Genomic DNA, 115,343 nt, shown 5'->3' with positions numbered 1-115,343 from the left:
AATGAGGAGTGGGGAAAATGAAAAAAATTCTAGTAACCGGTTCTTTAGGGCAAATTGGTTCTGAACTAGTAATGAAACTTCGTGATGTATACGGTGCATCGAACGTTATTGCAACTGATATTCGTGAAACAGATAGTGAAGTAGTAACGTCTGGTCCATTTGAAACGTTAGATGTAACAGATGGACAAAAACTACATGATATCGCAAAGCGTAATGAAGTAGATACAATTATTCATTTAGCAGCTTTACTTTCAGCAACAGCAGAAAAAAATCCGTTATTTGCTTGGAATTTAAATATGGGTGGACTTGTAAATGCATTAGAAGCAGCTCGTGAATTAAACTGTAAGTTCTTCACGCCAAGTTCTATCGGTGCATTCGGTCCATCAACGCCAAAAGATAATACGCCACAAGATACAATTCAGCGTCCTACTACGATGTACGGGGTAAACAAAGTAGCAGGAGAATTACTATGTGATTATTATCATCAAAAATTTGGCGTTGATACGCGCGGTGTACGTTTCCCTGGTTTAATTTCTTACGTAGCTCCCCCAGGAGGCGGAACAACTGACTATGCAGTTGAAATTTATTATGAGGCGATTAAAAAAGGCACATACACCTCATACATTGCAGAAGGAACATACATGGATATGATGTATATGCCAGATGCTTTACAAGCGATCATTTCATTAATGGAAGCTGATCCAAGTAAACTTGTGCATAGAAATGCGTTCAACATTACAGCAATGAGCTTCGGGCCAGAGCAAATCGCAGCATCAATTCGTAAACACATTCCGAACTTTACAATGGATTACGCTGTAGATCCTGCTCGTCAAACAATCGCGGATAGCTGGCCAAACTCTATTGATGCGACAGCAGCAATGAAAGAGTGGGGCTTTAAAGCAGAATACGATTTAGACAAAATGACAACTGATATGTTGGCTAAGTTAAAAAAAAAGCTTGCAGCTGAGTTAGTAATGAATTAATAGGAAGAGCCGATTCTTAGGAATTGGCTCTTCATTCTTTTTGAGAGGGGAGAAAAGAGCAACATGCAAAGAGTTGATGTCGTATATGCACTAATACACGATAGCGAAACAGATAAAATATTAATGGTACATAATATAGAACAAAACGTTTGGTCACTGCCGGGTGGGGCTGTTGAAAAAGGAGAAACGTTAGAGCAAGCACTAGTAAGAGAAGTGAAAGAAGAGACAGGTTTAACTGCTATAGCAGGTGGACTTGTTGCAATAAATGAGAAATTTTTTGAAGAGAAGGGACATCATGCATTATTGTTTACATTCCGAGCAAATGTTGTAACAGGTGAACTTGGTGCAGAAGATGAAGAAGAAATTTCCGCAATCGAGTGGGTGGATCGGACAATCGCAAATGAACGATTCCCATTCTATGATGGGGGATTTGAAGCATTGTTAGAAGTAGCCATTCCATATAAATTTCAACCAGAAACAAAGTGAGTGAACGAAAAAACAGGAGCCACAAGGCTCCTGTTTTCTATTCAATCGTCTTCAGTAATAGTTTCTTCAATAATGGTTTAATCTTCAGGCGTAAATCTTCGGCGTGATTTGCAACTAAGAAATGATGGTTATAAATGTTCTTCATTAATTGATAAGTTGCTTCTTTCGCTTCGCCTTCTTCGATGAAGATTCCGATTACTTCCATACCACTTTTACGAGCAAGTTTGACAGCTTCATGCGTATCTAAAATACCGTCTTGTTGATAGTCTAGCGCAGAAGGCTCACCGTCTGTAAAGACAAGTAAGAATTTATGTTTTTCTGGTCTTTTTGCAAGCTTTTCAGAAACGATACGAATAATATATCCGTCGCGGTTATCTTCTTCTTCGCGAAGCTGCATAATTTCTGGACCAACGTTTGGTAACGTTGAGTTTTTATACGTTACAACTTCATGGATAACGTTTGGCTTATCTTCAGGCTTAGCACTAGAAGCATCTTCCCAAAATCCGCTAATAGCGTGCGGGATTTTTAAAGATTTCAACGCTTCATGGAATAGGACCACACTCTTTTTCGTTTCTTCCATTTTGTTATACATAGAACCAGAGCAGTCCACTAGTAGCTGGAATGCTACGTCAAGTTCTTGTGATTCTTGTCCTTTTTTATAAAACATGCGCGGCTGCTTTTCAGTATAAATACGAAGGAATTTCTTACGAAGTCTTCCATAATATTTATCACTATTTGCATTCGTTTTATTTTCAATCGTTTTTTCGATAATTTTCTTTAATTCTTTTACATCTTTATTAACGACTGATTTGATAGCTTGGTAATCTTTTTTCTCATCGGTATTTGCTTTGCGAGCTTCTTTAAATGTATGAGAAGCACCTACATTATACTTACCGTATGCACCCTCGTTTTGGCTAGAAGCGTGTGAAGCTCTTGCTTCTTCTGTATCAGCGCCATCAAAGTTGGATTGTGTACTCTTTTGAGAAGTACCTTGTACAGAACCAAGTGCTTGGTCGCCATCTTCGGATTCACGAGCGGTATCACCCATCATATTTGTTTTTGTTCCGCTTTCTAAATCAAAGCGTAAAAAGTTCTCGTTTTCATTGTTTTTATTTTCACGGTGCCATGTCGAGAAGCTTTCATCCATTTTGTTTTTGTTATCATCGTCATCTATGATTTGTGTATCATCATTTGCTAATTTTTCAGCGCGACTGTCTTTCTCATCTGCAATCACAGATAAATAAAGCGGTGCATGTCCGAAATAATTATTAAGCATATCACTTTCAAGAAGTCCTTCTAAACGATAGCGAATTTTCTCAACGATATACATAATGTCTTCTGTATTACGAGCTTGGAATGTTTCATGCAAAATTGCTTCAATTTGCTCGAAGTATTCATTATTAAACATTTCATATTTATCGCTCGTTAATGAAAGATAGCATAGACAAAATAGACGATCACCGTGATAGTTACGAACACGGTTTATTTCATTTTGTGAGCCAAAGTAATTGCGGTACATTTCTTTTCGGCGTTTAAAAATATGCTTTGTGCCAGGTCGTAAATTTTTGACGATTTCCTCAACACGTAAATCTTCTAATAGAACAAATAATTGTGTTAAAAACTTTTTTAGAGGCGATTCTTGTAATTCAATCGCATAAGAACGAATTAAAGTCATGTCCGAGTAATGTTTATTACCAAGTGCTTTCAAAAACACTTCGCTTTTTAATCCGATTACTGTATCCTCTTCTTTTCGATCATCCCAAAAGTGACTAATGACAACCTTTTTTTCAATTTCGTCGTAGTATGCTTTATAGCCATACTCAAGATAGGCATCGTCTTCTTTTAGAAGAGCATACATTAAGTTTTCCATTTGTAGAAACAGCGACGCATCAATTTTTTTGTCACTAAAAATTTGTCTCATGAATTATCCCTCAAAGAAATAACTTTCTGCTAATTCACGGACAGTCATTTGTTCTGTTTCATCGTTTAATTTTGCGATAATACTACGTTCAATTGCACGCATAACAGGAATATATACCCCTAAATCACATGCATCGATAATGCCACGAATACTAGCCGCTTCTTCACTTACGCGCCCATCACGAGCTAAAGGCATAAGATCGCTTGCAAATGCAACGAACTTTTCAATTGTTGCAACATCATTTAATTTTGATTCAGATAGTAATAGCTCTTTTAATGTATCACCTTGAATGTAAGGAACTTCAATAATAACGAAACGGTTTTTTAATGCTTCGTTTAGTTCACTTGTACCAACGTAACCTTCGTTAATCGCAGCAATTACGCGATATTCGTCATCACCGTATACAACTTCTTGTGTAAATGGGTTTGTAATCATTTTACGGTAATCTAACGCACCGTGAAGAAGTGGTAACGTTTCAGGTTTTGCCATATTGATTTCATCAATATATAGGAAATGACCGTTCTTCATTGCTTTCATAAGAGGACCGTTAACGAACGTAACTTCAGATGCTCCGTCTTTCGTTTGTAATGTGTTGTATCCTAAAATACCTTCCACATCTAAATCGACAGAACAGTTAATGCTATGCATTGGTTTTTGGAATAAAGAAGAAAGAGTTTCCGCTAGTACCGTTTTACCACTACCAGTTGGTCCTTTTAATAGAATGTTTTTACCAAGTAAAAGTGCTGTAATGGCATCTTCGATAATGCTGTTATCAGATGCTTTATATATTTTCTTTCCAATTAAATGTGCATTTTCACCAGCTTCTTGTTTATTCTTTTCGTGAATTGTAGAAAGCTGCTGTTTTAAATCAGCGTGTATATGAAATTGTTCTAACATGTATTTCCCACCTAACATTATTTTCATAAAGTAATACATCTTATGATAACGTGTTTTAATATGGTATGCAAAGAAAAGGAGAGGGGGGAAATGCAAAAGAAAAAGCAATCAATAGTATATTGATTGCTTATAGTAAAGGAGAAATGAGTCGCATGAGAGACTCTAATATTCGTTTTTTGATACTTCTTTTTTGGAACGAATTCCACTTAATTTCAGTGGAATGCTTAAAGTCTTCTTCAAAATCACGTTTAATATCATGAACGGTTTCTGATTCATAAAGTACACTAATAATTTCATAATTTAATTCAAAGCTACGTACATCCATATTTGCTGTTCCAATTGTCGCTATTTTATCATCAACGAGTACAACTTTCGCATGCATAAAACCATCTTTATAACTGTAAATGGAAGCACCAGCTTTTAAAAGTGGAGTGAAATAGGATTGAGATGCTTGATCACTAATAATACTATCACTTTTACCTGGATATAAAATGCGTACATCTATGCCGGAAATTGCACTTAAGCGTAATAATGTTAAAGTTTCTTGATCTGGAATAAAGTATGGTGTAGCGATCCAAATAGATTTTTTAGCAGATCCCATAATAGCTAGTAATGTATTACGAATACTTTTATCATCTGAGCTTGGTCCACTTGCTACAATTTGAACAGCACCTTCTGCATCCGAAATTTCTTTACCTGGGAAGTATTGTTTATTCATAAATTGGTCCCAAGAATAGTTATTTAATCCACTAGAGGCATAGAGCCAATCTTCTAGAAAGATTGCTTGTAATTTATATAATGCTTTTCCTTCTATTTTTAAATGACTGTCTCGCCAAACGGGGAATTTTTTTGAACGGCCAAGATACTCATCACCGACGTTGAGTCCCCCGGTAAAACCAATTTCTCCATCTACAATAACGATTTTTCGATGGTTACGATAATTGACCGTTTCAAGTAACCAAGCTGAAAAAATAGGGTCAAATTCTACAATTTCAATTCCAGATTCTTTCATAGGCTGTAAAAAGCGTCTTCTTAACGTGTTACTTCCGAGTCCATCATAAAGGAAGCGTACAATAACACCGTCTTTTGCCTTCTTTATTAAAGCATCCCGAACTTTTGTACCAATCTCATCAGATTTATAAATATAGTATTGAATATGTATATGGTGTTTTGCATGCTCAATAGCTTGCAGAATTTCTGAAAATGTTTGATCACCGTTTGTTAAAAGTTTTGTGGTCGTTCTATCTGCGGCAGGACCGCCTCCAAATTTTTGTACGACTTCTGTTAAATGTACGGAACGTTCATGTAAAGGAACTGTGAGTGACAATTCTAGTCGTCGTCCTTCTAAAATTTCACGGAATAATTTTCTTTGTTCTTCTGAGCGGTGGAGATGTTTTTTTCTTCTCCAACGGCTACGCCCAAAAATAGAGTATAAAAGCACACCGACAACAGGAAGAAGTGCTAATACTAAAAACCATGCTAAGGTGCTTTGCGGGGATCTATTTTCGATAAAAATAACGAATGAAATTCCTACGATTGTAATAGACCATAGGACACCCACAAATGTATATAGCGAAATAACCGATGTATTTAAAAGGAAAAGAACGATAGATACAATTGTAAATACTAATAATAATTGAACGATAGGCTTCTTCATTTCTATAAAATTCCTCTAATCTTTCTTAAATATAGACTTCTTATATAAAAGGTGTAATCCGACATTCCTATTATAAAGCGTTTTGTTTTTTTTACAAAATATAGACATTTTCCCCATGCTTTCCGCATTTGTCCTACATACAGTATATTGTTACGTTTTTATCCCACTATTTGCTGGTTAATGATCAGTGTAGGAGGGACAAAAACCTTGCCTCTTATATAGGAAAGGGAATGAGGTTTCTTTCCTGGATTTGTAGCAGGTGTATTATGAAGCCCAGGATATGGTTATCCATATTATGCGGATTCTTCTTATTAAGGTGAGAAAATGGAAAGGAGAGGGGAATAATGAATTATATAGAAAATAACGGATTGTATTATCGTCATAATCATGGAGGGCACCATCATAATGGCGGACATAATCACCATGGTGGACATAATCACCATGGTGGACACAATCATTATGATCATCATCATCACGGTGGTGGATGGGGCTGGGGTGGCGGCTCGTGGGGCGGTGGATTTTTCCCAGGAAGTTTTGCTGGAGGCGTGTTAGGTGGGCTTACAGCTGGCGCATTAACGGGTGCAGCAGGTGGAGGTTACTATCCAGCACCGTACCCAGTAACATATCCAGCACCATACCAGGGTTATCAGCAAATACCATATCAGTATTAGACTAAAAAAGAGGATATCCTCTTTTTTAGTCTAATACTATATTTATAAAATACTTCCAAAATTAAGGTGGAAATATGTTAATATTTTATTATTGTAATTCAGTATATTAAATGCAAATTTTGATTTTATCCCGCTATTTGTGGGCAGTAAAACTCCCACCTCAAAATTCAGCTGGAGCAAAGAAGTTAGGTGGAGGCCCTGCTTCCCGTAAACGCCCGATTGGTGAAGGCTAATAATCAGTGGATGATGAACAAAAAACCACTGATTAAAGTTTCACTTTATATTATTATTTGTGAATAGTTGCATTTTATATTTTAAGCTCTATTTCATTATGTATCGGCAGTTGGATTTACATCTTAACATTTCATAAAATAAAAGAGATTAGGTGTGAGGTCACATTAATAGGGAGTAGAGGCTAATATTGGTGGAATTGTCACTTTAAAAATTAAAAAAATGTAAGAGAATACGGTATAATACGTTTAGATAAATAGAGAGATGAGAAGCTTCTACTATCATTAAAATAGCACCATATTGCTTTTTTTTATAAATAATATTATGTTATTTTAATCGGCCTATTTAGAAAAAATTTGTGATTTATGTAAAGGCATATTGTTAGAAAATGAAATGTCTCTATTTCTATGAAGAGAAACGAGTTGTGTTTTAGTCAGATAGGAAGCAAGGAGAGATGCGCATGCTAGAACAAAGAGGTCATGCATTATATGACTCTTCATTGCAAGATTTAAAATTAGCATTAGATGAGTCTTCAATTGTTGCTATTACAGACCGAAATGGTCGTATTACATATGTGAATGATAAATTTTGTGAAATCTCAAAATATAAAAGAGAAGAGTTAATAGGAAAAGATCACCGTATTTTAAATTCTGGATATCATCCGAAAGCATTTTTTCAAATTTTATGGAAGCGTATTTTGAGTGGGAAAGTTTGGACGGGAGAAATTCGAAATCAAGCAAAAGATGGTACGTATTATTGGGTTAAAACAACAATTGTTCCATTTTTAAATGAAAAGGGAGAACCCTATCAATTTATTGCAATTCGAAATGATATAAGTAGTAGGAAAGAAGCAGAACAAAGATTACGATTAAGCGAAAGTCGTTATAGGGAACTTGCTTATCACGATGCGTTAACAAGTTTACCAAATCGTTTACAGTTAATTACGACTGTAAATAAGATGATTGCAGAGAAAATAGAGTTTGGCATGATTTACTTTGATTTAGATCGTTTTAAATTAGTGAATGATACGTTAGGTCATATGCTAGGAGATTTACTTTTAAGTGAAGTCGCCTCACGCTTGCATTATGTGCTAGGAGAGAAAGATGTTCTGGCTAGGCTGGGTGGCGATGAATTTGTGTTGTTAACAAAAACTCATACACAAGATGAGATGCGGCAGTTAGCGACATCGGTATTGTCATGTTTTCAGGCACCATTTATGCTTGAAGGTCATGAAGTATATATTTCAGCTAGTCTAGGACTTTGTTCCTATCCGCAAGATGGAAAAGACGTTGAAACATTATTGAAAAATTCGGATTTAGCCATGTATAGTGCGAAAGAGCAAGGAAGAAATGCGGCGTGCTTCTTTACAGATGAATTACGTGCGAAAATAAACCGTAGAATGAAAATAGAATTTGCTTTGCAAAAAGCAATTCGTGACGAAGAATTAAAAGTGGCATTACAGCCCATTATTGATTTGAAAACAATGAAATGTACTGGTATTGAGGCTTTAGTACGTTGTAATACAGAAGAAGGTCCTATTTCACCAAGTGAATTTATACCTGTAGCTGAAGAGTGTGGACTTATTATAAAACTAGGAGACTGGGTACTAGAAAAATCATGCCGACTGTTTAAAACTTTACCAGAGCGTCAAGAGGGACTGAAGTTATCTGTTAATTTATCAATACAACAATTGATGCAAAAGCAATTTATTTTATCCGTTCGTAGTATATTGAAGCGAACAGGATTTCCACCAAGTCGTTTAATATTAGAAATAACAGAAAGTATAGCTGTACGTCATTTTGATTATATTATTGCTACATTACAAGAATTAAGAAGTATGGGGATTTTAATCGCCTTAGACGATTTCGGAACAGGATATTCCTCATTATATTATTTAAAAAAACTCCCACTTGATATTGTAAAAATTGATCGTAATTTTATTCGTGAGTTTCATTATGATCATGCACAACCTGAGCGAACGATTGTAAAATCGGTTATTGAGATTGCCCATAGTTTAAATTTATTAGTGGTTGCTGAAGGGGTAGAAACGGTAGAACAAGAAAGTTTATTACAATCAATGGGTTGTGACTTTGTACAAGGTTTTTATTATGCGAAACCGTTAGATGTAGGTGAGCTAAAAGGAAAGTTATTAACTGATTTTTAATAAAAAAAGAGAAGCGGAAAGCTTCTCTTTTTTTATTATTTTTTTTGTGAATCTTTCATTAAAATTGGATAAAGAATAAGGCCTAATACAAACAACCCAATTCCTAAGAAGAACGTTTTTAAATCAGCAGTTCCTGTTTTGATAACCCAAATGGAATATAAAAATGCTAGTGCAGTAATGATACCATCTTTTATTCGAGATCCAGGCATTATATCATACGTTTCCCCCGTAATAACTAATTTTAATTGATACAAGGTAGAAACAAGATATGGGATTAAATATGCTAATGTCGCTACAACAATAGCGAAATTATATGCTTCGGAAACAGTACCAGAAATCGTTGAAAATAAGAAAATTTGTGTCATTACATTTGTAATAAGTAATGATTTTGAAGGGCTTCCTTTTTTATTTGTTTTTCCGAAAAACTTAGGGAAAAGCCCATTTTTTGCTGCTTGGTAAGGTACTTCTGAGCTAACAACGATCCATCCTACAGTAGAGCCGAATAAAGATACGAGTGCAAGTAAGGCCATTATATAAGCGCCTTTACTACCAATTGCTAAATTTAATGCATCTACTAATGGCTTTTGAGATTCTTTTAAAACATCTTGCGGAAGAGCGCCCATTGTTAGTAGAGTAATTGCCATGTAAATAAGAAGAGCAATAATTAATCCGAAAATCGTTGCTTTTTTAACATCACGCTGAGATTTTGCACGATTAGAAAGCATAACTGCTGACTCAATACCGATGAACGCCCAAAGTGTTGCAATAGCCGCTGAATTTATTTGTCCGCCTAATGAAATGGCTTGTCCAGATTCATTCATAAATGTTTGACCATCCCCGAAATTAGAGGCATTGAAAATGAATAGTGTGATTACAATAAACATTGTAAATCCGATGATTTTTGCAATAGTAGCAAGAAGGTTCATATTTCCTGCTCTATCAATATTTTGAGAAAGAATATATTGAATTCCCCATAACATAAGGCTACATACGAGGAAAGTTAACCCTTTTCCAAGTTCTAGTGAAAATCCGTTTGTTGAAAAGAGAATTTGCTTACTTTGTAAAACTGGAAAGAATGTTGATAAATATCCAGCAAAGGAAATAATAACAGATGCTGTAGCAGCCCAGTTAGCAGCCCAATATCCCCATGCCATACTATATCCTGCAACCTTACCTGCCTTTTGGGATGTAAACATTGCTTGGGCATAACTTTGTGGTCCGGCTTTTAATTCTGGTTTTCGAATTGCTAAATTTCCAAATACGAGTGCAATCATAAATACACCAAGACCTGTAATACTCCATGCAAGTGTAGAACCCATTGGACCTGATACGTGTGCTAAATTTGCTGGGAGCATAAATACGCCACCGCCAACCATATTCCCGATAACAAAAGCTGTTAAAACCCACAATCCCCATTTTTTCGTTTCCATTTTTGTTAACTCCTTTGTAGTAAGTTTTGCTTAAACATCATTTTTTACTAGCTTTTTGGCAATAAAAAAAGAGCCATGTAGATAAAAAATACCTACATGGCTCTTCGCCTAACGTAGGTACAACGGGAATAACCCTTGTACCTACGCGTAATTTTTCCGCTAGGTTTCAAGGGTTACGTATGATGATGATGTTTTTGTGCAAATGTAACTACAATTGTTGTATAAGTAAGCATAGTTCTTTGCTCCCTTTCTCCTCTGATTTTGAAGTTAGTATACTACATGTTTTTTTGAATGAAAAGAAAAATATAAATTTTTTTATAAAAATACGTATCATTGGTTAAATATTTACCTATATTTTTCTTGTACTGGAAAATAAGTGATAGATTGGCAGAAGAGTGTAGCGTGGTATAATACATATAGAATTAGAAGGTGACAAGGGGCTATTGTAGATGATGAGTAAGTATGAACAAATTTATACAGAAATCAGTAAGTCTATTGATAATAAACAATTAAAAGAGGGATGCAAAATCCCATCAGAAACTGAATTGATGAGGCAGTATGAAGCAAGCCGAGGCACTGTAAGAAAAGCGGTAGATTTATTGCAAGAGCGTGGATATGTTCAGAAAATACATGGAAAAGGTGTTTTTGTTTTAAAGCGAAAAAACATTGAGTTTAATTTTGGCGGTATAGTAAGTTTTCAAGAAGAAAATGAGCGTTTAGGACGCCATTGTATTACAGAAGTCGTGGAAATAGAGAAAGTAAAAGCGACAAAAGAGGTAGCAAAGTTATTAAACGTGAAAGAAAAAACGGAAATAGATCATATTAAGCGTGTACGAAATATTGATGGAGAAAAAGTAATTTTGGATATCAATCATTTTGTATCGGAATATATTCCTGGATTAACGAGTGAAATTGCGGCGGAGTCCATTTATAAATACATTGAGAAAGAACTAGGTCTTCATATTAGTTACTCACAGAGGGTAATTGAAGTGCAACCATGTACAGAGGACGATAGAAAGTATTTAGATTTAAATGGAACAGACTATGTTGTCGTTGTGAAAAACTTTACACATTTTTATGATGGAAGTCAGTTCGAATATACAGAATCACGCCACCGCTTAGATATTTTTCATTTTTCAGATGTGGCGCGGAGGAAGTAAAGAGATGGAACAAAATATTGTTTCATCTCTTTTTTTATAAAAAAATCACCAACTCGTATATACGAGTGTTGACTAACTTATATATACGAGTTAATATGTAAGTGTAAACGGTATCAAAAAAAGAAAAGAGGGACGGGAATATGGGGAAAGACTATCGTAAAACAGCGGAAGAAGTGTTGCAGTATATTGGTGGGAAAGACAATATTGAACAAGCTGCGCACTGTGTAACGAGGCTCCGTATCGCTTTAAAAGATGAAAGTAAAATAGATAATGATAAATTGCAGTCTATTTCATTAGTGAAGGGAGCATTTCATAACGCTGGGGTATTTCAAATTGTAATCGGTCCAGGGGACGTAGATCGTGTTTACGCTGAATTGATAACGCTTGCAGGTATGGAGGAATCGACAGTAGCTGACGTAAAAGATTCTGGAAACCAAAAGTTAAATCCAGCTCAAAAATTTGTAAAAGTATTTTCAGATGTATTTATGCCGATATTACCAGCGATTGTAACAGCCGGTTTACTGATGGGGATTAACAATTTATTAGGGGCAAAGGACTTATTTTTTGATGGTAAAAATTTATTAGATGTTTATCCGAACTTAGGAGGGCTTTGGGATTTAATTAATATGATGGCCAATACAGCATTCGTATTCTTACCGGCACTTGTTGGTTGGTCAGCGACGAAGCGTTTTGGCGGTAGTCCAATACTAGGTATTGTTATGGGATTAATGCTTGTGCATCCGGCCTTATTAAACGCGTGGGATTATGGAAAAGCAGCGACTGGTTTAGAGGGACAAAAGATTGAGTACTTCGATATTTTAGGACTGTTTCAAATTGAAAAGGTAGGGTATCAAGGTCAAATTCTACCGGTTTTAGTAGCGGCATTTGTCTTAAGTAAAGTGGAAATCTTCTTAAAGAAACATGTACCAAATGCGATTCAATTATTAGTTGTACCAATTACAACAATCGTTGTAACAGGTGTGTTAGCATTGGGAATTATCGGTCCAGTTACACGTCATATTGGAGATTTATTAACAGCTGGATTAGTAGGTGTATATGAAACAGTACCAGTAGTTGGAGCAGTACTATTTGGAGCATTATATGCACCGCTCGTAATTACAGGTATGCATCATATGTTTATTGCTATCGACTTACAATTAATTGCACAACACGGCGGTACATTCATTTGGCCGATGATTGCTCTTTCTAACATTGCACAAGGTAGTGCGGCACTAGCAATGTTCTGGATTTCTAAAAATCAAAATGATAAAAGTATGGCATCCACATCAGCAATCTCAGCATATTTCGGTATTACAGAACCAGCTATGTTTGGTGTAAACTTACGAAATAAATTCCCGTTCTATGCAGCGATTATAGGGTCGGCTGTGGCAGCGATATTTATTACGTTAAATGGTGTATTAGCACCTGCTATTGGAATTGGCGGATTGCCAGCATTTATTTCTATCATTCCGAAATCGATTCCAATGTTTATCGTAGGAATGATTATCGCAGTTGTAATTCCATTTACGTTAACATGGTTATTTGCAAAACGAGTAAAACAGAAGTAGGAGGAAGTTAAACATGAAGGATTGGCATAAAAGTGTAGTTTATCAAATTTATCCGAAGAGCTTTAATAGCTATTACAATAAAGAAACCGGTGATATAAAAGGAGTTACAGAGAAACTAGATTATTTAAAAGAACTCGGAGTAGATTATATTTGGTTAACACCGATATACCAATCACCACAAAATGATAATGGATACGATGTAAGTGATTACTACAGTATTGATCCATCTTACGGAACGATGGAAGAGTTTGAAGAGCTTTTAGAAGAAGCAAAGGCACGTAACATTGAAATCATGCTTGATATCGTTGTAAATCACAGTTCGACGGAGCATAAGTGGTTTAAGGAAGCAAAAGAAGATAAAAATAGTCCATATCGTAATTACTATATTTGGCGTGATGAAGAAAATAATTGGCAATCTAAGTTTGGTGGGTCTGCTTGGAAATATGATGAGAAGACAGAGCAATATTTTTTACATCTATTTGATGAGACGCAAGCTGATTTAAATTGGGAAAATGAAAAACTTCGTGAAGAAGTATATGATATGATGCGCTTTTGGCTTGATAAAGGGGTAACAGGATTCCGATTAGATGTAATTAACTTAATTTCAAAAGACCAAAGTTTCTTGAATGATGACGGTAGTACTGCGACAAGTGATGGGCGTAAATATTATACGGATGGTCCACGCGTCCATGAATATTTACAAGAGATGAACCGAAATGTTTTTGAAGGGAAAGATGTAATTACAGTTGGAGAAATGTCATCTACGACAATTGATAATTGTATTAAATACTCAAACCCTGAGCGTAATGAACTAAGTATGACGTTTAGTTTCCATCATTTAAAAGTAGACTATCCAAATGGTGATAAGTGGACGAAAGCGGCTTTTGATTTTATTAAATTAAAAGAGATTATGTCTAATTGGCAAATTGAAATGCAAAAGGGCGGAGGATGGAATGCATTATTCTGGTGTAATCATGACCAGCCTCGCATTGTGTCACGCTTTGGAGATGATGGGAAATACCGAAATGAATCTGCTAAAATGTTAGCGACAGCTATGCATATGTTGCAGGGCACACCTTACATTTATCAAGGGGAAGAAATCGGTATGATGAATCCTAAATTCGAGTCCATCGAGCAATATCGTGATGTGGAATCGTTAAATATATATGATATAAAGCTAGAAGAAGGAATATCAAAAGAAGAGATTATAGGAATTTTAAAACAAAAATCTCGTGATAATTCCCGTACTCCGATGCAGTGGAATGGAGAGGTGAACAGCGGTTTTACAACGAGTACACCTTGGATTTCCGTGGCTGATAGTTATACAGAGATTAATGTAGAAAAAGCGTTAGAAGAGAAAGAATCTGTATTTTATCATTATAAAAAACTAATTGAACTAAGAAAAACATATGATGTTATTACAGAAGGGGAATATGCTATTTTAGATGAAAATCATCCTAAGATTTGGGCATATACACGCACTGTAAATGATGAAGTATTACTTGTTATAAATAACTTCTATGGAGAAGAAATAACGTATTCTGTACCAGTGCATGTTCAATTGGATGGTATGAAACAAGAAGTAGTATTATCAAATTATAAAGATTCAAGTACGGATATTACGAAGCTTAATTTAAGACCATATGAATCAATTGTATATCGATATACGAAATAAAAGGTTGTATGCCGCCGGCATACAACCTTTCTACTTTAGGACACCGCTATATAAAATGTTTACGTCTACTTCTGGTTTGAATTTTACTTTTGCATAATCTTTATTCCAATTTTTTTTCTTCCATAAATCAGGATGATAAGCGATAAGGTGTCTGCCAATCCCGAAAGCATCACAATTTGCTTTTTGTAACTTTTTCGTTATCTTTTGAGCTTCTTTTGTAAGCTGTTTAGACAGTTCTTTATTTAGTTTTTTTCTTTCATCCATCTTGTAAAGATTATCTCTTGGAGCTTCAAGGGCGATTACTTGCAGTTTCAGTTTTAGATGGGCGTAAACATTTCCTTTTTTGTCAGTTGTTATATTCAAGTCTCTTTTTAGTTTCCGATTGCTAATTTCCATTGTTAAATAATCAGATGTCTTCTCTGATTCATCGCTAGTAAGTTTTTGAGTTATACGGGCACTTGTTCCCATTTTTCCGGTTAATAACACGAATAAAACAGAGTGTTTCAAAGGTAAATGCCCAGTTAATTTATCATTGTTAAATAAAGCTAACCCGTTTGTAATTACTTCTTTTCCTTTTATTTTTATAGAAGGGAGGGTGAAATCTTTACCGGGATCTAACATTTTTGTAGCGGCTGTTTCTAAAGTTTCTTTTGGAAATACACTCATATCTTCTAAGCTTTTCACTTTTTTCTTTAGAAAATCTCCAATTAGTAAATTTCCTACTTTCTTTTTTCCGAGTATCTCGGATGTTTCACCATCTACTGCAATAAGTTTTACTAAAGCAGTTGGGTTTGTTGGGTCCCGAAAGCTGACATCTAAATAGGGTAGTATACCTTTTTTTAGAATTTTGGTTCCTAGTAATTGAACACCATATTTGAAATAGCGAATATTTCCAGTCACATTTTTTTTTAGGGCATCGCTTGTATCCCTTATGTTATGCCCGGTTGCTGAATGTATTTCATTCTCGAATGAAGATTGTTCTCCGCTTGAACTTTTTACGAGCTCGATTGTTTGCTGGAGTTTATTCTCTTCTGTAATATCAGATCCAATACTATAAGCTAACCTTGCCTCCCTTAATGGTTCTTGATCCCAACAGCCAGAAAGGAGTGAACTAGTACATAATATAAAAAGTAATTTAACTCTTTTTTTGAACATACTGTTCTCCTTTCTTGTTTCTTATTACTGAATAAAGTAAAAATAAAAGAGGGAGGACAACTATGAAAATATAGGTGAACTTATCAGTGAAAGTTGCAATTACTTTTAATTGTTCAGGTGTGTCTATAAATAAGGCGACGCTAAAAGAAATAAGTCCAACAATAGGGACAGCTGTTTTATGATTAGCAAGGTTGAATATATGTCCAATTCCTATAGAAGCAGCACAGTAATAACTAGCAATAGAAGCTACAACAGTTATCATCCATATTGGGATGAATAGTAAATCGGTTCGGTCTATAATCCCAATATGCAGAGAACGCAATAAGTAAGCAACTGGCTCTGGAATAAGTTCAACTTGTTTTGGACTAAATACGATAAAGCAAATCCAAACAGTAAAAGTATAAAAAAGAGTTACAAATCCATTAGCGATAGAAATTGCTTTCAGTTTTGCCACAGAACTCCCGTTTACTTTTGGGAAAGCGATAAGAATAATCTCAAAACCATACATAGCTGTAATGGTTTCTTTTGATGCTTGAATAATATTCCACCATCCGGCTTCTGTAATTGGAAAAATGTAAGAAAAATCAGCTCGTGTAAGCCCTAGGGCAATTAAAAGAGCCATTGGTAAAATGAGAATAGAAGCCATGACGTAAAACCGTACGATGACTTTGAACGTATTATAAGCTATGTAACAACAAGCTATTGTAAATAGCATGAGGGTGGCATACCAAGGAGTTGCTTGTAATATCCAAACTTTAATGACATTACAAGCATTTAACATAACCGTCATACCGATAAGGGTAAAATAAAAAACATAAGCAAAACCTAATAGTTTTCCAAACTTATTCCCAAATAGCATACAAACACTTTCATACATATCTGCATCAGGAAATCGTTTTAAGAAAAGCCACATAAGTAAAATAATAAGTTGAATTGCAAGACCAGCGATGAGAGCAGAAATCCATCCGCCACCTTTCGCTATTGGATGAAGACGGTTTGGTAGAGAAAGTATACCAACTCCGATTTGGCATTGAATAACGAAAAAGGTAAATTGAACAAGTGAAATTTTACTTTGCGTGTTTGTCACCGTTCTCATCCTCTCTCGTTACATGTTGTCGTTGCATTTTTTTCGGTTTTGAATCATGTGGTCGTTCCCAAAACGACCAAATTGGTAGTCGTACAAAAGAGTCTTTCATATCTTTTATCCGCATCGGAGCAACAGGAGAAAGATAGGGGGTATGAAATGAATGTAACTGGCATAAATGAACGAAAGTTATAATGAGACCGAATGATATTCCTACATAGCCGAATATGGCAGCAAGGAGCATTAACGGAAAACGAAGAATCCGAACTGCGGAACTCATATCATTTGATGGAACAAGAAAAGATGAGATTGCAGTTAAAGCTACAACGATAATCATTGTATAAGAAACGAGACCGGCTTTTACAATTGCATCACCAATTACTAAACCACCTACAATACCGATTGTTTGTCCAACTCGGCTTGGCAAGCGAATACCAGCTTCCCGTAATAATTCAAAGATTAATTCCATTAAGAGAGCTTCAAAAATAGGAGGAAGTGGCACTTTTTCTAATGAAGCTTTAATCGTATAAACAAGTTCGAGCGGCAACACATCAGGATGAAAAGCAACTGTTGCGATATATATAGCGGGCAAGAGAAAGGCAATCAAGAAACTGACTAAGCGAATCATTCGGATGAAAGAACCGACAATCCAGCGGTTATTATAATCATCTGGTGATTGATAGAAAGCAAATAACGTAACAGGAACGATAAGTGCAGTTGGATCTCCATCAGATAAAATAGCAACTCGTCCTTCCATTAAATTTGCTGCGACTCTATCTGGACGCTCTGTATTTAATTGTTGCGGAAAGGGTGAGAAAGACGTATCCTCTATAAATTCTTGTATATATCCTGGAGGCATAAGTGCATCTGTCTTAATCGTTTCTAACCTTCTTTTTACTTCTGTAACTAGATCGTCATTAGCTATGTTTTGCATATAAGCAATTGCCACTTTCGTATGCATTTCTTCACCGAGTGTGAAATATTTAACGACGACATGTGGACTTTTTATGAGTTTACGAATAGAAGCTAAATTGGTTGCTAAATCTTCTACGAAACCAGTATGCGGCCCACGTACAATCCCTTCATTATCAGGTTCTGTTATATCTCGCTTTAACGATAGAGCTGTTTCGAAAATACAAAAACTGTCGACCTGTTCATGAAAATATAATGATTTTCCTTGTAATAAAAGCTGTACCCCATAATTTAAATTCGTTTCTTTCTTCATATTTAATGTAGAAAAAGCTTTATCTAAAGACAAATCAGACCGCGTTAATAATGGCTCAAGAGCTAATTGATGAATTAAATTTGGATCTGATAAAGATTCGATATATAAAATTGTTCCTTTTCCGTTTTGAAAAGGGATATCTAATTTTTTTATATCATCTGAGTGACAGAGCTTATTTTCAATGTAATTAATATTTTCCGGAAGTGATGGAAACATATGCTTTTTGTTATTATCTTGTTGTGAATTCTTCTGTTCGGCCATACTTTCCATCACCTTTTCATTGAAATCATTTCTGTTAATTTTTGCTTTTTGTGAGAAAATTATGCTTGGATTATTTGAAAAAAGTAGCTTGAAAGTTATGTTACGTCATCTTTTATACTAAAGAAAATAGGATATAGGGGATGGAAAGAAAGCGTATATTAAATTAGCGATATTAATATATATCTTTTGTACTATAGAGGATAAGCCTAGCGGTATGCATAATTACATCGTTTGATGAATAGGAAATTTATGAGAATCGATTTATACTAGTATTGTGTCTTGCCTTTTTAGGTGTAGTACACAGCCGGTGATTGGCTAGTGGAGGTTTTTCCATTTTGCCAGTGCCGGTTTTTTGTTGGATAATAGAGAAAATATATAAGAAGGAAGGGATCGTTTTGAAAGATGTAGATTCTATTTCTATGAGAGAAAAAGTTGCTAGCTTTTATCTTTATTTCATTTCTTTTTTTGGTTTAATTACTATAACTATCTCTTTACTTGAAATTAAAATCCCTTCTCATCTAACAATACTAGTATTGTTAGTACTGTTTATGGGGATCACAGAGTATTTTCCTGTACGATTTTGGAGGGGAGTAAGTTCACTTAGCTTTCCGATTATTTATTCTATGCTTTTGTTGTTTGGGACACATATAACCGCGCTCGCTCTTGTATTTGTTACTTTAATTATTCATCTGCTTCGGCGTTCTCCAATGGAAAGGATGCTTTTTAATAGTACACAGCATGCTCTTAGCCTTGTGTTAGCAGAATGGTTTTCTAGCAAATGTATGGTGTGGTTTTCCAGTGTAATAAATATGGAAGTTTTATATGAGAACTTATTATTTTTACTATTGTTTAGTATATTTTTCTGTTTTTTCAACAATCTCTTTTATGATTTACTAATGGTACTTCTTCCTCAGACATATTCGATACATCGATGGAATCAAAAAAATATATCAGTCTTTTTTTGTGAAAGTTTTTGTCTATTCTATGCCGTTCTTATACACATATTAGATAGCCAATATTCTTTAGAGCTAAAAGGAATTATTGTTTTGTTCTTTTTCTTCCCACTTGTGGCAATCTCTATCATTAGTTCATTTTCTGCACGAATACGGATGGAAAAAGAAAGATTGTACGAATTTTTTCTTATTACGACAGAAATAAGCCGTGGATTATCTGGAGGAAATCTTCAGCACATAAAAAAATCACTTAAAGGATTTCTAGGGATACAAGCATATGTATTATGGACAAAAGACGAGGGAGAATGGAATATACAGTTGAGGGATGGGAAATTGAAAAATGATATAACTGATTATTCCGACGGGAAAGGAGAGTTCTGTGAAATAACTGAAAATACTGTTTTTAATAATTGGAAGGTTGGTACAGCACCAGGAGATGGGGTGTTTGAGGATGTTATACGTTCTTTAGTTTATTTCCCTCTTATTGTAAATAATGAGTTGATCGGGATGTTTGTTGCAGGTAAAAGTAGAGGTGCTGGTTTTTTCCCAGAAGATGTGCAGTTGTTAGCGACATTTTCCAACCAATTAGCTAACATAGTTAAAACAAGAATACTTATTTCTGAACAAGAAAAAAGGATGATTTTAGAAGAAAGAAATCGAATTGCACGCGAGATTCATGATGGTATTGCACAAGCTTTGGCTGGAGTGATATTTCAACTAGAGTCCGCTCAGAAAAAATACCATGATAAACCTATTGATATGCAGCAAGTAGTCGAAAAAAGTATAAAGGATTTAAGGGAAAGCTTAGGAGAAGTTCGCTATTCTATTTACGCTTTAAAGCCGTATCCCACACAACAATTAGGGCTTAAACAGGCGATAGCAAGTAAAATAAAATCTTTAAAACAAGAATATGAACTAGACATTACATATCATGAAAGAGGTCATTCACGTGCACTCAGCTTTTCAAAAGAAAGAGTTATTTTTGATACATTACAAGAGAGTTTACAAAACATTGTTAAACATGCACAAGCAGAAGAAATTGATGTTTTGCTAAGTTATCAAAGTGAGCACGTGCTTTTAAAGGTTAAGGATAATGGAGTTGGCTTTTCACTATTTGAGTCTATGGTTAAAACGAAGCATGAGCCACATTATGGTATATTACATATGAATGAACAAGCTGAACAACTAGGGGCTACTTTACAGATTGATAGTTCTTTAGGTAAAGGGACAGAAATTACACTGTTAATTCCAGATTCACAAACAAGGGGTGCGTAAAATGATTAAAATATTAGTAGTGGATGATCATGCTTTTTTACGAGACGCAATTCGGAGCATACTAGAGGTTGAATCTGATATGAAAGTGATTGGAGAGGCGAGCTCTGGGGACGAGGTATTGGGAAAAGTAGAGGAATGTAGACCAGACTGTATTTTGATGGATATTAATCTTCCAGGGAAAAATGGAATTGAAGCTACGGGATTAGTGAAAAAAAAATATCCTAATTGCCGAGTACTTGTTTTTACAATGTATGAGCATGATGAGTATTTAATGGATGCGCTTCAGTCTGGTGCTGATGGTTATTTATTGAAGGATTCATCATCGGAGCAGGTAGTGGCAGCAATTCGAATGTTATATCGAGGCGATTCAGTTATTCATCCGCGTATGACTAAAAAATTAATTACATATCATCAGCAAAAAATGAAATTAGAATCAAATGAAAATGAACTGACGGAACGTGAAAAGGAAATTCTCTTTGAATTAGTAAAAGGGCTTAGTAATAAAGAAATTGCTGAAGCTCTATATATTAGTGATAAAACAGTTAAAATTCACATCAATAAAATTTTTAAAAAACTAAATGTAAAAAGTCGATCGCAAGCGGTGATTTATGCTGTTCGAAATCAATTGGTTCCGTTGGATTAAATAAGAGATGTTTAAAAGAACTATCGTGTTTCTTTATTCTATATTACAAAGAATAAAGGGCAAGGTAGTTCTTTTGTACTATTTGGGCATAGAATCATTAGAAAAAAATTACTCCTTTTGTTTAATATTCAGAAAAATCAAAATGTGAAATAATAAAAATAGAATTATTGCTTAACGCTACTAATAATTCATGTTGTAAATCGTTGTAGTTGGAAACAATTTATGGGGGCTTTTATAGAAAGAAGATTAGTAGTGTTGGAGATTCTCGATTATTTTAAATAGATTCAAGGTTGATAGAATTGCCAATGCTAAATAGGAGATCAGAGGATTTATTTTAGAAAAAATAATTTTAATAATAAGGAGATGCGCTATGAAGAAGGGGAAATTCGGAAAAATACTTATCGGAACGCTAACTGTTGGTATGTTAATGTCTCAAGGAATTCCATATAACGTATTGGCCGAAGAGGTAAATACAACTACTTTAACTGGGATTGATGATGCAAATGCTATATTGAAAGGTCTTACAAAGGAACAACGTAATGACTTAAAAACGTTAGATACAAAACCAGGTTTTGTTATTTCACCAGGCATCAATACAGCAAGTCCTGATAATGTGAATGTGATTGTAGAGTTTAAGCAAGCACCTAGCAAAATCGAGATGTTAAAACAAGCAGCTAAGGGGAAAAAAATAGCCCTTTCAACTGCGGAACAAAAGGTAGAAGCATCTCATAAAGAATTTAAATCAGAGTTTGAGCAGCTTCAAAAGAATAAAGATAAAGGGACGAATTTTAAATCTGCCAAAATAACAAGAGAATATAAGAATGCTTTTAATGGTGTAGCGATTTCGTTACCTGCGAATATGATTGAAGACTTAGTTCGCACTGGTATTGTTAAGCGCGTATGGGAAGATAGTGAGGTCAAAATTGATTTGCCGAAAGAAACAACTAAGACTGCTGCCGAACCCAAAATGGCAGATAGTGTACCGCAAATTGGTGTGGACAAGCTGCATGATGAAAAAATAACAGGTAAAGGAATTAAGGTAGGTGTACTGGACACAGGTATTGATTACAACCACCCGGATTTGAAAGATGCATATAAAGGATATCGTGCAAAGCAAGGTGAAGATCCAAGCAAAATAGATCCGAACTCAATAAAAGGATGGGACTTTGTTAATAATGATGCTGATCCAATGGAGACAACGTATAAGGATTGGCAAAATTCTGGAGGATATCCTGAGATTTATAATGGAAGTGCATATTATACATCCCATGGTACTCATGTAGCTGGGACAATTGCTGCAGACAAACAGAATAGTGTGGATTATGCAGTTAAGGGAGTCGCTCCAGATGTAGATTTATATTCATATCGTGTATTAGGTCCATATGGAAGTGGACAAACAAGCGGTATTCTTGCTGCGATTGATAAAGCAGTGAAAGACGATATGGATGTTATCAATTTATCATTAGGTGCGTCTATTAATGATCCTTTATATCCAACCTCTGTGGCAGTGAACAATGCCATGTTAGCTGGTGTTGTTACAGTAGTAGCGGCAGGGAACACAGGTCCAGAAGAAGGGACTCTTGGATCACCTAGTGCAGCAGCGCTTCCAATTACAGTTGGAGCAAGTGACGCTGCGATGACTATCCCGACATTTTCCGCCGATGCAGCTGATTTACATGTGGATAAAATGATGCTACTTGGAAAAAGCTTTACTGATAAGATTGAAGACTTGAAAGGTCAATCATTATCTGTTGTATATACAGGTCTTGGGAAAATAGATGATTTTAAAGGGAAAGATGTACAAGGAAAGTTAGCGCTCATCCAGCGCGGTGAGATTACATTCGATGAAAAAATTAAAAATGCTAAGGAAGCAGGTGCAAAGGCGGTAATTGTATATAACAATGTAGATGGTGAAATTACAAGTTACCTTGGGGAAAGTACTTCATCTATTCCATCGTTCCGCTTAACAAAGGCAGATGGTGAGAAATTGCAAGCAAAAGCTGTCCAAGGAGATGACTCTTTAACATTTGGAGAACTGAGTAACACAAAAACAGAAGGAGATCACTTAGCTGATTTCAGCTCTCGCGGTCCTGCAAGTAAAACAGATGATATTAAGCCGGATATTGTAGCGCCAGGTGTTTCTATTTTCTCAACTGTTCCTGAATATATTAATGATCCAAAGGATGGAGAAAATTATCCGGTAGCGTATGGACGTATGTCAGGTACATCTATGGCAACTCCTCATACAGCGGGGGTGGCGGCACTCATTTTACAAGAACATCCAAACTATAGTCCGTTTGAAGTAAAAGAAGCGCTTATGAATACTGCAGTTGACTTAAAAGAGGCACGCTCTGTATTTGAGGTAGGATCAGGCCGAATTGATGCGTATCGTGCAGTTCATGCAGATACAGCTATCGAGGTTATCGATAAAACATCAAACGTTGTAAATGATGAAGAAGTAGAAATTGAAGAAAAAACAGGGTCTATTGCATTCGGGTATAAAAACCAATTGGGAAATGGACCTATTAAAGATAGTCGAAAAGTCTTAATTAAGAACAGCAATAAAACAGACGAGAAAGAGTTTAAATTAGAAGTAGAGTTTTCACCAACAAGTGTAGGTGTGCAAGATGCAGCGAAGAATGGTGTGAAGCTGAACGTACAAGATTCTATTAAAGTAGCTCCTAGTACATCAGGGGAAATTAGCCCTGAAATTATCATTCCAGAAAACGCTGAATTTGGTAGATATGAGGGATATATTCATATTTCAAATAAAAAAAATGAAAAAGAAGTATATCAAGTGCCATTTGCAGTTAAATTCACAGAAAAAGGAATTGAATCTGTAGATTTGCTGAGAGATGCAATGGCAACAGATACATCTAACTTCCATCCATTTATGGAAAGGCCGAGTTCACCGCTGACATTTAAATTGAACAGTCCACTTGAAACTATCGATGCAGTGGTGAAGGATCGAAAAACAGGAAAGGCATTAGGAATTGTGGGGACAATTAATGCTAGCAGTCTAACACCAAATATTGAATATATCATGTTCGATGGTATGGGTGGCTATGTATTCCCGTTTACAGGAGATCCAAATCATCCAATTGGAGACAAGCGAGTTACGTTGCCTGATGGAGATTACCAACTTGATTTCATTGGATATGACAAAGAAGGGAAACCTTATACAAAAGGAGATAGCGTAATTATTGATAATATCAAACCTGAAATGAAATTTACCGATGTAAAACCTGGCGTTCATGAGGTAAATGAATCTATGTTCAAAGAAGAAGATGGTCAGCGTGCATTATGGGTACATGGTAACATTTATGATTCTACGATAGATGTATTAAAGGCAAAAGGCCTTCAGTATGACCAAAAAACTAATGAAATTGTATATTACCAAAACTCTGCTTTTCCGTCAGGTTGGTTGAATACAATTCAAGCCAATGGTGATTTTAAATTTGGTGTACTTCCAGAGGAAATCAATGAACCGCTTAATTTAAGGTTATTTGGATATGATCTTGCAACTGCATCAAATATGGCAAATGGATTTAAAGATTATGTCTTTGTTAAAGAGGGAACGGAATACGCTGTCCCAAGCTATGACAAGGATAAAGTTAAACTAGGAGAAAAAATTACATTAACTTTAAATCTTAATAATGTGAAACAACTTATGTCAGGTACATTTGAGATTCCTTATAGTAAACAGTTGTTTAAATTTGTAGATGTTAAACCAAATCCAGCACTTGCAGAATATGCAAAACAACATGGATTAAATATTAAATTAGAAGATCCAGTGATAAATGAAGAAGGAAACTGGGAAAACAAGGTGAAAGTTGGTGCATCTTTAGAAGGAACAGAATTTAAAGGTCTAGATGGAGACGCACCATTTGTAGATGTTACATTCGAGATGACGAGTGACGAGTATTTTAATAATTTAACAGCATTTGGAGTAGATAAATTCTCTTATACAAAAACAGGTGCATCAGAAGGCGTTGAGATTCCTGTGTTTAAAGATAAATCCTTTTCTATTATTTCGAAACATGCAATGGTTACAGGATATATTGGACCAGAAGCTTTCTTAACTGAAGAGGGGTATTTAGGTAAGAATGACTACACAAAACTAGGAGCAAAAGTGTATGCAGTTGGTAAGGATGGAAAGAAATATACAGGAACGGTTGATGATAATGGGCAATTTGAAATTCATAGTGTTCCAGTAAGTGATACAGAATATAATATTTTCGTAGAAATGCCAGGTCATTTAAATAGTAAATTAACTACAAAAATAGGGAAAATGCAGGATGGAGAATTAGTGGGACAAAACTTTAGAGCTGATATGGATGACAGCCTTGCAGGTGATGTAAACGGCGATAAAATGGTAGATATTCAAGATGCTAGAATAGCAGCTCTTTCATATGAAAAAGGAAAAGTGGCTGTTAAAGATGGAGATGTCAATCAAGATGGTGTTGTAAATGAAACAGATATTCGTTTTATTGAGAAGAATTTCTTGAAAAAGGGTTCAGATGCCAAAGAAAATCAGAAACCGAAAGAAAATGTAGGGCCAGTGACGTTAGATAAAATCTTACGTTCCATTGGATTAGAGCCAAAAAAATAAGTGGACAAACTTCTAGAGTAAATAAAGCAATAAGACAATGAATATAAAATTAAATGAGATTGGCTAACAAATAACCGGTAATGATTTACGGTAACATTACCGGTTATTTTAAAAGTAATAGTCGTTTGGATACATGAAGTAAATAGTTTAAAGCTAGTTTGCTTTCTTTATGAGACAAGGTAGTTGCTTAATTAATATTGTTTGTGGGCTGGAAATAAGGTTTGTAGTTTAAACTTTAAAAATAGGGGGACTTGTGAAATGAGTATTAAGAAAAAACTTGGTATGGGTGTTGTAACTGCAGCGCTTGGCTTATCTTTAATTAGTGGGGGAACATATGCGTATTTTAGTGATAAGGAAGTATCACAAAATACGTTTGCAGCCGGCACTTTAGATTTGAGCGTTAATCCTGAAGTTGTTATTAATGTCGATAATATTAAACCGGGCGATGAAATGGAGCGCGGTTTTCAATTAGTTAACAAAGGAACCTTAGCAATAGGAGATGTGAAACTTCTTACAGATTACAGTGTAATCGACGCTAAAGGAGATAATGGAAATGCTGATTTTGGTGATCATATCCGTGTTGATTTCTTGTGGAATTTGGATAAAAATGAGGTTCCAATATGGTCTACTACATTGTCAGAATTAAAGGGAGCCACGCAAAATGGAAGTATTCCTGATCTTGTGCAAAAAGGTGTTGTAGACCGAGAAGGAAATGGACTTGCTCCTGGTGATGATGATACTTTCTATGTAATGTTCACATTTGTAGATAACGGGGAAGAGCAAAATGTATTTCAAGGGGATGCACTGAAGTTAAATTGGACATTCAATTCAATGCAGACAAAAGGTGAAGAGAAATAAAGATAAATATTATATATGAGAATGAATTGATGAAGAATTGAGGAATAGAATTTTTAATAGTGTAAAGGTTGATTGAGTGAATCAACCTTTTTTTATTTTGTGAGAAAATTATGCTTAGATTATTTGAAAAAAGTAGCTTGAAAGTTACGTTACGTCATCTTTTATACTAAAGAAAATAGGATATAGGGGGATGGTGTAGATGACTTTAAAATGCATGTGGGGATGGAAAGAAATTTTATATTTATTTGTTTTTGTATTTCTGATTGTACCAGTAATGGTTGAATCTCTTTTTTATGATTATGCTTTAAAAATAATAGGGAACTCATTATATGCTGGAGTATTAATGGGACTTATAATGGCAGTGATATTTACATTTTTAGTTTATCTTTTTTGCATAAAAAGATATAACCTGTCGTGGAAAGACATTGGAATTCGGAAGCTTTCATGGAAAGATTTCTTATGGACAGTTGTAGTGGTTATTTTCTTAATTATAGTTAGTGCTGCTGTATTAATGATAATGGAGAAAATGGGTATTTCCTTTGAAAATAGTAAAACAGAGACGGTCCAAAATAATAAATCAATCTACGCATTTTGTATCGCGGTAATTGGAGCGGCGGTTATATCTCCAATCTACGAAGAGATTTTATATCGAGGTGCTTTTTATACGTTTTTTCGTGAGAGATATGGCATATGGGGCGGCGTACTTATAAGTTCCATAATATTTACCGTTGTTCATATTCCAACATATAACACATTACCGGTGAATTTTTTAAGCGGAGTAGCATTTGCGTGGTTATATGAGAAAACAAATTCTATTTTATCGGCTATGATTGCCCATGCGCTATTTAACTTCATAGCAGTACTTCTCACATTTGTGTCGAATTAAGAAGAGATATAGGAGGGATACATATGGAAATAGCGGTAGAACGTGTTTTTACAAAAGAGATTTTAGCAAGAGCAGCAAAGGCATATCATGTAACGGTGGAAGAAAAGCCACTTGGTGATTTTGAAAATTATATTTTTAAGGCGAAGGGTAAAAATAATGAAGATTACGTATTACGCTTAACTCATTCTTCTCATCGTTCTAAAAAAGAGGTAGAGGCCGAACTAGATTTTTTACGGTATGTTGCAGAGCATGGGGCAAAAGTGGCGGGACCTCGTAATTCAATATCTCAAAACCTTGTAGAAGAAATTGGAGCGGAAGATGGCACTTTCTTTTTCGCGTCTTTATTTACATATGCACAAGGTGAGCAAGTAAAAGGAGAAGAATCGCCTTATTGGGGAGATGCTTACTTTGAAGCGTGGGGAAAATCAATTGGACAGCTGCACCGCCTTACAATGGATTATCCTAAAACAGACTACCGTGATACGTGGGAAGAGGATGAAAGTAGCATTGTTAATGGATTAGAAGATGAGAAGGTGAAAGGGATTGCCACTGCATTAATGGAGGAAATAAAGGCTCTTCCGGTTAAAAGAGAAACATTCGGTCTTATGCATGGTGATATTCATCCAGGTAACTTTCATTATGATGGCAAAGAGCTAACAATCTTTGATTTTGATGATGCAGCTTATAATTACTTTATACATGATTTAGCAATGGTTCTCTATTACTCTGTTCTATTTACACCGTGGACTGCGGAAGAGAAGACAAAATTTGCTTGTACACAGTTACAAGTGTTACGAAAAGGTTATGAATATGAGCATAGACTGGCGGATAGTTGGTATGAATCGTTACCGTTATTTTTACGTCTACGTGATATTGGTTTATACGGTACGCTTCAAAAGAAGTTTAAAGGGAAAGATATGCCAGATCATTTCCGAGAATTAGCAGAACAACTCTATGAAAGAATTATAAAGAAGGAAGCAATTGTGAATATATAATACATTCATATCGAAACAAAGTATACAAAATAAATGTATACTTTGTTTTTTTATACAAAAATATGTTTGTTTTATTAAAATAATATTGTTATAGATTCGGTATACACTTATAATTTTATATATATTCTGAATATTCTTTACAAAGAAGGAGGGGGAAAGTTGGAAGCTATCGTAAGTTGGATAAATAATATTGTTTGGAGTCCAGCACTTGTCTATTTATGTTTAGGAGTAGGTCTATATTTTTCCATTCGAACAAGGTTTTTACAAGTAAGACACGTAGGAGAAATGGTGAAGCTTACATTTAAGGGAGAAAAGTCTGATGCGGGTGTTTCTTCGTTCCAGGCGTTAGCACTTTCGTTATCAGGGCGCGTTGGAACAGGAAATATTGCCGGTGTTGCAACGGCTGTTGCCTTTGGTGGTCCAGGGGCTGTATTTTGGATGTGGGCGGTAGCCTTTCTAGGAGCTGGTTCTGCATATGTAGAATCGACGCTTGCACAAATATATAAGACGAAGCATCAAGGGCAATTCCGCGGTGGTCCTGCTTATTACATTGAAAAAGGACTAGGTGTTAAATGGTATGCTTTAGTATTCGTTGCAGCGACAATTCTTGCGACGGGGATGCTGTTACCGGGTGTTCAGGCGAATAGTATTGCTGTAAGTCTAGAAACAGCTTTTGGTATTAATACTTCCGTATCAGGAGCGGTATTAGTAGCGGCATTAGCACTTATTATATTTGGTGGAGTTAAGCGAATTGTTAACGTAGCGCAAGTTGTAGTACCGTTTATGGCGCTTGGCTATATTCTAGTAGCTTGTGTAATTGTAGCTATGAATATTGAAAAATTACCAGACGCTTTCATGTTAATTTTAAAAAGTGCATTTGCATTAGAAGCGGCTTTTGGCGGGATTATCGGTTTAGCAATTTCTTGGGGTGTAAAACGTGGTATTTATTCAAACGAAGCAGGGCAAGGAACTGGGGCCCATGCAGCAGCAGCAGCTGAAGTATCGCATCCAGCTAAACAAGGGTTAGTACAAGCATTTTCCGTTTACATTGATACATTATTTGTTTGTTCAGCAACAGCATTTATGATGATTATTACAGGCATGTATAACGTATTTGATGCAAGCGGAAAAAACTTTATCGTCAATAAATTAAATGGTGCACAACCAGGTCCTGGTTATACACAGGCTGCGGTAGAATCTGTTTTCCCTGGATTTGGAAACGGTTTCGTGGCAATCTCTCTACTATTCTTCGCATTTACAACAATTATGGCTTATTACTACATTGCAGAAACGAATATCGCTTACTTAAATCGTGATAAAGACCGCCCTTGGATGTCTATCGTACTAAAGTTTGTATTCTTAGGAGTTGTATTCTACGGTTGTGTAAAAACAGCAGCAACAGCGTGGGCTTTAGGAGATATTGGTGTAGGAATTATGGCATGGGTTAACATTATTGCGATTCTATTATTACAAAAGCCGGCATTGATTGCATTAAAGGATTATGAAAAGCAGAAAAAAGAAGGAAAAGATCCAGTATTCGATCCGCAGAAATTAGGAATTAAAAATGCTGATTTCTGGGAGCATGAATACGGGAAAGACAAGAAAGAAGAAGTATCTTAAGAGAATAGAAATGAAGGAGCAAAGGGAAATCCCTTTGCTTTTTTTTATGGGCAAAATGAGGCAGGCAGTTATTTTTTTGCCTATTTTTGAATATAAAAAGAATGTACATGCTTTGTTAAGGGAAGGGGGGAGTATGTTGATAGAGTTTCGTAATGTAAATAAATATTATGGTACCTTTCAAGTTTTAAAAGATATTAATGTACAAGTGAAAAAAGGTGAAGTGGTAGTAGTTGTTGGGCCGTCCGGATCAGGAAAAAGTACGTTGCTACGGTGTATAAATCAGTTAGAGACAATTACAGATGGAGCGTTAATTGTACAAGATACGGAAGTACACAATGCAAAAACAGATATGAATGAATTACGCCGAAATATTGGAATGGTCTTTCAACATTTTTATTTATATCCACATAAAACGGTTCTTCAAAATATTACACTAGCACCGATTAAAGTAAATAAAGTTTCAAAAGAGGAAGCTGAGCAAACAGCGATGTTTTATTTAGAGAAAGTAGGAATTCCGGAGAAGGCTAGTGTATACCCGCATCAATTATCCGGAGGACAACAGCAAAGGGTAGCTATTGCTAGAGGGCTCGCGATGCAACCGAAAATTATGCTATTTGATGAGCCTACGTCTGCTCTTGATCCAGAGATGATCGGGGAAGTACTTGATGTTATGAAGACGCTAGCTAAAGAAGGGATGACGATGGTCGTTGTCACGCATGAAATGGGATTCGCGCGAGAAGTAGCAGATCGGATTTTGTTTATGGATGATGGTCAAATTATTGAAGATACAACACCGGCACAATTTTTTGCAAGTCCTGAACAAGAAAGAGCTCGTCTATTTTTAAGAAGAGTGTTAAATCATTAAAGGGGGAGTTTTATGCTTAAAATGAAAAATTTGTTTACGTTAATCGTATTTTCATGTTTATTCGTACTTGTCGTTGCTGGATGCGGAAGTAAAAAAGATGAGACGAAAGAAACGAATACGAAACAAGGCGGAGCTGTTGAGCAAATTAAAAAGCGCGGGAAACTAGTAGTTGGGGTGAAGAATGATACGAACTTATTTGGCTTGAAAAATCCTTCGACAGGACAGGTAGAAGGGTTTGATGTTGATATCGCAAAGGCGCTTGCGAAAAAAATCCTTGGAGATGAAAAGAAATTAGAATTAAAAGAAGTAACGTCTAAAACGCGTATTCCACTACTGAAAAATGGTGATATTGATGCAATTATCGCGACAATGACAATTACGGAAGAACGTAAAAAAGAAGTAGATTTTTCAGATGTATATTTTAAAGCAGGGCAATCGTTACTTGTGAAAAAAGGAAGCGATATTAAAAGTATTGATGATGTGAAAAAGGGTGTGAAAGTGTTAGCGGTAAAAGGTTCAACGTCTACAAATAATATTCGTCAAAAATCACCAGAATCGACTGTATTAGAGTTTGAAAATTACAGTGAGGCATTTACAGCGTTAAAAGCAGGGAAAGGCGATGTATTAACGACAGATAATGCAATTCTTTACGGCATGGCAAAACAAGATTCGAATTATGAAGTTGTAGGGGAAATTTTCACGGATGAGCCGTACGGAATTGCAGTGCAAAAAGGTGCAGATGATTTAACGAAAGAGATTAATAGCTTGCTAAAAGATATGAAGGCGAACGGGGAGTACGACAAATTGTATGAGAAATGGATTGGGCAAAAACAAGAGAAGTAAAGTGATAGTTTCATTAATGGAGCTTTATTCTCATTGATAAATAGTAAGAGGATGAGGGATGCTCATCCTCTTCTTGTAAAGAAAGAGGGGAGAATATGTGCCTGATTTTTCTATATTGACGAATAACATTGATATGTATTTAGAGGGCTTTAAGTATACAGTTATGTCTAGTGTAATTGCGTTAATAGGCAGCTTTATTTTGGGAGTAATTTTGGCTGTAATGCGCATTGCACCTATTCGTATTTTAAATTGGTTGGGAACGGCTTTTGTAGAGTTTGTAAGAAATATTCCACTCGTATTAATTGCATTTATATTTTATTTCGCTTTACCTGTAATAGGAATTACTTTCAACGGTTTTGTAGCAGGGACAGTTGCGCTTACAGTTTATACTGCGGCTTTTATTGCAGAAGTAATTCGTGCTGGTATTTTATCAGTCGCGAAAGGCCAAATGGAAGCAGCTCGTTCTTCAGGATTAACTTATACGCAAGCGATGTATCATGTCGTTTTACCTCAAGCAATGAAAATCGTAATCCCTCCTCTAGGAAATCAATTTCTCAATTTAGTAAAAAACTCTTCCATACTCGGAATTATCGCTGGTACCGATTTGATGTATCAAGGAGATTTAATTTCAACGAAGACATTTGTTACGTTCGACGTTTATATATTTGTCGGGATGTTTTATTTAATATTAACAATTCCGCTCAGTATGCTAGTGCGTTATTTAGAAAAACGCTTAGCAAAGGAGGCGGTGTAAATGGATTTTAAGGGAGCAATTACAGGAGATCATATTCTGTTTTTATTAAAAGGATTACTTATAACGTTAGAGGTAGCGCTCGTAGCAATTGTACTCAGCTTTATTATTGGTAGTATAATAGGGATATTGCGCTACATGAAAATCCCTGTCGTCTCACAAGTATTAGGAATTATCGTTGAAGTGATTCGAAACTTACCACTACTTTTAATTATATTTTTCACATATTTTGCACTTCCAGAAGTAGGCTTGAAATTAGAGATTATAACAGCTGTAATTGTTGCTTTAACAATATTTGAAGCAGCAATGATATCTGAAATTGTTCGAAGTGGTCTATTATCGATTGAAAAAGGACAGATTGAGGCCGCAAGATCTTCAGGATTAACGTATGTTCAAGCACTGTGGCATATCATTTTACCACAAGCATTAAGAAGAATGGTCCCGCCGCTTGTCAGTCAGTTTATTTCATTGCTGAAAGATACATCATTAGCAGTTGGTATATCACTGCCAGAGCTTATGCATAATGCTCAAATTATTAGCGGGCAGAATGTAAATTATATGATTCCGACATTTATACTAGTAGCTTGTATGTATTTCGTTGTAAACTACGGTTTATCAATTTTATCTAGAAGATTGGAAATACGGTAACTCTTACAATAAATGTAAGAGTTTTTCCTTTTAAATCCTTTTTTACCTCAAATTAGTATCGAAACCTCTTAATAATTGGATTTTTATATTATTTTATCAGAAAAGTTTTAATTTTATATAGAAATTGTAACCGCTTTCGTGTATATTTTTATTATCAGAAAATTTTAACAAGATATAGGGGTACTTGTAGGGGAGGATTAAGATGCAGCAAACAACGAATGAGCAATTACATCGTACGATGAAGAGTAGACATTTATTTATGATCGCACTAGGTGGTGTAATCGGAACTGGTTTTTTTCTAGGTTCAGGTTACACCATTAATCAGGCTGGACCAGGGGGAGCCATCCTTTCATATTTAGTGGGCGGATTTATTATGTATTTAACAATGCTTTGTCTTGGAGAGTTAACGGTAGCAATGCCAGTTTCAGGATCTTTCCAAAAGTATGCGACGAAGTTTATTGGACCAGGAACTGGATTTATGATCGGTTGGCTATACTGGATTGGATGGGCAGTAACAGTAGGATTAGAATTAACATCGATCGGTTTAATGATGAAAAGATGGTTTCCGAATGTTGATGTTTGGGTATGGTGTCTCGTATTCGGTGTTATTTTATATGCTTCAAATGCAATATCAGCGAAGAGTTATGCTGAATTAGAGTTTTGGTTTTCTAGTATTAAAGTAGTTACAATTATTGCATTCATTCTACTTGGGGGTAGTGCATTATTAGGATTTTTACCATACGACGGAAAAGAAGCAGCGCCTCTTTTCTCTAACTTTGTAAGTGATGGTGGGCTATTCCCAAATGGACTAGCTGCAGTGCTTCTTACGATGATTACAGTTAACTTTTCCTTCCAAGGAACAGAGTTAATCGGGATTGCAGCAGGAGAGAGTCAGAATCCTGAAAAAACAATTCCACGTGCAATTCGTAATACAGTATGGCGCATTATGTTATTCTTCATTTTAACAATGACAATTTTAGTAGGGTTAATTTCTTGGAAAGAAGCAGGGATAATTGAAAGTCCATTCGTAGTTGTATTTGATAAAATCGGTATTCCATATGCAGCTGATATTATGAACTTCGTTATTATTACAGCTCTTCTATCTGTAGCGAACTCAGGGTTATATGCAGCAACGCGTATACTATGGTCACTTGCAAATGAAGGAATGGCACCAACTTCTTTCAAGAAAGTAAATAAACGAGGTATTCCAATTACAGCATTAGTCGTAACAATTGCAGTAGCGGGCCTTTCTTTATTAACAAGCTTCCTTGCAGAAGATACAGTATATATGTACTTATTATCTATAGCTGGTTTATCTGCTGTTTCAAGTTGGATCATTATTGCTTTATCGCAACTTCGTTTTAGAAGTCAGTATTTAAAAGGCGGAGGAAAATTAGAGGACTTAAAGTATAGAACACCACTATACCCGCTTGTTCCAATTTTAGCTTTAATTACAAATAGCATCGTTGTTATTAGTTTAGCGTTTATTCCAGAACAAAGAATGGCGTTATATTGTGGTATTCCATTTATCATTTTCTGCTACATATATTATTATATAAATAAGAAACGGCAGAAACCGATGAAAGTGGAGATGGAGACACCAAATGAAACTAACAATCAAACACGATGATATACAGGCGGATTTATCGTATGGTCAATTAGCGATTGGAAAAGAAAATGGATATTCACCGTTACAATTACTCGTTTCTTCTATCGCAGGATGTAGTGCAATTGTTTTTCGAACAATTTTAGAAAAGAAACGTATTACATATGATACGTTTACAATTGAAACTGAAATTGGTAGAAGTGAAGCTTTATCAAAACCAGTTGAAAGTGTTCATTTGCACTATAAAATTAAAGCACAAAACATTACAGAAGAGCAATTGGACAAGGCGCTGCAACTTGCAGTGAAAAACTGTACGATCGTTCAATCTGTAAAAGATAGTATAAAAGTTACAGAAACAATTGAATTAGTAAAGTGAAACAGAAAAACGTGAGAATAGGGCGCTCACGTTTTTTTGTTTTTGGCAGAGGAATTCTCTTATGCCTTTTTAGTCACCATACATATTTAAAGTTTCTCTAGCACGTATACGTAAACCATCTATCAATTCTTTCGGTTCTAAAACCCGTGCATCTTTTCCAAGTCTATAAAATAAAGGGGTAATAAAGTTAATTTCACCTTTATCGATTGTTGAATGTATATATCCTGTCCCGTCTTCGTTTACTACCACGAATTCTTCAAGGTAAGGAACGCTTTTACATTGGCGTACGCCTTCAGTCGTTAATAAAACATGTAACTGGGTAGGAATGTGTACGACGTTAGAGTTAGAAGCAAACCATTCTTCTAAATTCATGAATGTATCCTCATTTTCTTCCGTTGCTAATATAGAAAGAATACGATCAACGCGATACAGTAATACTTTTTTTCTACCATAGTCATAGGACGGCAAATACCATAAACTATCATGAGCATATACACCGATAGGATGAACATGTTTTGTTTTTATCCCCGATTTAGATTCGTATTGAAAGTGTAAATTTTTATTTTCAATAGCTGCGGTTAACACTTCGTTTAAAAACGGTGTCTTAATTGATCTCTTCGGATTCCAAAAAGCGATATAAGAACGTATTTTATCAACTTTCGCTTTCGCATCATTTTGTAGAGAGCTATACAGTTTATGAGTAACAGAATTGATTTCTGTATTAAAAGGTAAGTCTCTGTAGTAGCTTAAAGACTGAAAAGCAAAAAAGATGGATACTGCTTCTTCTTCGGTAAATAAAATAGGGGGAATGACTTTATTCGTTAATACTTTATATCCTCCGTTACGACCTTGTTCTGCATAAATAGGTAATCCCATATCACTTAAATCTAAAATGTATCTATGGACAGTACGAACGGAAATATTAAATTCATCAGCTATTTCCTGAGCTGTAAATGTTCTTTTCGCAGAAGCGAATATAAGAATGTCTAGTAAACGTTTTGCTTTTGACAACTATCTCACTCGTTTCTTTTTTTAACATGACATGAATTGTCATGTTTTAAGGTTAGTATAGTGTGTATAAGGTCATTTTATCAATATACGTTGTAAGGAGGAAAAGAGATGTCACGTGAAATTGTTTTATTTATAGCCGCTAGTTTGGATGGATATATTGCGAAAGAAGATGATGATTTAGAGTGGTTAATGGAAACCGAAGGAGAGGGAGACAACGGTTATACAGAAATGTACGAAACGATTGATACGATAATTATGGGGAAGAGAACGTATGATTATGTAGTAGAGCATACAGAAACATTCCCGTATTTAGATAAAAAATGTTATGTGTTTTCTAATTCGGAAAAAGGTTCAAACGGATATGTAGAGTTTGTAAATGAAGATGTAGTGGAGTTTACAAAAAGGTTGAAATCGCAGGAAGGGTCTAAAATATGGATGGTCGGCGGAGGGAGTCTACTGAGAGAGTTCTTTAAGAATAATTTAATTGATGAATACGTTGTTACGATTACACCTCACATATTAGGTTCTGGTATTCCGCTATTTAAAGAAAAGAACCCGGAAATTCATTTAACTTTAACGGATACGAAACGTTTTGGGCAATTTGTAAATTTATATTATAAAGTAAAATGATAAAGAAACACGACTATTGATGATAGTCGTGTTTCTTTATAGATGGTAATGAAATTATAAAACAAGACCCGTGATCAATTTCACTTGTTGCAGTAATATTTCCACCGTGTAGTTCTATAATTTCTTTTACGATAGAGAGCCCTAAACCAGTGCCTCCTGTAGCTCTGGAGCGCGCTTTATCAACCCGGTAAAAGCGGTCGAAAATGTGAGGGAGGTCTTCAGGAGGAATACCTTCACCTTCGTCCCTAATGTTGATGGAAATACGTTTATGTTCTTCTGTAACAGAGATGCGGATATGAGAATGTTCTTTTGAATGCCTATAAGCGTTATTTAAAATGTTCACTACAACTTGTTCGAATCGCTGTTCATCCAAGTTTACTAACAGTGAAGGGGAACAAGTGAAAGAAACTGTAATGTGTCTTTCCTTATACATCGCGTTTACTTTTTCGGTTATGCGAGTAAGGAAGGGGTGTAAATGCACTTCCTTTACTTGAATGAAAAAGTTATGTTTTTCCATTTGAGCGAGTGAAAATAAATCTTGAACTAAGTTTGTAATATAATCAGATTCGTCTTTTATAATGGATAAGTATCGTAAACGTTGCTCAGGAGGTGTGCTTTCTTTTAACGCAATGTCAGCATAACCTCTTACGTACGTTAATGGTGTTCTTAATTCGTGAGCAACACTCGCTAGGAATTCACTTCTTTCAGTTTTCATATAATGTAAATCATTTGCGAGAGTTTGGATAGATTCTGCTAGTTCACCAATTTCGTCATTTCGAGTAGTCGTTAATGAAACTGATAAATCGCCCTTACTCATTTTTTCAGTCGCTTGTTTCATGTGTAACAATGGTTTTGTTAATAAACGTGACAATAGAAAGATGGTGATAGCTGTTAATAGGAAAGTAATGACTCCGGCGATAATGAATTGTCTTGTTAGCCCGTTAACCATTTCTTCGATTGATTCCGTTCCGAGAAACATATATACATAGCCTTCCGTTTTTCCTGCCACTACAATTGGGCTAACTGTACATATATAATTAGATGTTTTCCAATGATTCTCTATAATTGCTCCATCATGATCTGTTCGTGTTTGCATGCCTTCAATATGTTTTTTTATAGTAGTATTTATTTCATTGGATTTTGCTAGCACTTCCTTATTTGCATTTGTAATAATAACAGTTGTTTCAGCTTCGGATTCCATTAAAGCAACATGGGAGATTGTTTGCCTATCAAAATACTTTTCAAGGACATCTCGGTGACTATTTCCGCGCTTTAATAAAGCTGTCATTTCTTCATTTACTCTATTGTTTACAAGGCTATAATAAAGCAAGACAAATAGAACACTTTCGATTAAAAGTGTAACAATTAGAAAATAAAATCCGAGTTGAAGAGAAATTCGCTTCATCGTTTTGCTCCTTAGTTTTCAATATCAATCCATCGATAACCTACTCCGTAAACAGTTTTTAAATGGTAATCAATAGGGAAATTTACTTTTCGTAATTTATCACGTAAATTACGAATATGTGAATCGACTGTTCTATCTTCTGTATTTGTATTTAACCCCCAAATTCGTTCAATGAGCTGATCACGGCTTAATACGTAGTTCACATGACGTAAAAATAATCCGAGTAAAGAGAATTCGATTGGAGTGAGAAGAAGTTCTTCATTATGTACAGAAACGAAATGCTTGGCCTCATCCCATAAAATGCCGTGATATTGGATTTGCGTACGTTGATTCGTTCGCCTTAAAACAGCTTCAATTCTTGCGAAGAGCTCCTCTTCGTGGAATGGTTTCGTCACGTAATCATCTGCTCCAAGTTTTAACCCTTGGATGACATCTACCGTTTGATCACGGGCAGTTACCATAATGATAGGGACGTTACTAAATGATCGAATTCTTTTGCATGTTTCCCATCCATCCATCTTTGGCATCATAATATCGAGTAAAACAAATTTGAAATTTCGATTTTCTATATGTGAAATAGCTTCTTCTCCGGACACTGCACATACGCAGTTATATCCGATTGGAGTAAGATAAAGCGTTAATAATTCAAGCATTCTCGGTTCATCGTCTACGAGTAGTATATCGATCATAGAGTACCTCCGCATTTGTAGTTATTATTTAAATTGTAAGTCAAAATCATGAAGAAATGGTGCAGATTATAATGCATCTGCATAATTTCTTCAGAATTGCTTGTTATTGTAAAGATGAAATTCCATTTTAGGTAATAATATTGGCTCGAAAACGATTAATACGGAGGCGATATAGTGAAAAAGATGACCCGAATTTTTGGGATAACAATAATTGCAGCAGTCGGTCTTGCGGCATGCGGACAAACGAACACAGATCATAAAAATCATGAATCTAAAGAAGAGAAGAAAACAGAGCAAAAGGAAATGAAAATGAATCAGGAGGTAACTGCGCCGAAAGAAATGAATCAAGGTGCATCGAATGATTTATTAACGACAAGTTTAAAAAATGTAACGAGATTAAATACAAATGATCCTCTGCAAATGGCGGTATTAACTTCGCAAACGATATGGCCAGCAACGCATAAAGAGAATCAGCCAGGCGCTATTATTTTAGTGCCAGTGAACGAGTGGCAATTAGGTATTGCAAGTGCGGATCTTATTCATCATCCGAATAACGGACCAATTTTATTTATAGAAAAAGAAGCGGTACCCGAAATGACGTTAAAAGAAATAAAACGATTAAATCCGCTCGGAACGAAAGATGGAACGCAAATTATGGTGATGGGGGATGTAAGTGCATCTATCCTTGAGCAATTAAAAGAATATAAAGTAAAGCAAATAAAAGAAACCGATCCAGCTAAATTTGCTAAAGATGTTGATAAAGAATATGCCGATATAACAGGGGATTATCCAAATAGCGTTATTATCGGTTCATCGGAAGAAGAAGGACGCTTATATACAACACCAGCTGTAAATTGGATTTCTCATATGCCAGAACCGCTTTTATATACAGAAAAAGAAACGGTGCCAGAAGCGACGATAGAGGCATTAAAAATGAGAAAAGATAAGGCAAATATATATGTGTTAGGACCAGAAAAAATTATTTCAAAAGCAGTAGAAAAAGAGTTAAATAAATATGGAAAAGTGACCCGTATTAGCGGAGAGACTCCAACAGAAAATTCGATTACATTTGCGAAGTTTAAAGATGAAAAAACGAAATTTGGCTGGGGGTTCACAAAACCAGGGCACGGTTTGTCATTTGTTTCGAGTAAAACACCAGACTTAGCAGTTGCGGGAGCACCTTTTTCACATATGGGTAAACACGCCCCTGTTGTTTTGCTTGAGGAAGGAAAAGCTTCACAACCAGTTTATGACTTCCTTGCTAGTATTCAACCGAAGTTTAAAGATGATCCAACACTTGGACCGTATAACCATGGTTTCCTATTAGGAAGTACTAGTGATATTTCATTTGAAACACAAGGTATATTGGATGAGAGGTTAGAAATTGTTCAGGAAAGTGGTCAAGGTCACGGTGGACATTAATGAAATGAGAAAAGACGCTGCTAAGGTAGCGTCTTTTCTTTAGGAAACTTTTACATAGCACAAAATCCTTTGCTCGTTATATAATAGCCTTCGTGCAGTCGGCCCTGATTTTCTTACGGAGAAAATCAAATGATAAAAGAGTAGAGGAGTGGTACTTTGTTTCAAACTATAAAAAATGACTGGTTCTCAAATGTGAGAGGAGACGTGTTATCGGGGATTGTTGTTGCTTTAGCATTAATTCCTGAAGCGATAGCTTTCTCCGTTATTGCAGGTGTAGATCCGACGGTTGGATTGTACGCAGCCTTTTGTATTGCAGTTACAATTTCGTTTGTTGGTGGAAGAACTGGGATGATCTCAGCGGCAACGGGTGCGATGGCTTTATTAATGGTCACTCTTGTGAAGGATCACGGTTTACAATATTTATTTGCTGCGACAATATTAACCGGTATTGTCCAAATTATTTTTGGAGTGTTCAAACTGAGCTCATTTATGAAGTTTGTTCCTAAATCCGTTATGAGTGGTTTTTTAAATTCACTTGGAATTTTAGTTTTTACAGCACAATTGCCGCATTTTAAAAATGCGACTTGGCAAATGTATGCACTTGTCGCATTAGGACTTGCAATTATATATTTATTTCCACGTATTACGACGGCTGTACCGTCTACACTTATTTCAATTATCATTGTGACAAGTATTGCACTTATGAGCGGATTACAGTTAAAAACAGTAGGCGATATGGGAAGTTTACCGAAAGAATTACCGTTCTTTAACATTCCAGATGTGCCTTTTACATTTGAGACATTAGGGATTATTTTACCGTACTCCGTTATGCTTGCAATTATCGGTTTACTAGAGTCGTTATTAACAGCTTCGGTTTTAGACGATATGACACATACGGAAAGTAATAAACATAAGGAAGCACGTGGCCAAGGTATTGCAAACATTGTCGCTGGTTTCTTTGGAGGAATGGCAGGATGTGCAATGATTGGACAATCTGTTATTAACATTAAATCAGGTGGTCGTGGGAGATTATCGACGTTTATAGCCGGTAGTTTTTTAATCGTATTGCTATTTGTTTTAGGTGATTACGTTGTTCATATTCCGATGGCTGCTCTAGTTGCGGTTATGATTATGGTTTCGATTGGGACGTTTGATTGGAACTCTGTAGCGACGATTCATAAAGTACCAAAAGGAAACGCATTTGTTATGATCGTAACAGTTGTGATTGTCCTAATTACACATAATTTAGCATTAGGTGTAATGATCGGGACAGTAATTAGCGCGGTTTTATTTGCATTCAATATGGCAAAGATTCACGTGAAACATTCGTATATTGAAAATAAGAAAATATACGAAATTCACGGCCAGCTATTCTTCGCATCTACGGCAGAGTTTATAAATGCTTTTTCATATAATGAAGATGCGAAAGAAATTGAGCTGAATTTTACTCACGCACACGTATGGGATGATTCAGCAGTAGCAGCAATTGATAGAGTTATAATGAAGTATGAACAAAGTGGTGTGAAAGTAAGGATCACAGGGTTAAATGAACGAAGCTCGAAGATTGTTTCAAATTTAGCTACCTATAATAAGAGAATTGCTAGTTAGAAGCCTCCTTTTTAGGGGGCTTTATTATATAATACGGGTAGGATAACGAAAAGGGGATTCAGCATATGTACAAACAAATTATATTAGCATGTGACGGTTCTGAACATGCACTTCGAGCAGCTGAGCATGCAACATATATTGCGAAATTTAACGAAGAAACACATGTTGAAGTTGTGTACGTAGTAGATAATAGAACGGCAAAGGCAGATATTATACAAGGACAAACGGATTTAGAAACAATATCAGATAGTCGAAAAGATAAATTAAAAGAGATTGAAGGTTTATTAAAGAAAGAGAACATTTCCTACAAAATTACGATTCTACATGGTGATCCAGGGGATACGATTGTTCAATATGTAAATACAGGAGATATAGACCTTGTTATTGCTGGAAGTAGAGGATTAAATACACTGCAAGAAATGGTACTTGGTAGTGTAAGTCATAAAATAGCAAAACGTGTGAAATGCCCGGTGATGATTATAAAGTGAGACTTTAATCAGTGGGGGTCTTACTGCCCGGCGAATAGCGGGATAAAATAAGTTGAGTGAGATATTATGTAGTGTAAGCAGGACCTTGATATAATTCGAGGTCTTTTTTGATGTATAAAGGGGGAGAGTGTGGACATACTAGATATATAAGTTTAAAGGGAATTTGTTAACTTACAATTTTGTAAGTTAGTTGTCAGCGAAATCGATGTTATGAAAAAATTTCCATTGATAAAATAAGAATATCAAAGAGGATATGGGGAGGATGGAAGATATGAAATCACTTCAAAATTTGTCTTATAGCCAAGGGGTAAGTTTAATTTGTTTAGGGGGATTTGCTGGATCTGTTACGTTAGCTGTTTTAATGAAGATGTTTCATCAAATCTTTTAATCTTAGAGTAGGGAAGGAATTGGTTGTTATAAATAGTAAGAAAAGGATTGTAAATAAAAAATAGCTCTTAGCATGTATGTAGATGCTAAGAGCTATTTTTATGATTATTTTTCTACTTCTGGCTTCTCACTTGTTACAGTAACGTCTTTCCAATGTGAAGTTATTTGATTTACTTCAGTGTTGACATCATAATTTTTTACGCGCTTATTAACACCTGTTAAATCAAATGTGTAATGAATTGGAATCATCGGTGCTTCGTCATGAATTAATTTTTGCCATTTATCGTATATTTCTTTACGATATTTTTCATCAGTAGCTTTTTCTGATAATCCTGCGTCTAATAACTTCGTATTTTCATCATTTACCCAGCGCTGGTAGTTGAATCCGGCATTTTTGCCCCATAGGCCAGAAAGGTCAGGGTCAGAGCCAGTATTCCAAGCACCAGAGAAAATATCAACCTTCGGATCATCTTTTTTAATCATATCACGCATAGCATTAAATTCGTGTAAGCGTCCATCAAGAAGTTCTACTTTTAAGCCGATATCTTTCCAAGATTGAATATAGAATTTTGCAAGTGGTTCACTTGTCTCACTACCGTTACTAGCTAAGAAGTTAATTTTAAATTCATTACCTTTTGGATCCTCACGGAATCCATCACCATTCTTGTCTTTATAGCCAGCTTCATCTAATAGTTTTTTCGCTTTATCTACATCTAAGTTATATGCGCCAACACTGTTATTATGGTACTTTGGCATAGATGGTGGAATTGGAGAGTTAGCTGGAACACGAAGTCCGTGATATACTTTTTCTCCTAATTTTTCTCTATCAATTGCATATGCCATCGCTTGACGTAAACGAACGTCTTTGAACTTATCGTTATCCATTACAGCTTCATTCTTTGCTTTGTCCATATGTCCGAACTTAAATCCGATATAAGTGTAAGCAAGGTCAGTTTTACCAATTAGTTGTGTGTTTTTTAATTTACTTACGTTCGGATATTGATCAGCAGTAATTGATGCAATATCAATATCACCTTTTTTCAGAGATGCACTAACAATAGATGGATTTACAACTTTTAATGTTACATTTTTTAGCTTAGGTTTGCCACCCCAGTAATCATCAAAGCGCTCATACTCAACTGATTCACCAGGAACGATTTTCTTCACTTTAAATGGACCGAATCCAATTGGATTTTGACGGATTTTATCTGATTCAGCTAGTTTTTCAATTGGTACATCACCTAAATATTTTTTAGGTGTAGGATATGTCCAAATACCCGTTTTCAGTGAAGGGTTTACTTCTTTATAAGTAATGGAAATTGTTTTTGGATCGACTACTTTAATACCAGAAATTTTGTCAGCTTTTCCAGTATGATATTCTTCCATACCCTCAATCATTTGCATTTGTGTATCGTAACGAATACCTGTATATTTACTATTACCGATAATTAAGTAAGAATATTCTAAATCTTCAGCTGTTAAAGGGTTACCATCATGCCATTTTACATTATCTTTAATTTTAATTGTAATTGTTTTTTTATCTTCAGAAATTGTATAAGTTGCAGCACCTTCATTTGTAATTTCCCAGTTTTTATCTGTAGCTAATAATTGTTCATCAAAGAAATCCATAATTTCTGAATCTGGAGCAACTTCATACAATACTCTACTTAAAACACCAGAGAAAGGTGAATTTGAAACGAGTCCATAAGTTAATGATCCGTCTTTAATTTCTTTACCGTCATTTTTTACAGCAGCACTAAATTTATTTGTTTCTACTTTTTTTGTGTTTGCTTTTTTACTACCGCTATCAGCACCCCCACATGCAGATAGTAATAATGTTGAAGCAGCAAGTGTACTTAATACTTTGTACAGTTTTGGTTTGTTCATAACTTCTCCACCCCTTATCCTTTTCTTTGTCTCGCATCAGCCGCACGCTTTAACGCTTGACCAATAAAATTTATACACAGCATCAACACTAAAATCATGATTGATGCGGGTAACCAAATCCACCACTTTTCTTGCAATACATCTGGGTTAGTTGCGTAACTTACAAGTGTACCAAGACTTGGTGTGCTCTCTGGTAGACCGAAGCCTAAGTAAGTTAAACTAGATTCAATTCCGATGTTACCAGCAAGATTTAATGTAATATTTACGATGATAATAGAACTTAAATTAGGTAATATTTGCTGGAAGATTATTTTCCAATTTGGTGTTCCTAACGTTTTTGATGCAGATACGTAATCAAGTTCTTTCTCAGTCAATACTTTAGAACGTATCAGCCTTGCTTTTCCGACCCATAAGAAAGCGGTCATTATGAGAATAAATGTCGTAATATTGAAAGTTGGAACGAGTGAGATAAACACGATAACAATCATTAAGAATGGTAAAATCATCATAAAGTCGATAAAACGCATAATGATGTTATCGACAACTCCTCCAAAATAGCCAGCAATTAGTCCCATCGTAAGACCGATAAGGGTTGATAAAAGAGTGATAGCTAAACCAACTGTAAAGGAGTTACGTGTACCAATAATTAATTGTCCGAAAATATCGCGACCTCCATAATCAGTTCCTAACCAATGTTCAGCAGAAGGAGGATCATAAATGGCGAACAGATCGACTCGGACGATATCTTCTTGCTTCATAATAAATGAAGTTGCGTAAACGGCTATTAATATTAAAGCTAAAAAGAATAGAGAAAACATTGCTAGTTTATCTTTACGAAATTCTCGCCACATAATGGAGAAACCAGAAGGGCTCTTTTCGTAATGAATGACTTCAGTTTGTTTTTCAGGATTTGCTAACATAACGTTTCTTCACCTCCATTAATCAATACGAATACGTGGATCAACGATGCTTAGAATAATATCGGAAAGAAGAGTCCCGAGTAGCGTTGCGAATCCAGTAAATAATACAAGAGCAGTTACGACACTGAAATCACGTTGAGTGATAGATTGGAAAAATAGTTGTCCAATTCCTGGGTAGCCGAAAATGTTTTCTAGAATAATAGAGCCCCCAACTAAACCTGTAATTTCATATCCTAAAAATGCTGCGATTGGTAAAAATGAATTTCGTAAAATATGTCTGGAATATACTTTAGATTCTGGTACACCTTTTGCCTTTACCGTGCGTACAAAATCTTTATGTTTTGTATCGATAATTTCACTTCGTAAATATTGGACAGTTCCTACAGTTCCAATTAATGCCCCAGATAAAGCTGGTAAAATCATATGATTTAATTTACTTAAATAGTAATCAAATGATCCGGTTGCAACTTGTGGGTCAACGCTACCACTCGTAGGGAAAATTGGATATAAAAAGCCGAATAAGAATAACATTACTAATCCGAAAATAAACAGTGGTGTACCGAATCCTAAAAAGTTATATAGCGTAATAAATCGATCAGCCCACGTATCATTCCAACGTCCACTTATAACTCCAAGTGGAATAGCAATTAAGTAAGTAAGAATAAGAATAAAAAGAGCTAACAGTATTGTATTGCCAAGACGTTCCCCAATAATATCTGTTACTTTTATTTTATGTGCGTAAGAAATACCGAAATCCCCTTGCACGGCATTTGAAATCCACCTTACATATTGAGTGGGAATAGGATCGTTTAAACCTAGTTTTTCACGTTGTTCTTCAATCACTTTTGGATCGGCTTTTGGATTTGCTAGTTCAGCGCCACTTAATGCATCACCTGGCATTGCCTTAGCCAGTGTAAAGACGAGTACGCTTAATATGAATAATTGCGGTATCATAACTAAAACCCGGCGTAATATAAATTTCCACATGTTTTATCACTCCCTTAAGGTAATGCCACCCGGTGAGTTGGCGAGATTGGTTTTAAATCGTAAGCACGTCCATTTTCATTGAAATAATTTTCGTAGGATTTCTCATACTCAGCGCTTACCTCACGACGCAATTTACGTTGTTGCTCGCGGTTTTCTGGACGAATATCAGGAATAGCTGATATTAGACGCTTCGTATAGATGTGCTGTGGATTATTATAAATTTCAGCACTAGTTGCTTCTTCCACAATGCGTCCGCGATACATAACACCGATACGGTCACACATATGGCGAATTACACCTAAGTCGTGACTAATAAATAAATATGTTAATCCAAGTTCAGATTGTAAATCTTGTAAGAAGTTTAAAACTTGAGCTTGTACCGACACGTCAAGTGCAGATACAGGTTCATCTGCGATAATAAGCTTAGGTTTTAATGTAAGTGCACGTGCAATACCAATCCGCTGTCTTTGTCCACCGGAAAATTCATGTGGGTATTTATAAATAGACTCTGGATTTAAGCCAACTTTATCAAGATAATCTTGAACAGCTCTACGCTCTTCATCAGGTGAGAGTTTCTCAAAATTTCGAAGTGGTTCAGCGATAATATCCATAACACGTTTCTTCGGGTTTAAGGATGAATAAGGATCTTGAAAAATCATCTGAATATCTTTTCGTTGTTCTCTTAGTTCTGAGCGGCTTAATTTTGTTAAATCTCTATTATTAAAATGAATGCTACCGCCTGTTGCTTTCGTTAAGTGCATAATTGCTTTTCCAGTTGTTGATTTGCCGCTCCCAGATTCCCCAACGATTCCATATGTTTCGCCAGGTTGTAGTTCGAAGCTTACGCCATCAACAGCGCGAACGTAATCTAATGTACGACCGAAAACACCACCTTTAATTGGAAAGTGTACTTTTAAATCTTCTACTTTAAGCAGTGCCATGAGTTACGTCATCTCCTTTCTTATGTTGGAAGTTGAAGTGCTTATAGCAAGTACAACGTACCCAATGGTCTGGTTTTACTTCATGTAAAATAGGATTTTCCTCATGTTGATCAGGTCTAACCCACGGGATTCGGGCTTGGAATCGGCAACCTGTGCGAGGAAGCTTCGCTAACGAAGGAACTACGCCTTGAATTACATGCAATTTTTCTTTTTCAGCATACGCAGATGGAATTGAGTTTAATAGAGAACGAGTATATGGGTGAAGAGGGTTATTAAAAATCTCTTCTACTGTTCCTGTTTCTACAACTTGACCTGCATACATAACGACAATACGATCAGCTGTTTCGGCAACAACGCTTAAATCATGTGTAATTAAAATGATGCCCATTTTCGTTTGTTCTTGAATAGATTTTAGTAAGTCTAAAATTTGTGCTTGGATGGTTACGTCAAGAGCCGTTGTTGGCTCATCCGCAATAATGAGTGCTGGGTTACAAGCAATCGCAATCGCGATAACAATTCTTTGTCTCATTCCGCCAGATAATTCGTGAGGGTATTGTTTATATGTAAGTTCTGGTTTTGGAATACCAACTTGATGGAGTAGTTCTAAGGTGCGTTTTTTCTTTTCTGCTTTTGAAAGGTTTGTGTGGTAGTCTAAGTTTTCTTCGATTTGTTTTCCAACTGTCATAAGAGGATCGAGTGCTGTAAGAGGTTCCTGGAAAATCATACCGATGTTTGATCCGCGTACTTTATTCATTTCTGCGGTCGACATAGTAAGTAAATCCTTATCTCTATAGTAAAGTTGCCCTTGTAATTTTGTATTTGCTTCATTATGCAGTCGCATAATGGAAAGGGCAAGTGCACTTTTTCCGCAACCTGATTCACCAACTATCGCGACAATTTCATTTTCATGGACAGTTAACGAAACGTTATCAACTGCTGCATGGTATTGATCTTGTATGCGAAAGGAAGTCTGTAAGTTTTCAATGCGAAGAAGTGGATTCTTCATGGCTATCCCTCCATCTTTTCTGAAAAGACTAAATATTTAGTGTGTTGTTGTTATTTTAATATAAAATGACAATGTTTGACAAGAGTAAATATTCAAAAATCTTTTTATATAGAGATGAGATTCAGTAATATAAGGATGAAAACCCTTTTAAAACGCTAACAATTATGGGTTGGATTGATAAATTATTTGTAATAAAAAAGTACTATATGTAGAAAAAAGAGAGGCGTTCTGGAAAGAACTGTCTCTCTTTTTTTTGTAAGTATAATATTAGTGTTTAAGCTTGTTTTGGTTTTGCAGATCCTGTATTTAAAGTAAGAGCAAGGAAGAACATTGCAAGCACACAAGAAGCAAGGAGTAAAATGAACCCGCCGTCCCATCCGAATCCATCTACAATAAAGCCCATAGCTGCGCTAGCAAAAGTAGCTCCGCCTAGATAACCGAAGAACCCCGTTAAACCAGCGGCAGTTCCAGCAGCTTTTTTTGGTGCTAAGTCTAGTGCGTGTAGGCCGATTAACATAACAGGCCCATAAATTAAAAATCCAATGGAAACAAGTGCGATACTATCAATGATTGGGTGACCGGCAGGGTTTAGCCAGTAAACGAGAACGGCAATGAATACACCGACCATAAATAGAATACCAGCAGGTGCGCGGCGCCCTTTAAACAGTTTATCACTCATCCATCCACAAAGAAGTGTACCTGGAATACCAGCCCATTCATATAGAGCATAAGCTGTACGTGAGCTACTATGAGTAAAGCTTTTTTCTTCTACTAAATAAGTAGGAGCCCAGTCTACAACGCCGTAACGAACGAAATAAACAAAAACGTTAGCGATAGCGATGTACCATAAAAACTTATTGTTTAATACGTATGTAAATAAAATTTCCTTTACCGAAAGCTCGCGTTCACGGTCCTCTACTTTTTCCTCTGATGGATATTCCCCAGTATGTTCTTCAATAGAAGGTAATCCGCAAGATTGAGGTGTATCTCTCATCGTAATTAATACATAAATCCCAACTAAAATCGAAAGAATACCTGGGAAGTAAAATATACTTTTCCAGTCATTTGCAAAGAGATATAAGCCTAATGTAACGAGAGAAGGCATAAGTGCGCCACCGACATTATGAGCGACGTTCCAAATAGACATTTTTGTACCACGTTCACTAATCGAGAACCAGTGAACCATCGTACGGCCACAAGGAGGCCATCCCATACCTTGTACCCATCCATTTAAAAACTGAAGGACAAACATAAGTATAATGCTCGTTGTAATGAAAGAAAATGAGCCGAAAATAATATTAATGATACCTGATAAAAATAGCCCAGCTGCTAAAAAGTAGCGAGGATTACAACGATCGGATACGATACCCATAAGAAATTTACTTAATCCGTAAGCGATTGATACTGCTGAAAGGATAACCCCAAGTTCCCCTTTACTAAAGCCTTGTTCGATTAAGTATGGCATTGCGAGTGAAAAGTTTTTTCGAACAAAGTAGTAACCCGCATAACCGATGAAGATACCTAAGAATACTTGTAAACGTAATTTACGATATTCGCTATCAGTACGATCAGTAGGTAAGCGTTCTGCATGGGGCGCAGGTTTAAATAATTGTGTGAAAAACATAAAATGAAAATCCTCCCCTAATTAATTGGAAGCGTTTTAAGACAGAGAGAATACAAAAAGGCCATGAAATATAAAAAAGTTCCCCTTTTTTATGATTCATAGCCGTATACTCCGATTCTCCGTGACTGTCAATATTAACTTCGACGAAAATTATACAACTTTGTGACAAAAATGTAAACGTTTTTATAAATAAAGTTGTTGACGTAGTTTGTTTGTGGGATTAATATTTAAATACGTTAAATATTTTATTGCTTAAATAAGAGGTGGATAACATGCCAAATGATATGACTCATATTGATAAGATTCAAGCTCTTACATTCGCTATAGGAAAGAAAATGCAAACAGAGCTATTGGAACAAATGCAAGCATCAGGACTTACACCACCGCAGTTTTATATTTTAAAGATTTTAGATCATTACGGAGCTTCAAGAGCGACACAATTGGCGGAGAAAATGTACGTGAAGCCGAGCGCGATTACAGTAATGATTGATCGTTTAATTGATCATGGGTTAGTAGAGCGCTATCACGACGATAATGATCGCCGCGTTGTTATCATTGAGCTAACGAAAAAGGGGAAAACTACAGTAGAAGAAGCGATGGCGGCTCGTAATGAGCATATTGCAAAATACTTCTCACACTTAGAATTACAAGAGAGGGAAGATTTGTTACGCCTCTTTGAAAAGCTAGAAACAATTATTTGCGGGACACAAGAGAAAAAAGAGAAAAACTAAGAGGAATTGAGGAGATTACATGGAGCAACAAGAAAATCAGAATAGAAAGTTGTTGTTAATCGGTTTAGTAATCGCAATGCTATTTGCTGCATTGGACGGAACGATCGTTGGTACAGCAATGCCCCGTATCGTCGGTGAACTAGGCGGATTAAGTTTAATGACATGGTTAACAACAGCTTATATGTTAACATCAACAACGGTTGTACCGATTGCAGGTAAATTAGCGGATTTACTTGGGCGTCGTAACGTATATATAGCAGGATTAATTATCTTTATGGTTGGTTCAGCGTTATGTGGTATGGCAAACGGTATGACAGAATTAATTATTTTCCGTGGTATTCAAGGTCTTGGTGGCGGTATTATGATGCCAATGGCTATGATTATTATCGGAGATATGTTCACGGGAAAAGAACGTGCGAAATGGCAAGGGATTTTTGGCGCTTTATACGGTCTTGCTTCTGTAATTGGACCACAGGTTGGTGGTTGGATTGTAGACGCAGTGAACTGGAGATGGGTATTCTATATTAACTTACCAGTTGGTATTTTAGCGACAATCTTTATTGCAATGGGATTAAAAGCACATAAACAAACAGGACCAATTAAAATTGATATCGCTGGAATCTTCACGATGATTCTCGGTGTTGTAAGTTTATTACTTGCGTTAACGTTTGGCGGGAAAGATTATGCATGGGGTTCTTGGCAAATTATCGGGTTATTTGCACTAGCTGCAATTGGTATTGTTAGCTTTGTTATCGTTGAAACGAAGGCTGAAGAACCAATTTTACCGATGCACTTCTTTAAAAACCGCACATTTACACTACTGAATGCGATCGGTTTCTTTATGAGTATCGGAATGTTTGGAGCAATTATGTTCGTACCGTTCTTTATGCAAGGAATTGTAGGCGTAAGTGCTGCTGAATCAGGAACGATTATGACACCGATGATGATCACAATGATTGTTATGAGTATTATCGGTGGTCAGCTTGTATTAAAAATTGGTGTGAAACCACAAATTATTACAGGGATGCTTATTATGGCTAGTGGTTTCTGGTTATTAACAACGATGGATATGCATACAACTAAGCTTACCGCTACTTCTTATATGATGGTTATCGGTTTAGGAATGGGTCTTGTTATGCCGATATTAACATTAGCATTGCAAGAAAGCTTCCCGAAAAAAGATCTTGGCGTTGTAACATCATCAAGTCAATTCTTCCGTCAAATCGGTGGAACATTCGGTATTACAATTTTAGGATCAATTATGAATAACACTTCAGGTACAACGTTAACAAATAAATTAGTACCTGTATTAGACACATTCCCAAAAGAAGCGGGACAAATGGTAACAAAATTTAAAGATATGATTCATACAGATCCACAAAGTTTATATTCTATGCTATTTAGTCCAGAGGCATTAAAACAAATGCCAGAAGCATTTTCTAATAGTATCGTACCAATTTTGAAAAGCTCTTTAGTGGACTCACTTCATACTGTATTCTTAACAGGATTGGTATTTATCGTAGTAGGTGCTATCTTTACGATTTTCTTACAGAAAATTAAACTGTCTGACCGTAAAAAAGGTGCTGAAGAGCCTGCTGTAGAAGAGAAAGAACAAACGGTATCATATTCGTAATGAAAAAGCATCGCCTTATGGCGATGCTTTTTTGAGTATAACCTTAAAAGCTTTTTAGTGAGAAATGATTGACGTATTTTTATAAATGCGTTATATTATTTTGTGTAAACGGTTACATGAAATGAGGAGAAAAGAGAATGAGTACGATTAAAGACGTTGCAAAATTAGCAGGGGTATCTGTTGCGACCGTTTCCAGAGTGTTAAATAAAAATGGATATGTTCATGAGGATACATTAAAAAAAGTAGAGCGAGCAATTGAAATGCTAGATTATAAACCTAGTACAGTAGCACGTTCTTTATACAATAAAAAATCTCGTTTAATTGGCTTAGTTGTTCCAAATATCGTGAATCCATTCTTTCCAGAAGTTGCACGTGCCGTAGAAGATGTAGCATATAAACAAGGTTACACAGTTGTCCTTTGTAACTCTGATGAAAATTTAGAAAAAGAGAAACAATACATTGATGTGCTTAGACAAAATAATGTGGATGGGTTTATTGTGGCAACGAATCCACAAAATAGTGTTAATTACATGAATTTGTCTATTCCAGTTGTTGCGATTGACCGTATGTTTAATGAGCGAATTCCTACTGTATATGCAGATAACTATGCAGGGAGTCAGGCGGCGACAAAGTTATTAATAGACAAAGGGTGTAAACATATTGCACATATTCGTGGACCGCGTGATGTGAGCACAGCTAATGAACGTTTTGAAGGTTTTGTAGACGTTATTACGCAAAATAATCTTTCTTATATGATTGCAGAGAGTACATTCGATCCAGCTAATAGTGAACAGGTCGCGGTGGAATTATTGGAAGAATATCCGCATATTGATGGAATTGTTGCTGGGAATGATTTAATTGCAATCGGCGTTGTAAAGGCTGCACTTCAAAAGGGGATTTCTATTCCAGACGATTTACAAATTATCGGATTTGATGGGATTTCTTTAACAGAAATGATGTATCCATCTATTACAACTGTTGCACAGCCAATTTATGAAATGGGGAAAATTGCAACAGAGCTGTTGTTAGAGCAGATGGAAGGAAATCCATTAGAAGAGAAACATTATCGTTTACCGATTGAAATTATAGAACGAAATACAACGAAGTAAGGAGATGAGACAGATGCCAAATATTGCAGTAGTAGGTAGTATTTCAATGGACTTAGTGGCTGTTTCAAAAATACGGCCGAAAGCAGGAGAAACAGTAATTGGTGAAGCGTTTCATACGATCCCAGGTGGGAAAGGAGCCAACCAAGCAGTTGCTGCAGCTAGATTAGGAGCAAATGTAGCGATGGTTGGTGCAGTAGGAAGTGATGATTACGGGACAGTAGTTAGAAGAAATTTAGAGAATGAACGCGTTTTTATCGACTATGTGGTACCGGTTACAGATAGAACAACAGGAATCGCTCATATCGTTTTAGCAGAAGAGGATAACAGTATTGTTGTCGTACAAGGAGCAAATGCTCTTGTAAATGAGTCGATTGTAGATCGTTCAAAAGACCTTCTTGTAAAAGCAGATATGGTTGTTCTTCAACTAGAGATTCCGCTTGAAACAGTAAAATACGTTCTGGCTATTTGTGAGGAACATAAAATTCCAGTTATGTTGAATCCGGCTCCAGCACAAATTTTATCAGAAGATATTTTAGAAAAAGCGACTTATATTACGCCGAATGAGCATGAGTGCCGCATTGTATTAGATGATTTCACATCACCAATTGAAGAGTTACTGGCTAAATATCCAAATAAGCTATTGATGACAGAGGGGTCTAATGGTGTTCGTTTCCATAACGGAACGGAAGTTGTTCAAGTTCCAAGTATTGCTGTAGATGTAGTAGATACGACTGGAGCTGGTGATACATTTAACGGCGCGTTAGCAGTTGCGCTTTCTGAAGGAGAAACACTTCAAAAGGCTATTCGTTTTGCTAATATTGCTGGTGGTCTTTCTGTAACAAAACTTGGGGCACAGGGCGGTATGCCGACGAGAGATAGAGTACGTGAAGTGCAGGTGATTGTCAGATGAAAAAGCATGGTGTATTAAATAGTGAAATCGCGGCAGTCCTTGCTTCACTTGGACATACAGATACGATTGTAATTGCTGATTGCGGGTTACCTATTCCTGATGGAGTAAAACGAATTGATTTAGCAGTTGAAATTGGAAAGCCTAGCTTTTTAGACGTATTACAAGTAGTTGCTGATGATATGGCAATTGAAAAAGTGACGCTAGCAGAAGAAGTCATTATGAATAATGAAGTGGTAAATAAAGAAGTTGAGATGCGCTTAATAGAGCCAGCATTTGAATATGTGTCTCATAAGGAATTTAAAGAGCATACAAAGAGAGCGAAGGCGATTATTCGTACAGGAGAAGCAACGCCTTATGCGAATGTTATTTTACATGCAGGCGTGATTTTTTAATAAAGGGATGTGATGAGAATGCATATTGAAATGAAGAATATTTCAAAAGCGTTCAGTGGTAATCCTGTTTTAAAAAACGCACAGTTTACGATTGAAACAGGAGAAGTCCATGCATTGATGGGGGAAAATGGAGCGGGGAAATCAACGCTCATGAAGATTTTAACAGGTGTATACAAAAAAGATGGTGGAACAATCACGATTGATGGACAAGAACGAACTTTTAAAAATGCGAAAGAAGCAGAAGAGTACGGTATTGCATTTATACATCAAGAATTGAACATATTATCGAACTTAACAGTAGCTGAAAATATGTTTCTCGGTAAAGAGTTAATGTATGGGAAGACAGGTATTTTACGTACGCGTCAAATGAACGCGATTGCGCAGCAGCAACTAGCGGAATTAGGGTTACATGTAAAAGGCGCTATGTTGGCAGGAGAGTTATCGGTTGGACAACAGCAAATTATCGAAATTGCGAAAGCATTAATGACAAATGCGAGCGTTATTATTATGGACGAACCTACAGCAGCATTAACGGATCGCGAGATTGAAACGCTGTTTACTGTTATTAATAAATTACGTAAAGAGGGCGTTTCATTCGTTTATATTTCACACCGGATGGAAGAAATTTTTTCAATATGTGATGCTATTACAATTTTGCGTGATGGAGAATATGTAGGGAAAAGATTAATTCCGGAAACGTCATTTGATGAAGTAGTTAGTATGATGGTGGGCCGCAGTATTGGTGAACGTTACCCAGAGCGCAATAGTCAAATTGGTGAAGTGATTTTTGAAATGCGTAACGGAACGAAAAAAGGAAAATTTGAAAATGTTTCGTTTCAAGTTAGAAAAGGTGAGATCCTTGGCGTTGCTGGTTTGATGGGAGCCGGTCGTACGGATATCATGAAAGCAATATTTGGATATGAACCGCTCGATTCAGGACAAATTTTTATGAATGGACAAGAAGTGAAAATTGATAGTCCGATAGATGCGATTAGACAAAGAATAGCTTTCATTACAGAGGATAGAAAATCTGAAGGGTTAGTGTTAGATTTTTCCATTCGAGAAAATTTAGCTTTACCGAATTTAGAAAGTCTTTCAAAGGGAAGTGTCCTTAGTAACGAACTAGAACAACAGTTTACAGCGGATATGATGAAGCTACTTAATGTGAAAGCATCTAGTGGAGAGCAAGCTGTAAAATCTCTTTCTGGTGGAAATCAGCAAAAGATTGTAATTGCAAAATGGCTAGGTATTCATCCGCAGTTACTCATTTTAGATGAGCCAACAAGAGGTGTAGATGTTGGGGCTAAAAAAGAAATTTACTCTATTATGAATAAGCTTACTGAGCAGGGTGATGCCGTTATTATGGTATCGTCTGAGCTTCCAGAAGTTTTAGGAATGAGTGATCGTGTCCTCGTTATTCATGAAGGGAAAATCGGAGGTATTTTAGAGAAAGATGAGGCATCACAAGAGTCTATTATGGCACTAGCTACAGGGGGAGAGTAAGGATGGCTAAGAAGGGGAATGTATTACAACAACTCGGTTCTTTAATTGGGTTAGTATTAATTATCGTCGTAATTACAGCTTTAAATCCAGCATTTATTGAAATTCCAAATTTATTTAATATACTGCGTCAAGTATCGATTAATGCGCTTATTGCATTCGGAATGACCTTTGTAATTTTAACAGGGGGTATTGACTTATCGGTAGGTTCTATTTTAGCATTATCAAGTGCACTTGTTGCCGGAATGATGGCAAGTGGCATGGACCCGTTCCTTGCGATGGCAGTTGGATTATTAGCAGGTCTTGCAATGGGGATTGTGAACGGTATCATTATTGCGAAGGGAAAAGTAGCTCCGTTTATTGCAACTTTAGCAACAATGACTATTTTTCGCGGGTTGACGCTTGTTTATATGGACGGACGTCCGATCACTGGTCTTGGTGATCATTTAATGTTCCAAATGTTTGGCCGTGGTTATTTCCTTGGTATTCCTGTGCCAGCCGTTACAATGATGATTGCTTTTGCAGTACTGTACTTTATTTTAAAGAAAACAACGTTTGGTCGCCGTACGTTTGCGATTGGTGGAAATGAAGAAGCAGCAGCTTTATCAGGTATTAATGTTACGAGAATTAAAGTAATGATTTACGGTCTTTCCGGAATTTTGGCAGCGCTTGCAGGTATTGTCTTAACATCAAGGTTAGATTCTGCACAGCCGACTGCTGGTACTTCTTACGAATTAGATGCAATTGCTGCAGTTGTGTTAGGAGGAACGAGCCTTTCAGGTGGAAGAGGATGGATTGTTGGTACATTCATCGGTGTGCTTATTATTGGTGTACTAAATAACGGTTTGAATTTATTAGGTGTATCTTCTTTCTTCCAACAAGTTGTAAAAGGACTTGTAATCTTACTAGCTGTACTAATTGATCGTCGAAAAGAAGCGTAATGGAGGGGCAATTCATGAAAAAATGGTTACTGATACTCGTTGCATGCATCATGGTAGTTACTGCTGGTTGTTCAATGGAACCACCAGAATGGGCAAAGGATTCTAGCGATAAAGGTCGAAATAAAACTATTAAAGTTGGATTTTCTGTTTCAACTTTAAATAATCCATTTTTCGTTACGTTGAAAAAAGGTGCAGAAAAGAAAGCAAAAGATAGCGGCATTGAATTAATTGCTGTTGATGCACAAAATGATGCAGCGAAGCAAACAAACGATGTTGAAGATTTAATTCAAAAAGGTGTCGATGTAGTTGTTATTAATCCAACTGACTCAGATGCCGTTGCTTCAGCGGTAAGTGCAGCTAATGCAGCTAATGTTCCTGTTATTACAGTAGACCGAGTTGCGAATTCGGGTAAAGTTGTTTCTCACATTGCTTCTAACAATGTCGAAGGTGGTCAAATGGCTAGTGATTACATTCGGGAGTTAGTTGGTGAAGGAACAAATGTTGCTGAGTTAGAAGGAATCCCTGGATCGTCTGCTGCTCGTGAGCGTGGGAAAGGATTCCATAACGTAGCTGATAAGTCTTTAAAAGTAGTAGCAAAACAAGCAGCTGATTTCGATCGTGCAAAAGGATTATCCGTTATGGAAAATATTTTGCAAGCAAATAACGATATAAAAGCAGTGTTTGCTCATAACGATGAAATGGCATTAGGCGCACTTGAGGCATTGAAATCTGCTGGTAAAACAGATGTGGTTGTTGTTGGATTTGATGCAACAGACGATGCTGTAAAAGCGGTTAAAGATGGGCGCATGGCAGCAACAGTCGCTCAAAAACCGGAATTAATCGGAGAGAAGGCGATGGAAACAGCGAAAGAGATAACACAAGGTAAAAAAGTGGACAAATTTATTCCGATTGAATTAGAGCTTATTAAGAAAAAATAAATAAATATAAAATGAAAATTAGGAAGGAAGAATAACAAATGAAATTTTTTATTGATACAGCAAACATTAACGAAATTAAAGAGGCAAATGCATTAGGTGTAGTAGCTGGAGTAACGACAAACCCATCACTTGTAGCAAAAGAAGGCGTAGATTTCCATGAGCGTATTCGTGAAATTTGCAGCTTTATTGAAGGACCTGTAAGCGCAGAAGTAATTAGCTTAGAAGCTGATAAAATGATTGAAGAAGGAAAAGAGTTAGCAAAAATCGCTCCAAATGTTGTTGTAAAAGTTCCAATGACAACAGAAGGCTTAAAAGCAGTAAAAGCATTCTCAGATTTAGGAATTCGTACAAACGTTACATTAGTATTCTCAGCAGTGCAAGCATTACTTGCAGCTCGCGCTGGTGCGACATATGTTTCACCATTCTTAGGTCGCCTAGATGATATCGGTCATAACGGTATGGACTTAATTCGCCAAATCGCAGAAATCTTTGCAATTCACGGCATTGAAACAGAAATCATTGCAGCATCTGTACGTCACAGTGTTCACGTAACAGAAGCAGCATTAAACGGTTCACATATTGCGACAATCCCAGCAAACGTAATCGCTTCATTAGTGAAGCACCCATTAACAGATCAAGGAATTGAGAAATTCTTAGCTGATTGGGAAAAAACACAAGAGAAATAATATGAAATGGAGAACCCAAGTTTAATTAACTTGGGTTCTTTTTTTTGTTTGAAAGAATTTTCATGCAATTGTGCATATTGACTTTTAAATTTTTAATATAAGCTATTTAATATATAACAAATCACTCTTTATTTTTTATATTTCGATATAAAAAGATAGAGGGTCTGACCAGAAAACTGGAGGGCATGATTCTATAACAGAAAGCTTATTTCTTATAGAATCATGTTTTTTATTATACAAGGGAGGATAGATTACGTATTTTCACCTGAAGTTTAAAATTGATACAAGGGGATGATTAAGATGAGAAAAAAAGCGCCATTTAAAGTGTTGTCATCATTAACGATCGCAACACTCATTGGATGCTCAGCTGTAATGAGTGCTCCGTTAGCATATGCAGAAACGCCAGCAAAAGAAAGTGTGTCTACAACGCCAATTGATCATAACTTAATTCAAGAAGATCGTTTAGCGGAAGCGCTGAAAGAAAGAGGAACAATTAATCCAGCCTCTTCTAAAGAAGAGACAAAAAAGGCTGTAGAGCAATATATTGAAAAGAAGCAAGGGGATCAGGCAAATAAAGAAATTCTTCCAGATGATGCGACTAAAGAAGCATCTGATTTCGTAAAAAAGGTAAAAGAAAAAAAGATGGAAGAAAAGGAAAAAGTAAAGAAAGCTGAAAAGAATGTTAGCCCTGATCAAAAGCCGGAGCCAAATAAAAAACAATTAGATGGGAAAGTTCCAACTTCTAAGGCGAAACAAGCTCCATATAATGGACCTGTCCGCAATGATAAAGTGTTAGTGTTACTCGTTGAGTTTAGTGATTATAAACATAATAATATTGAGCAAACACCGGGCTATATGTACTCGAAAGATTTTAGTAGAGAACATTATCAAAAAATGTTATTTGGTAATGAGCCTTACACATTATTTGATGGTTCGAAAGTAAAAACATTTAAGCAATATTATGAAGAACAGTCTGGTGGTAGTTATACGACAGACGGATACGTAACAGAGTGGTTAACTGTTCCAGGTAAAGCTGCTGATTACGGTGCTGATGGTAGTAGCGGTCATGATAATAAAGGACCAAAAGGCGCACGTGATTTAGTGAAGGAAGCTTTAAATGCGGCAGCTGAAAAGGGATTAGATTTATCTCAATTTGATCAATTTGACAGATATGATACAAATGGTGATGGTAATCAAAATGAATCTGACGGTGTAATTGATCATTTAATGGTAATCCATGCTGGTGTTGGTCAAGAAGCTGGTGGCGGTAAATTAGGCGATGATGCGATTTGGTCACATCGTTCAAAATTAGCAAGAGATCCAGTAGCGATTGAAGGTACAAAATCAAAGGTAGATTACTTTGGTGGAAAAGTAGCGGCTCATGATTACACAATTGAACCAGAAGACGGTGCAGTAGGTGTGTTTGCACACGAATTTGGACATGACCTTGGTTTACCAGATGAGTATGATACGAATTATACTGGAAATGGATCACCTGTCGAAGCTTGGTCATTAATGAGTGGAGGTAGTTGGACAGGAAAAATCGCAGGAACAGAGCCAACTAGTTTTTCACCACAGAATAAAGATTTCTTACAAAAGAATATGGGTGGAAACTGGGCGAAAATTTTAGAAGTAGATTACGATAAAATTAAGAGTGGTGTAGGCGTTCCTACATATATTGATCAAAGTGTTACGAAATCAAACCGTCCAGGTGTTGTACGTGTCAACTTACCAGGTAAGAGTATTGAAACAATTAAGCCTGGATTTGGAAAGCGTGCATACTATAGTACAAGAGGCGATGATATTCATACGACATTAGAAACACCATTCTTCGATTTAACAAAAGGAACAAATGCAAAATTTGATTATAAAGCGAATTATGAACTAGAAGCAGAGTGTGATTTCATCGAAGTACATGCTGTAACTGAAGATGGAACGAAAACATTAATTGATAGATTGGGAGAAAACATAGTCCAAGAAGATAAAGATACAACAGATGGAAAATGGATTGATAAATCATACGATTTAAGTCAATTTAAAGGGAAGAAAGTTAAACTACAATTCGACTATATTACAGATCCAGCTTTAACATATAAAGGTTTCGCAATGGATAATGTAAATGTAACAGTTGATGGACAAGTAGTATTTTCAGATGACGCAGAAGGACAGTCTAAAATGAAGTTAAATGGATTCGTTGTTTCTGATGGGACAGAACAGAAACCCCATTATTATTATCTAGAGTGGAGAAACTATGCTGGATCAGATAATGGATTAAAAGCGGGAAAAGGTCCGGTGTATAATACAGGTCTTGTCGTTTGGTATGCAGATGATAGTTTCAAAGATAACTGGGTTGGGTTACATCCAGGTGAAGGCTTCCTTGGTGTTGTAGATTCTCATCCAGAAGCGATTGTTGGAAATTTAGGCGGGAAACCAGCATACGGTAATACTGGAATTCAAATTGCAGATGCTGCATTTTCATTTGATCAAACACCTTCATGGAGTGTAAATTCATTTACACGAGGACAGTTTAATTATACTGGATTACAAGGTGTCACAACGTTTGATGATTCAAAGGTATACAGTAATAAGCAAATTGCTGACGCAGGACGAAAAGTTCCAAATCTTGGACTTAAATTCCAAGTTGTTGGACAGGCAGAGGATAAGTCAGCAGGCGCTGTTTGGATTAGACGTTAATAAAGTAAAAGCACATTCTTCATATGAAGAGTGTGCTTTTATATTTGTACAGTAAGTTATTATTTCAGCTTATGTAATACAAGCGTTTGTTCATATATAGTGTAGCAAATTATGTGGGGAAAAGAAATATTTCCGAGGAAATTGTCGAAGTATCGTTGGTATTTATAGACTTTCTTTTTTAAAGGAAGAATGTAGTATTGCTTTTATACATAAGTTTATTTACAGTATTACTTGGTTATATGCAAAAGTAATATATATTAGGCGAAAAAAAGACAATGACGGAATTAACCCATCATTGCCTTTTTTACTTTGCTTCTTACGTAAATCATACCGGCAAATGTTAATAAGAATGCAGTTCCGATAACGAAGCTAGCGCTAGGTGATGCCCCGATTGCTCCAACTGTAAAGGACCCAGCAACAACTCCTAACGAGAAGAATGCATAAAACAATCCGAATGCTTTCCCGCGATTATTATCTGTCGTATTTTCAACAAGTAAAGCATTAATTGCTGGGAAGAGGATAGCGAACCCAATTCCATAAATCATCATAACGATAAAGAGCATGCCCTTTGTTGCAAATAATCCGAGTAAAGATAATGCTAGTGCCATTACTGCAATCCCGATTAGCATTAGTTTTGAACGATTAAATCGATCGTAAATGCGATTTGTTGGCAGTAAGAAGAAGAGGATAGCGGTAATTCCAAATACACTTAACATCATGCCTGTTGTAGATGCTTTAAGTGCTAACGCCTCAACTTTTACTGGTAACATATAAGTGACAATTCCTTGTGAAAACATTAGTGTGAAAGCACCAATATATGCTTGTAATAACGGTTCTGATTTCAATAGTTCAATCATATCTTCTTTGTTCATCATTTGAGTTCTTGATGTATCTTTTCTTGATACGTTATTTGGTAAGAAGAATAGAGATACGATTGTACCAAGGACCATTAAAATAGAAATAGTAATGAACACCCACTCTATACCAGCTGTTGCTTTCATAATGCCGCTGAAAGCAGGTCCTACGATTGCAGCTGTTCCAACAGCAGCACCAGATAGAGCCATCGCCTTACCTTGCCTTGCTGAATTCGTTTGTTTTGATAAAAACGTAAAAGCAGCTGGAATTAAAAATCCATCACTAAAACCGTGCATTAAGCGCAAAACTAATAGTTGTTCACCACTTTGAACAACGGTGTATAACAAGACTATGAAACTCGTAAATCCCATGCTTATATAAAGTATTTTTTTTGCACCAAATTTATCGACGGCAGCGCCAGCGATAATATTACCGATCATATTCGCGAATGAGTACATACCGACAACTAGCCCAATAATAAGAGGAGTTCCGCCAAGACTTTGAGCGAACGTACTCATAATAGGTAATTGTGAAAATGTATCTAGGAACGCTACGATAACAATAAAGTAAATAAAATATTTCAAGCGATATTCACCTCTCCTATGCTATTATGGCATAATGCTAATTTCAACCGCAATGAAATTAGCATTAACAGATGTGGAAAAAAGTACAAAGTGACAAAATATTGAACTTTATTTGTTAAAATTTAGTGGAAATGAGATTGTTTTTTTGAAATATATGGATAGAAGTATTATAATAGATTGGTAAACTTCACCAGGTTAAGTATATACGTAGAGAGGGATGTATAAAATGAAAGCATTACTTTGGCATAATCAACGCGATGTACGAGTAGAAGAAGTACCAGAACCAACTGTAAGACCAGGAGCAGTTAAGATTAAAGTGAAATGGTGTGGTATCTGCGGAACAGACTTGCATGAATATTTAGCAGGACCTATTTTTATTCCAACAGAAGAGCACCCATTAACACACGTAAAAGCACCGGTTATTTTAGGTCATGAGTTTAGTGGTGAGGTAGTTGAAATCGGTGAAGGCGTTACTTCTCATAAAGTGGGAGATCGCGTCGTTGTAGAACCAATTTATTCTTGTGGTAAATGTGAAGCTTGTAAACATGGACATTACAATGTTTGTGAACAACTTGTTTTCCACGGTCTTGGCGGAGAAGGCGGCGGTTTCTCTGAATATACAGTAGTACCAGAAGATATGGTCCACCATATTCCTGATGAAATGACGTATGAACAAGGTGCGCTTGTAGAACCAGCAGCAGTAGCAGTTCATGCAGTACGTCAAAGTAAATTAAAAGAAGGAGAAGCTGTAGCAGTATTTGGTTGTGGTCCAATTGGACTTCTTGTCATTCAAGCAGCTAAAGCAGCAGGAGCAACTCCTGTTATTGCAGTTGAACTTTCTAAAGAACGTCAAGAGTTAGCAAAATTAGCAGGTGCGGATTACGTATTAAATCCAGCTACTCAAGATGTACTAGCAGAAATTCGTAACTTAACAAATGGTTTAGGTGTAAATGTGAGCTTCGAAGTAACAGGTGTTGAAGTAGTACTTCGTCAAGCGATTGAAAGTACAAGTTTTGAAGGACAAACTGTAATTGTTAGTGTATGGGAAAAAGACGCAACAATTACGCCAAACAACCTTGTATTAAAAGAAAAAGAAGTTATCGGTATTCTTGGATACCGTCATATCTTCCCAGCTGTTATTAAATTAATTAGCTCTGGCCAAATTCAAGCAGAGAAATTAATTACGAAAAAAATCACAGTGGATCAAGTTGTTGAAGAAGGATTTGAAGCACTTGTAAAAGATAAAACACAAGTGAAAATTCTTGTTTCACCTAAATAATAGAGAATAGTAAAAAGTAGCCCTTTTCTAGAAATAGAAGAGGGCTACTTTTTTTCTATACAGAAAGGTGATAGACTTTCCTTTAACTAAAGGTATTTTGTTTGGAAGGGGAAGTCGAATGCTTTCATTTATGTTGACATTGAAACGGATGCTAAAAGCCTGTTTACGAGCGTGGAAAGATAAAGAATTTCAAGTATTATTCGTATTAACATTTTTAACATTAACATCTGGTACGATTTTTTATAGCACAGTTGAAGGATTACGTCCTCTTGACGCTTTATATTTTAGTGTGGTCACGTTGACGACTGTCGGTGATGGGAATTTTAGTCCGCAAACTGATTTCGGAAAGGTATTTACGATCTTATACATATTTATCGGGATTGGATTAGTGTTTGGATTTATTCATAAATTGGCAGTTAATGTGCAATTGCCAAGTATATTATCGAAAAGAAAAAAAGAGTAAAGCGGTTAATCGCTTTACTCTTTTTTTACATTAGTTTAGACAAGTATTTGCAGTAGCTTAACAATACTTTATTACAATGTAAGTGCATTCATTCATTACGTTCACTATGTATAAAGTTATAGTGATATGAACATTTGCATATTTTAATTAAATAATAGAAATTCGGTGGAAGGTGGGATATTCTAATCATAGGTTAACCGAAAGACATCGTAGGATCCAAACAAAATATTTACAATAACTCAACTATAAAATGGAGGATTTCATATGAAAAAGAAAGTGCTTGCTTTAGCAGCAGCTATTACGTTAGCAGCTCCGTTACAAAATGTAGCTTTTGCACATGAAAATGATGGAGGGAATAGAGTACAGATTATTCAATATTGGTCCGCTGAAGATAAACACTCAGAAGGTGTAAATTCTCATTTATGGATCGTGAATCGTGCAATTGATATTATGTCCCGTAATACGACAATTGTAAAACAAGATCAAGTTGCACTATTAAATGAATGGCGCACAGATTTAGAAAATGGTATTTATTCTGCTGATTATGAAAATCCTTATTATGACAATAGTACATTTGCGTCGCATTTCTATGATCCAGACGATGGAAGTACATACATTCCACTTGCAAAGCAAGCGAAGGAAACTGGAGCTAAGTATTTTAAATTAGCTGGTGAATCTTATAAAAACAAAGATATGAAACAAGCATTCTTCTATTTAGGGTTATCTCTTCATTATTTAGGAGATGTAAATCAACCGATGCATGCAGCAAACTTTACGAATATTTCTTATCCACAAGGATTCCATTCTAAATATGAAAACTTTGTAGATACAATTAAAGATAATTACAAAGTAACGGACGGAAATGGATATTGGAACTGGAAAGGTACGAACCCTGAAGATTGGATTCATGGGGCGGCAGTGGCTGCGAAGCAAGATTACCCTGGCATTGTAAATAGTAATACGAAAAGTTGGTTTGTAAAAGCTGCTGTATCACAAAGTTATGCGGACAAATGGCGTGCTGAAGTTACACCAATGACTGGTAAGCGATTAACGGAAGCGCAACGTGTAACAGCTGGATATATTCAGCTTTGGTTTGATACGTACGGCAATCGTTAAGTATTGGGGAAAGGTCAAATCTCAGAATAGAGAATTTGGCCTTTTTATCACTATACAATACATGGGGGTATGACTCGTGAAAAGTAAATTGTTAAAAGTTGTACTTAGCTTTGGAATGAGTCTAGCAGCTTTATATAGCGGATCTTCCGTTCAAGCAGAAATGTCCACAAATCAAAATGATACGTTAAAAGTTATGACGCATAATGTGTACATGCTATCAACAAACCTATATCCCAACTGGGGACAAAGTCAGCGTGCGGATTTAATTGGAGCGGCAGATTATATAAAGAATCAAGATGTTGTTATATTAAATGAAGTGTTTGATAATAGTGCTTCAAATCGCTTATTAGGAAATTTGAAGAAAGAATATCCAAATCAAACGGCAGTATTAGGTCGTAGTAGTGGAAGCGAGTGGGATAAGACGTTAGGAAACTATTCATCTTCGACTCCTGAAGATGGAGGTGTAGCGATTGTGAGTAAATGGCCAATTGTTGAAAAGATCCAATATGTATTCGAAAAAGGCTGTGGACCAGATAACTTATCAAATAAAGGATTTGCATACACAAAAGTTAAGAAAAATGATCGTTTTGTACATGTGATTGGGACTCATTTACAAGCTGAAGATAGTATGTGTGGAAACACTTCGCCAGCATCTGTACGTACAAAACAGCTACAAGAAATTCAAGAGTTTATTAAAAATAAAAATATACCAAATAACGAGTATGTGTTAATTGGTGGAGATATGAACGTAAATAAAATAAACGCTGAGAATAATAGTGATTCAGAGTATGCATCTATGTTTAAAACATTACACGCTTCTATTCCAACTTATACTGGACATACAGCGACTTGGGATGCGACGACAAACAGTATTGCGAAATACAATTTCCCCGATAGCCCTGCCGAGTATTTGGATTATATTATTGCAAGTAAAGATCATGCGAACCCATCGCATATAGAAAATAAAGTGTTACAGCCGAAATCTCCACAATGGACTGTTACATCATGGTTCAAAAAATATACGTATGATGATTATTCTGATCATTATCCAGTAGAGTCAACTATTTCTATGAAATAGTCCTAAAAAGTTTCTTCTTAAATAGGAAGAAACTTTTTTATTTTGTAGAGGAAATTTAAACTTTCTTTCCAATATGTATAAGACATATATAGAAGAGGAGAGAAAAATGTGGATAGAGGAATTTTTAAGGAAGTTCCATTACCGTGTGCATTTTTAGATGAAGTGGCTTTAGAGAGAAATATTCAATCGATTATAGAGTTAAGTGGAGATAAGAAGATTCGTATAGCGAGTAAATCATTACGCTCTGTTCCAATTATGAAAAAGATTTTAGCGGCAAATGATCGATTTCAAGGTATTATGTGTTTTTCCCCTAGAGAAGCTTTGTTTTTAATTGAACAAGGATTCAATGATTTATTGCTCGGATATCCTGCGTATGATGAAAGAGCTTTATATGAAATTAGTTTGCTAACAAAGCAAGGGTTCATTATAACTTGTATGGTGGATTGTGAAGACCATGTTGTTTATTTAGAAAAAATTGCTGAGAAGTCTAAAGGGTGTTTTCGTGTTTGTTTGGATATTGATATGAGTAGTCGTTTTTTTCAATTTCATTTTGGGGTAAACAGATCACCGGTAAAAGATGTGCAGAGTGCTTTGAAAATAGTAGGAAAGGTGAAGGGCTCATCATATTTAATACTAGATGGTGTAATGGGATATGAGGCTCAAATTGCTGGGGTGGGAGATCATATACCTAATCAATGGATGAAAAGTAAAGTGGTTTCGTGTTTAAAGAAGAAATCAGTATTAGAGGTTAAAGAAAGAAGAGGACGTATCGTAAAAGAAATACAAAACCTTGGTATTAAACTAAGATTTGTAAATGGGGGAGGAACAGGAAGTATAAAAACAACTGAGCAAGATAACTCAGTTTCAGAGATTACAATAGGTTCTGCTTTTTATTCCCCGAAACTATTTGATTATTATAAAGAAGTACAATTTCAGCCAGCTGTCGGATTTGCTTTACCTGTTGTGCGTAAACCAGCGCCGTTTATTTATACTTGCCTCGGTGGTGGATATATTGCTTCAGGCGCAGTTGGTAAAGATAAAGAGCCTGAGATTTGGAGGCCGGGTGGTGCAAGACTATTAGCGTTAGAGGGTGCTGGTGAAGTGCAAACGCCAATTTTTTATAACGGTGAGGAACGAGTGGATATAGGAGATTCTATCTTGTTTCGCCATAGTAAAGCTGGAGAGTTATGTGAACGCTTTCCTATTTTGTATCGAGTTAAAAAAGGAGAGATTGCTGGGGAGTATTCAACATATCGGGGGGATGGACAATGCTTTCTATAAAGGGACAAAAATGGAGAAATTGGACAGGGAATGTAGAAGGAACACCGCATTATACGATGTATCCAGAAAGTATACAAGATGTAGTAGAAGTTGTAGGGCTTGCACGAAAAAAGGGAAAGAAAATTCGTGTTGTCGGTTCAGGGCACTCTTTTACACCTCTCGTGCAAACGGAAGAAATTTTAGTTTCTTTAGATGAATTGAAGGGCATTGCAAATATTGATGCAGAGAAGATGGTTGCCGAAGTATGGGCAGGAACAAAGTTATATGATTTAGGGAAGTTACTTGAGGAAAAAGGTTATGCGCAAGAGAATTTAGGAGATATTGATTCACAATCTATTGCTGGAGCGATTAGTACGGGTACTCATGGGACGGGTGTTACATTTGGGAGTTTATCAACACAAGTTATAGAGATTACGGCAGTTTTATCAACAGGTGAGAGTATAGTTTGTTCAGAAACCGAAAACGTTGAATATTGGAAAGCATTTCAGTTGTCGCTTGGAATGCTAGGTATCATTGTAAAGATAAAATTGAAAGTTATCCCAGCGTATTCGCTCGTTTATGAAAGTGAAAAGCAGTCATTATCTACTGTAATGAACAAGCTAGAAGAATATAAGAAGAATCGTCATTTTGAATTTTTCGTTTTTCCTTATTCAGATGAGGTGCAAGTGAAATTTACAAATGAAACAATGAGTAAAGAAAGTGATTTGAAATGGCATAAACTAAAGGTAGAGTTACTTGAAAATAGGATGTTCTCTTTGTTATCTAAAGGGTGTAAATGGTTTCCTTCTATAAGTAAAGCAGTAAGTCGATTATCAGCTAAGGCTGTGCCAAACACAAAAATAATAGGCCCGAGCTATGAAGTGTTCGCTACATCACGTACGGTTCCATTTTATGAAATGGAGTATAGTGTCCCTTCAAAGTATATGAGGGCTGCTGTAGAAGAAATTTCAAATCTTATTGAAAAGAAAAGGTATAAGGTGCACTTCCCGATTGAATGCCGGTATGTGAGAGGTGATGATATATGGCTCAGTCCAGCGTATGGAAGAGACTCGGTATATATCGCCGTTCATATGTATAAAGGTATGAAGTATGCCGCTTATTTTGGTGAAGTGGAGAAAATTTTTCTAAAGTATGAAGGACGTCCACATTGGGGGAAAATGCATACGTTAACATACGAAAAGTTACAAAACATATATCCAGAATTGCATTCGTTTTTAAAAATGAGGAAGTCACTAGATGAAACAGGAATGTTTTTAAACCCTTATACAGAAAAGTTATTTACGATTATGAAAAAAAGCTGACAATGTATTACTTGTCAGCTTTTTTTAGTATGATCGCATTTCTTGTTTGACTAATGTGTTCGTAAAATAGTAACTTATCACGGCTAAATACATGTAATAAAACATGAATGATAAATAGACCGTTAATTACGAATTGGAATAACAGTATAACTAGTAATACTAAAGGCTCTGTATGATTTAAAATAGAACTACTAGAAAGAATATAATTGATTCCACCTAAAATAAAGTAGAATATACCGTAACGAATGAATAATTCCTTCATAGTAATACGCTCTGATTTCCCTTTAACATAAATACGAAGTAATGCTTTCCCAATTGTTTTTCCGTTCGTAAAGTATGGAATGATAATAAAGTAAATAAAGATTGAACATGTAATGAAAATGAGTTCGTATATATTTGTGTAAGATTGGATATTAGAAATAAATATAGAATTCCCTTTATTTTTAATGACTGGTACAACGATAGATAAGAAAATCCAATCAATTTGCATAGCAATCAAACGACGTACAAAACCAACTGGCTTTGTTTCCAGATTAATACGACTATCTAATTCACTTGTTTTGGGAAGGAAATACGTAAATATTGGTGCAATAATAAAGCCAATGACGCCTCCTAATGTGTTTAAAAATAGGTCATCAATATCAAATAAGCGATATGCACAATTATAAATACCATATAATCCAGTTACTTGTGTTAATTCAAAGAACAGTGAAAGGAAAAAAGAAATGCACACTGTTTGTAAGAAGCTACGTCGGAAATAATAACGTAAGTACATACCAAATGGAACGGTTAGTAGAACGTTAAAAGCGACTTGTAAAAACGCAGATTCCTTTAATAAATAGAAGTAGGTAGCTGGCTTCGTTAAAATTGCCGAGGTATGATTACTAATCTCTTGTATGAAATAAAATGGCGAGAGTTGCATGTGCTGTGTATTAGCCGGTTGTAGGCTACAAGTATCATACGTTTGTGGTAATGGCAAAATCACAAGAAAATAGGCATTTAATAAGTAAAGTAATAATGAATATAAAATAAATGAACGCCATTTATTTAAATAACCGTATTTCCGATAATTAAATATTAAAAAAGGGATTAATAGAAACATTGCTAAAATAGGAAATAAAATAAATGCTGTTTTTATTGGAAATAAATATGCAGTCAAAATGAAGCTCCTTTCAGTGAAAATACGTCTATCATTATAGCGCTAAAATGATTTTGTAACAAAGTTAAAATGTTTCTAAATGGGGAAAAATACAAATTATACTTATATTAAGTTATGCTGAATATAATATAGTTATATTATGATGATATGAGTTGAGGGAGGGTACATGATATACATTATGAGCTTTTTTCGGCATATTACAACTTTTGAAAGCGCGTGGCGTTTTCAGGAGGGAGAACAGATTTTTGTTCATGATGATAATACAAAACGAAATTTTATTATTATTCGCTTGTATTGTCAGGAAAAGAAAGTTTATGCATAAGGAAAAACCTCTTACTGTACGAGGGCAGTAAGAGGTTTTTTATTGCATATAGACAGCATTGGATTTTGAAGAAAGGATATAATTTTGTATTTGGTGTTTCCACGTTTCATCATTCTTTCTTTGAGAAAGCCATTCGTGATAATCTTGTTGAGTTTTCCATAGCATGCGAACCATATATTCAGCTCTATTATTTATACGATGCATCTGTGAAAATTCTATGTTAATAAAGCCTTGTGTTTCATATGATGGAGAATGCTGTTTAAGTGAGTGAAATAGTTCATTTTCATATCCATATTTAATATGAATAAGTTTAGTAACGATAAACATACGAACACCTCTTTTTCGATAGTAGTAAAGAAATGGGAGAAGTTTTACCCTGCAAAATCTCGATTGGTGAGGGCTAAATAAAGGTTCACTTTATTTTCTTTAGAGTAAGAAAAAGTAACGGTAATAATTTATATTATACTATTCAGAAAATTCAAAGTAAATAACAAAGGGTATTCGAAATTGAAATGTAAAAAAGTAAGCCATCCTATTTGAATAGGATGGCTTACTTTAAAAGATGTTAACGGTCACTTTATAAGAAAATGATAGTTAGTACACCTACGATAATACAGTAGAAAGAGAAATATTTTAAATTTCCTTTTGCCATAATGTTCATAAACCATTTTAATGAAATATATGTCATGATGAATGTTGCGATGAAAGCAACAATATAAGGTACAAATAATGTATCTAAATTTGGATCGTTTGCAATGTCTGTAATACTTAACAATAAACCACCTAAGCTAACAGGAATGTATAGTAAGAATGAGAAGCGAAGAGCTGTTTCTTGCTTCATACCAAGTAACATTGCTGCGACGATTGTTGCACCTGATCGGCTTATTCCAGGAATTAGTGCGCAAGCTTGTGCTAATCCGATGATAATTGCATCTTTCATAGAAAGATCGCCATCATTTTTACGTCCACGTAAGTTTCTAATAATCCAAAGGCCGACAGCAGTAATAAGAAGGGAAATCCCAACCATTTTAACACCTTTTAAATATTGGTCGATATAATCTTTAAATAAAACTCCAATTACACCTGCTGGAATCGTTGCAATAACAAGGTAAATAATAAAGAAGAAATCTGATTTTGCATCTTCTGCTCTTGTAAATATATAAGATAGACCATTCTTTGTTAGACGAATTAAGTCTTTTCTATAAATAAGTAATACAGCTAATAATGAAGCTGTATTAACAAGTAGCTCAAAGCTAAACCCTTCTATTTTTAGTCCTAGCAAATGCTGTGCTAAAACGAGGTGACCGCTTGAAGAAATCGGAATTGGTTCTGTTAGTCCTTGGAATAGACCAAGAATTAAATATTTCAAAATGTAATAAAATTGTTCCATAACATCCTCCTTGTGTATTAGTCGAAAGAAATAACTTTTCTATTATAACAAAAGAGAGAGCGAATATTGAGAAGAAAATAATATTCGAAATATAATAAAAATCCCCTATTATGTCATAGGGGATTTTTCACATCACTGAGAAACTACTATTTCTTGAATACTTTTGATAATTGGACATCGACTTTTTCAGCATCATTAATATGATTCATAATAGTAGTATTTAAATTTCGGAACATTTGTTGTGTGTTTGCAAATTCGCGTAATATATCATCGTTACAAGATTTTTGGTTTTCGATAGCTTTAATAACATTTGTAGCGCCACTTTGTAATGTTTGAATCATCATTAAAATATTTTCAATTCTAGCGTTAGTATCAGCGCTCATTTCTACACCTTCATCAACTAAATGTAAATTATCTTTTGTATTTTCATATGCTTTTTCAATTTCTTCTTGAATTTTTTTCGTTAAGTTCCCGATGTTTTTTGTACTTTCAGCTGTGCTTTCTGCTAGTTTTCTTACTTCATTAGCAACAACAGCGAATCCTTTACCGTGTTCTCCAGCACGTGCAGCTTCAATACTTGCATTTAACGCTAGTAAATTTGTTTGTGCTGCAATGTTTTGAATCACTTCTACAATTTGTTCAATTTCTTTAGAGCGTTCGCTTAAATGATTGATACTATTAGAAGTACGTTGAGACTGTTCGCCTAATTTATTAATTACAATGAGTAAGCGATGAACGGATTCTTTTCCTTCGTTAGAGCAATCGATAATTTCTTCAATAGATTGAATTAAGTTTTGCTCTTTTTGTAGCATTTCGTCATTTAATTCGTTGGAATGTGTAGTACGCATAGAAACATTTTCAAAGCATGCGTTCAATTGTTGAATTAAGTTTTGGAGTGTATGATGTTGGTTATTTACAAGTTCATGCTCTTGCATAACGTTTTTTACACGATTATGGATAGAAGATATAATTTCTTGTTTTTCCACATCTTTTTGTTTTAATTCTGTTTCTAGTTCATGTATATGAGTTTCTAGTTGATCAATTTTATGTTGGAGTGATTTCTTTTGAGTAAACATTTTATCTAATTCAACCGCCTTTAGGATTTTTAATTTTTCTATATTTGGATTTTAGCATTTTTTGTAATTTTTAAATATAGTAATTTTTAAATATTTAAGAATCTATTACATTTTATTCATAATTCTCATTTTTTTGTCATGAAAAATAAACTGTATTTAATGGTTTTGTAAACAAACTGTAAAATAAATCATGTATAACTGTATAAGAAGGGAGTCGGATTATGAACTATTTTAAGCGAATCAGTAGTCTAGTATTAGCAGGAATTATCGGTCTTTCTAGTACAGTCGCTGTAAAAGCAGAGTCAAACGACGAGAAACTTAACAACATGCAACAGCAATTGCAACAAAACGATGCAGAAATGCAGAAGAAAGAGCAAGAGAAGCAAGCTGTTAGTAAAGAAATTAAAGGTATCGAAAACGAACTACATAATTTAAATAATACAATTGCAAAAAATAAAGAGGATCAAGCTGCTATTCAACGAAAAATCGATGAAACACATAAGCAGATTGAACAAAAAAAAGCAGATATTATCGTTTTAGAAGATAAAGTCCTTGCTCGTAAGGATATTATGAAAAAGCGTATGGTTTCTGTTCAAAATAGCTCAAATACGAGTTTAGTAGTAGAAGTTGTTGTAGAATCAAAAAACTTTGCTGATTTCATACAACGTATGAACGCGGTATCTACAATTTTAGATGCAGATAAAGAAATTTTACGTCTACAAGAACAAGATCTTCGTCAAATTGAAGAAGATAAAAAAGCGATTGACGAAAAAGAAGCATCTTTAGTAGTAGATAAGCAAAAATTAGCAAAAGCACAAGCTGATTTGCAAGATAACTTGAAAAAACGTCAAGATAACTTACAAACGGTTCAAGCTAAATATAATGCGATTGCAAACCAAATTAATTTGGCAGCAGAAGAAAAAGCAAAAGTTGAAGCAAATATGAAAGCGGTACAAGAAACAATTGCTCGTGAACAAGAAGCAGCAAGAATTGCAGCAGAAGAGCGCGCAAAAGCTGAAGCAGCTGCAAAGGCTGAGCAAGAAGAGTTAGCAAAAGCGAAGGCAGCAGCAGCTAAGCAAAAAGAAGAACAGGCAGCTAAGCCGGCAGAGCCTGTAGCTAAAGATACAACACCAGCTAAGCCGGATCCAAAACCAGCTCAAGGTGGAAAAGAATTTTATGTAACAGCAACTGCTTATACAGCTGATCCATCTGAAAATGGCTATAAACCAGGTGAAACTGTAAAATCTAAGTTAGGACATAATTTGACTGCAAATCCAAACATGAAACTAATTGCTGTAGATCCAGCTGTGATTCCATTAGGTTCTACTGTGTATGTAGAAGGCTATGGAACAGCGATTGCTGGAGATACTGGTAGTGCGATTAAAGGTCATATAATTGATTTATTAATGCCGGATTCAGCTACAGCTAATAATTGGGGCAGAAGAAGTGTTAAAGTTACAATTTTAAACTAAAACGAAATCCAACTTTACAATACGTAAAGTTGGATTTTTTTTGTCAAAATAATGTTAAGTTGGGTTTACATTTTGTTAAGTTTAGCATACAATGATGGTAAGAGGTGGTAAATTTGTCCATTTGCAATAAGGTAAAGGAATTAAGAGCTCGCTTTAATTTTTCGCAAAGTGTATTAGCAGAAAAGGTTGGAGTGACGAGGCAAACAATCGCGGCAATCGAAAAAGGAGATTATGTTCCTTCATTGTTACTAGCATTGACGATTTGTGATGTATTCGAGTTAAAGATGGAAGATGTGTTCGTTTTAAATAAGGAGGGAGAAGAGGATGAATAGAATTGGTTTTTCTTATATCGTAAATGTACTTTATACTGCGTTAGCATGCTGGACATTTGTTGAACTTTATAGTGCTACTACAGAGCTAGCAGATATAATTAAAAATGAGAGGGTGCCATTTGAAATATGGTTTAATGGTATACCAATTGTGCTATTATTCATTGGTGGCATCATAATTACAATTTTTTATAGAATTCAAAAGAAAAAATACAAGAATTTATCCTTTTGGATGTATCCATTATTATTTCCACTAGAAGATGAACGTGAAAAAGCGATTACGGAGAAAGCTTGTCGAACAACTTTTGTTTCGTTATGGTATGTGTTACCTTGTGCAGTTGGATTTTTAACTCTTTCGCCTATTATTAATGAATATCTTCCTGGATACCCGCTGTATATTATATTTTCCATTTTCTTTATTCAAATGACAGTCTTCCACGTATCCCTATATAGAAATAAATTGGCTTGAAAAGAACCCTTCTTGCAATTAGCAAGAAGGGTTCTTTTTCAGCTTATACTTGTACATATAGCAATATTGTCTTATCATTTTATATAGAGTAAGATTTTGTAACGGAAAGGAATTGTATATGAATAAGCAAAGAATTTATAGTATAGTAGCAATCCTTCTATTTGTTGTAGGTGGTGTATTAATCGGAAAACCATTTTATGATGGATATAAGGCAGAGAAGAAACAGACAGCCAATGTACAAGCTGTTCAAAAGATGGAATATGAAAAGCATGACACAGAATTTGTAGATGCTTCAAAAATTAATCAACCAGACTTGGCAGAAGTGGCGAGTGCATCGTTAGATAAAAAACAAGTAATCGGCCGTATTTCAATTCCGAGCATCTCATTAGAACTTCCTGTGTTAAAAGCGTCGACTGAAAAGAATTTATTATCAGGTGCGGCAACTGTAAGAGAAAATCAAGTAATGGGACAGGGGAATTATGCGCTTGCAGGGCATAATATGTCAAAAAAAGGTGTTTTATTTAGTGATGTATCAACTTTAAAGAAGAACGATAAAATTTATTTGTATGACAATGCAAATGAGTATGAGTATACTGTTACAGGTGTGTCTGAAGTGACTCCTGATAAGTGGGAAGTTGTAGAGGATCATGGGAAAAATGAGATAACACTTATTACATGTGTATCTGTTAAGGATAATTCTAAGCGTTTTGTTATTACGGGTGATCTAGTAGGAACAAAGGCGAAGAAATAAAGAAAAAAGAAGGTTCACTCTTTAAAGAGTGAACCTTCTTTTTTATCCAATGTTTAGAAATAAAAGAATATTTTAGTTGGTATTTAAGTATTTTTCTATTTTTGTATAATAAAGTAATGATTCTAGATTTTGGGAGGAACAAAAGTGAAACAGCAAGTAAAAAAACTTCTTTTAACAACAAGTGTAGCGTTATTGGTAGCACCAATTTCTGCTTATGCACATCCAGGGCGTACAGATGCTAACGGTGGACATACGTGTCGTACAAATTGTGAAAAATGGGGATTGCAGTACGGGGAATATCATTATCACAATAAACCAGCTTCTAGTAGTGGTGCAACGAGTCCAGCTCCTAGCCAAAATAATAATGGTGCTGTAGAAGCTGAAAGACAAGCAGAAGCGCAGCGCAATGCTGAGGCTGAAAAACAACGTGCTGCAGAAGCCCAGCGTAAAGCAGAGGAAGAGAGACAACGTGCTGCAGAAGAACAACGTAAAGCAGAGGAAGAGAGACAACGTGTAGCAGAAGAGCAAAGAAAAGCAGAAGAGGCACGTAGGCAAGAGGAAGTCCAGCGTCAAGCTGACATGGAAAAAGGGCAGCTTGAAGGTCAAAAAAGTGGAGAGGCTGATTTTAAAGCAGGGAAAAATAATGCGGAAGGGCATTTAACTGGAAAATCTGATACATATAAACAAGCATTTACAACTGCTTATACTGCAGCTTGGTCTTTAGAAGAGCAGAAAAAAATGCATTCTGAAAAAGGAAAAGAGCAAGGGTTAGCACAAGAGACAATGGACGATAGTCAAATTAATCCTGAGTTTAAGGTGAACTTTGCGGAAGGTTTCCAAGTAGGTAATAAAGAGAGAACCGAAAAGATTGAAAAAGAACAAGTGGAACTTGGTGAAAAGGCGGGTAAAGAATTAGCTGAAAAGAAACCTGGAAATACTGAAAAGGATGTATATGTGAAAGCATATGAAACCGCGTATGAAAAGGGATATAAGTCTGCTAAAAAGGGAGCGGAAAAAGCTGGATATACATATGCATTTGAAAACTATGACTTAAAAGTTCCTGCTAAGTATGAAAAGAATGAAACATTAAAGAAATGGTTTACTGAAGGGTTTAAATCAAATAAAAAGGCAGCAGAAATCCGAGAAGAAGGATATAACAAAGGAGATAGCTGGCTGTCATTTTTCTATAAAAACTTCGTGCCAAGTGAATATAAAGAGCACAAAGATCTGTATGAACAAGCAATAGAAAAGGGCGAGAAAGCATAAAAAAAGATGAGGAGAAATTCCTCATCTTTTTTAATCCATCCATTTCACTAATTTCTTAGAAATTAATAATAAAACAAAACCTAAAATAATCGCTGCAGCTCCGATTACTGTAAATACTTCAGCATATCCAAGTGAAGTTGTGAAGCTTGCAAGTTGTCCGCCTATAATGTTGGCGATTCCCGAGCTTGCTAGCCATACTCCCATTAATAAAGAAGCAAGTTTTACTGGAGCAAGTGCGCTAACCATTGATAGTCCAACAGGTGATAAGAATAGCTCACCTAACGTATGGAAAAGATACGTAAAGACGATAAATAGTAAGTTTGCTTTTTCTGTAATATTATGTTCATCACTACCTGTTTTTAATGTAGCGATAACGAGAATGATATAACCGATACCGAGTAGGATCATACCAAGTCCCATTTTTGTTGGGATTTTCATGTCACCATTTTTTCTAGTTGCAAGTTTTGCCCATAATGCTGAAATGACTGGAGCAAGTAAAATAATAAATAACGGATTGACCGATTGGAACCAAGATGTTGGAACTTCCCATCCGAACACAGAGCGGTCTACAAATTTGTTTGTATACAATGTTAACGAACTACCAGCTTGTTCAAAGCCAGCCCAGAAGAAGACAACAAAGCATGTTAAAATGACGATAACTGCGGTACGTTGTTTTTCTTTTTTTGTTAACGGTGTATCTCCTACTGTCTGTTGTCCAGCAGCCGTTTGCAAATCGCGAGATGGTTTTTTACCGATATCACCAAGGAAGCGATTAGATAGTGTTGTAAATAAAATTTGTCCAATAATCATTCCGATTGAAGCAGCTAAGAAACCGTAACGGAATCCGTAATGTACAACGCCATCAACTGTTGTTTTGAATAAATTTTCTGATAAAAATCCACAAACGAGTGGAGCTAAAAATGAACCGACGTTAATACCCATATAGAAAATTGTAAATGCACTATCACGTTTTGGATCGTTCTCTTCGTATAATTCTCCAACAAGTGTAGAGATATTTGGTTTGAAGAATCCATTACCGATAATAATAAGCGCTAATCCGAGGTATAGACCGACTTGGTTTTGCAAGGCGAATAGTGTAAGGTTACCGAGCGCCATTGTGATACCACCAATTGTGATGGCTTTTCGTCTACCTAGAAAACGGTCTGTTAAGTATCCACCGATTAATGGTGTGAAATAACAAGCGCCAGTATAAAACCCGTAAATAGAGAGTGCCCAAGCGGGACTAAACCCAAGACCACCACTTACTAAAGCTGTTGTTAAATATAATGTTAATAATCCTCGTAATCCGTAGTAACTAAATCTTTCCCACATTTCTGTAAAGAAGAGCAAGTATAAACCGGGAGGATGTTTCTTTTTTCTTTGTTGTTCTCTTTCTAGTTGTATCGTTGATTCCATGTTATTTTCCTCCTGACACAAACAAAAACAAAGTTAATAATTTTGTACATTTAATATTTTACCTTATTAACTATTATAAGTCAATAAAGGTTGATTTTTCAGAAGAAATTGGAAAAGAGAGATAGCTATAGAATGGGTGTTTCTTTTGTGATAGACTATGGACTATGTTTTCTTTGTAAGGAAGCGGGTTATTGCACTTTTTTATATGTGAAATTGATTTCATAAAAGATGAAATTAAAGAAGGAGAAAGAAATGAAATTGTTACAGAAAAAAGAAATTTTACTGATTAGCCTTATGTTATTCTCGATGTTCTTTGGAGCGGGGAATCTTATATTCCCACCTTTCCTTGGGTATGAAGCAGGAGAACATGTGTGGATTTCATTAGTAGGATTTATTATATCAGCAACAGGTCTTCCTATATTGGGTGTTATCGCTATTGCGAAAGCGGGAAGCTTTCAAACATTAGCGGGTAGAGTTCATCCTTCATTCGCCATTATTTTTCCGTGTATCGTGTATTTATTTATTGGACCAGGTCTTGGTATACCACGTGCAGGAAGTTTAGCTTTTGAAATGGGACCAGGTCAGTTGTTCCCACAAGCAGGTAGCTTAGTTTTGTTATGTTACACGGCTATTTTCTTTAGTATTGTTTACTGGTTAAGTTTATCCCCGTCTAAATTAATGGGCTTGTTCGGAAAAGTATTGACTCCGTTATTATTATGTATGATTGCACTTATTTTTATAAAGAGTATGTTTACAACGGTAGGAGATGTGAAAGAGCCAATAGGGAACTATGGACAAGCTCCGATGTTCCAAGGGTTTTTAGACGGATATTTAACGATGGATGCGTTAGCAGCTTTAATATTTGGGATTGTTATTGCAAATGCTTTGCGTGCAAAAGGTATTGAAGATGATAAAGGTTTAGCTAAATATATGAGTATTGCTGGAATTGGGGCAGGACTATTACTATCTATTATTTATGTCATCCTTGGATATGTTGGTTCAATTAGTGGTTCATTAGGCACATTTGATAACGGTGCGAAAGTGTTAGCACAAGTTATGACGACATTATTTGGACAAGGCGGATTAGTATTATTAGGCCTTATTTTTACTATCGCATGTTTATGTGTTTCAATTGGACTGGTTACGTCTTGTAGTCAGTTTTTTGCAAGTGTATTTCCGAAAGTGTCTTATAAATCTTGGGCATTTATATTAAGTTTTGTGAGTATGATTTTAGCTAATTTAGGATTAACGCAAATTTTAAAAGTATCAGTACCGATTCTTGGATTTATTTATCCAGTTGCATTAACACTTATTATTTTAGGGTTATTCCATAAGTATATTGGAAAGTATGTATACGTATATTCGGTCACGATTGGAATCGTAGCGTTATTTAGTGCGATTGATGTTTTAAACAAAAGTGTACTGATGAATAAGTGGACACCACTATTAAAAATTCTTCCGTTTTATACAGAAGGTGTAGGTTGGATCGTTCCGGCATTTGTAGGTGCCTGCCTCGGTATGATCGCTAGTATTACTATAAATAAGAAGAAATAAGTAAGAGGTGTTTTCCTATTTCGGAAAACACCTTTCTTTTTTTGGAAAAATGGTATCGAACATGAATAGACTAATAGTATGATAAGGATAATTGGTAATATATAGGTTTAATAACGATCGGTAATGAGGGGGGAGCGTATGAAGGGAGATTTAAATAAGAAAATAGAAGCACTCGAAACGGCAATTGAAACGATGCAAGAGACACTTTATGATTTGAAAGCGAAGCAAAGGGAAATTGAAAAGGTTCAACAAAATGTTAATAAGGAAAAGAAAGAATACATTGAGGCGGTAAGTAATAAAAAGTTACAAGAAGATGTAGTTAAGACGAGTGAGTCCATACAAGAGCCAGAGGTGAAACAAGTAGATATATCTGCATTTAAGCCAGAACCATTTAATATTATAAAGTTTTGTCAAACATGGTTACCACGCATATTTGTCGGTATTATGCTACTTGGCGTTATTTGGTTATTTAAAGCAGGAGTAGATGCTGGATTATTAACACCAGCGATACGGGTTGTGTTTGGTATAGTACTATCTGCCGGTTTGTATTACGTAGGAGATATACAAATTAAAAGAGAGCGGCAAGCGTTAGGGCTAGTATTAGCTGGAGGAAGTATTACGGGAATTGTTTTAACAACGTTTGCGGCACATTATTTATATGAGTTTATTCCTGCAAGTATTGCGTTTATCTGTAATATTGTATGGGTTATTTTAGGGATTTATTTAGCGAAAAGATATAAATCGGAATACCTCGCTATTTTCGTGGCGGTTGGAGCATTTTTTGTTCCTTTCTTGTTAAATAGTACGACTCCTAATACGTATATTTTCTTTAGTTATGAGACGATATTAACAATTAGCCTATTATGGTATGCATTGAGAAACCGTTATAAGTACTTGTATATGATTTCTTATGTTGTTGCGGCAATTGTCCTATTTGTCTTCTTTGTTGTTATGTCAATATTGGTAGAGAATGTGCAAGTACAGTTAACGGTTGTATACGGTATAATTCATTTGCTGTTATTTTGGCATATGCTTTCGGAGAGGAATTTTATACAAGAAGCACGATTGGCGATATTTAGTGCAAATGCAGTTTTCTTTATTTTAGCCATCTCCCAAATTCCTGAATTTACAACGTGGGGATTAGTTATAAGTGCATTTGTGCATGCTGTTATGTTCGTACTTGAATATAGGAAGAATAAACATTCTGTATTTACAAATCTAATATTTGGCTTTGCAATGGGGTCATTTAGTTTAGCGATTTTATACGAGTATAGTTTGGTGAATGCAGCGATCGTATTATTGTTACAAGGTTTCCTCGGTATGGTTACTGCTATTAAAGTAAAGCAAAATATTAAACTGTATGTAAGTGCAACGATTTATGCGATTGGAATGGTACAGACGATTTTTAGCCCGTTTGATGAGTTCATTTCAGCAGGGTTTGTCGCTCATATTATTTTAATAGGAACGTTCTATTATTGCATGATACAAGCAAAAGAAGTGTTAGCGAGTTTAGGTAAATATGTTTATTCTATAGCGCTCTACTCGTTAATGGTTATTGTATTTATTACAATTACTAGGATCGGTGAAGTTCTTTCTACAGATGGAAGTATAATTAGCGTATCTGTATCGTTATTATGGATGGTATATGCTTTATTTGCAGTTTGGTTTGGCCGTTATAGACAGATGAACGAAATATTATATGCTGGCCTAGTCGTATTAGTAGTAACAGTAGGGAAGTTATTCCTTCTCGATCTACCAGAGGTGTCGATGATGATCAGGGCGGTGTTATTCTTAATCGTTGGTAGTATAGGTATCGTTATTTCAAGAATGTTTTTCTCAAAAGAAGAGAAGTGAAAAGAAGGCAATCCATATCCGGATTGCCTTTTTCATTATTTTTTATTAATCGTTACAGTTTCACTATATTTCGCTGTTGTGTTTTGACGTAGACGAAGTGTTGCCTGTCCAGTTGTATTTGGATCAAGTTGTACGTTCACAATTTTTTCAGCAGATCCTTGGTTATTTGTTATGAAAGAGAATGTACTGCTATATCCGAAAGAAGATGGCCAAGTGCCATTTGTATTTTGAACTTTTGCTACCTGTGTTCCGCCAGTTGTGAAGATACCTAAAGAATAATTATTGTACGTTGTATTTGGTAATAAGTTATTTACTTGAATCTTCATTTGGAACACTTCATTGTTTGGTAGAATGCTAGGGTGCGTAATTACGTAATCACTCGTTGTCACTGCACCGTTATAGCCGTATGAACCTGGTTTGAAAGTATTTGTATTGAACCACTGGTAACCTTGACTTGGTGCGCTCCAAGGTTCTGGTTGTGGTTCTGTTGATAATCTTGGTTGTTCAAATGTTTGTAGAGCTGTAGGTGTATCAAGCTGTAAACCACTCACTTGATCTAAGCTTGTAAATGTTTCTTGCTTCGCTAACCAATTCACGATGTTTTCTAATAGAACAGCATCGTTTTCTTCTTTATAACCATCATAAGTTTTCTTTGATTGACCTGAATCTTCACGAACATATTTTGGCGAGGCATCTTCAACAGGAGAAGAATCACCAATAAAGGCTGCTTTCCCAAGGCCAACTTTCGAAATAGCAGCATAAGGCCCTTCTGCAACGCCACCACCGTTATAAACGCCGCTATCAACAGCGTTATTCCATTTTGATGGATTTTCTGGAAGATATACAAGGCCTTTCGCTAGTTTTGGATTTGTAATCGCAAGAGTAGAGCCGGCATGCATTGCTACAGATGAAACGCCAGTTGTAATTCCGAATGATTGCGCGGGTGAGACAATATTTTTAGCTGAAACATCACCAAGTGCATTGTAACGGAAGCGAATACCGAAATTATCGGATAGCCAATCAGAGCTTTCTACTCCTTGCATAGCTTGTGAAGTTGTTTCTTCATTAGACATTCCCTTTGCTGGATTATCCCATGCCCCGCGTCTATATCCATTAAACACTTCTGAGGAGTCCCAGCGGTTTTTATTACGATCTGCATTATAATGATCGGCAATGAAGAAAATACTGCCGCCATTTTTCACGTATTGTAACATTGCGTCTTGTTCAGATTTTTTGTAAGGAATATTTGCCTCTGGAACGATAAACACGTTGTAATTTTTTAAGTCGTCGTATGTAATAGGTGTTGATTTACGAAGTTCTTTTACATAATATCCATTTTGGGCAATACCGTTTCCGAAATCAGAAAAACCGCCATCAATAACCCAGTCAGCTGTCCCAGCTGTTTGACCGTGCGTATTATCAAATAATACTTTCTTCCCATTGTTTTGGTTTACAACTTTTGCAGCGATTTCAGGAGCTGGGTCTACGGAGCTTTCGGCATAAGTAGACGGAATATAGGAACTCCCTATACTAAGTGTGATTGCTGTTGCTAAAGAAAATTGAATCCATTTTTTATTCTTCATAGAAGAATCCCCCTAATAATAAATATACGTGCTTTAATAATGTAATCTATTTTTTTTAGGAAATAAAGATAGAAAATATTAAATAGTGTAAAGATAACGTTAATTTAATTGAGAAATATTTATGTGAATAATGAAAAAATCTCTCCCTAGTAAATTAGGAAGAGATCGTGGACTTAACTAATTTTTGAATTAGATGATTCATCAATCTTATGAAAACCTTTCATATAATACACGATAGCCAAGCCGATAAGCCAAATTGGGCCGACGATTAATGCGATTCGTGTATCTTCTGAATAGGCCATTATACCTAGTACAAGTACAAGGAAGCCGAGTGAGAAATATGAACTTAATGGGTGTAAAGGCATTTTATATGCTAGCTTATCTTTTTTATTAGTCTGTAATCCTTTACGGAATTTAATTTGCGCGACTAATATAATTCCCCAAGTCCAAATTGCACCGAAAGTTGAAATACTAGTTAGCCATGTAAACACTTTTGCAGGAACAAGATAGTTTAATATAACGCCAACGAGTAAAACGATCGCTGTTGCTACAATTCCTTGACTGGGAATACCGTTTTTATTTAAACGACCGAATCTTTCGGGTGCTTTCTTTTGTTGTGCTAATGTAAATAGCATACGGCCTGTACTAAATAAACCACCGTTACAAGAAGAAAGAGCTGCTGTTAAAACAACAAAGTTAATAATGCCCGCTGCCTTTGCGATACCGATTTGCTGGAACGTTAGTACGAAGGGACTTCCTTTTTCACCAAGTTCGTTCCAAGGATAAATTGCCATCATAACGAATAGAGCTCCAACGTAGAATAATAAAATTCTCCAAAATACGTTATCAATTGCTTTTGCGAGTGTCTTTTTCGGATTTTGAGCCTCACCAGCTGTAACCCCGATAAGTTCGACTCCTAAATAAGCGAATAATACCATTTGTAAGGAAAGCAATAATCCAGAGAATCCATTTGGGAACCAGCCCCCATGTTCCCAAAGATTTGAAATACCAGTTGCAACGCCGCCATTTCCAAATCCGAATAAGATAATACCAGCGCCGACTACTATCATACAGATAATTGTGACGATTTTAATGAGAGCAAACCAAAACTCAAGTTCTCCAAACACCTTTACAGATAAGAAGTTGAAAGCACTCATTAATAAAAGAGCGAGTAATGCCCAAGTCCAGCGCGGGATATCTGGGAACCAGTATTGCATGTAAATTCCTGCTGCTGTAATTTCCGCCATACAAGTAACAACCCATAAAAACCAGTAATTCCAGCCTGTAATATACCCAGCTAGTGGGCTGATGTAATCATTTGCATATTTACTAAAAGAGCCAGCAACTGGTTGTTCAATTGCCATTTCTCCGAGTGCGCGCATAATGAAAAAAATAACGAGTCCGGCAATCATATAGCCTAGTAAAATGGATGGTCCAGCTAGTTTAATAGCGGAAGCTGATCCTAAAAATAGTCCAACGCCAATTGCTGAACCGAGAGACATTAAAGTAATATGGCGCTGTTTTAAACCACGGTTTAAAGTTTCAGATTTGTTTGTTTGCTGCATAAGAAGAATACCCCCTGTAGAGTGAACGATATTTGAATGCGCTCGCTAAATATTTAACTATTACAAATTATAAAACATTTCTATCTGTTATGCTACAAAAATAATCATAATGGGCTGTACTATATCTGAGCTTGTCAGACTTAAACTTAAAATTCTAACTATTAGAGAATATATTGACTCTTCTTTTTATTGATTGTTAAGATTAAGTATTATATTTTCTCACATACTAGTAAGAAAAGAATATGTGATAATAATTCAGATGTAGGAAGGGTACATAACCATGTTTCAATTACAAAAATATAACACTTCTGTGAAGCAAGAGCTTTTAGCTGGCATCACAACTTTTTTTACATTTGCGTATATTCTTGTCATCAATCCGAAAATATTATCTGATGCAGGTGTACCATTTGATCAAGCTTTTACGGCAACTATTATTGCGACTGTTGTAGGGACGCTATGTATGGCGTTTTTAGCTAACTATCCAATTGTTATTGCTCCAGCGATGGGAATGAATGCATATTTTGCTTACTCTGTTGTTCAACAGGCAGAGGGGATTACATATGTCATTGCGTTTTCAGCAGTATTTGTAACAGGTATTATTTTTCTTTTATTATCTTTCACCTCGTTTAGGCAAAAGCTAATTGTCGCAATTCCTGACAGTTTAAAACATGCAATTGCGGGTGGAATCGGATTATTTATTGCTTTTATCGGATTACGGCTTTCAGGTATTATCGTCGATCATCCATCTAACTTAGTTACAATTGGAGACTTTCATTCCCCGGCTGTTATTTTAACTTTAGTTGGTTTAGTGTTGGCGGCAGTATTAATGGTATTACGTGTTAGTGGTGCATTGTTTATTAGTATGATTGTGACAGGGGTTATTGCTTTCTTTACAGGGCAATTAAAGTTTGAAAATAACATTGTCGCAATGCCACATTTGCCAGAAGGCATCATTGTTTCAAATCCTATCAATGCATTTTCTGATGTAATTCAATACGGGTTATATGGAGTTATTTTTTCATTCTTACTTGTACTTTTATTTGATACAACAGGTGCTTTACTCGGTTTAATTAAACAAGCAGGTTTAAATACAGATAACACTGAAAAGCGCTTTGGTAAGGCGTTCATTGCGGATGCAATTGGCGGGACGACAGGTTCTATCTTTGGGACAAGCCCGACAGCAGCGACAATTGAATCGTCAGCAGGAATTGCTGCAGGTGGTAAAACTGGATTGACAGGTATTGTAGTTGTTTGTTTAACGATTATAACGGCATTCTTTAGCCCTGTTATTGCCTCTTTATCAAGTGTAGCAGCTATTACAGCTCCTTCTTTAATTATAGTAGGTAGTTTAATGGCACAAAGCATTCGGGATATTAATTGGAGTGAATTCGAAGATGCATTACCGGCATTTTTAATTTTCGTTGGTATTCCGTTAACATCTAGTATTGCGAATGGAATTGCAATCGGATTTTTAGTGTATCCAATTTTAAAAATTGCGAAGGGAAAAGGGATGGAAGTACATCCGTTACTATACTTATTTACAATTTTATTTGGATGTCATTTATTCTTATAATATAGATATAGAAAGGGGGCTTCTTATGAGAGGCCCTTTTTTGTGTATAATAAAGTGAAACTATAAACAGTGGGGCTTTTGTTCATTCCCACTGCTTATCAGCCATCAACAATAGGGAGCTTTACTGCCCACAAATAGCGGGATAAGGTAAAAATCAAATTAGTTACGTAAAGTATAAATTACTTAATGGAATATATATGTTACAATAAAGGTAGAGGAGGAACATGAATGGCTGTAAGTAAAATAAAAGTCGCGCGTGTTCAGTTAGATTTAACACAGCAACAATTAGCAGAAAAAGTAGGCGTCACAAGGCAAACGATTAGTTTAATTGAGAAGGGGAAATACAACCCGTCTTTAGATTTGTGTTTGAAAATTTGTTATGCGGTAGATAAAACATTGAATGATTTGTTTTGGGAGGAAAAGGAGTGATAGGATGAAAATCGTGAAAGATGAACGTTTAATGATTGAGGGGCTAAAACATATTAGACTAGTTTTCATCTTACAAAATATCGTCATACTAGGTATTGTTTTTTATCGCTATGTTTTGCAAGGTGCAGGATATGAAAGTGTTTCGGATTTATTAATGGTATTTATGGGTGGGATAATAGTTATTAACTTTTTAAACTTAAAAAATTCTGTGGAAGTGTATGAGCATACGGGGGGAGTATCGCGTAGTTATTTTATGAAGCTATTATTCATTCCGGTGGGTATTGTTATTGGGATTTTAGCTATTTGTATCATTGTAACACCGGATATTTCGATAAAGGAAATTAGTATAACGGGACTTATTATGTTAGTTTGCTTTTTGATTCCTAGTTTGTTTATATACATATATATGAAAAAGATAAAAAGTGAAGATTGAAATATAAGAAAGGCTTTCTCATATTAGGGAAAGCCTTTCTTATATTTCTTTATACATTACTTTATGTAGTCCAAGTGTATCAATTTCAAAGATTTCACCATGCTCATGGAAACCTAATCGTTTGTAATAGTCTGTTACAGTAATTCGCCCATTACACCATAAAGTGCTTGCACCACGTTCTTGGAGGATTTGTTCAGCTTTACGGATTAAAAAAGTAGCCAGCACGCTGGTTTCGGAAGTTAGGTAATGTTGCCATTCCTTGTAGACGATAATGGATACCAGTTTGTAAGCCTGGGTATAGTTCTTTTGAAAAGGAAGCGATACTAATAAGTTTATCGTTTAGAAACGCACCTAAGTGGAAGGAGTCTATTTCGTAGTCGGAAGGGTATTTACAATTTTTTAATGACTGATCAGGACGTAAAAATTTTTGACGTAATAAGTATGTTTCAGATGCATCAATATGTTTCACTGTAATCATAATATCGTCCTTTCTTATAAGCCCTTTTCTATAAGTTGTAAGAAGAAGTATGCGGGTGCAATGAGAAGTCCTAGTATGCTAGCAGTTCCGAGAAGGAGTGAAAGTAAGAGACAAAAGTATTTAATTCCATTCGATTTTTTCCATCCGTAGCTACAAATTTCAATGCTAATACCGATGAGAATAATGGCGACGAGTACTTCTGCTAATAATAAGAGAGCTAAAGTTGAAATAGACATAATATTATTCATCCCCATAATATGTGATAGTAACATTTTACCATATGGAAATGAAAAAATGCCCCTCAATTATGTGAGGGGCATTTTTCTATTCTAATATGCTTTTCAATGTATCGATATGTTCTTTTGAACCTGTGACCAGCAATGTATCACCGTGTTGTAGTCTCGTATCACCATGCGGTATTAATGCTTTATTACCACGGTAAATTTGAATGACGAGTACGTCGCCTAAAAACGGAAGGCGGCGTAGTGCAACACCGTTATATTTATTGCTACGTAGTTCGACTTCACGAACTGTTTCATTTGCTGTTGTAATTAAGCGAACGAGACTTGGTTTATCAATAAGTGCACGTAATAAAATACGTGTAGAGTTAATAGTCGAGAATACAGCGATATGTTCTTGAGTTGCTTTTTCTTGTAGAAGGGGATCTTCTACACTTGCGATGACGTGTTCAACACCTAATTCTTTTGCATGTTCTGCTAATAATAAGTTTTGTTCATCATCACTTGTTGCAACAACAACACGGTCTGCTTCGAAAGCTTTTTGCTCCATTAAAGATTGAATAGTAATCTCATCTAATTTTACAATAGGGAAGTCATGAGATTTCGCTTCCTCATCATTTATTTTATTTTGACGTATCATATATAGTGTTACGTCATAGTCTTCACGTTTTAAATCAAGTGATAACGGAAGGGTAATTCTGCTTGCACCAATAATAGATACTTTCGGTTTTGGTGTTTCCACTTTTGGAAAAATCTTTTTAAATAATATAGGTGCAAAAATACAAGTAATAACTGCACTTAAAATAAGAGATGCTGATAAACTTGGGCTAATGATGCCTAGCTTTTCACCGATTTGTGCAGCCGCAATAACTAAAGAAAGTGTTGATGTTAACAAAATAGCACTTCCGAGTACGATATTGCGTGGGTACCATTTTCGTAAGAGGAGTGATGGTAACAGTTTTGAGATAAAGAGCCCCACAATTAAAATTGGGATCATTAGCATGCTAGAAGGCTCTTTAAAAATAGACCATACTTCTAGATTTACACCAACCATTACGAAGAAAATAGGGATGAAGAAACCATATCCGATGGAATCAAGTTTTTCAACCATATCTTCATTTGGTGATAATAAAGATACGAGTACACCTGCTAAAAAGGCTCCCAAAATGTTTTCTGCCCCAACAGATTCAGATAATCCAACTAATATTAAGATGAGTGCGAAAACAGCTCGTGTATCAATTTGTACACTACCGGCTTTTAAGCTTTCTAGGTATGGAATATTTTTAAAGCGTCTTGCGACAAAGTAAATTACAATACCAGCGCCGAATAGAAGAAGTAGAAGCCACATACTTTGGCCACTTTCGGAATTTAACCCGACGAATACAGCGAGTAAAATCATTGTAACTAAGTCTGCGATAACAGCGACTAATAAAATGATTTGCCCGATTGCAGTCTTTCCTAAGTTATTTTCTTTTAATGTTGGTACGACAACACCTAAAGAAATAGTTGAAATAATTAAAGTCATGAACATTGCATTGTCTACAAATCCTAGCCATACGAATAGTAATGATAGGGCATAAGATAATATGAAAATAAATAAGAAGATAATGCTTGCTGCTTGGAATGTGTTTGGTTCGTTTGTCGTATTCTTTTTCCCTTTTTGTTTAAAAATCGAAAAGTCAATTTCTAACCCACTTAAAAACATTAGGAAGATAAATCCTAGTGTCGATAAGACTTGAAGCCACATATCTGGCTCAATGATGTTAAACCCACTTTTACCTACAAAGATTCCTGCGATAATTTCTGCAACAACAACAGGAAGTGCTTTTAATTTAAAGCGTTGTAACAAAAGGGGAACGAAAAACGCGATTGCGACAACAACCATAAGTGATAGAACAGAAGAATGATGTTCCACTGCGTTCTCTCCCTTCAAATAAATATAGTACCTATTTAGCCATATAATAGGTAGAAAAGCAACGCATATGGATTCGATTTCATAAAGAAAGAGTTTTCTTAACATTTGTCATAATAAGTATATTTTTCATGATTCTGTTGTAAATTCCGTAATGTGGATGCAATAGGGGAGGGGATAAAGTGAAACTTTAATCAGTGGGGGTCTTACTGCGCGTTAATGCGGGATAAAAAAAGACTGCTGAGATTCCTCAGCAGTCTTTTTCATGCAAATTACATTGAGAAGAAGATCCATACAGTTAAACCAACTGTTGCAGTTGCAACGAAGAAACTGTATATCATTGTAAGAATTTGAACTCTTCCTTCTCCTTCTTTTAAATGCATGAACATAATTAATTGTAATAAAGCTTGCGCAACAGCCATTATGATAATAGTTGTTAATATCGTTGAAAGTGGCAGGGTTGTATAAAGTGCCACGTATAACGCTAGAAACGTTAGTGCAAGCGATAAAATAAATCCGAAAACGTGTGACCATGGGAATCCGCTATGCGCATGCCCGTTTGCTTGATTGTTATTTTGACCCATTTACGCCACCATCCCGTTCAAGTAAACTAGTGTGTAAATAAAGACCCAAACAAGATCAAGGAAATGCCAGTATAAGCTGATAATAAATACTTTACGAGCTGTAACTGGTGTTAAACCTCGTTTTAAAATCTGGATAATAACACAAGTTGCCCAAATGATACCACCTGTTACGTGGGCTCCGTGTGTTCCAAGAAGAACGAAGAATGCAGATAGGAAAGCACTTGTTTGAATCGTTGCGCCTTCACCAACGTACAAAATGAATTCTTCAATCTCGAAGAATAGGAAGCCTGCACCTAAAAGTAAAGTTAGGATAAACCAAGCTAACATTCCTTTTTGATTGTGTTTACGCATTTCATGAATTGCGATACCACATGTGAAACTACTTGTTAAAAGTAGTAGTGTTTGAATTAAAAGCGTTTTAAGTTCAAACAGTTGCGCTGGTGTTGGACCATCTGCCGTACGACCAGCAAGGACTAGATAAGAGGCGAAAAGTGTTGCGAACAGCATAATTTCAGCCCCAAGAAAAATCCAGAATCCTAGGATATTCAATCTACTTTGCTCGGATTGATATTCCAAAGGTAAGCTTTTATCTAAAGCCGCCATGTCATTTCACCTCTCATGCTATATGTTCTGTTTCTTTAATTTCATCAACACTTACGTAGTAACCATCGTCATAATCGAATGAACGATAGATTAAGCAACCTAAAATACCAACTCCGCCGATTGCTGCAAGCCAGAACCAACTAAATACTAATGCAAAACCTGCAAGACCGAAGAATAAAGACGCAATAATAGGCACGCCAGAGTTACTTGGCATGTGAATTGGTTTTATTTCTTCTGCAGCTGGTGTAACTGTTTCTCCGCGTTTTTTCATGAACCAGAAAGCATCAGCTTCTTTAATTTCAGGAAGTTTCGCGAAGTTGTAATGTTGTACAGGAGATTGAGTTGCCCATTCAAGTGTACGGCCGTCCCAAGGATCTCCAGTTGTGTCACGTTCACCGTGACGTGCACTCCAAATTACGTTATAGCAAAGGATTAGGAAGCCGATACCCATCATTACAGCACCAACAGATGCGATTTGGTTTAGCCAGCCCCATCCAAGACTTTCAGAATAAGTGTACATACGACGAGTCATACCGTCTAAACCTAAGAAGTACATTGGGAAGAAACAGATGTTGAATCCGCTCATAAAGATCCAGAATGTCCATTTACCTAGGCGTTCATTTAACATATGACCTGTCATTTTTGGATACCAGAATGTGAATCCAGCAAGCATAGCGAATACTGTACCTGCGATTAATACGTAGTGGAAGTGAGCAATTAGGAAGTAGCTGTTATGGTACTGATAATCAGCTGCTGCCATTCCAAGCATAACCCCTGTAACTCCACCAACTACGAAGTTTGGAATAAATGCCAATGACCAAAGCATTGGAACTGTAAAACGAATACGTCCTTTATACAGTGTAAACAACCAGTTAAAGATCTTAACCCCGGTTGGAATCGAAATCGCCATTGTCGAAATCGAGAAGAATGAGTTAACCGCTGGACCTGCACCCATCGTGAAGAAGTGATGAAGCCATACGACGAAACTTAGTAAAGAAATTGCAACCATTGAGTATACCATCGCACTGTAACCGAATAGACGTTTACGTGAGAATGTACTAATGATTTCAGAGAAAATACCGAATGCCGGTAAAATAACGATATATACTTCAGGGTGACCCCATACCCAGAATAGGTTAGCCCATAACATTGGCATACCGCCGCTCGCCATCGTAAAGAAGTGAGCATCGAATAGACGGTCAAATGTCATTAATGCAAGAGCAACTGTTAATACTGGGAAAGCGAAAATAATGATAACTGTTGTAATTAAGATTGACCAAGTAAACATTGGCATTCTCATTAAAGTCATACCAGGTGTACGCATTTTTAAGATAGTAACAAGGAAGTTAATACCCGTCATCAGCGTACCGAGACCTGAAATCTGTAATGCAATTGCGTAGTAGTTATTTCCTACGCCAGAAGTAAACTCTGTACCTGCCATTGGGAAGTAAGAAGTCCACCCAGCGTCTGGAGAACCACCGATTACGAAAGCGATGTTGAATAACATTGCTCCGACAAAGAATAACCAGAAACTTAAAGCATTTAAGAACGGATATGCAACGTCACGAGCACCGATTTGTAATGGTACTACAAGGTTCATTAATCCCATAACGAATGGCATTGCCATGAAAAGAATCATTACTGTACCATGTGTTGTAAAGATCCCGTTATAGTGTTCAGCGTTTAAATAAGTTGTTTCTGGGAATGTTAACTGTGCACGGATCATTAAACCGTCCATACCACCACGGAATAACATTATAACCGCAGAGATAATATACATGGCCCCGATTTTTTTGTGGTCAACAGTTGTTAACCATTCGTCCCAAAGCCATTTCCATTTTTTATACTTTGTTAGTACGAAAATGATTGCTAATGTCACAAGAACGATAGAAGCGTCTGCACCGTAAATAATCGGGTCACCTGTGACAAAGAATTCATCAAGCTTCACTGTGTTCACTCCAATCTGTTGGAATAATAGCTATTATTTTTTGTTTTTGTAGTAGTTGTAATCACAATATTCAAGTGATTTTGGATCTACATAACTTAAGTGATGACTAGAGAAAGTCATACGACCAACTACACCAGGTTTAACAATATCGTTGTACTTATCTTCTGTTAGTTTAGGAGCAGTTTCTTGTACTTCTTTTACCCACTTGTCATACTTTTCTTTTGTTTTTGCTTCAACTTCGAACTCCATGTGAGTGAATCCTTCACCAGAGAAGTTCGCACTACGGCCTAGGTAAGAACCTGGCTTGTCAGCTTGTAAATATAAATCCATAATCATGCCATCCATAGTGTACTTCATACCACCAAGTTCTGGTACCCAGAAAGCATTCATTGGACCTACAGAAGTAAGCTTAAATTGAATTGGTACACCAGCTGGGATGTTTAAATAGTTAACGGTTTCAATTTTTTCCTCCGGGTAACTAAATAACCATTTCCAGTTTGCAGATGTAACATAAATTTCAACTGGTTTAATATGTTTGGACTCTTGCGGAACCTCTTCCGAAGCATAAGTTGCTTTAACTGTTGGAATCGACAATGCGATAACGATAATAACAGGAATAATCGTCCAAATGATTTCTAATAATGTGTTACCGTGTTGATCAGGTGGCTCATAGTCCATATTCTCTGGTTTTTCACGATAACGAATCAAGATGACTGTAAACAAGATGAATACAATTGCGATAATTAATGACATAAGCAAGAATGACCAAACAATTAAATCATACTGTGCTTTTGCAACAGGTCCTTGCGGATTTAATACTGCGAGTTTTTTATCACAGCCACCGAGGAACAGAAGTAATGATAACGGAAGAAGCGAAGCCAACTTCCAAAACGTTTTCTTTAGTTGCACGATTGAAAATCTCCTTTCTCCTTGGATTGAAACTATGCCAATAAAACAATATAAACCTATTAATTTATAGAAGGCAATAGTTTTTGTCATATTGTTAAAAAATAGACACAAATGCACACTTTTTAAGGTGAATATCATTTGTAACTTGATAACATTGTAAACTATTTTCCAGATAAAAACGTGATTGTGGGAATTTTAAGATAAATAAAGTTATACCAACATATCCAATAAATAGAAAAAAGCTATCTTATTATAAGAAAGATAGCTGAATATTTTGTATATTTAGTTTATTTCCTGAGTTATATTTTTTTTCTGTTCAAATGTGACAACTTTTTTATATTTCACTTGGTATAAAATGTAACAAATAATCATGAATGGAATCCCGCAATAAAGAGCAATTCTTTGATCTGGAATGAAAGCTAAACTAACAAATGTAATGAAATTGAGTGAGAAAGCTACGATTGGAACTATTGGATAAAGTGGTGTACGGTATTTTAAATCATTTATGTCGCCGCCATTTTTCACGAAATTTCTACGGAAGAAAAACTGTGAAGCTGCAATCGACATCCAAACAACAACAGCAGCCATTGCTGCAATAGAAGTTAAAATTAAAAAGACAGTATCTGCTGCAAATATACTTGTTAATAAAGAAAGGCTTGCGAAAATCAGACTGAAAATTAACGCATTTAGTGGTACACCTCTTTTAGTTAACTTCGTAAAAGCTGGACTAGCCATTCCTTGTTTTGCCATCGCCCAAAGCATACGAGAATTTGCGTATAGACCAGAGTTAGCTACGGATAATACAGCTGTAATAATAACAAAGTTCATAATGTCCGCTGCATAAGGGATACCAGCCACATCAAATACAAGTACAAATGGACTTTCAACTAGATTAGCCTCTTGCCACGGGAGTAAACCTACAACAACTGATATCGCTAGGACGAAGAAGAATAGAGTTCGCCAAATGGTATTTTTGATTGCTTTTGGAATTGTTTTTTCAGGATTTTCACTTTCTCCTGAAGCAATTCCGATAAGCTCTGTTCCTTGGAATGAGTAATTAACTGTGATCATCGTAAGAAGAACAGCTAATGCACCGTTTGGAAATAGCCCGCCATTTTCAGTGAAATTGTGAAGCATTGGAGCTGGCTTTCCATTAAAATCGAGGAGACCAAACATAACCGCCCCTCCAAGAACGATAAAGATAACAATTGTTGCCACTTTTACGCTAGCGAACCAAAATTCCGTTTCTGCATATGCTTTTGCTGATAAAGCGTTCACAAGGAAGAGTGCTGCTGCAAATGTAACACACCAAATCCACGAAGAAACGTCTGGAAACCAGCGTTTCATTAAAATACTTACAGTCGTTAACTCTACTCCAACTGTAACAGCCCAATTTAACCAATACATCCAACCGACAACAAATCCAAAACCAGGTGAAATAAATTTGCTTGCGTAACTTTGGAAGGAACCCGCTTCTGGCATAGCTACTGATAATTCGCCAAGACATAACATTGTTAAATACATAACAAATCCACCGACTAAAAATGCAAGAATAGCACCACCAGGTCCAGCGTTATGGACGATTTGACCAGAGCCCATAAATAGCCCAGTTCCGATAACTCCACCAAGTGCGATCATGAATAGGTGTCTACTTTTCATTGTTCGTTTTAAATCTGTTTGTTCTACTTGTTGATTCATATGCCCCTCACCCCATATTCTCTTGTATGTGTTAACTTGATTTCATTCTGGGCTTTTAATCATTAGTGGGGGATGAAAAACATACTCGGCTTATTTTGTTGTGAACTGAGTATGTAAAAGATAACTATGACTAAATACCTTAGAATGTTTATTAACCTAGTGAAATAAATTCGATTCCTTAACTAGGTTAATAATTTTGATTTTAGCAAAAGATTCTGAAAAAGTATATTGTTTTTTCTTTTTATTAAAAATAATTAGAATTTTAAAACGATATCTATGAATAATAATTCAAAGAATCTTTCTAGCAAACTAGTAAGAAGAAAGGTACAATGATAGGAGGTATATCTGTAAAATAATAATTAATGGAGTTTTGTTTAAAATGAAAAAGTTAAAATATCTTTTTGTTTTTGGAATTATATTTGCTGCCGCGTTTTTTATAGGGAAAGATAAAATTATACAAAAGGCACAAGTGTTCCGTTTAGAGTTTCTATCTGAAATGAAAGAAGCGGCTATGATTGAAAATGTTCCGTTTATAAAGCAGTTACCAGAATTACCTCGTGGATGTGAAGTTACAAGTTTGGCTATGTTGCTGCAATACAAAGGTATACAAGTAGATAAGATGCAACTTGCTAGCGAAATTCATCGTGTTCCATTTAAACAAAATGGTTTACGTGGAAATCCTTATGAAGGGTTCGTTGGAAATATTTATACTAAGGCAGAGCCAGGCTATGGTGTATATAATCAACCCATTTTTAATTTAGCAGAAAAATATGCCCCTGAAAAAGTAGTTAATTTAACAGGTAGAGACGTGCAAGATACATATAAAGTAGTTAGTTCTGGTTCGCCAGTATGGGTCATTATTAATACAACGTTTAAGCCACTAGCTGAGAGTAGTTTTGAAACATGGAATACAAGCTCTGGCAAAGTGAAAATTACATATTTTGAGCATAGTGTAGTAGTGGTTGGATACGATCAAAACTTTGTATATGTAAATGATCCTCTAAAAAACAATCCACGTTTCGCTGTTCCACGAGCAGAATTTGAGCAAGCTTGGGAGCAAATGGGGAAACAAGCTATTACTATTTTATAAGAGTAAAAAGTCATCTTGAGGATGGCTTTTTATTTTTATTACTTTAAGATAGAAAATTCAGAAGATTCTTTTAAAAGTTAACAATTCACGCTATAATAACATTTAACTTGGTGAAGAAGGGGAGAAGAGAAATGGATGTCGCAAAAGAACTTGTTTTATCAAAGAATCAGTTGATTGAGTGGAGAAGGCATTTTCATAAGTATCCAGAGTTATCTTTTCAAGAGGAAAAAACATCTCAATTTGTATTCGACATACTTCGGAAAATCCCGTATTTAGAAGTTTCACGACCTACTAAATATAGTGTAATGGCAAGGTTAATTGGTAAGCAGCCTGGTAAAACCATCGCGGTTCGTGCTGATATGGATGCTCTTCCTATTCATGAAGAAAATAAATTTGATTTTATTTCTACATATCCAGGTGTGATGCATGCGTGTGGTCACGATGGTCACATGGCAATATTGCTTGGTGTAGTACATAAGTTGGTAGAGGAAAGAGAGAAAGTTAAAGGAGAGATTCGCTTTTTATTTCAACATGCAGAAGAAAACTTTCCGGGTGGTGCAGAAGAAATGGTCGCAGCGGGAGTGATGGAAGGTGTGGATTACATTATTGGTGCTCATCTTTGGGCGTCATTAGAGGTTGGGAAAATAGGTGTAATTTATGGTCCTGCGATGGCGGCACCGGACGTTTTTAAAATTACGATAGAGGGAAAAGGTGGGCATGCTGGAATTCCGCACGAAACAGTTGATAGTATCGCCATTGGTGCACAAGTTGTTTCGCAAATCCAGCAAATTGTATCTCGCCTCACGAACCCGTTAGATTCTCTCGTAGTATCTGTTACGCAATTTCATTCTGGGACAACCCATAATGTTATCCCGGAACAAGCGGAGATTGAGGGGACAGTGAGAAGTTTAAGGCATGAATTAAGAGAGGAAACAAAGGAGAAGCTTGAACGGATTGTCAAACATATTACAGAATCATACGGTGCTAAGTATACATTTTCTTATGAGTATGGATATCGACCAGTTGTGAACGATTATGAAGTTACAGAGCTTATTGAACATACGGTATTACAGCTGTATGGAAGAGAAGGAGTTGTTCGTTTACAACCAACGATGGCAGGAGAAGATTTTTCGGCATTTTTACAAAAGGCACCAGGGACGTTCTTTTTTATAGGGGCAGGCAATGAAGAGAAGGGAATTATATATCCGCATCACCATCCTCGTTTTACAATTGACGAAGATGCATTACCAATTGGAATGGAAGTCTTTGTATCATCCATTATGAATTTTATAAGTAAAGGAGAATGAGATGAAGAAAATACACGTGCTAGCACTTATTCCAGTTCTTTGTTTAGTGATTGGACCAGTATTTGCAAATTCGGTCACTCCTTACGTACTTGGGATGCCATTTCTATTATTTTGGGTATTATTATCAGTGCTCATTACGTCTCTTTGTATGGGGCTTGTGTACGTATTCGATCCTGCTAATAAGGGGGATGTGAAATGACAGCATTACTTATCATTATTTTATTCTTATTTTTAGCGCTATTTTTAGGGATTCGAGCCCAACGTGGAAAAGATATGAATTTAGAGCAATGGTCAGTTGGAGGAAGAGGGTTTGGAACTATTTTCGTTTTTCTCCTTATGGCAGGCGAAATTTATACGACATTCACATTTTTAGGAGGAAGTGGCTGGGCGTATAGTAAAGGAGCTCCTACTTTTTATATTTTAGGGTATGGTGCATTAGCTTATATTTTATCGTATTTCTTATTGCCTCCCATTTGGAAATATGCAAAAGAGCATAACCTCGTTTCACAGTCCGATTTTTTTGCGAAAAAATATAGCAGTAAGACGCTTGGAATAATTGTTTCAATTATTGGTGTAATTTCTATCATCCCATATCTCGTTTTACAGCTAAAGGGATTAGGGATCATCGTTTCGGAAGCATCTTATGGAAGAGTATCACCAGTTATTGCAGTATGGATTGGTGCTATTGTTATAACTATATATGTAATGGTTTCAGGTATACATGGATCGGCTTGGACAGCTGCTTTGAAGGATATTATGATACTATTTATCGTTATGTTTTTAGGTATATATTTACCGTACCATTATTATGGAGGATTTCAGCCGATGTTCGAAGCTGTAGAAGCAGCGAAACCAGGTTTTTTATCTTTACCTGAAGAAGGAATGAGTATTTCTTGGTTTGTTTCTACTATTATATTAACGGCTCTTGGTTTCTATATGTGGCCCCATACATTCGCTTCTGCTTTCTCGGCAAAAAATGAAAAAGTATTTCGTAAAAATGCGGCAATTATGCCACTGTATTCTTTAGTTTTACTTTTCGTATTTTTTGCAGGGTTTGCTGCTATCTTGCAAGTTCCAGGGTTAAAGGGAGCGGATGTAGATCTTTCATTATTCCGTCTGGCTCTTCAAACGTTTGATCCATGGTTTATTGGTATTATTGGTAGTGCAGGAGTGTTAACGGCATTAGTTCCAGGTTCCATGCTTGTTATGGCGGCATCTACGTTGTTAGCAAAAAATATTTACCGAACAATGGTGCCATCTGCTTCAGATAGACAAGTTGCAAAAGCAGCTAAGTTATTTGTACCTGTCGTAACGTTTGTTGCAGTATTGTTTACATTTAAAGGAGGAGAAACGATAGGGGCTCTTCTTTTAATGGGGTACAGTATAGTTACGCAACTTTTCCCTGCGCTTGTATGTAGTTTGTTTCCTCGTCAAATTATTACGAAACAAGGTGCGATTGCGGGGATGGGAATTGGATTGTTAATTGTCGCATATATCACTTTATCTGGTTCTACTATAGCTACGATGTTTCCGGGTGTCCCGCAGTATATGAAAGATTTGAATGTAGGTATAGTCGCGTTGTTAGTTAACATTATTGTGATGTTTGTAGTTAGTGGATTCACAAGAAATGTATCTGTAAAGACCGACAATATAATAGTAGAAAAGTAATTCGTGTGTTAGAGCTATCTTCGAAAAGAGATAGCTCTTTTTTGTATATATTTTCTTCTATTAGCGGAATCTAACTAAAAACTTGTTGAAAAGGAAGTTAGGTGGGGAAATTGTTAGAGCTAAAAGGTAACTTGTTTGAAGTTATGAAGGACATTAGAGATGAGTTAGGTTCACCTAATGATTTAACAATTAGAGAAGTTGCTCTTGCTGGTAGTTTTACACGTTGTGCGGTTGTTTTTTTATGTGGATTGACAGATAAGGATAATGTTTATAAATATGTAGTTCGTACACTTCAATATGAAGAAATACCAAATGAAGCAGCTGTGGTTCAGACATTATTGGATCGTTTTATTTCTATTGCAGAAGTCGGTATGAAGACGACTTTTCCAGATATTATAAATGCGGTTTTAGCAGGAGATACAGTCATATTAATTGATAATATTCAAACGGCTATTGTTGTTAACAGTAGAGCTTGGGAGAAAAGAAGTCTAGAGCCTCCAGTGACAGAAGATTTAATACGAGGACCGAGAGTTGGATTAAATGAAGATATTAATGTGAACAAAATGCTAATTCGCCGTGGTTTACGTGATCCGAAGTTACGGTTTCAATCTTATATTATGGGGAAACGATCGCAGAAAGAAGTAACCCTAGTATATATAGAAGATATTATTAACCCTTATATTGTAAAAGAACTAGATCGGCGTCTTCAATCAATAGTGACAGATGTCATTTTTGAGACGGGAACGATTGAGCAATTAATTCAAGATAATAATTTGTCGCCGTTTCCGCAGTTTTTAAATACAGAAAGACCAGATAATATAGTGGCTGCATTGGCGAAAGGGAAAGCGGCCATTTTAGTAGATGGGTCACCATTTGCTCTTATAGCGCCACTAGTGTTTGTTGATATTTTTCAATCTGTAGAAGATCATTACGAGCGTTGGATAATTGGAACGTTACTAAGAATTTTACGTATGGGATCAGGTATCGCTGCTGTTTTATTACCTGCCATGTACGTAGCGCTTGTATCGTATCATCAAGGGCTTATTCCATCTAAACTAGCTTATTCCATTGCGGGAGCGAGAGAAGGGGTGCCGTTTCCTGCTTATATAGAAACGTTAATGATGGCATTAACGATGGAATTAATACGAGAAGCCGGGATTAGGCTTCCGAAACCGATGGGACAAACAATTGGCATCGTAGGTGGTCTTGTAATTGGAGAAGCGGCAGTAAATGCAGGGATTGTAAATCCGTTTTTAGTAATTATTATTGCGGTTACCGCAATTGCTACATTTTCACTGCCTGTATATAGCATTACGATTACATTTCGAATTTTACTTTTCGTCTTCGTGTTAGCCGCGACTGCTTTTGGATTGTACGGGATTATTTTAGCTCTTATTGCACTTGCGATCCATATTACAAATTTAAAGAGTGTTGGGGTACCGTATACAACACCTATTGCTCCTGCTTTTTATAAAGATTGGGAAGAAGAATTGGTTCGCTTACCAAAATCAATGTTAAAAGAGAGACCAGAATATTTACAAACGAAAGACTCTACATTACGTCCAAAGGAGCGAGAGTAATTGAAACCATTTGAGTATGGGGATGAAGAGATTGGATCTCGGGAAATTGGGTTTGCGGTATCGTCAACCATTATTGGTATAGGGGCATTGTCTATGCCGAGAGATATTGCTGATCAAACTTTATTTTCGGACGGTTGGATTATTTTGCTTTTGGGTGGATTGATATGTGCGGTTTTAGGTTGGTTTGTAACGAGGGTAGCTATTTTATTCCCAAAACAAAACTTTGTTCAATATACAAGTGCACATTTGACGAAACCTGTTGCATACACAATTAGTAGCATTTTAGTATTAACGTTTGCAGCTCTGACAGCATATGAATCGCGAATGATTGCGGTTATTTCACAAACATATTTATTTAGTGATACACCAATACAGCTATTGTCTTTCTTCTTCTTATTAGTTGTTATTTATGGAGTGGCAGGATCGAGAGCGGCTTTATTAAGATTAAATGTTCTATTCCTACCAATTGTTTTAATTGCGATAGTGCTTCTTTCTTTATTGAATGTGAACTTAATGGAAATAGATAATTTACTACCGGCTTTTCAAACAAATGTCAGTCAGTATGCTGTAGGAGTTAAAAATTCTATTTTTACATTCATCGGATTTGAGGTAGCTCTGTTTTATGCTGTGTTGTTGAATGATAAGGCAGCGAAAAAAGCGCCAATGGCAGTTGCAAAAGCGGTGATCGTAAACGTGTTGTCATACATTTTGATTTATGTAACTTGTATTAGTGTTTTTACGTATATGACAACACGTGGATTGACATATCCAACAATTGAATTAGGAAAAGAAATTGAAATTGGTGGAGGGTTTTTAGAAAGATTTGATGCCATTTTTTTTACTACTTGGATTATTACTATTTATAACACTACAGCAATGTATTATGACGTCGCATCTTTATTATTTTGTGCTATGTTTCCAAAAGTGAAGAAACATATTTTTATTTTTGTAAGTGCTCCGATTATTTTTATGGTGAATATGATACCTAGTAATTTGAAAGAATTGTCAAGTTATGGGACTTATTTAGCTTGGATAGATATGGGGTTTGTCGTGTTAGCACCTTTGTTAGTTTTTATTGTATATAAAATAAAAAGAAGGAATGGTAGAAATGAAACACCTTCTTAAAATAATAATGGTTATGGTTTTAGCTGGATCTATAAGTGGGTGCTCTGAGTTAGAAGAAATAGAAGAAAGAGGATTTGTAGTAGGTGCAGCTTACGATATTGTAAAGGAAAAGAAAGCAAATCCAATTATGAAAGGGACGTATCAGATGGTACTCCCTAGTAAATTATCGCAACAAGGTGGACAAGGTGATGGAGGTGGAGAAAATTATATTAATGTTAGTGCGAAAGCGGATAGTGTCTTTGAGCAAATACGAATTATCGCTAAAAAAATTAGTCGTTCATTATTCTTTCCGCATATACAAGTGATAATTTTTTCTAAAGATTTACTAGCGAATCCATATGTTTTGCAAAATACGTTAGATGTATATATTCGCGATCACGAGATGAGAAGAAATATTCGTTTGTTCGTTTCTGAGAAAAATGCAGAAGCTATCTTAAAGCAGAGTGCCAAGCCTGAAAATTTACCGGCGCAGTATATTGATATGTTAGCTGAACACCCTCCGAAAAATGCTCAAATGATTGAAGCTGCAAGAATTGGTGAAGTACAGGAAAAGATGATTTCTAACCAAAGTTTCGTATTACCTATTCTCGAACTAACAAAACAAGGGGTACAAATGAACGGGGCAGCGTTGTTTCGTGGGAAGGATAATAAGTGTGTAGGCAGTTTGAGCGGAGAACAAACAGTAGGAATGAATTATATAATAGGTAAAAAAATTGGAGGTTTTTTTACTATCCGTAAAAAAGACCAGCTTATTACATATGAAATTCATAAGGTGCACCGAAAGATTAAAGTGTCTACGACAAATGCTACAAAACCGAAGTTTGATATTCATTTATCTCTGGAAGGTACATTGGCTGAGTTGCACTTTAGTGATCATAAACAAGTTATGAATGAAAAGCGCTTGAAGAGGGATATTTCGAAGGAAATGGAGAAGCGTATTCAAAAATCGATTAAGCTTGTTCAAAAAAAATATAAGGTAGATGTATTAGCGTTAGGAGAAGTATATAAGCGGCATAATTATAAAGAATGGAAGAAGATAGATAAGAATTGGGATCAAGGTGAAAATTATTTTAGTAATGCTGAGGTTACTGTTCATGTTCATCCGACAATTGAGCATTCAGGTTCAGCTTTACCGAAGAGAGTGAAATAAGGTGATTTAAGTTGTTTACTGGACTAGGAATTAGTTGCACGATATTAATGGCGGTTCTTCCAGGAGTTATATACTTTATTCATAAAAAAATTACGACGTATGGAGCGCAGCCATGGAAAAAAAAGAAACCTGAATAAATTCAGGTTTCTTTCGCGCAAAGCATATGTGAAGGGGGATACCTTCTATGTATGCTTTGTTTTTTATACAAGTCCTAACCAATGTACCAATTGTGTAGAGAGGAATGTAACAACAATGGCAATAACAGTAGGGATTGCGAACGATAAGAATGTCCATTTTGCACTTTTTGTTTCTTTATATATGTTAACCAGTGTTGTTCCGCACGGGAAATGAAGGAGTGAGAACAACATTGTATTTAACGCTGTTAACCAAGTCCAACCATTTTCTAAGAATAGATTTTTAATTTGGTTAAAATCATCTATTTCAGTTAAAGCCCCAGTTGATAAATAAGACATTAATAAAATCGGGATAACAATTTCATTCGCTGGTAGTCCAAGAATAAATGCAGCTAAAATAAACCCGTCAAGTCCTAACATTTTAGCGAATGGATCTAGGAAGTTTACAAAATACATAAGTAAGCTTGTGTCACCGATGAAAATATTAGCTAGTAACCAAGTTAATGCAGCTGCAGGGGCAGCTACAACAACAGCTCGTTTTAAAACATAGACTGATTTATCGAGTGTTGCACGTACAATCGTATTCCAAACTTTTGGCTTACGGTATGGTGGTAACTCAAGAGTATAGTGAGTTGGCACACCTTTTAAAGCTGTTTTTGATAGTACCCAAGAAACAGTTAATGTCATAATAACACCAATTACAACCATTCCAACTACAACGCCAGCAGTAACTAATGTTTGCATACTACCTGTATAACCAGCAGCCATAAATAATGAAGCCATTAAAATTAACGTAGGCCAGCGACCGTTACAAGGAACGAAGTTGTTTGTTAAGATTGCAAGCATTCGTTCACGTGGTGATTCAATAATACGTGTTGACATAATAGCGGCTGCATTACAACCAAAGCCCATTGCCATTGTTAAAGATTGTTTGCCATGTGCACCGGAGCGTTTGAATAAGCGATCCATATTAAAAGCGACACGTGGTAAGTATCCGTAGTTTTCTAATAGTGCGAACATAGGGAAAAAGATTGCCATAGGTGGTAACATAACGCTAATAACAGCACCGATACCACGGAATAAACCAAGTATTAAAATGCCATGTAACCATTCAGGTGCATGCGCTGCTTGGAACCAAGATGTTAAATATCCTTCTGCCCATCCGAAGAATTCAGCAATCATATCAGATGGTACGTTAGCGCCTGCAATTGTAAGATAAAAAATAATAGATAAAATACCGAGCATAATTGGGAATCCCCAGATGGGAGATGTGAAAATTTTATCTAGTTTTTCAGAACGATACAATTTATCAGTATTTGTATATTGAACAGACTCTTTACATATGCTTGCAGATGTTCGATAAATATCTCCGACAATATCATCTCGTATATCTTCTTTTGAGAGTGCTTGTGCATGTTGAATAATATAGTCTAATGGAAGAGCTTTACTGGCTGAGTGAGATTCCATTCATTACGACCTCCCTTACAAGTGGTTCATTATGGTGTTTTTGAAGTGTAGTTAAGAAATTTTTATCTCCATCTAAAATACGTAAAGCAATCCAACGTGCTGGATACGTATCACCGAACACTTTATAAATTTGCGGTTCTAATTCCTGAATCATATTTTCAATTTTTTCACTGTAAGAAATTTTAATTGGTGTTGGAATTAATTTTTTATTTGCTACTTTAGCGATGACATTTAGCAAATGTCCAATGCCTACTCGATTACGAGCAGAGATTTTAACTACAGGTACACCGAGTGATTTTGCTAATTTCTTTTCATCAATAACAATGCCTTTTTTCTCAGCTTCATCAATTAAGTTAATACAAATGACTACGTTGCTTGTCATTTCCATCACTTGGAGTGCTAAATTTAAATTTCTCTCCATAGCAGTTGCGTCTATAACAACTACAGCTACTTCTGGCTTTTCAAATATAATATAATCCCTCGCTACTTCTTCGTCCGCGGAATTTGAATATAGTGAGTAAGTTCCAGGTAAATCTATTATTGTATATATATTTCCGCCGTGCTTATATTCCCCTTCAGCCTTTAAAACAGTTTTCCCCGTCCAGTTTCCAGTATGTTGTTTTAAGCCTGTTAAAGTATTAAATAATGTACTTTTCCCGGTATTCGGGTTGCCAGCTAAAGCAATACGATGTTTGCTCATCTGAAATCATCTCCTATTAATACCCCGAAAATAAGGGAACTTTCTTCCTTACGTAGTGCAATAGTTGTGTTGCTTACTTGATAAGCGACCGGATCCCCAAGTGGACTGCGTTGTAATACTTTAATCGTTGCCCCAGGGATAAATCCTAAGTCTAATAAACGTCGTTTCATAGTTCCTTCTAATTGTATCTTCTCAATTTGTACAAACTCTCCTGTTTTAAATTCAGAAAGTGGTTTTGTATTAGCCGATACCATAAAAGTTACCTCATCTCTATATTGTTAGTTTAAGTTTAAAAAGTTTCCTTAGGTAAACTTTTTGTTAGTAATATAGTAGACCACATTGGATGATGCTGTCAATTAGTACTTTAAAAATATTCAATTATTTTTAGAATTGTTCCAATTTATTTAGTTGTACCGAAAAATATTACTGAAATTCTTCTCAATGTAAATAAAGTAAGGGTGTAAAACCTTAAAAATATAGGGTGATTGTAAATGTAGTTTTAATCTAAAGGGGAAAATGCAGAAAATTATTTACACTAGCTTTACATTGTTAAGATTAAATTTACAATAATGCATGTTTAGTGTGGATTTTGTTGGGTTTTTCAACTATAAATGTTGGAATGTCTAGCTTTTGCGGGATGTTATCCCTATTTACTTAAACTTAAAAATTGCTTAACACTCACATAATATTGTTGTCCTACAATGAATTTGTGTTCGAAAGAAGATGAATTCGAAAAGTGATAATCCAAATGGGGGTACAAGACATGGTTATGAAAAAGGGTATTAAATTTTCTTTAGCGGCTTTAGTTGTTGCAGGTGCATTAGTTGGATGTGGAAAAGCAGAAAGTACGGATAATAAGGAAGCTGCTAAAGGTAGCGATGCAAAACAAGAATTATCAGGTACGATTGCAGCGGCTGGCTCTACAGCTCTTCAACCTCTTGCGGAGGAAGCTGGAAAGAAATTCATGGAGAAAAATTCAAAAGTTTCTATTCAAGTTCAAGGTGGCGGTAGTGGAACTGGGATTAACCAAGTAGCATCTGGTGCGGTACAAATTGGTAACTCAGATGTTCCAGCTGGAGATAAAATAAAAGATGCTGAAAAAGCAAAAGAATTAGTAGATAACAAAGTTGCGGGTATCGCATTCGCACTTGTCGTAAATAAAGATGTAAAAGTTGATAACTTAACAGTGAAACAAGTGCAAGATATCTTCACTGGAAAAGTAACGAACTGGAAAGAAGTAGGCGGAAAAGATGAAAAAATCAATGTAATTAACCGGCCAGCTTCATCTGGTACACGTGCTACTTTTGAAAAGACAGTTATGAAAGACGCGAAAATTAATGATGGAACTGGTACAACACAAGATTCTAATGGTGCTGTAGAGCAAGCGATTAACTCTACTCCAGGTTCAGTTAGTTACTTAGCAATGTCTTACATGGTTGGTGAGAAAAAAGGTGCGTTACAAACGGTTAAAATTGATGGATCTGAACCGAAAGTTGAAAATATTTCTGCTGGTAAATATCCATTCTGGTCTTACGAGTACATGGTAACGAAAGGTGAAGCGAAGGAAGCAACTAAGGCTTACATCGACTATGTAAAAGGTAAAGACTTTGAAAAACAAGTAGAAGATATGGGTTACATTCCGATGTCTAAATTAAATAAGTAATAAAATTTATGGGGCTGGCTGCAAGGCCAGTCCTGTTCATTTCAATTTATGAAGTGGGGTCTGTCCTGTGATGAAGGGGAAAAAACAAATAAATTACGTAAAGAGTGAATATATAGGAAGATCACTCGTTACGTTTTGTGGTATTTTTATTGTTTTGGTTACATTAGCTATTATTGCGTTTATTTGTGGTAAAGGAATTCAATCTTTTACGCAAAGTGGTATCTCATTTACTGAGGTGTTAACATCGACAAAATGGAATCCGAATGCTGATCAAGGCACGTATGGTGCTGTAATCTTTATTGTAGGTTCGACGCTTGTGTCGTTAGGTGCGGTCGTTATTAGTGCACCGATTGCTATAGCTCTTGCTATATTCATGAATTTAATTTCGCCGAAGTTTGGGAATAAAGTATTGAAACCTGTTCTTGAATTATTAGTGGGTATTCCGTCAGTTGTATACGGATTATTGGGGGTTACAATTTTAGTCCCTCTATTACGTGATTCGTTTGGTGGAGTAGGCTTTAGTTTAATTGCAGGTATTATTGTGCTAAGTATTATGATTTTACCTACTATTGCTAGTATCGCTTCTGATGCAATACGCTCTGTTCCATTTGATTACTTGGAAGCTTCTTACGGTTTAGGATCAACGAAATGGCAAGCGATTAGCCGAGTGATTGTTCCAGCTGCAAAACAAGGGATTTTAACAGGTATAGTTTTAGGTTTAGCGCGTGCTTTTGGTGAAGCATTAGCGGTTCAAATGGTAATCGGGAACACGATTAAATTACCAGAAGGAATATATAGTCCGACAGCAACGTTAACGGGTATTCTGACAATGGATATGACGAATACATTGAACGGAACAGCTTGGAACAATGCGTTATGGACTTTAGCGATGATTTTACTTGTTATTTCATTCCTGTTTATTTTAGTAATTCGAGCGATTGGGCAAAGAGGTGAGCGATAATAATGAATGCAAGAACGGTAAATAAAGTTTGGACAGGTATCTTTTATGCAGTTGCGGCTTTAGTTGTAGCTTTGCTAGTGTTCTTAGTTTTTGAAATTCTGCAAAAGGGATGGGGATTTTGGGATCCTAGTTTCTTATTCGGAGAACCAAGTAATACAAGAGCTGGTGGTGGAATTGGTCCGCAGTTATTCAATTCCTTCTACATGCTTGTTATAACACTTATTATATCAATTCCTCTTGGATTAGGTGCTGGAATATATTTAGCGGAGTATGCAAGACAAGGGCGTTTTTTGAGTTTTGTTCGTTTATGTATTGAGACGATGGCGTCGTTACCCTCTATTGTTGTTGGACTATTTGGTTTGTTAGTGTTTGTTACAATGACAGGCTGGGGATATACAGTAATGGGTGGAGCTCTTGCTTTAACTATTTTAAATTTGCCTGGTTTAACACGTGTTTGTGAAAATGCGATTTCTGAAGTTCCTCATAATGTAAAAGAGGCGAGTCTTGGATTAGGTGCAACAAAGTGGCAAACAATTGTCCGTATTATTATTCCATCGTCATTACCACAAATTATTACGGGGATTATTTTAGCGGCAGGGCGTATATTTGGTGAGGCTGCGGCGTTAATTTATACAGCGGGTTTAACATCCCCAATTTTAAATTCTGCAGCAGACTTTTCAAGTCCGGCTCATCCGTTGAATCCATTTCGACCAGCGGAAACGTTAGCGGTTCATATTTGGAAGTTGAACTCTGAAGGGATTATCCCAGATGCGAAGTTGATTGCGACAAAATCTGCAGCTGTATTAATTATTATGGTATTACTATTCAATGTCATTTCGCGCTTGGTAGCATCTGTATTGCATAAGCGCTTTACAGGAACGAAAAGAAAAAGTAAAACGACGAAGAAGGTAAAAGCGGCATAAGTTGAAGATGAAAACTCTCTGTTTATAAAACAGGGAGTTTTTTTACGGTCATTTTGTTATTGGCAGGAAAAGAAGAAGAGTGACCGAATAGGTAACTTGATATATAGAAATTCGGATGAAAATAGGGAGGGGTTTGGAAGTGTTTTTTCTGCAAATGTCGGGGTTTCCTGGATCTGGGAAATCAACACTTTCTAAGTATATCGCTAAATTAACAGGTGCTGTTATTGTAGATCATGACGTCGTGAAATCAGCTTTATTAAAATCATTAAAGGAAAAAGGTGTTGAACCAACAGTGGTTGGGGGGATCTCCTATGATATTGAGTGGGAACTGATCGGTTCTTTGTTGGAGCAAAAGCACAGTGTGATATTAGATAGTCCGTGTCTCTACGAAGGGATGGTTAAAAAAGGAATAGATTTATGTCAGAAACATGGTGCTACATATAAATATATTGAATGTTATCTTAATAATATTGAAGAAATTAATCGTAGGTTACAAACGCGTGAACGTAAGATAAGTCAAATTACAAAAGTAGAATCAGAAGTAGCATTTCAAAAATGTCTGGCTGGCAGTAAAAGGCCTTTACACGGTGAATATCTTATTGTGGATTCTGAAGAGCCGTTAGAGAAGTATGGTAAAAAAGTGATGGATTATATTTATCCCGCTATTTGTGGGAAGTAAAACTCCCACCTCAAAAATCAGCTGGAGCAAAGGAGTTAGATGGGAGCTAAACTGCCCGTAAACGCCCGATTGGTGCGGGTTAATAATCAGTGGGGGATGGACAAAATCCCCCACTGATTAAAGTTTCACTTTATGGATAGGTAGAGGGATAAAAAAGGCGTTATCTTCAATTATGAAGATAACGCCTTTTGGTTTAAATATCAGGTGTTTCTGTTGAAGTGCTTATTTTTCTGCGGGAGCGTCTTTTTCTCCCGATTTTATCTAATAGTTCATACATAACAGGAACAACTACTAATGTAAGAACGGTTGAAACGGCTAAGCCACCAATTACAACGACAGCTAGACTTTTTGATACCATGCTGCCCGCTTGAGATTGGCCGAATAGTAGTGGTAGCATAGCGACGATTGTTGTTATGGCTGTCATAATAATTGGACGTAATCGAGTGGAGCCGGCTTCTAATAGGGCTTCTCTTGTTTCCATACCGTTTTCTCGATTTTGTTGGACTCTTTCTATTAATACAATAGCATTTGTAACGACAATTCCGATTAACATTAATGCGCCAATCAAGGAATTTACATCAACAGGTGTTCTGGAAATGATTAATCCTAAAATACCTCCGACAGCAGCTAATGGCAAGGAGAACAAAATTGCAAAAGGAGCACGCGCCTGCCCGAATGTGATGACCATAATTAAATATACAATCCCGATTGCAATCCCCATAATTTTAAATAAATCAGTGAAATTCTCTTGCATAGATTCAGTAGCACCTGCAATATTTACTTTTGCCCCGTTAGGTAAATCTAAGTCGGCTATCGCTTTGTTTACTTCTGCGCTTACTTTACTTAAATCGTCACTTGAAGCTTCTGCAGTAATTTGAATCGTTTCTTTCCCGTTTTTATGGAAGATTTCCGTTTGAAGTTGTTTTTCTGAAATAGTTGCAATGTCTTTTAAAGGAATTGGTCCGTTAATAGGTGATAGTATGTTTGTGTTTAAAATATCTTCTTGTTTGTTAATGGATACCTTTTTATGTTCTATCATAATAGTTGTTTTTTCATTATTGATTGAGATTTCCCCAATAGGAGATTTCTTCATAAGGAATGATACTTGTTGTGCTGCTAATTCTGGTGTTAAACCTAGTTGCTCGGCCTTTGTTTGATCGATATGAATTTGCCATTCTTTTTTAGATTCTTCTATATTTGTTTTTACTTTGGAAAGAGAATCCATGCTTTTTAGTTTTGTTTCGACGATGTTAGCGGTCTTTTGTAAATTTGTTTCGTTAGTAGCTGTTACATTAAATTGTAAGTTGTTTCCGCCTCCGGAGTCAGAGTAACTCGTTTTTATATAATCAAGTTCAGCTGGTTCGAAAGCTGTATGTTCTTTTTTTAATTCTTTAATATATTGGTCGATGTCAGATCCTTTTTTAAAGACTACAAATATAGTTGCAAGATTGTTTTGCGTTGTCTGTCCCCATTGTGCATCTTCTGCGCTAGATCCCATTCGTAAAATAACATCTGTTACATCAGAATTAGAGAGGAGTTTCTTTTCGAAATCAAAGGCTTTTTGTTTTTTAGCTTCAGAATCATAACCAGCTGGAAATGTCATGTTAACGGAAAGCATTGTATCATCCTCAGACTTTATGTTCGCTTTCGGAAGTAGTATGTAGGCTGCGATTGATCCTGCAAATAATAAAAAAGAAGTGAGTAGAATGATAAACTTATGAGAAAGAGCCCACTTTAATGTAGCGACATATCGCGGTGAAGAATGTGAATTGCGACGTTTTGTTTTTTTGAGCAGTAAAAAAGCCATAAGTGGAACGACTGTTAATGCCACAATTAAGGAAGAAAGTATAGAATATACAACTGCTAACACCATAGGTAACATTAGTTTTCCAATTACTCCCGATACGAGACCGATAGGTAAAAAAACGGCGACTGTTGTTAAAGTAGAAGAGGTAATTGCGACGGCGACCTCTTTTGTTGCATTGAGAATAATATCTTTAGAGAAAGATTCTTTTTGTAAACGACGGAAAATATTCTCGATGACAACGATACTATCATCGACGAGACGTCCAACTGCAACGGCTAAGCCACCTAGAGTTAAAATGTTAAGTGTGATGTTAGATTGGTGGAGTAAAAATAGTGTTAATAGGATAGATAATGGGATACTGACGACAGCGATGAGCGTTGTTCGAAAGCTACGTAAAAAGATTAAGATAATGAGAGTCGCGGCAATGGCACCAAGGATTACTTCTTTGCCCATACTAGTAACAGCATTTTCAACTTGCTCATGAGTTGAAGCTAAAAGTTTAATAGAATACTGATCTTTATATTGCTTACTTATATCTTTAATCTTTTTATCAATCTCTTTTCCAATTGCAACCGCGTTTTTACTCGGTTCTTTCATGATGACTAATCCTGTTCCTTCTTCTCCGTTTATGTGTGAGATTGTATCGTAATGTTGTTTTAGTTCAATTTGAGAGACATCTTGTAATTTTACTTGAGGTGTAACGGTGATGTTTTTTATGTCATTTACATTTTTTATATCCCCGATGACACGAAGATTGTATTCTTCCTTATTAACGGTAATTGCTCCGGCTGGAGTGGAAGTTTCTTTTCCTTGTAAAACTGTTAATACTTGCTGTGATGTTACGTTTTTATCTTTTAGTTGGTTAGGATCAAGTACGATGGATAATTCGGAAGTTGATTTTCCAAAAAACATAACATTGGCAACACCATCAATGCTTTCGAGTTGTGGTACGATTTCTTTCTCGATTTGTTTTTCGTCAGCTTTTGAAAATCCGTTTTGCTTCTGGATGGTGATTTGAGCGAGTGGAATCATAGAAGTATTTAATTGGCTAACTACAGGCTTAGTTACATCTTTAGGTAATTTAATTGTATTAATTGCTTTCTCGACTTCGCGTGCCGCGTCTTTCATATTTGCCTTGGATGTATATGCGATGTCGATGCGCGATAACCCTTCATGTGTAGAAGAAGTGATGCCATCGATATGTTCTAAATTACGAAATTGTTTTTCGAGAGGATCAGTCACGTCCTTGGTCATCGTTTCAGCATCGAGCCCTTGAGACAATGTCGTAACAGTTATTGCGGGGTTATCGATGCTTGGTAAAAATTCCATAGGTAATTTAGAGCCGGAATAAACGCCGAGTATGGAAATGAGAAAAACCATGATGATAATAGCAGCTCGGTTTTTTAATGAAAACTTTGTTAACCTATCCATAAGATAATTCCTCCATTAGTTTATTTATAGTTGTGTGGGCACTTCCTTACTATATAACAAAAAATGGATATTTTTCATTAATTTAATGTAAAAAAATTCTAACAATAATCTTAAGCTAATATTTTGAAGGGAAGTTCGTTATTTATGAAAGTGAAATTCCTAATTGTTGAAGCGAAGCGTTAATTAAAGTTTTTCTCTAGTGTAGTGGACTCGTTTTTTGTTACTCTACATTTAAATGTTTTTTTGTCCTTCTTAAGTAGAGTTGTGGTTATTGTAAAATTTAAAAGGAAGAGGGCTAAAGATTAGGGGGTTATGTGGAATACTGTCTGGTTGATGATGGTGTATAGTAAGTTGTCTACAATCAAAATGAATGTTTTCAGTAGAAAGGATAATGGTTCTTTCTATAGAAGAAAGTAGGCTAGATAATTTTTTGTGTTTTTTTATAAAAAACACTTGTTATTTAAAAATCATGATGGTATATTAATAAACGTCGCTGATGCGGAAACGCAGAAAACGACAAAAAGAAATTAAAAAGCATAGTTGACATCGAAAAATGAAGATGTTAATATGATGAAGTCGCTTCTGAAGCGGCGGACAAGTTCTTTGAAAACTGAACGAAACAAACAACGTGAACGTCAATTTTTATTTTTA

General features: G+C 35.8%; 97 protein-coding genes and 2 pseudogenes. 63 read left to right on the top strand and 36 right to left on the bottom strand.

All coding sequences use genetic code 11. The features are described 5' to 3' along the window. Window positions 1–17: 17 nt before the first annotated feature. Both MRBLBA3_RS06300 and MRBLBA3_RS06295 read left to right on the top strand, forming a co-directional pair. Entirely contained in the window at window positions 18–983 is a 966-nt protein-coding gene (locus tag MRBLBA3_RS06300; protein WP_000723145.1) for an L-threonine 3-dehydrogenase, read from the top strand. Between the two features lie 63 nt (window positions 984–1,046). Continuing rightward, entirely contained in the window at window positions 1,047–1,469 is a 423-nt protein-coding gene (locus tag MRBLBA3_RS06295) for an NUDIX hydrolase (protein ID WP_001189968.1), read from the top strand. A 37-nt stretch (window positions 1,470–1,506) separates the two neighbouring features. Here the strand turns inward: MRBLBA3_RS06295 and MRBLBA3_RS06290 are convergent, their stop codons facing one another. The 3 genes from MRBLBA3_RS06290 to MRBLBA3_RS06280 all read right to left on the bottom strand — a co-directional run bounded on the left by MRBLBA3_RS06290 (window position 1,507) and on the right by MRBLBA3_RS06280 (window position 5,944). Further along, the gene (locus MRBLBA3_RS06290) at window positions 1,507–3,390 is read right to left on the bottom strand and encodes a vWA domain-containing protein (protein ID WP_044738652.1); all 1,884 of its coding nucleotides are present in this window, start codon (window positions 3,388–3,390) and stop codon (window positions 1,507–1,509) included. Window positions 3,391–3,393: 3 nt separating this feature from the next. Then, the gene (locus tag MRBLBA3_RS06285) at window positions 3,394–4,287 is read right to left on the bottom strand and encodes an ATP-binding protein (protein WP_000892965.1); all 894 of its coding nucleotides are present in this window, start codon (window positions 4,285–4,287) and stop codon (window positions 3,394–3,396) included. 127 nt (window positions 4,288–4,414) lie between these two features. Continuing rightward, the gene (locus MRBLBA3_RS06280) at window positions 4,415–5,944 is read right to left on the bottom strand and encodes a cardiolipin synthase (RefSeq protein ID WP_000743053.1); all 1,530 of its coding nucleotides are present in this window, start codon (window positions 5,942–5,944) and stop codon (window positions 4,415–4,417) included. A gap of 344 nt (window positions 5,945–6,288) precedes the next feature. Between MRBLBA3_RS06280 and MRBLBA3_RS06275 the strand changes: the two genes are divergently transcribed. Then, window positions 6,289–6,615 carry a cobalt transporter gene (locus MRBLBA3_RS06275; RefSeq protein ID WP_363380259.1) on the top strand — a complete coding sequence of 109 codons (327 nt, stop codon included), beginning with the start codon at window positions 6,289–6,291 and terminating at the stop codon, window positions 6,613–6,615. Between the two features lie 691 nt (window positions 6,616–7,306). Further along, window positions 7,307–9,010, top strand: a complete 1,704-nt coding sequence (locus MRBLBA3_RS06270; protein ID WP_000893341.1) for a putative bifunctional diguanylate cyclase/phosphodiesterase — start codon at window positions 7,307–7,309, stop codon at window positions 9,008–9,010. Window positions 9,011–9,045: 35 nt separating this feature from the next. Here MRBLBA3_RS06270 and MRBLBA3_RS06265 read toward each other — a convergent pair whose 3' ends face one another. Next, window positions 9,046–10,440 (bottom strand): amino acid permease, encoded by a 1,395-nt coding sequence (locus MRBLBA3_RS06265; RefSeq protein ID WP_000448436.1) that lies wholly within the window; start codon window positions 10,438–10,440, stop codon window positions 9,046–9,048. A 449-nt stretch (window positions 10,441–10,889) separates the two neighbouring features. Here MRBLBA3_RS06265 and treR point away from each other — a divergent pair, with 449 nt between their 5' ends. The 3 genes from treR to treC all read left to right on the top strand — a co-directional run bounded on the left by treR (window position 10,890) and on the right by treC (window position 14,843). Then, a complete protein-coding gene (gene treR, locus MRBLBA3_RS06260; RefSeq protein ID WP_000987248.1) occupies window positions 10,890–11,600 on the top strand; it encodes a trehalose operon repressor in 711 nt (236 codons plus the stop codon). A gap of 140 nt (window positions 11,601–11,740) precedes the next feature. Beyond that, window positions 11,741–13,168, top strand: a complete 1,428-nt coding sequence (gene treP / locus MRBLBA3_RS06255; RefSeq protein WP_000513925.1) for a PTS system trehalose-specific EIIBC component — start codon at window positions 11,741–11,743, stop codon at window positions 13,166–13,168. Window positions 13,169–13,181: 13 nt separating this feature from the next. Then, window positions 13,182–14,843, top strand: coding sequence for an alpha,alpha-phosphotrehalase (treC, locus tag MRBLBA3_RS06250; protein ID WP_363380254.1), 1,662 nt, complete (start codon window positions 13,182–13,184; stop codon window positions 14,841–14,843). 30 nt (window positions 14,844–14,873) lie between these two features. Here treC and gerKC read toward each other — a convergent pair whose 3' ends face one another. From gerKC to gerKA, 3 genes are read right to left on the bottom strand one after another with little or no spacing between them, the layout of a single operon-like run. Continuing rightward, window positions 14,874–15,998: a spore germination protein GerKC gene (gene gerKC, locus MRBLBA3_RS06245; protein WP_000474033.1), complete on the bottom strand. Its 1,125-nt coding sequence runs from the start codon at window positions 15,996–15,998 to the stop codon at window positions 14,874–14,876. After that, the gene (locus MRBLBA3_RS06240; RefSeq protein ID WP_000185783.1) at window positions 15,979–17,085 is read right to left on the bottom strand and encodes a GerAB/ArcD/ProY family transporter; all 1,107 of its coding nucleotides are present in this window, start codon (window positions 17,083–17,085) and stop codon (window positions 15,979–15,981) included. The genes gerKC and MRBLBA3_RS06240 overlap by 20 nt, the downstream gene beginning before the upstream one ends. Further along, complete coding sequence (gene gerKA, locus MRBLBA3_RS06235; RefSeq protein WP_044738647.1) at window positions 17,066–18,568, bottom strand: spore germination protein GerKA; 1,503 nt, start codon at window positions 18,566–18,568, stop codon at window positions 17,066–17,068. Before gerKA ends, MRBLBA3_RS06240 begins: the two co-directional genes overlap by 20 nt. Window positions 18,569–18,963: 395 nt before the next feature. Here gerKA and MRBLBA3_RS06230 point away from each other — a divergent pair, with 395 nt between their 5' ends. The 13 genes from MRBLBA3_RS06230 to MRBLBA3_RS06170 all read left to right on the top strand — a co-directional run bounded on the left by MRBLBA3_RS06230 (window position 18,964) and on the right by MRBLBA3_RS06170 (window position 35,499). Beyond that, entirely contained in the window at window positions 18,964–20,796 is a 1,833-nt protein-coding gene (locus tag MRBLBA3_RS06230) for a GAF domain-containing sensor histidine kinase (RefSeq protein WP_033658279.1), read from the top strand. A gap of 1 nt (window position 20,797) precedes the next feature. After that, window positions 20,798–21,439 carry a response regulator gene (locus MRBLBA3_RS06225; RefSeq protein ID WP_000590683.1) on the top strand — a complete coding sequence of 214 codons (642 nt, stop codon included), beginning with the start codon at window positions 20,798–20,800 and terminating at the stop codon, window positions 21,437–21,439. A gap of 370 nt (window positions 21,440–21,809) precedes the next feature. Beyond that, a complete protein-coding gene (locus tag MRBLBA3_RS06220; RefSeq protein WP_363380248.1) occupies window positions 21,810–26,051 on the top strand; it encodes a S8 family serine peptidase in 4,242 nt (1,413 codons plus the stop codon). A 258-nt stretch (window positions 26,052–26,309) separates the two neighbouring features. Further along, entirely contained in the window at window positions 26,310–26,909 is a 600-nt protein-coding gene (locus tag MRBLBA3_RS06215; protein WP_000023368.1) for a TasA family protein, read from the top strand. 199 nt (window positions 26,910–27,108) lie between these two features. Next, window positions 27,109–27,795 carry a CPBP family intramembrane glutamic endopeptidase gene (locus MRBLBA3_RS06210; RefSeq protein ID WP_000172706.1) on the top strand — a complete coding sequence of 229 codons (687 nt, stop codon included), beginning with the start codon at window positions 27,109–27,111 and terminating at the stop codon, window positions 27,793–27,795. 23 nt (window positions 27,796–27,818) lie between these two features. Continuing rightward, entirely contained in the window at window positions 27,819–28,790 is a 972-nt protein-coding gene (locus tag MRBLBA3_RS06205) for a phosphotransferase enzyme family protein (protein ID WP_044738644.1), read from the top strand. Window positions 28,791–28,949: 159 nt separating this feature from the next. Continuing rightward, window positions 28,950–30,410, top strand: coding sequence for an alanine/glycine:cation symporter family protein (locus MRBLBA3_RS06200; protein ID WP_000387488.1), 1,461 nt, complete (start codon window positions 28,950–28,952; stop codon window positions 30,408–30,410). After that, entirely contained in the window at window positions 30,355–31,275 is a 921-nt protein-coding gene (locus MRBLBA3_RS06195) for an amino acid ABC transporter ATP-binding protein (RefSeq protein WP_002100329.1), read from the top strand. The genes MRBLBA3_RS06200 and MRBLBA3_RS06195 overlap by 56 nt, the downstream gene beginning before the upstream one ends. 12 nt (window positions 31,276–31,287) lie before the next feature. Beyond that, on the top strand, window positions 31,288–32,118 hold the full coding sequence (gene glnH, locus MRBLBA3_RS06190; RefSeq protein ID WP_363380241.1) for a glutamine ABC transporter substrate-binding protein GlnH: 831 nt from the start codon (window positions 31,288–31,290) through the stop codon (window positions 32,116–32,118). 97 nt (window positions 32,119–32,215) lie between these two features. After that, window positions 32,216–32,872 (top strand): amino acid ABC transporter permease, encoded by a 657-nt coding sequence (locus MRBLBA3_RS06185; RefSeq protein WP_001112678.1) that lies wholly within the window; start codon window positions 32,216–32,218, stop codon window positions 32,870–32,872. After that, window positions 32,873–33,517, top strand: coding sequence for an amino acid ABC transporter permease (locus MRBLBA3_RS06180; RefSeq protein ID WP_000345966.1), 645 nt, complete (start codon window positions 32,873–32,875; stop codon window positions 33,515–33,517). It begins immediately after the preceding gene. A gap of 202 nt (window positions 33,518–33,719) precedes the next feature. Beyond that, window positions 33,720–35,147 carry an amino acid permease gene (locus MRBLBA3_RS06175; protein WP_001188004.1) on the top strand — a complete coding sequence of 476 codons (1,428 nt, stop codon included), beginning with the start codon at window positions 33,720–33,722 and terminating at the stop codon, window positions 35,145–35,147. After that, window positions 35,122–35,499: an OsmC family protein gene (locus MRBLBA3_RS06170; RefSeq protein WP_000778855.1), complete on the top strand. Its 378-nt coding sequence runs from the start codon at window positions 35,122–35,124 to the stop codon at window positions 35,497–35,499. The genes MRBLBA3_RS06175 and MRBLBA3_RS06170 overlap by 26 nt, the downstream gene beginning before the upstream one ends. 69 nt (window positions 35,500–35,568) lie before the next feature. Here MRBLBA3_RS06170 and MRBLBA3_RS06165 read toward each other — a convergent pair whose 3' ends face one another. Next, complete coding sequence (locus MRBLBA3_RS06165) at window positions 35,569–36,510, bottom strand: helix-turn-helix transcriptional regulator (RefSeq protein WP_098328032.1); 942 nt, start codon at window positions 36,508–36,510, stop codon at window positions 35,569–35,571. A gap of 108 nt (window positions 36,511–36,618) precedes the next feature. Here MRBLBA3_RS06165 and MRBLBA3_RS06160 point away from each other — a divergent pair, with 108 nt between their 5' ends. Further along, entirely contained in the window at window positions 36,619–37,140 is a 522-nt protein-coding gene (locus MRBLBA3_RS06160) for a dihydrofolate reductase family protein (RefSeq protein ID WP_044738641.1), read from the top strand. Between the two features lie 13 nt (window positions 37,141–37,153). Here MRBLBA3_RS06160 and MRBLBA3_RS06155 read toward each other — a convergent pair whose 3' ends face one another. Next, entirely contained in the window at window positions 37,154–38,545 is a 1,392-nt protein-coding gene (locus MRBLBA3_RS06155; protein ID WP_097811284.1) for a sensor histidine kinase, read from the bottom strand. A gap of 11 nt (window positions 38,546–38,556) precedes the next feature. Next, on the bottom strand, window positions 38,557–39,234 hold the full coding sequence (locus tag MRBLBA3_RS06150; protein WP_098328034.1) for a response regulator transcription factor: 678 nt from the start codon (window positions 39,232–39,234) through the stop codon (window positions 38,557–38,559). A gap of 174 nt (window positions 39,235–39,408) precedes the next feature. On the opposite strand from MRBLBA3_RS06150, the gene MRBLBA3_RS06145 reads away from it, so the two are divergent. From MRBLBA3_RS06145 to MRBLBA3_RS06130, 4 genes are all read left to right on the top strand, one after another. After that, window positions 39,409–40,656: a cell wall-binding repeat-containing protein gene (locus MRBLBA3_RS06145; RefSeq protein ID WP_098883735.1), complete on the top strand. Its 1,248-nt coding sequence runs from the start codon at window positions 39,409–39,411 to the stop codon at window positions 40,654–40,656. A gap of 156 nt (window positions 40,657–40,812) precedes the next feature. Continuing rightward, window positions 40,813–42,264, top strand: a complete 1,452-nt coding sequence (locus MRBLBA3_RS06140) for a SulP family inorganic anion transporter (protein WP_098883734.1) — start codon at window positions 40,813–40,815, stop codon at window positions 42,262–42,264. A gap of 65 nt (window positions 42,265–42,329) precedes the next feature. Then, on the top strand, window positions 42,330–42,752 hold the full coding sequence (locus MRBLBA3_RS06135; RefSeq protein ID WP_363380232.1) for a universal stress protein: 423 nt from the start codon (window positions 42,330–42,332) through the stop codon (window positions 42,750–42,752). A gap of 271 nt (window positions 42,753–43,023) precedes the next feature. Then, window positions 43,024–43,140: a DUF4027 family protein gene (locus tag MRBLBA3_RS06130; RefSeq protein ID WP_002100326.1), complete on the top strand. Its 117-nt coding sequence runs from the start codon at window positions 43,024–43,026 to the stop codon at window positions 43,138–43,140. Between the two features lie 104 nt (window positions 43,141–43,244). Here the strand turns inward: MRBLBA3_RS06130 and opp4A are convergent, their stop codons facing one another. The 6 genes from opp4A to glpT form a co-directional block, all read right to left on the bottom strand. After that, window positions 43,245–45,026 (bottom strand): oligopeptide ABC transporter substrate-binding protein, encoded by a 1,782-nt coding sequence (opp4A, locus tag MRBLBA3_RS06125; protein ID WP_001039732.1) that lies wholly within the window; start codon window positions 45,024–45,026, stop codon window positions 43,245–43,247. A gap of 14 nt (window positions 45,027–45,040) precedes the next feature. Further along, entirely contained in the window at window positions 45,041–45,946 is a 906-nt protein-coding gene (locus tag MRBLBA3_RS06120) for an ABC transporter permease (protein ID WP_000880731.1), read from the bottom strand. Between the two features lie 18 nt (window positions 45,947–45,964). Next, window positions 45,965–46,933: an oligopeptide ABC transporter permease gene (opp4B, locus tag MRBLBA3_RS06115; protein WP_000265450.1), complete on the bottom strand. Its 969-nt coding sequence runs from the start codon at window positions 46,931–46,933 to the stop codon at window positions 45,965–45,967. Window positions 46,934–46,947: 14 nt separating this feature from the next. After that, complete coding sequence (locus MRBLBA3_RS06110) at window positions 46,948–47,874, bottom strand: ABC transporter ATP-binding protein (protein WP_001196379.1); 927 nt, start codon at window positions 47,872–47,874, stop codon at window positions 46,948–46,950. Beyond that, window positions 47,861–48,880, bottom strand: coding sequence for an ABC transporter ATP-binding protein (locus tag MRBLBA3_RS06105; RefSeq protein WP_000795387.1), 1,020 nt, complete (start codon window positions 48,878–48,880; stop codon window positions 47,861–47,863). Before MRBLBA3_RS06105 ends, MRBLBA3_RS06110 begins: the two co-directional genes overlap by 14 nt. A 274-nt stretch (window positions 48,881–49,154) precedes the next feature. After that, window positions 49,155–50,504: a glycerol-3-phosphate transporter gene (gene glpT, locus MRBLBA3_RS06100; RefSeq protein WP_000466392.1), complete on the bottom strand. Its 1,350-nt coding sequence runs from the start codon at window positions 50,502–50,504 to the stop codon at window positions 49,155–49,157. A gap of 272 nt (window positions 50,505–50,776) precedes the next feature. Here glpT and MRBLBA3_RS06095 point away from each other — a divergent pair, with 272 nt between their 5' ends. The 10 genes from MRBLBA3_RS06095 (at window position 50,777) to inhA2 (ending at window position 62,038) form a co-directional block, all read left to right on the top strand. Continuing rightward, entirely contained in the window at window positions 50,777–51,235 is a 459-nt protein-coding gene (locus MRBLBA3_RS06095) for a MarR family winged helix-turn-helix transcriptional regulator (protein ID WP_001132371.1), read from the top strand. A 19-nt stretch (window positions 51,236–51,254) separates the two neighbouring features. Further along, entirely contained in the window at window positions 51,255–52,868 is a 1,614-nt protein-coding gene (locus MRBLBA3_RS06090) for an MDR family MFS transporter (protein ID WP_000437651.1), read from the top strand. Window positions 52,869–53,005: 137 nt separating this feature from the next. Then, complete coding sequence (gene rbsR, locus MRBLBA3_RS06085) at window positions 53,006–53,977, top strand: ribose operon transcriptional repressor RbsR (RefSeq protein WP_044738636.1); 972 nt, start codon at window positions 53,006–53,008, stop codon at window positions 53,975–53,977. A 13-nt stretch (window positions 53,978–53,990) separates the two neighbouring features. Next, window positions 53,991–54,887 (top strand): ribokinase, encoded by an 897-nt coding sequence (gene rbsK / locus MRBLBA3_RS06080; RefSeq protein WP_001132838.1) that lies wholly within the window; start codon window positions 53,991–53,993, stop codon window positions 54,885–54,887. Further along, the gene (gene rbsD, locus MRBLBA3_RS06075) at window positions 54,884–55,279 is read left to right on the top strand and encodes a D-ribose pyranase (RefSeq protein WP_000716138.1); all 396 of its coding nucleotides are present in this window, start codon (window positions 54,884–54,886) and stop codon (window positions 55,277–55,279) included. Before rbsK ends, rbsD begins: the two co-directional genes overlap by 4 nt. 18 nt (window positions 55,280–55,297) lie before the next feature. Further along, window positions 55,298–56,782, top strand: a complete 1,485-nt coding sequence (gene rbsA / locus MRBLBA3_RS06070) for a ribose ABC transporter ATP-binding protein RbsA (RefSeq protein WP_000546784.1) — start codon at window positions 55,298–55,300, stop codon at window positions 56,780–56,782. A gap of 2 nt (window positions 56,783–56,784) precedes the next feature. Beyond that, window positions 56,785–57,720, top strand: coding sequence for an ABC transporter permease subunit (locus tag MRBLBA3_RS06065; RefSeq protein ID WP_001074640.1), 936 nt, complete (start codon window positions 56,785–56,787; stop codon window positions 57,718–57,720). Between the two features lie 14 nt (window positions 57,721–57,734). Next, window positions 57,735–58,658, top strand: a complete 924-nt coding sequence (rbsB, locus tag MRBLBA3_RS06060; RefSeq protein ID WP_000758995.1) for a ribose ABC transporter substrate-binding protein RbsB — start codon at window positions 57,735–57,737, stop codon at window positions 58,656–58,658. A 38-nt stretch (window positions 58,659–58,696) separates the two neighbouring features. Beyond that, a complete protein-coding gene (fsa, locus tag MRBLBA3_RS06055; protein WP_000667669.1) occupies window positions 58,697–59,344 on the top strand; it encodes a fructose-6-phosphate aldolase in 648 nt (215 codons plus the stop codon). A gap of 300 nt (window positions 59,345–59,644) precedes the next feature. Next, a complete protein-coding gene (inhA2, locus tag MRBLBA3_RS06050) occupies window positions 59,645–62,038 on the top strand; it encodes a M6 family metalloprotease immune inhibitor InhA2 (protein WP_044738635.1) in 2,394 nt (797 codons plus the stop codon). Between the two features lie 284 nt (window positions 62,039–62,322). Here the strand turns inward: inhA2 and MRBLBA3_RS06045 are convergent, their stop codons facing one another. Next, window positions 62,323–63,477: an MFS transporter gene (locus MRBLBA3_RS06045; RefSeq protein WP_363380218.1), complete on the bottom strand. Its 1,155-nt coding sequence runs from the start codon at window positions 63,475–63,477 to the stop codon at window positions 62,323–62,325. 226 nt (window positions 63,478–63,703) lie between these two features. Here MRBLBA3_RS06045 and bdhA point away from each other — a divergent pair, with 226 nt between their 5' ends. From bdhA to MRBLBA3_RS06015, 6 genes are all read left to right on the top strand, one after another. After that, entirely contained in the window at window positions 63,704–64,756 is a 1,053-nt protein-coding gene (bdhA, locus tag MRBLBA3_RS06040) for a (R,R)-butanediol dehydrogenase (protein ID WP_000645834.1), read from the top strand. A 118-nt stretch (window positions 64,757–64,874) separates the two neighbouring features. Beyond that, a complete protein-coding gene (locus MRBLBA3_RS06035; RefSeq protein ID WP_000948238.1) occupies window positions 64,875–65,219 on the top strand; it encodes a potassium channel family protein in 345 nt (114 codons plus the stop codon). 264 nt (window positions 65,220–65,483) lie between these two features. Beyond that, window positions 65,484–66,335 carry a phospholipase CerA gene (cerA, locus tag MRBLBA3_RS06030; protein WP_000730988.1) on the top strand — a complete coding sequence of 284 codons (852 nt, stop codon included), beginning with the start codon at window positions 65,484–65,486 and terminating at the stop codon, window positions 66,333–66,335. Between the two features lie 76 nt (window positions 66,336–66,411). Next, the gene (gene sph / locus MRBLBA3_RS06025) at window positions 66,412–67,413 is read left to right on the top strand and encodes a sphingomyelin phosphodiesterase (RefSeq protein WP_000837529.1); all 1,002 of its coding nucleotides are present in this window, start codon (window positions 66,412–66,414) and stop codon (window positions 67,411–67,413) included. A gap of 108 nt (window positions 67,414–67,521) precedes the next feature. Next, a complete protein-coding gene (locus MRBLBA3_RS06020) occupies window positions 67,522–68,694 on the top strand; it encodes an amino acid deaminase/aldolase (protein ID WP_000373783.1) in 1,173 nt (390 codons plus the stop codon). Next, window positions 68,682–69,995 carry a D-arabinono-1,4-lactone oxidase gene (locus MRBLBA3_RS06015; protein ID WP_363380211.1) on the top strand — a complete coding sequence of 438 codons (1,314 nt, stop codon included), beginning with the start codon at window positions 68,682–68,684 and terminating at the stop codon, window positions 69,993–69,995. The genes MRBLBA3_RS06020 and MRBLBA3_RS06015 overlap by 13 nt, the downstream gene beginning before the upstream one ends. Window positions 69,996–70,002: 7 nt before the next feature. Here MRBLBA3_RS06015 and MRBLBA3_RS06010 read toward each other — a convergent pair whose 3' ends face one another. From MRBLBA3_RS06010 to MRBLBA3_RS20090, 4 genes and pseudogenes are all read right to left on the bottom strand, one after another. Continuing rightward, a complete protein-coding gene (locus MRBLBA3_RS06010; protein WP_000128008.1) occupies window positions 70,003–71,154 on the bottom strand; it encodes a VanZ family protein in 1,152 nt (383 codons plus the stop codon). Between the two features lie 361 nt (window positions 71,155–71,515). Next, complete coding sequence (locus tag MRBLBA3_RS06005) at window positions 71,516–71,803, bottom strand: hypothetical protein (protein ID WP_000471248.1); 288 nt, start codon at window positions 71,801–71,803, stop codon at window positions 71,516–71,518. 250 nt (window positions 71,804–72,053) lie between these two features. Further along, a complete protein-coding gene (locus tag MRBLBA3_RS06000; RefSeq protein ID WP_363380208.1) occupies window positions 72,054–72,866 on the bottom strand; it encodes an undecaprenyl-diphosphate phosphatase in 813 nt (270 codons plus the stop codon). Window positions 72,867–73,012: 146 nt separating this feature from the next. Continuing rightward, a pseudogene (locus MRBLBA3_RS20090) lies at window positions 73,013–73,501 on the bottom strand (methyl-accepting chemotaxis protein); the annotation flags it as partial. Window positions 73,502–74,163: 662 nt separating this feature from the next. On the opposite strand from MRBLBA3_RS20090, the gene MRBLBA3_RS05990 reads away from it, so the two are divergent. The 5 genes from MRBLBA3_RS05990 to MRBLBA3_RS05970 all read left to right on the top strand — a co-directional run bounded on the left by MRBLBA3_RS05990 (window position 74,164) and on the right by MRBLBA3_RS05970 (window position 78,229). Further along, window positions 74,164–75,414, top strand: coding sequence for a 3D domain-containing protein (locus tag MRBLBA3_RS05990; RefSeq protein WP_001105808.1), 1,251 nt, complete (start codon window positions 74,164–74,166; stop codon window positions 75,412–75,414). A gap of 104 nt (window positions 75,415–75,518) precedes the next feature. After that, window positions 75,519–75,746, top strand: a complete 228-nt coding sequence (locus MRBLBA3_RS05985; RefSeq protein WP_080018149.1) for a helix-turn-helix transcriptional regulator — start codon at window positions 75,519–75,521, stop codon at window positions 75,744–75,746. After that, window positions 75,739–76,212 (top strand): hypothetical protein, encoded by a 474-nt coding sequence (locus MRBLBA3_RS05980; RefSeq protein ID WP_001079698.1) that lies wholly within the window; start codon window positions 75,739–75,741, stop codon window positions 76,210–76,212. The genes MRBLBA3_RS05985 and MRBLBA3_RS05980 overlap by 8 nt, the downstream gene beginning before the upstream one ends. A gap of 118 nt (window positions 76,213–76,330) precedes the next feature. Then, window positions 76,331–76,963 carry a class A sortase gene (locus MRBLBA3_RS05975; RefSeq protein ID WP_001041713.1) on the top strand — a complete coding sequence of 211 codons (633 nt, stop codon included), beginning with the start codon at window positions 76,331–76,333 and terminating at the stop codon, window positions 76,961–76,963. A 144-nt stretch (window positions 76,964–77,107) separates the two neighbouring features. Then, window positions 77,108–78,229, top strand: a complete 1,122-nt coding sequence (locus MRBLBA3_RS05970) for a YHYH domain-containing protein (RefSeq protein WP_363380201.1) — start codon at window positions 77,108–77,110, stop codon at window positions 78,227–78,229. A 30-nt stretch (window positions 78,230–78,259) separates the two neighbouring features. Here MRBLBA3_RS05970 and MRBLBA3_RS05965 read toward each other — a convergent pair whose 3' ends face one another. After that, entirely contained in the window at window positions 78,260–79,645 is a 1,386-nt protein-coding gene (locus MRBLBA3_RS05965; protein WP_000446268.1) for a peptide MFS transporter, read from the bottom strand. A 252-nt stretch (window positions 79,646–79,897) separates the two neighbouring features. On the opposite strand from MRBLBA3_RS05965, the gene brnQ1 reads away from it, so the two are divergent. Both brnQ1 and MRBLBA3_RS05955 read left to right on the top strand, forming a co-directional pair. Beyond that, window positions 79,898–81,199: a branched-chain amino acid transport system II carrier protein BrnQ1 gene (brnQ1, locus tag MRBLBA3_RS05960; protein ID WP_000771666.1), complete on the top strand. Its 1,302-nt coding sequence runs from the start codon at window positions 79,898–79,900 to the stop codon at window positions 81,197–81,199. A 138-nt stretch (window positions 81,200–81,337) separates the two neighbouring features. Then, on the top strand, window positions 81,338–83,053 hold the full coding sequence (locus tag MRBLBA3_RS05955; protein ID WP_044738623.1) for a DUF2339 domain-containing protein: 1,716 nt from the start codon (window positions 81,338–81,340) through the stop codon (window positions 83,051–83,053). Between the two features lie 35 nt (window positions 83,054–83,088). On the opposite strand, the gene MRBLBA3_RS05950 is transcribed toward MRBLBA3_RS05955, so the two are convergent. Both MRBLBA3_RS05950 and MRBLBA3_RS05945 read right to left on the bottom strand, forming a co-directional pair. Beyond that, window positions 83,089–84,636, bottom strand: a complete 1,548-nt coding sequence (locus tag MRBLBA3_RS05950; RefSeq protein WP_363380196.1) for a DNA-binding protein — start codon at window positions 84,634–84,636, stop codon at window positions 83,089–83,091. A 173-nt stretch (window positions 84,637–84,809) separates the two neighbouring features. After that, window positions 84,810–86,201, bottom strand: a complete 1,392-nt coding sequence (locus MRBLBA3_RS05945) for an amino acid permease (RefSeq protein ID WP_001187983.1) — start codon at window positions 86,199–86,201, stop codon at window positions 84,810–84,812. A 280-nt stretch (window positions 86,202–86,481) separates the two neighbouring features. On the opposite strand from MRBLBA3_RS05945, the gene MRBLBA3_RS05940 reads away from it, so the two are divergent. The 3 genes from MRBLBA3_RS05940 to MRBLBA3_RS05930 all read left to right on the top strand — a co-directional run bounded on the left by MRBLBA3_RS05940 (window position 86,482) and on the right by MRBLBA3_RS05930 (window position 88,636). After that, the gene (locus tag MRBLBA3_RS05940) at window positions 86,482–87,774 is read left to right on the top strand and encodes an NCS2 family permease (RefSeq protein ID WP_044738621.1); all 1,293 of its coding nucleotides are present in this window, start codon (window positions 86,482–86,484) and stop codon (window positions 87,772–87,774) included. Window positions 87,775–88,002: 228 nt separating this feature from the next. Further along, the gene (locus MRBLBA3_RS05935) at window positions 88,003–88,203 is read left to right on the top strand and encodes a helix-turn-helix transcriptional regulator (protein WP_000301182.1); all 201 of its coding nucleotides are present in this window, start codon (window positions 88,003–88,005) and stop codon (window positions 88,201–88,203) included. 4 nt (window positions 88,204–88,207) lie between these two features. After that, window positions 88,208–88,636 carry a hypothetical protein gene (locus MRBLBA3_RS05930; protein ID WP_044738620.1) on the top strand — a complete coding sequence of 143 codons (429 nt, stop codon included), beginning with the start codon at window positions 88,208–88,210 and terminating at the stop codon, window positions 88,634–88,636. A gap of 39 nt (window positions 88,637–88,675) precedes the next feature. Here the strand turns inward: MRBLBA3_RS05930 and MRBLBA3_RS05925 are convergent. The 8 genes and pseudogenes from MRBLBA3_RS05925 to MRBLBA3_RS05890 all read right to left on the bottom strand — a co-directional run bounded on the left by MRBLBA3_RS05925 (window position 88,676) and on the right by MRBLBA3_RS05890 (window position 97,007). Continuing rightward, window positions 88,676–89,114, bottom strand: a pseudogene (locus MRBLBA3_RS05925) (GNAT family N-acetyltransferase). A 14-nt stretch (window positions 89,115–89,128) separates the two neighbouring features. Beyond that, on the bottom strand, window positions 89,129–89,386 hold the full coding sequence (locus MRBLBA3_RS05920; RefSeq protein WP_000926992.1) for a DUF4022 family protein: 258 nt from the start codon (window positions 89,384–89,386) through the stop codon (window positions 89,129–89,131). Between the two features lie 52 nt (window positions 89,387–89,438). Continuing rightward, a complete protein-coding gene (locus tag MRBLBA3_RS05915; RefSeq protein ID WP_363380190.1) occupies window positions 89,439–91,268 on the bottom strand; it encodes a monovalent cation:proton antiporter family protein in 1,830 nt (609 codons plus the stop codon). A gap of 269 nt (window positions 91,269–91,537) precedes the next feature. Continuing rightward, entirely contained in the window at window positions 91,538–91,849 is a 312-nt protein-coding gene (gene qoxD / locus MRBLBA3_RS05910; protein ID WP_000531385.1) for a cytochrome aa3 quinol oxidase subunit IV, read from the bottom strand. Beyond that, window positions 91,850–92,452, bottom strand: a complete 603-nt coding sequence (gene qoxC / locus MRBLBA3_RS05905; protein WP_000729310.1) for a cytochrome aa3 quinol oxidase subunit III — start codon at window positions 92,450–92,452, stop codon at window positions 91,850–91,852. 13 nt (window positions 92,453–92,465) lie between these two features. After that, window positions 92,466–94,400 (bottom strand): cytochrome aa3 quinol oxidase subunit I, encoded by a 1,935-nt coding sequence (qoxB, locus tag MRBLBA3_RS05900; RefSeq protein ID WP_000762382.1) that lies wholly within the window; start codon window positions 94,398–94,400, stop codon window positions 92,466–92,468. Between the two features lie 33 nt (window positions 94,401–94,433). Continuing rightward, window positions 94,434–95,309, bottom strand: coding sequence for a cytochrome aa3 quinol oxidase subunit II (locus tag MRBLBA3_RS05895; protein WP_001176179.1), 876 nt, complete (start codon window positions 95,307–95,309; stop codon window positions 94,434–94,436). Between the two features lie 282 nt (window positions 95,310–95,591). After that, window positions 95,592–97,007 (bottom strand): amino acid permease, encoded by a 1,416-nt coding sequence (locus MRBLBA3_RS05890; RefSeq protein ID WP_001076080.1) that lies wholly within the window; start codon window positions 97,005–97,007, stop codon window positions 95,592–95,594. A 379-nt stretch (window positions 97,008–97,386) separates the two neighbouring features. Between MRBLBA3_RS05890 and MRBLBA3_RS05885 the strand changes: the two genes are divergently transcribed. The 8 genes from MRBLBA3_RS05885 to MRBLBA3_RS05850 all read left to right on the top strand — a co-directional run bounded on the left by MRBLBA3_RS05885 (window position 97,387) and on the right by MRBLBA3_RS05850 (window position 105,064). Further along, the gene (locus tag MRBLBA3_RS05885) at window positions 97,387–98,097 is read left to right on the top strand and encodes a C39 family peptidase (protein WP_002100311.1); all 711 of its coding nucleotides are present in this window, start codon (window positions 97,387–97,389) and stop codon (window positions 98,095–98,097) included. A 131-nt stretch (window positions 98,098–98,228) separates the two neighbouring features. Then, window positions 98,229–99,404, top strand: coding sequence for an amidohydrolase (locus MRBLBA3_RS05880; RefSeq protein WP_000382110.1), 1,176 nt, complete (start codon window positions 98,229–98,231; stop codon window positions 99,402–99,404). 1 nt (window position 99,405) lies between these two features. Continuing rightward, window positions 99,406–99,603 (top strand): DUF3311 domain-containing protein, encoded by a 198-nt coding sequence (locus MRBLBA3_RS05875; RefSeq protein ID WP_000719864.1) that lies wholly within the window; start codon window positions 99,406–99,408, stop codon window positions 99,601–99,603. Further along, window positions 99,600–101,072 (top strand): sodium:solute symporter family protein, encoded by a 1,473-nt coding sequence (locus MRBLBA3_RS05870; protein WP_000125945.1) that lies wholly within the window; start codon window positions 99,600–99,602, stop codon window positions 101,070–101,072. Before MRBLBA3_RS05875 ends, MRBLBA3_RS05870 begins: the two co-directional genes overlap by 4 nt. A 101-nt stretch (window positions 101,073–101,173) precedes the next feature. After that, on the top strand, window positions 101,174–102,652 hold the full coding sequence (gerLA, locus tag MRBLBA3_RS05865) for a spore germination protein GerLA (protein WP_052662048.1): 1,479 nt from the start codon (window positions 101,174–101,176) through the stop codon (window positions 102,650–102,652). Further along, window positions 102,653–103,777: a spore germination protein GerLB gene (gene gerLB, locus MRBLBA3_RS05860; RefSeq protein WP_000801986.1), complete on the top strand. Its 1,125-nt coding sequence runs from the start codon at window positions 102,653–102,655 to the stop codon at window positions 103,775–103,777. It begins immediately after the preceding gene. Continuing rightward, on the top strand, window positions 103,761–104,927 hold the full coding sequence (locus tag MRBLBA3_RS05855; protein WP_000681644.1) for a Ger(x)C family spore germination protein: 1,167 nt from the start codon (window positions 103,761–103,763) through the stop codon (window positions 104,925–104,927). The genes gerLB and MRBLBA3_RS05855 overlap by 17 nt, the downstream gene beginning before the upstream one ends. A gap of 11 nt (window positions 104,928–104,938) precedes the next feature. After that, the gene (locus tag MRBLBA3_RS05850) at window positions 104,939–105,064 is read left to right on the top strand and encodes a hypothetical protein (protein ID WP_000494000.1); all 126 of its coding nucleotides are present in this window, start codon (window positions 104,939–104,941) and stop codon (window positions 105,062–105,064) included. 63 nt (window positions 105,065–105,127) lie between these two features. On the opposite strand, the gene MRBLBA3_RS05845 is transcribed toward MRBLBA3_RS05850, so the two are convergent. Genes MRBLBA3_RS05845 through MRBLBA3_RS05835 form a run of 3 tightly spaced genes read right to left on the bottom strand, consistent with a single transcriptional unit; the run spans window position 105,128 to window position 107,482 of the window. Then, window positions 105,128–106,528 carry a nucleoside recognition domain-containing protein gene (locus MRBLBA3_RS05845; RefSeq protein WP_000443587.1) on the bottom strand — a complete coding sequence of 467 codons (1,401 nt, stop codon included), beginning with the start codon at window positions 106,526–106,528 and terminating at the stop codon, window positions 105,128–105,130. Next, entirely contained in the window at window positions 106,506–107,228 is a 723-nt protein-coding gene (locus MRBLBA3_RS05840) for a FeoB small GTPase domain-containing protein (RefSeq protein WP_000033876.1), read from the bottom strand. Before MRBLBA3_RS05840 ends, MRBLBA3_RS05845 begins: the two co-directional genes overlap by 23 nt. Further along, window positions 107,225–107,482 carry a FeoA family protein gene (locus MRBLBA3_RS05835; protein ID WP_000252989.1) on the bottom strand — a complete coding sequence of 86 codons (258 nt, stop codon included), beginning with the start codon at window positions 107,480–107,482 and terminating at the stop codon, window positions 107,225–107,227. Before MRBLBA3_RS05835 ends, MRBLBA3_RS05840 begins: the two co-directional genes overlap by 4 nt. Before the next feature lie 509 nt (window positions 107,483–107,991). Here MRBLBA3_RS05835 and MRBLBA3_RS05830 point away from each other — a divergent pair. The 4 genes from MRBLBA3_RS05830 to MRBLBA3_RS05815 all read left to right on the top strand — a co-directional run bounded on the left by MRBLBA3_RS05830 (window position 107,992) and on the right by MRBLBA3_RS05815 (window position 111,454). Continuing rightward, window positions 107,992–108,891, top strand: a complete 900-nt coding sequence (locus tag MRBLBA3_RS05830) for a phosphate ABC transporter substrate-binding protein PstS family protein (protein ID WP_000245113.1) — start codon at window positions 107,992–107,994, stop codon at window positions 108,889–108,891. A 70-nt stretch (window positions 108,892–108,961) separates the two neighbouring features. Beyond that, complete coding sequence (gene pstC, locus MRBLBA3_RS05825) at window positions 108,962–109,852, top strand: phosphate ABC transporter permease subunit PstC (RefSeq protein WP_002074494.1); 891 nt, start codon at window positions 108,962–108,964, stop codon at window positions 109,850–109,852. Window positions 109,853–109,854: 2 nt separating this feature from the next. Then, window positions 109,855–110,775, top strand: a complete 921-nt coding sequence (gene pstA, locus MRBLBA3_RS05820; RefSeq protein WP_097811271.1) for a phosphate ABC transporter permease PstA — start codon at window positions 109,855–109,857, stop codon at window positions 110,773–110,775. Between the two features lie 139 nt (window positions 110,776–110,914). Continuing rightward, entirely contained in the window at window positions 110,915–111,454 is a 540-nt protein-coding gene (locus MRBLBA3_RS05815) for an AAA family ATPase (protein ID WP_044738613.1), read from the top strand. 193 nt (window positions 111,455–111,647) lie between these two features. Here the strand turns inward: MRBLBA3_RS05815 and MRBLBA3_RS05810 are convergent, their stop codons facing one another. Continuing rightward, entirely contained in the window at window positions 111,648–114,692 is a 3,045-nt protein-coding gene (locus tag MRBLBA3_RS05810) for an efflux RND transporter permease subunit (RefSeq protein ID WP_363380177.1), read from the bottom strand. Between the last annotated feature and the right edge of the window lie 651 nt (window positions 114,693–115,343).

Source organism: Bacillus sp. LBA3-1-1.1 (genome assembly GCF_040676495.1).
Lineage (GTDB): Bacteria > Bacillota > Bacilli > Bacillales > Bacillaceae_G > Bacillus_A > Bacillus_A nitratireducens.
This window is presented reverse-complemented; position numbering and strand designations above follow the sequence as displayed.

Coding starts and splice junctions, on each gene's coding strand:
- treC (WP_363380254.1), top strand. CDS start 13,182: ATGAAGGATTGGCATAAAAGTGTAGTTTATCAAATTTATCCGAAGAGC.
- MRBLBA3_RS06035 (WP_000948238.1), top strand. CDS start 64,875: ATGCTTTCATTTATGTTGACATTGAAACGGATGCTAAAAGCCTGTTTA.
- MRBLBA3_RS06155 (WP_097811284.1), bottom strand. CDS start 38,545: ATGAAGCGAATTTCTCTTCAACTCGGATTTTATTTTCTAATTGTTACA.
- MRBLBA3_RS05990 (WP_001105808.1), top strand. CDS start 74,164: ATGAACTATTTTAAGCGAATCAGTAGTCTAGTATTAGCAGGAATTATC.
- inhA2 (WP_044738635.1), top strand. CDS start 59,645: ATGAGAAAAAAAGCGCCATTTAAAGTGTTGTCATCATTAACGATCGCA.
- MRBLBA3_RS05965 (WP_000446268.1), bottom strand. CDS start 79,645: ATGGAATCAACGATACAACTAGAAAGAGAACAACAAAGAAAAAAGAAA.
- MRBLBA3_RS05975 (WP_001041713.1), top strand. CDS start 76,331: ATGAATAAGCAAAGAATTTATAGTATAGTAGCAATCCTTCTATTTGTT.
- MRBLBA3_RS05980 (WP_001079698.1), top strand. CDS start 75,739: ATGAATAGAATTGGTTTTTCTTATATCGTAAATGTACTTTATACTGCG.
- MRBLBA3_RS06285 (WP_000892965.1), bottom strand. CDS start 4,287: ATGTTAGAACAATTTCATATACACGCTGATTTAAAACAGCAGCTTTCT.
- MRBLBA3_RS05810 (WP_363380177.1), bottom strand. CDS start 114,692: ATGGATAGGTTAACAAAGTTTTCATTAAAAAACCGAGCTGCTATTATC.
- MRBLBA3_RS05830 (WP_000245113.1), top strand. CDS start 107,992: ATGGTTATGAAAAAGGGTATTAAATTTTCTTTAGCGGCTTTAGTTGTT.
- MRBLBA3_RS06195 (WP_002100329.1), top strand. CDS start 30,355: ATGCTGATTTCTGGGAGCATGAATACGGGAAAGACAAGAAAGAAGAAG.
- MRBLBA3_RS06135 (WP_363380232.1), top strand. CDS start 42,330: ATGTACAAACAAATTATATTAGCATGTGACGGTTCTGAACATGCACTT.
- MRBLBA3_RS06280 (WP_000743053.1), bottom strand. CDS start 5,944: ATGAAGAAGCCTATCGTTCAATTATTATTAGTATTTACAATTGTATCT.
- MRBLBA3_RS06300 (WP_000723145.1), top strand. CDS start 18: ATGAAAAAAATTCTAGTAACCGGTTCTTTAGGGCAAATTGGTTCTGAA.
- MRBLBA3_RS05855 (WP_000681644.1), top strand. CDS start 103,761: ATGAAACACCTTCTTAAAATAATAATGGTTATGGTTTTAGCTGGATCT.
- MRBLBA3_RS05845 (WP_000443587.1), bottom strand. CDS start 106,528: ATGGAATCTCACTCAGCCAGTAAAGCTCTTCCATTAGACTATATTATT.
- MRBLBA3_RS05880 (WP_000382110.1), top strand. CDS start 98,229: ATGGATGTCGCAAAAGAACTTGTTTTATCAAAGAATCAGTTGATTGAG.
- MRBLBA3_RS06015 (WP_363380211.1), top strand. CDS start 68,682: ATGCTTTCTATAAAGGGACAAAAATGGAGAAATTGGACAGGGAATGTA.
- cerA (WP_000730988.1), top strand. CDS start 65,484: ATGAAAAAGAAAGTGCTTGCTTTAGCAGCAGCTATTACGTTAGCAGCT.
- qoxD (WP_000531385.1), bottom strand. CDS start 91,849: ATGGGTCAAAATAACAATCAAGCAAACGGGCATGCGCATAGCGGATTC.
- MRBLBA3_RS06160 (WP_044738641.1), top strand. CDS start 36,619: ATGTCACGTGAAATTGTTTTATTTATAGCCGCTAGTTTGGATGGATAT.
- MRBLBA3_RS06000 (WP_363380208.1), bottom strand. CDS start 72,866: ATGGAACAATTTTATTACATTTTGAAATATTTAATTCTTGGTCTATTC.
- opp4A (WP_001039732.1), bottom strand. CDS start 45,026: ATGAACAAACCAAAACTGTACAAAGTATTAAGTACACTTGCTGCTTCA.
- gerKA (WP_044738647.1), bottom strand. CDS start 18,568: ATGGCCGAACAGAAGAATTCACAACAAGATAATAACAAAAAGCATATG.
- MRBLBA3_RS06065 (WP_001074640.1), top strand. CDS start 56,785: ATGGCTAAGAAGGGGAATGTATTACAACAACTCGGTTCTTTAATTGGG.
- MRBLBA3_RS06170 (WP_000778855.1), top strand. CDS start 35,122: ATGAAACTAACAATCAAACACGATGATATACAGGCGGATTTATCGTAT.
- pstA (WP_097811271.1), top strand. CDS start 109,855: ATGAATGCAAGAACGGTAAATAAAGTTTGGACAGGTATCTTTTATGCA.
- MRBLBA3_RS05950 (WP_363380196.1), bottom strand. CDS start 84,636: ATGAAGAATAAAAAATGGATTCAATTTTCTTTAGCAACAGCAATCACA.
- MRBLBA3_RS06295 (WP_001189968.1), top strand. CDS start 1,047: ATGCAAAGAGTTGATGTCGTATATGCACTAATACACGATAGCGAAACA.
- rbsD (WP_000716138.1), top strand. CDS start 54,884: ATGAAAAAGCATGGTGTATTAAATAGTGAAATCGCGGCAGTCCTTGCT.
- MRBLBA3_RS06180 (WP_000345966.1), top strand. CDS start 32,873: ATGGATTTTAAGGGAGCAATTACAGGAGATCATATTCTGTTTTTATTA.
- MRBLBA3_RS05885 (WP_002100311.1), top strand. CDS start 97,387: ATGAAAAAGTTAAAATATCTTTTTGTTTTTGGAATTATATTTGCTGCC.
- MRBLBA3_RS05920 (WP_000926992.1), bottom strand. CDS start 89,386: ATGTTACTATCACATATTATGGGGATGAATAATATTATGTCTATTTCA.
- MRBLBA3_RS06275 (WP_363380259.1), top strand. CDS start 6,289: ATGAATTATATAGAAAATAACGGATTGTATTATCGTCATAATCATGGA.
- MRBLBA3_RS06105 (WP_000795387.1), bottom strand. CDS start 48,880: ATGAAGAATCCACTTCTTCGCATTGAAAACTTACAGACTTCCTTTCGC.
- MRBLBA3_RS06005 (WP_000471248.1), bottom strand. CDS start 71,803: ATGTTTATCGTTACTAAACTTATTCATATTAAATATGGATATGAAAAT.
- rbsB (WP_000758995.1), top strand. CDS start 57,735: ATGAAAAAATGGTTACTGATACTCGTTGCATGCATCATGGTAGTTACT.
- MRBLBA3_RS06210 (WP_000172706.1), top strand. CDS start 27,109: ATGACTTTAAAATGCATGTGGGGATGGAAAGAAATTTTATATTTATTT.
- brnQ1 (WP_000771666.1), top strand. CDS start 79,898: ATGAAATTGTTACAGAAAAAAGAAATTTTACTGATTAGCCTTATGTTA.
- opp4B (WP_000265450.1), bottom strand. CDS start 46,933: ATGTGGAAATTTATATTACGCCGGGTTTTAGTTATGATACCGCAATTA.
- MRBLBA3_RS06205 (WP_044738644.1), top strand. CDS start 27,819: ATGGAAATAGCGGTAGAACGTGTTTTTACAAAAGAGATTTTAGCAAGA.
- MRBLBA3_RS05935 (WP_000301182.1), top strand. CDS start 88,003: ATGGCTGTAAGTAAAATAAAAGTCGCGCGTGTTCAGTTAGATTTAACA.
- MRBLBA3_RS06215 (WP_000023368.1), top strand. CDS start 26,310: ATGAGTATTAAGAAAAAACTTGGTATGGGTGTTGTAACTGCAGCGCTT.
- MRBLBA3_RS05930 (WP_044738620.1), top strand. CDS start 88,208: ATGAAAATCGTGAAAGATGAACGTTTAATGATTGAGGGGCTAAAACAT.
- MRBLBA3_RS05870 (WP_000125945.1), top strand. CDS start 99,600: ATGACAGCATTACTTATCATTATTTTATTCTTATTTTTAGCGCTATTT.
- MRBLBA3_RS05945 (WP_001187983.1), bottom strand. CDS start 86,201: ATGCAGCAAACAAACAAATCTGAAACTTTAAACCGTGGTTTAAAACAG.
- bdhA (WP_000645834.1), top strand. CDS start 63,704: ATGAAAGCATTACTTTGGCATAATCAACGCGATGTACGAGTAGAAGAA.
- pstC (WP_002074494.1), top strand. CDS start 108,962: ATGAAGGGGAAAAAACAAATAAATTACGTAAAGAGTGAATATATAGGA.
- MRBLBA3_RS06220 (WP_363380248.1), top strand. CDS start 21,810: ATGAAGAAGGGGAAATTCGGAAAAATACTTATCGGAACGCTAACTGTT.
- MRBLBA3_RS05940 (WP_044738621.1), top strand. CDS start 86,482: ATGTTTCAATTACAAAAATATAACACTTCTGTGAAGCAAGAGCTTTTA.
- MRBLBA3_RS06265 (WP_000448436.1), bottom strand. CDS start 10,440: ATGGAAACGAAAAAATGGGGATTGTGGGTTTTAACAGCTTTTGTTATC.
- MRBLBA3_RS06175 (WP_001188004.1), top strand. CDS start 33,720: ATGCAGCAAACAACGAATGAGCAATTACATCGTACGATGAAGAGTAGA.
- MRBLBA3_RS06225 (WP_000590683.1), top strand. CDS start 20,798: ATGATTAAAATATTAGTAGTGGATGATCATGCTTTTTTACGAGACGCA.
- MRBLBA3_RS06095 (WP_001132371.1), top strand. CDS start 50,777: ATGCCAAATGATATGACTCATATTGATAAGATTCAAGCTCTTACATTC.
- qoxC (WP_000729310.1), bottom strand. CDS start 92,452: ATGGCGGCTTTAGATAAAAGCTTACCTTTGGAATATCAATCCGAGCAA.
- MRBLBA3_RS05955 (WP_044738623.1), top strand. CDS start 81,338: ATGAAGGGAGATTTAAATAAGAAAATAGAAGCACTCGAAACGGCAATT.
- MRBLBA3_RS05890 (WP_001076080.1), bottom strand. CDS start 97,007: ATGAATCAACAAGTAGAACAAACAGATTTAAAACGAACAATGAAAAGT.
- treR (WP_000987248.1), top strand. CDS start 10,890: ATGATGAGTAAGTATGAACAAATTTATACAGAAATCAGTAAGTCTATT.
- MRBLBA3_RS05875 (WP_000719864.1), top strand. CDS start 99,406: ATGAAGAAAATACACGTGCTAGCACTTATTCCAGTTCTTTGTTTAGTG.
- MRBLBA3_RS06130 (WP_002100326.1), top strand. CDS start 43,024: ATGAAATCACTTCAAAATTTGTCTTATAGCCAAGGGGTAAGTTTAATT.
- rbsA (WP_000546784.1), top strand. CDS start 55,298: ATGCATATTGAAATGAAGAATATTTCAAAAGCGTTCAGTGGTAATCCT.
- MRBLBA3_RS06110 (WP_001196379.1), bottom strand. CDS start 47,874: ATGGCACTGCTTAAAGTAGAAGATTTAAAAGTACACTTTCCAATTAAA.
- treP (WP_000513925.1), top strand. CDS start 11,741: ATGGGGAAAGACTATCGTAAAACAGCGGAAGAAGTGTTGCAGTATATT.
- rbsR (WP_044738636.1), top strand. CDS start 53,006: ATGAGTACGATTAAAGACGTTGCAAAATTAGCAGGGGTATCTGTTGCG.
- MRBLBA3_RS05840 (WP_000033876.1), bottom strand. CDS start 107,228: ATGAGCAAACATCGTATTGCTTTAGCTGGCAACCCGAATACCGGGAAA.
- MRBLBA3_RS06090 (WP_000437651.1), top strand. CDS start 51,255: ATGGAGCAACAAGAAAATCAGAATAGAAAGTTGTTGTTAATCGGTTTA.
- MRBLBA3_RS06270 (WP_000893341.1), top strand. CDS start 7,307: ATGCTAGAACAAAGAGGTCATGCATTATATGACTCTTCATTGCAAGAT.
- glnH (WP_363380241.1), top strand. CDS start 31,288: ATGCTTAAAATGAAAAATTTGTTTACGTTAATCGTATTTTCATGTTTA.
- MRBLBA3_RS06150 (WP_098328034.1), bottom strand. CDS start 39,234: ATGATCGATATACTACTCGTAGACGATGAACCGAGAATGCTTGAATTA.
- MRBLBA3_RS06290 (WP_044738652.1), bottom strand. CDS start 3,390: ATGAGACAAATTTTTAGTGACAAAAAAATTGATGCGTCGCTGTTTCTA.
- glpT (WP_000466392.1), bottom strand. CDS start 50,504: ATGTTTTTCACACAATTATTTAAACCTGCGCCCCATGCAGAACGCTTA.
- MRBLBA3_RS06120 (WP_000880731.1), bottom strand. CDS start 45,946: ATGTTAGCAAATCCTGAAAAACAAACTGAAGTCATTCATTACGAAAAG.
- gerKC (WP_000474033.1), bottom strand. CDS start 15,998: ATGTTCAAAAAAAGAGTTAAATTACTTTTTATATTATGTACTAGTTCA.
- MRBLBA3_RS05835 (WP_000252989.1), bottom strand. CDS start 107,482: ATGGTATCGGCTAATACAAAACCACTTTCTGAATTTAAAACAGGAGAG.
- rbsK (WP_001132838.1), top strand. CDS start 53,991: ATGCCAAATATTGCAGTAGTAGGTAGTATTTCAATGGACTTAGTGGCT.
- fsa (WP_000667669.1), top strand. CDS start 58,697: ATGAAATTTTTTATTGATACAGCAAACATTAACGAAATTAAAGAGGCA.